Origin of the sequence: Huijunlia imazamoxiresistens (assembly GCF_037132455.1) — a bacterium.
GTDB classification, from domain to species: domain Bacteria; phylum Bacteroidota; class Bacteroidia; order Chitinophagales; family Chitinophagaceae; genus Flavisolibacter; species Flavisolibacter imazamoxiresistens.
Map to the genome: position 1 here is coordinate 57321 of NZ_JBBBEI010000016.1, position 90469 is coordinate 147789.

At 55.8% G+C, this 90469-nt stretch carries 80 protein-coding genes; 46 read left to right on the plus strand and 34 right to left on the minus strand.

The window, feature by feature from the left end:
- Positions 1–45: 45 nt before the first annotated feature.
- From V9K67_RS18250 to mutY, 5 genes are all read right to left on the minus strand, one after another.
- Positions 46–648 carry a DUF3109 family protein gene (locus V9K67_RS18250; protein ID WP_336724905.1) on the minus strand — a complete coding sequence of 201 codons (603 nt, stop codon included), beginning with the start codon at positions 646–648 and terminating at the stop codon, positions 46–48.
- An 82-nt stretch (positions 649–730) separates the two neighbouring features.
- A complete protein-coding gene (gene gldD / locus V9K67_RS18255; RefSeq protein ID WP_336724909.1) occupies positions 731–1321 on the minus strand; it encodes a gliding motility lipoprotein GldD in 591 nt (196 codons plus the stop codon).
- Complete coding sequence (gene gldE, locus V9K67_RS18260; protein WP_336724911.1) at positions 1308–2585, minus strand: gliding motility-associated protein GldE; 1278 nt, start codon at positions 2583–2585, stop codon at positions 1308–1310. The genes gldD and gldE overlap by 14 nt, the downstream gene beginning before the upstream one ends.
- 157 nt (positions 2586–2742) lie before the next feature.
- The gene (locus V9K67_RS18265; RefSeq protein ID WP_336724913.1) at positions 2743–3177 is read right to left on the minus strand and encodes a single-stranded DNA-binding protein; all 435 of its coding nucleotides are present in this window, start codon (positions 3175–3177) and stop codon (positions 2743–2745) included.
- A 98-nt stretch (positions 3178–3275) separates the two neighbouring features.
- Positions 3276–4364, minus strand: coding sequence for an A/G-specific adenine glycosylase (gene mutY / locus V9K67_RS18270; protein WP_336724916.1), 1089 nt, complete (start codon positions 4362–4364; stop codon positions 3276–3278).
- Positions 4365–4480: 116 nt separating this feature from the next.
- On the opposite strand from mutY, the gene V9K67_RS18275 reads away from it, so the two are divergent.
- The 3 genes from V9K67_RS18275 to V9K67_RS18285 all read left to right on the plus strand — a co-directional run bounded on the left by V9K67_RS18275 (position 4481) and on the right by V9K67_RS18285 (position 7551).
- The gene (locus tag V9K67_RS18275) at positions 4481–4789 is read left to right on the plus strand and encodes an HU family DNA-binding protein (protein WP_336724918.1); all 309 of its coding nucleotides are present in this window, start codon (positions 4481–4483) and stop codon (positions 4787–4789) included.
- A 19-nt stretch (positions 4790–4808) separates the two neighbouring features.
- Positions 4809–5684, plus strand: coding sequence for a tetratricopeptide repeat protein (locus V9K67_RS18280; protein WP_336724920.1), 876 nt, complete (start codon positions 4809–4811; stop codon positions 5682–5684).
- A 352-nt stretch (positions 5685–6036) separates the two neighbouring features.
- Positions 6037–7551 carry an Rne/Rng family ribonuclease gene (locus V9K67_RS18285; RefSeq protein WP_336724922.1) on the plus strand — a complete coding sequence of 505 codons (1515 nt, stop codon included), beginning with the start codon at positions 6037–6039 and terminating at the stop codon, positions 7549–7551.
- Positions 7552–7646: 95 nt separating this feature from the next.
- On the opposite strand, the gene V9K67_RS18290 is transcribed toward V9K67_RS18285, so the two are convergent.
- Entirely contained in the window at positions 7647–8339 is a 693-nt protein-coding gene (locus V9K67_RS18290) for a zinc metallopeptidase (protein ID WP_336724925.1), read from the minus strand.
- Between the two features lie 452 nt (positions 8340–8791).
- On the opposite strand from V9K67_RS18290, the gene radA reads away from it, so the two are divergent.
- The 5 genes from radA (at position 8792) to V9K67_RS18315 (ending at position 14522) form a co-directional block, all read left to right on the plus strand.
- Complete coding sequence (gene radA / locus V9K67_RS18295; protein ID WP_336724928.1) at positions 8792–10171, plus strand: DNA repair protein RadA; 1380 nt, start codon at positions 8792–8794, stop codon at positions 10169–10171.
- Between the two features lie 188 nt (positions 10172–10359).
- Positions 10360–11019, plus strand: a complete 660-nt coding sequence (locus tag V9K67_RS18300; RefSeq protein ID WP_336724930.1) for a ComF family protein — start codon at positions 10360–10362, stop codon at positions 11017–11019.
- 40 nt (positions 11020–11059) lie between these two features.
- Positions 11060–12439: a choice-of-anchor Q domain-containing protein gene (locus V9K67_RS18305; protein WP_336724932.1), complete on the plus strand. Its 1380-nt coding sequence runs from the start codon at positions 11060–11062 to the stop codon at positions 12437–12439.
- 125 nt (positions 12440–12564) lie between these two features.
- A complete protein-coding gene (locus tag V9K67_RS18310) occupies positions 12565–13086 on the plus strand; it encodes a glutathione peroxidase (protein ID WP_336724935.1) in 522 nt (173 codons plus the stop codon).
- Positions 13087–13322: 236 nt separating this feature from the next.
- Positions 13323–14522 carry a DNA polymerase III subunit gene (locus tag V9K67_RS18315; RefSeq protein ID WP_336724939.1) on the plus strand — a complete coding sequence of 400 codons (1200 nt, stop codon included), beginning with the start codon at positions 13323–13325 and terminating at the stop codon, positions 14520–14522.
- Positions 14523–14786: 264 nt separating this feature from the next.
- On the opposite strand, the gene ruvB is transcribed toward V9K67_RS18315, so the two are convergent.
- Positions 14787–15827 carry a Holliday junction branch migration DNA helicase RuvB gene (gene ruvB, locus V9K67_RS18320; RefSeq protein WP_336724941.1) on the minus strand — a complete coding sequence of 347 codons (1041 nt, stop codon included), beginning with the start codon at positions 15825–15827 and terminating at the stop codon, positions 14787–14789.
- Between the two features lie 115 nt (positions 15828–15942).
- Here ruvB and V9K67_RS18325 point away from each other — a divergent pair, with 115 nt between their 5' ends.
- The gene (locus V9K67_RS18325; RefSeq protein WP_336724944.1) at positions 15943–16605 is read left to right on the plus strand and encodes an NADPH-dependent F420 reductase; all 663 of its coding nucleotides are present in this window, start codon (positions 15943–15945) and stop codon (positions 16603–16605) included.
- Between the two features lie 8 nt (positions 16606–16613).
- Here the strand turns inward: V9K67_RS18325 and V9K67_RS18330 are convergent, their stop codons facing one another.
- Both V9K67_RS18330 and leuS read right to left on the minus strand, forming a co-directional pair.
- Positions 16614–17336: a peptidoglycan DD-metalloendopeptidase family protein gene (locus V9K67_RS18330; protein ID WP_336724947.1), complete on the minus strand. Its 723-nt coding sequence runs from the start codon at positions 17334–17336 to the stop codon at positions 16614–16616.
- Positions 17337–17422: 86 nt separating this feature from the next.
- Entirely contained in the window at positions 17423–20245 is a 2823-nt protein-coding gene (gene leuS, locus V9K67_RS18335; RefSeq protein ID WP_336724949.1) for a leucine--tRNA ligase, read from the minus strand.
- Between the two features lie 271 nt (positions 20246–20516).
- On the opposite strand from leuS, the gene V9K67_RS18340 reads away from it, so the two are divergent.
- From V9K67_RS18340 to V9K67_RS18365, 6 genes are all read left to right on the plus strand, one after another.
- Complete coding sequence (locus V9K67_RS18340) at positions 20517–21389, plus strand: cell division protein FtsX (protein ID WP_336724951.1); 873 nt, start codon at positions 20517–20519, stop codon at positions 21387–21389.
- Positions 21390–21462: 73 nt separating this feature from the next.
- Positions 21463–21741 (plus strand): DUF3098 domain-containing protein, encoded by a 279-nt coding sequence (locus V9K67_RS18345; protein ID WP_336724954.1) that lies wholly within the window; start codon positions 21463–21465, stop codon positions 21739–21741.
- A 55-nt stretch (positions 21742–21796) separates the two neighbouring features.
- On the plus strand, positions 21797–22618 hold the full coding sequence (locus V9K67_RS18350; protein WP_336724956.1) for an undecaprenyl-diphosphate phosphatase: 822 nt from the start codon (positions 21797–21799) through the stop codon (positions 22616–22618).
- A 56-nt stretch (positions 22619–22674) separates the two neighbouring features.
- On the plus strand, positions 22675–23958 hold the full coding sequence (locus V9K67_RS18355) for an MFS transporter (protein WP_336724959.1): 1284 nt from the start codon (positions 22675–22677) through the stop codon (positions 23956–23958).
- Positions 23955–24818, plus strand: coding sequence for an MBL fold metallo-hydrolase (locus V9K67_RS18360; protein ID WP_336724962.1), 864 nt, complete (start codon positions 23955–23957; stop codon positions 24816–24818). The genes V9K67_RS18355 and V9K67_RS18360 overlap by 4 nt, the downstream gene beginning before the upstream one ends.
- Before the next feature lie 61 nt (positions 24819–24879).
- Positions 24880–25452, plus strand: a complete 573-nt coding sequence (locus tag V9K67_RS18365; protein WP_336724966.1) for a Uma2 family endonuclease — start codon at positions 24880–24882, stop codon at positions 25450–25452.
- 66 nt (positions 25453–25518) lie between these two features.
- On the opposite strand, the gene V9K67_RS18370 is transcribed toward V9K67_RS18365, so the two are convergent.
- The gene (locus tag V9K67_RS18370; protein WP_336724968.1) at positions 25519–26130 is read right to left on the minus strand and encodes a hypothetical protein; all 612 of its coding nucleotides are present in this window, start codon (positions 26128–26130) and stop codon (positions 25519–25521) included.
- A 571-nt stretch (positions 26131–26701) separates the two neighbouring features.
- Between V9K67_RS18370 and V9K67_RS18375 the strand changes: the two genes are divergently transcribed.
- The 4 genes from V9K67_RS18375 to V9K67_RS18390 are packed head-to-tail and all read left to right on the plus strand — an operon-like array spanning position 26702 to position 34413.
- Entirely contained in the window at positions 26702–30160 is a 3459-nt protein-coding gene (locus V9K67_RS18375; protein ID WP_336724970.1) for a SusC/RagA family TonB-linked outer membrane protein, read from the plus strand.
- Between the two features lie 10 nt (positions 30161–30170).
- A complete protein-coding gene (locus tag V9K67_RS18380) occupies positions 30171–31631 on the plus strand; it encodes a RagB/SusD family nutrient uptake outer membrane protein (protein ID WP_336724973.1) in 1461 nt (486 codons plus the stop codon).
- A gap of 33 nt (positions 31632–31664) precedes the next feature.
- The gene (locus V9K67_RS18385) at positions 31665–32999 is read left to right on the plus strand and encodes a zinc-binding metallopeptidase (protein WP_336724976.1); all 1335 of its coding nucleotides are present in this window, start codon (positions 31665–31667) and stop codon (positions 32997–32999) included.
- A gap of 49 nt (positions 33000–33048) precedes the next feature.
- Positions 33049–34413, plus strand: coding sequence for a DUF4302 domain-containing protein (locus V9K67_RS18390; RefSeq protein WP_336724978.1), 1365 nt, complete (start codon positions 33049–33051; stop codon positions 34411–34413).
- A gap of 43 nt (positions 34414–34456) precedes the next feature.
- On the opposite strand, the gene V9K67_RS18395 is transcribed toward V9K67_RS18390, so the two are convergent.
- Positions 34457–36361 carry a RecQ family ATP-dependent DNA helicase gene (locus V9K67_RS18395; RefSeq protein ID WP_336724980.1) on the minus strand — a complete coding sequence of 635 codons (1905 nt, stop codon included), beginning with the start codon at positions 36359–36361 and terminating at the stop codon, positions 34457–34459.
- A 132-nt stretch (positions 36362–36493) separates the two neighbouring features.
- Complete coding sequence (locus V9K67_RS18400; protein ID WP_336724983.1) at positions 36494–38617, minus strand: heavy metal translocating P-type ATPase; 2124 nt, start codon at positions 38615–38617, stop codon at positions 36494–36496.
- A 200-nt stretch (positions 38618–38817) separates the two neighbouring features.
- On the opposite strand from V9K67_RS18400, the gene tsaE reads away from it, so the two are divergent.
- A complete protein-coding gene (gene tsaE / locus V9K67_RS18405; RefSeq protein ID WP_336724985.1) occupies positions 38818–39249 on the plus strand; it encodes a tRNA (adenosine(37)-N6)-threonylcarbamoyltransferase complex ATPase subunit type 1 TsaE in 432 nt (143 codons plus the stop codon).
- A gap of 59 nt (positions 39250–39308) precedes the next feature.
- Positions 39309–40523 carry an alanine dehydrogenase gene (locus tag V9K67_RS18410; RefSeq protein WP_336724987.1) on the plus strand — a complete coding sequence of 405 codons (1215 nt, stop codon included), beginning with the start codon at positions 39309–39311 and terminating at the stop codon, positions 40521–40523.
- A gap of 109 nt (positions 40524–40632) precedes the next feature.
- Here V9K67_RS18410 and V9K67_RS18415 read toward each other — a convergent pair whose 3' ends face one another.
- The 4 genes from V9K67_RS18415 to V9K67_RS18430 form a co-directional block, all read right to left on the minus strand.
- Positions 40633–41529 carry a polysaccharide lyase family 20 protein gene (locus V9K67_RS18415; RefSeq protein ID WP_336724989.1) on the minus strand — a complete coding sequence of 299 codons (897 nt, stop codon included), beginning with the start codon at positions 41527–41529 and terminating at the stop codon, positions 40633–40635.
- 375 nt (positions 41530–41904) lie between these two features.
- Positions 41905–42543 (minus strand): ABC transporter ATP-binding protein, encoded by a 639-nt coding sequence (locus V9K67_RS18420; RefSeq protein WP_336724990.1) that lies wholly within the window; start codon positions 42541–42543, stop codon positions 41905–41907.
- Positions 42533–43330: an acyl-ACP--UDP-N-acetylglucosamine O-acyltransferase gene (gene lpxA, locus V9K67_RS18425; protein ID WP_336724991.1), complete on the minus strand. Its 798-nt coding sequence runs from the start codon at positions 43328–43330 to the stop codon at positions 42533–42535. Before lpxA ends, V9K67_RS18420 begins: the two co-directional genes overlap by 11 nt.
- Complete coding sequence (locus V9K67_RS18430) at positions 43327–44748, minus strand: bifunctional UDP-3-O-[3-hydroxymyristoyl] N-acetylglucosamine deacetylase/3-hydroxyacyl-ACP dehydratase (protein ID WP_336724993.1); 1422 nt, start codon at positions 44746–44748, stop codon at positions 43327–43329. Before V9K67_RS18430 ends, lpxA begins: the two co-directional genes overlap by 4 nt.
- 138 nt (positions 44749–44886) lie before the next feature.
- Here V9K67_RS18430 and V9K67_RS18435 point away from each other — a divergent pair, with 138 nt between their 5' ends.
- Together V9K67_RS18435 and V9K67_RS18440 are read left to right on the plus strand one after the other, a co-directional pair.
- The gene (locus tag V9K67_RS18435) at positions 44887–45873 is read left to right on the plus strand and encodes an AraC family transcriptional regulator (RefSeq protein WP_336724994.1); all 987 of its coding nucleotides are present in this window, start codon (positions 44887–44889) and stop codon (positions 45871–45873) included.
- A 150-nt stretch (positions 45874–46023) separates the two neighbouring features.
- Positions 46024–46641 carry a hypothetical protein gene (locus tag V9K67_RS18440; RefSeq protein ID WP_336724997.1) on the plus strand — a complete coding sequence of 206 codons (618 nt, stop codon included), beginning with the start codon at positions 46024–46026 and terminating at the stop codon, positions 46639–46641.
- Between the two features lie 21 nt (positions 46642–46662).
- Here V9K67_RS18440 and V9K67_RS18445 read toward each other — a convergent pair whose 3' ends face one another.
- Both V9K67_RS18445 and V9K67_RS18450 read right to left on the minus strand, forming a co-directional pair.
- Positions 46663–47163, minus strand: coding sequence for a hypothetical protein (locus tag V9K67_RS18445; protein ID WP_336724999.1), 501 nt, complete (start codon positions 47161–47163; stop codon positions 46663–46665).
- Positions 47164–47236: 73 nt separating this feature from the next.
- Positions 47237–48160 (minus strand): diacylglycerol/lipid kinase family protein, encoded by a 924-nt coding sequence (locus V9K67_RS18450; protein ID WP_336725001.1) that lies wholly within the window; start codon positions 48158–48160, stop codon positions 47237–47239.
- Positions 48161–48245: 85 nt separating this feature from the next.
- Here V9K67_RS18450 and surE point away from each other — a divergent pair, with 85 nt between their 5' ends.
- Positions 48246–48980: a 5'/3'-nucleotidase SurE gene (gene surE / locus V9K67_RS18455; protein WP_336725002.1), complete on the plus strand. Its 735-nt coding sequence runs from the start codon at positions 48246–48248 to the stop codon at positions 48978–48980.
- Between the two features lie 90 nt (positions 48981–49070).
- On the opposite strand, the gene hemL is transcribed toward surE, so the two are convergent.
- The 8 genes from hemL to hemA all read right to left on the minus strand — a co-directional run bounded on the left by hemL (position 49071) and on the right by hemA (position 57751).
- The gene (gene hemL, locus V9K67_RS18460; RefSeq protein WP_336725003.1) at positions 49071–50351 is read right to left on the minus strand and encodes a glutamate-1-semialdehyde 2,1-aminomutase; all 1281 of its coding nucleotides are present in this window, start codon (positions 50349–50351) and stop codon (positions 49071–49073) included.
- 148 nt (positions 50352–50499) lie between these two features.
- Positions 50500–51477 (minus strand): porphobilinogen synthase, encoded by a 978-nt coding sequence (gene hemB / locus V9K67_RS18465; RefSeq protein WP_336725006.1) that lies wholly within the window; start codon positions 51475–51477, stop codon positions 50500–50502.
- A 193-nt stretch (positions 51478–51670) separates the two neighbouring features.
- On the minus strand, positions 51671–52612 hold the full coding sequence (gene hemF / locus V9K67_RS18470) for an oxygen-dependent coproporphyrinogen oxidase (RefSeq protein WP_336725008.1): 942 nt from the start codon (positions 52610–52612) through the stop codon (positions 51671–51673).
- Between the two features lie 8 nt (positions 52613–52620).
- Positions 52621–53625: an alpha/beta fold hydrolase gene (locus V9K67_RS18475; protein ID WP_336725010.1), complete on the minus strand. Its 1005-nt coding sequence runs from the start codon at positions 53623–53625 to the stop codon at positions 52621–52623.
- A gap of 181 nt (positions 53626–53806) precedes the next feature.
- Entirely contained in the window at positions 53807–54838 is a 1032-nt protein-coding gene (gene hemE, locus V9K67_RS18480; RefSeq protein ID WP_336725012.1) for a uroporphyrinogen decarboxylase, read from the minus strand.
- Entirely contained in the window at positions 54835–55548 is a 714-nt protein-coding gene (locus V9K67_RS18485; RefSeq protein WP_336725015.1) for a uroporphyrinogen-III synthase, read from the minus strand. The genes hemE and V9K67_RS18485 overlap by 4 nt, the downstream gene beginning before the upstream one ends.
- Complete coding sequence (hemC, locus tag V9K67_RS18490; protein ID WP_336725018.1) at positions 55548–56507, minus strand: hydroxymethylbilane synthase; 960 nt, start codon at positions 56505–56507, stop codon at positions 55548–55550. The genes V9K67_RS18485 and hemC overlap by 1 nt, the downstream gene beginning before the upstream one ends.
- 2 nt (positions 56508–56509) lie before the next feature.
- Entirely contained in the window at positions 56510–57751 is a 1242-nt protein-coding gene (gene hemA / locus V9K67_RS18495; protein ID WP_336725021.1) for a glutamyl-tRNA reductase, read from the minus strand.
- Positions 57752–58089: 338 nt separating this feature from the next.
- On the opposite strand from hemA, the gene hemH reads away from it, so the two are divergent.
- The 5 genes from hemH (at position 58090) to V9K67_RS18520 (ending at position 64732) form a co-directional block, all read left to right on the plus strand.
- Positions 58090–59103, plus strand: coding sequence for a ferrochelatase (gene hemH, locus V9K67_RS18500; RefSeq protein WP_336725023.1), 1014 nt, complete (start codon positions 58090–58092; stop codon positions 59101–59103).
- A gap of 129 nt (positions 59104–59232) precedes the next feature.
- Positions 59233–59778 carry a CopD family protein gene (locus V9K67_RS18505; RefSeq protein ID WP_336725024.1) on the plus strand — a complete coding sequence of 182 codons (546 nt, stop codon included), beginning with the start codon at positions 59233–59235 and terminating at the stop codon, positions 59776–59778.
- A 325-nt stretch (positions 59779–60103) separates the two neighbouring features.
- Complete coding sequence (gene ileS / locus V9K67_RS18510; RefSeq protein ID WP_336725026.1) at positions 60104–63421, plus strand: isoleucine--tRNA ligase; 3318 nt, start codon at positions 60104–60106, stop codon at positions 63419–63421.
- Positions 63422–63427: 6 nt separating this feature from the next.
- Positions 63428–64123 (plus strand): TraR/DksA family transcriptional regulator, encoded by a 696-nt coding sequence (locus tag V9K67_RS18515; RefSeq protein WP_336725029.1) that lies wholly within the window; start codon positions 63428–63430, stop codon positions 64121–64123.
- A 129-nt stretch (positions 64124–64252) separates the two neighbouring features.
- A complete protein-coding gene (locus tag V9K67_RS18520; RefSeq protein ID WP_336725031.1) occupies positions 64253–64732 on the plus strand; it encodes a YcxB family protein in 480 nt (159 codons plus the stop codon).
- A 15-nt stretch (positions 64733–64747) separates the two neighbouring features.
- Here the strand turns inward: V9K67_RS18520 and V9K67_RS18525 are convergent, their stop codons facing one another.
- On the minus strand, positions 64748–65176 hold the full coding sequence (locus tag V9K67_RS18525) for a GNAT family N-acetyltransferase (RefSeq protein ID WP_336725035.1): 429 nt from the start codon (positions 65174–65176) through the stop codon (positions 64748–64750).
- Between the two features lie 163 nt (positions 65177–65339).
- Here V9K67_RS18525 and V9K67_RS18530 point away from each other — a divergent pair, with 163 nt between their 5' ends.
- From V9K67_RS18530 to rnc, 3 genes are all read left to right on the plus strand, one after another.
- Positions 65340–65576 (plus strand): acyl carrier protein, encoded by a 237-nt coding sequence (locus tag V9K67_RS18530; protein ID WP_336725038.1) that lies wholly within the window; start codon positions 65340–65342, stop codon positions 65574–65576.
- A gap of 123 nt (positions 65577–65699) precedes the next feature.
- Complete coding sequence (gene fabF / locus V9K67_RS18535) at positions 65700–66953, plus strand: beta-ketoacyl-ACP synthase II (RefSeq protein WP_336725040.1); 1254 nt, start codon at positions 65700–65702, stop codon at positions 66951–66953.
- A gap of 40 nt (positions 66954–66993) precedes the next feature.
- Positions 66994–67731: a ribonuclease III gene (gene rnc, locus V9K67_RS18540; RefSeq protein WP_336725041.1), complete on the plus strand. Its 738-nt coding sequence runs from the start codon at positions 66994–66996 to the stop codon at positions 67729–67731.
- Positions 67732–67842: 111 nt separating this feature from the next.
- Here rnc and mce read toward each other — a convergent pair whose 3' ends face one another.
- A complete protein-coding gene (mce, locus tag V9K67_RS18545; RefSeq protein ID WP_336725042.1) occupies positions 67843–68250 on the minus strand; it encodes a methylmalonyl-CoA epimerase in 408 nt (135 codons plus the stop codon).
- Positions 68251–68382: 132 nt separating this feature from the next.
- On the opposite strand from mce, the gene V9K67_RS18550 reads away from it, so the two are divergent.
- The 6 genes from V9K67_RS18550 (at position 68383) to V9K67_RS18575 (ending at position 76727) form a co-directional block, all read left to right on the plus strand.
- Positions 68383–69594 carry an IscS subfamily cysteine desulfurase gene (locus V9K67_RS18550; RefSeq protein ID WP_336725044.1) on the plus strand — a complete coding sequence of 404 codons (1212 nt, stop codon included), beginning with the start codon at positions 68383–68385 and terminating at the stop codon, positions 69592–69594.
- A gap of 207 nt (positions 69595–69801) precedes the next feature.
- Positions 69802–70521, plus strand: coding sequence for a gliding motility-associated ABC transporter permease subunit GldF (gene gldF, locus V9K67_RS18555; RefSeq protein WP_336725046.1), 720 nt, complete (start codon positions 69802–69804; stop codon positions 70519–70521).
- A 66-nt stretch (positions 70522–70587) separates the two neighbouring features.
- Positions 70588–72312 (plus strand): gliding motility-associated ABC transporter substrate-binding protein GldG, encoded by a 1725-nt coding sequence (gene gldG, locus V9K67_RS18560; protein ID WP_336725048.1) that lies wholly within the window; start codon positions 70588–70590, stop codon positions 72310–72312.
- A 121-nt stretch (positions 72313–72433) separates the two neighbouring features.
- Entirely contained in the window at positions 72434–73369 is a 936-nt protein-coding gene (locus tag V9K67_RS18565; protein ID WP_336725049.1) for a TerC/Alx family metal homeostasis membrane protein, read from the plus strand.
- Between the two features lie 2 nt (positions 73370–73371).
- Positions 73372–75831, plus strand: a complete 2460-nt coding sequence (locus V9K67_RS18570) for a bifunctional UDP-N-acetylmuramoyl-tripeptide:D-alanyl-D-alanine ligase/alanine racemase (RefSeq protein ID WP_336725051.1) — start codon at positions 73372–73374, stop codon at positions 75829–75831.
- A gap of 188 nt (positions 75832–76019) precedes the next feature.
- Entirely contained in the window at positions 76020–76727 is a 708-nt protein-coding gene (locus V9K67_RS18575; protein WP_336725053.1) for a lipoprotein signal peptidase, read from the plus strand.
- Between the two features lie 118 nt (positions 76728–76845).
- On the opposite strand, the gene fumC is transcribed toward V9K67_RS18575, so the two are convergent.
- Positions 76846–78249, minus strand: a complete 1404-nt coding sequence (gene fumC / locus V9K67_RS18580; RefSeq protein ID WP_336725054.1) for a class II fumarate hydratase — start codon at positions 78247–78249, stop codon at positions 76846–76848.
- Positions 78250–78423: 174 nt separating this feature from the next.
- On the opposite strand from fumC, the gene V9K67_RS18585 reads away from it, so the two are divergent.
- Positions 78424–79059: a C40 family peptidase gene (locus tag V9K67_RS18585; RefSeq protein ID WP_336725055.1), complete on the plus strand. Its 636-nt coding sequence runs from the start codon at positions 78424–78426 to the stop codon at positions 79057–79059.
- 119 nt (positions 79060–79178) lie between these two features.
- Here the strand turns inward: V9K67_RS18585 and V9K67_RS18590 are convergent, their stop codons facing one another.
- The 3 genes from V9K67_RS18590 to gltX all read right to left on the minus strand — a co-directional run bounded on the left by V9K67_RS18590 (position 79179) and on the right by gltX (position 82121).
- Positions 79179–79955, minus strand: a complete 777-nt coding sequence (locus V9K67_RS18590; RefSeq protein WP_336725058.1) for an enoyl-CoA hydratase/isomerase family protein — start codon at positions 79953–79955, stop codon at positions 79179–79181.
- Between the two features lie 180 nt (positions 79956–80135).
- A complete protein-coding gene (locus V9K67_RS18595) occupies positions 80136–80540 on the minus strand; it encodes a cobalamin B12-binding domain-containing protein (RefSeq protein ID WP_336725059.1) in 405 nt (134 codons plus the stop codon).
- 48 nt (positions 80541–80588) lie between these two features.
- Positions 80589–82121 (minus strand): glutamate--tRNA ligase, encoded by a 1533-nt coding sequence (gene gltX / locus V9K67_RS18600; protein ID WP_336725061.1) that lies wholly within the window; start codon positions 82119–82121, stop codon positions 80589–80591.
- A gap of 181 nt (positions 82122–82302) precedes the next feature.
- On the opposite strand from gltX, the gene V9K67_RS18605 reads away from it, so the two are divergent.
- The 6 genes from V9K67_RS18605 (at position 82303) to V9K67_RS18630 (ending at position 88993) form a co-directional block, all read left to right on the plus strand.
- The gene (locus tag V9K67_RS18605; RefSeq protein WP_336725064.1) at positions 82303–82971 is read left to right on the plus strand and encodes a polysaccharide deacetylase family protein; all 669 of its coding nucleotides are present in this window, start codon (positions 82303–82305) and stop codon (positions 82969–82971) included.
- Between the two features lie 320 nt (positions 82972–83291).
- Positions 83292–83471 carry a hypothetical protein gene (locus tag V9K67_RS18610; protein WP_336725067.1) on the plus strand — a complete coding sequence of 60 codons (180 nt, stop codon included), beginning with the start codon at positions 83292–83294 and terminating at the stop codon, positions 83469–83471.
- Between the two features lie 88 nt (positions 83472–83559).
- On the plus strand, positions 83560–84003 hold the full coding sequence (locus tag V9K67_RS18615; protein ID WP_336725069.1) for a hypothetical protein: 444 nt from the start codon (positions 83560–83562) through the stop codon (positions 84001–84003).
- 770 nt (positions 84004–84773) lie between these two features.
- Entirely contained in the window at positions 84774–85343 is a 570-nt protein-coding gene (locus tag V9K67_RS18620) for a helix-turn-helix domain-containing protein (RefSeq protein WP_336725072.1), read from the plus strand.
- A gap of 147 nt (positions 85344–85490) precedes the next feature.
- Positions 85491–87224 carry a GH39 family glycosyl hydrolase gene (locus V9K67_RS18625; RefSeq protein ID WP_336725074.1) on the plus strand — a complete coding sequence of 578 codons (1734 nt, stop codon included), beginning with the start codon at positions 85491–85493 and terminating at the stop codon, positions 87222–87224.
- Between the two features lie 32 nt (positions 87225–87256).
- Positions 87257–88993 (plus strand): PQQ-dependent sugar dehydrogenase, encoded by a 1737-nt coding sequence (locus tag V9K67_RS18630; protein ID WP_336725075.1) that lies wholly within the window; start codon positions 87257–87259, stop codon positions 88991–88993.
- A 97-nt stretch (positions 88994–89090) separates the two neighbouring features.
- Here the strand turns inward: V9K67_RS18630 and V9K67_RS18635 are convergent, their stop codons facing one another.
- Both V9K67_RS18635 and V9K67_RS18640 read right to left on the minus strand, forming a co-directional pair.
- A complete protein-coding gene (locus tag V9K67_RS18635; protein ID WP_336725078.1) occupies positions 89091–89843 on the minus strand; it encodes a DUF1349 domain-containing protein in 753 nt (250 codons plus the stop codon).
- A gap of 14 nt (positions 89844–89857) precedes the next feature.
- Positions 89858–90070 carry a hypothetical protein gene (locus V9K67_RS18640; RefSeq protein ID WP_336725080.1) on the minus strand — a complete coding sequence of 71 codons (213 nt, stop codon included), beginning with the start codon at positions 90068–90070 and terminating at the stop codon, positions 89858–89860.
- A gap of 151 nt (positions 90071–90221) precedes the next feature.
- Between V9K67_RS18640 and V9K67_RS18645 the strand changes: the two genes are divergently transcribed.
- The coding region (locus tag V9K67_RS18645; protein WP_336725082.1) for a hypothetical protein at positions 90222–90469 on the plus strand (248 nt) is incomplete at its 3' end.

The following is a 90469-nucleotide window of genomic DNA, read 5'->3' on the forward strand; positions in this document are numbered from 1 at the left end:
AGGCAGACCCAACGGCCTGCCTTTCTCTTTTTGTATACCAATAGTTTATTTTCTTTTGGGCTTCGCAGCTTCCTTGGCTTCAAAAAAGTCATGGGCCACCTGGTCGAGCGTGTCGTAGAATTCGGGGCCGAACTTCCGCACCAGCGCTTCCTTCAGGAACTCGTAGACCGGCATTTTGAGCTTTTTGCCCAGCATGCAGCCGCATTTGCACAACACTTCCCGGGGTTCATAGTTCAGCATCGTGAACTCTTTGCTTTCGGAAACCTTGATGGGATAGAGGTGGCAGCTGATGGGCTTTTTCCATTCCAGCTTGCCGTCCCGCTGGGCCGCTTCGATGCCGCATTTGATGATGCCCTGCGCATCGCGGAAGCCGTAAGCGCAGATGCCGCCGTCGATGGTGGGGGTAACGGCACCGAACTCGTCGTCCTGCGTCGTCAGGCCCTGGCGGGCAATGGCTTCCAGCCCTTCGGGGGTCAGGTAGGGTTGAATAACGGGAAAGTTTTCGGTCAGGATCCGTACTTCCTCATCGGTGAGCGGTGCGCCGGCATCGCCTTCCTCGCAGCAGCCACCCTTGCATTTGTGCAGGTCGCACACAAATTTGGCTTCCACCACGTCGTCGCTGACCAGTACATTATCTATTGCTATCAAGGGAATGAATTTTGGGCAAAAGTAGCCCAATCTAGAGGGTTTGCCCCCAATCCGGGGAAATTTAACGAAACCGGGAAGCGGTTTACTTCCATTTTAAGGTGTTGATCAGGTGTTGCAGGTCGGCCTGGAGAAAGTTATTGACCGGCCGCAGCGAATCCTCGTTGGGCGTGGCGTCGAAATACAGGGCGCCCCGAAGGAAGTGCCGGCTGGTATCGGAGGCGAAAAACTGGTTGGCCGTGGCGGTATTCCCCTTCAGGGAAAAATAAACCCCGCTGATGCCGCCGGGCGTGCTGAACGGCCGGGGCTCGATGGACGAGGCCTTGTAGGTGTGCTGCTTATAGGAGAGGGTAAAGGCGTCGGCCACCAGGGAGTCGAACTTGTGCCGCCCGATCTCCTTATAACTTAAATAGATCTTGCCGTGGAACTGGGGAAAATAGATGTTGATCCAGTACGGGTTTTCGGGCTTCTGGTCGAAAAACAGGGTGTCCTGGATAACCTGGGCGTAGGCAGGGTACTCAAAGCTGTAGGGATAGCCCGGCTGGTTGAAGGACCGGTAGGCCTTTTGGGGCAGGTCGATCCGGAAATAGCCCCGCTGTTTGGGCGTATAGTCGCTGTTGCAGGAAAAAAAGGCCGCCAGGGACAGCAGGAGCCAGCCGTGTTTAATCTTCTTCATCTTGGAAATTGATCGTCACCTTAACGGACGTGATCCGGTTTTTATGGACTTCCAGCACGGTAAAATCAAAGTCGCCGGCGCTGATGGTCGTATTCACGGCGGGGAACTCGCCGGCGATTTCCAGCACCAGCCCGGCCAGGGAGTCGCTTTCGCCCCGCACTTCGTCAAAAGTGTCCAGGGAAAGGTTCATGGCCCGGCACATGTCGTGCAGCATGATCTTGGCGTCGACGATATAGCTGCGGTCGTCAATTTTGCGCACCACGTTCTCGTCCTCGTCGAACTCGTCACGGATGTCGCCGATGATCTCTTCCAGGATGTCTTCCATGGTGACGATGCCACTGGTGCCGCCGAACTCGTCCACCACGATGGCAAAGTGTACCCGGCGGGTCTGGAATTCCTTCAGCAGGTCCTTGATGAGCTTAGATTCCGGTACAAACATGGTCGGCCGGATAAGGGTATGCCAGTCGAAGCCGGCATCGTTGATAAAAGGCAGGATGTCCTTGGTGTTGAGCATGCCTACGATCTCGTCCATGTTCTTGTGAAACACGGGCAGGCGCGAATAGTGGAGGTCCTCGACGTTCTTTACCAGGTCGGCAAAGGAGGTTTCGTATTCCACGCCGTTCACGTCCAGGCGGAAGCGCATGATCTGGCGCACCGAGATGTTGCCGAACTTGACGATGCCTTTTAATATGTTTTTTTCCTTGTTGGTGGCTTTTTCGTTGCCCACATCGATGGCCTTGTCCAGCTCGCGCATGCTTTTGGACTGCATCTCGTGGGCACCGCTGTGCTGGCCAATGTTGTCGGCGATGGACACCATATGGGCGCTGATGCGGCGCAGCAGCAGGTGCAGGGCCTCGATGACGGCCGAGGAAATATAAGCAAAGCGCAGGTTGTTCTGGGTGGCCCATACTTTCGGCAGGATCTTGCCGATAAAGACGATCACAATGGCGATGATGACGATTTTGGCCACGATGTTGAGGTCGAGGGGGGCGCCGATGTGGATGGTGGGGAGGGCCAGCACCTGGCTCAGTAAGAAGTTGGCCAGCACGATGATGCTGATATTAAAGAAGGTGCCGCCAATGAGCAGGGAGGTGTATACGGCCTTGCGCTCCTCGAGCAGCGAGGTAATGCGCCGGGCAGCGGCATGCTGCTTGGTTTTCAGCATGTTGACATCCTTGCTTTGCAGGGAGAACAAGGCCACCTCGGCCCCCGCGGTAATAAAGCTTAACAGGATCAGTACCAGCAGCAGCACGGTAAGCAGCATGGTACTTTGCGGGTTGGCAAAAAGTAAGTTTGACGATTGCAGGAGGTTGTTAACCGACGAATAATCCAATGCCGAAAATTTGGTGAACGCTTGTTACCAGAAAGGCAGGTCGTTATGGCCTGCCCTTCGTGTGGTGCAAAAATATGGTTTATGCTATTTAAAAGGGAATATCGGGAGAAGGTTCTGTGATGGGGGCATCGGCACTGTGCATTCCTTCCATGCCCTGGTCGGAAGGCAGGGGTGTGGGGGTGGACCCTTCGACCCGTTTGTCGAGCATGATCAGATTGTCGCCGACCACTTCGGTGGCAAACTTGCGGTTGCCTTCCTTATCTTCCCAGCTGCGGGTGCGCAGCCTTCCTTCTATATATACCAGGCTGCCTTTGTGCAGGTACTTTTGGGCCAGTTCTGCCAGGCCCCTCCATAGCACTACGGTATGCCACTCTGTTTGAGAAACCAATTTGCCGGATCTGTCTTTGAAAGTTTCGGTAGTCGCCAGGGGAAATTTGGCTACCGCTATATTTCCTTCCAGGAACTGCACATCGGGATCTTTACCCAGATTCCCAATGAGCATCACTCTATTTACTCCTCTCATACATTACAATTTATCGTTTTATCAATCGCCCAAAAAGATCAACCCAGTAAATTTAATCATTTATCAAACAATTTGCCAGCAAAAAAAATAGGTAAAAATTACGCTTCCGGCACGCCTTCCAGAACCTTTTTCAGGGTTCGGGGAAAGGGATAGGCCTTCAGTTCGCTCTTTTTCACCCAGGAAACCCCGGGTAAATCGTGGGGCTGCCGCAACTGCAGGGAGGTAAAGGTGAAATGGATCAACTGGTGCGACAGGCGCTGCCGGAAGGCGGCGGGCTCCTCGTGGGGTAAAAAATGGGCTTCCGTAAGGCCATAGCTTTTTTGCAACTGGCCGAGCGCTTCGGCTGCCGTTGCTTCGGGGCCGGTTTCCACCAGCGGGAATTCATAGAGGTGTTGCCAGATGTCCCGGGCGGTGCGCTGGCGCAGGGCGAAGCGGTGGCCGGGATCGGATATTATATAATAATGGAACCAGCGCTCCCGCACCAGGGTTTGCTTCAGTTTTACGGGCAGCAGCAACTGCCGGCCGGAGAAGAAGGCCCTGCAATCCTTATTAAAAAAGCAGTCGGCGCAGTCGGGAGCGGGCTTGCACACCGTGGCGCCAAAGTCCATGATGGCCTGGTTGTATTCGGCGGCCTGTCCTTCGGGCAGGGTTTCCTGGGCCAGGCGGGCAAAGAGCTTTTTGCCTTCGGTCGTATCGCTGGGGGTATCCTCGTCGCCTATGCGCGCCAGCACGCGGAAGACATTGCCGTCCAGCACCGCATGGGGCAGGTTGTAGGCAAAGGAAGCAATGGCCGCGGCCGTGTAGGGCCCGACGCCTTTTAGTTGCAGCAGTCCGTGGAGGTCGGTAGGGAAAACGCCGCCCAGGGAGCCCGAAACATAGCGGGCGGTGGCCATCAGGTTGCGGCAGCGGGAGTAGTAGCCCAGGCCTTCCCATAATTTAAATACCTGCAGCTCGGGGGCGGCTGCCAGGTCGTGTACGGTGGGGAAGGCGGCGATGAAGCGCCGGTAATAATCAAGGCCCTGTTCTACCCGGGTTTGCTGCAGGATGATTTCGCTGAGCCAGATCCGGTAGGGATCTTTTTCCCCCTTCCAGGGCATCTGCCGGTTGTTCGCTTCGCGGTTCCACTGAAGCAGTTGTGCGGAAAATTTTTTATATGCAGAATCCTTCGGGTTTCTCACTAAATCCATGTATTTTACCTTGTCCATAAAAAAATATTCAACAAATTTTAAAGAAAATTGATTGTAGTATATTGACAATCACTATTTTTAATCTTATATTGTTAACACATAACTAAACCTTTGCTATGAGAAAAGCTGACTTAGTAAACCAGATTTCGGAAAAAACAGGTATTCCTAAAGTAGATGTGCTGGTGACCCTTGAATCCATGTTCAAAGAGATCAAAGACTCCCTCTCTAAAGGAGAAAACATTTACATCCGTGGATTTGGAAGTTTCGTGACCAAAAGGCGGGCTGCCAAGATCGGCCGCAACATCAAAAAGAACGTGGCCGTACAGATCCCCGAGCATTCGATCCCTGCCTTCAAGCCCGCGAAAGAGTTCGTTGCAGAAATAAAGAAAGTAAGTTCTGCAGAGAAAGTGGTGGCAGAAGACTAATTTTGCGAAAATTTTTTTGGTGAAGAGACCCCAGTGGATTACCGCGGCTCTGGCACTGGTAGCAGTACTGGGCCTGTACGCGGCAACAAGCAGACAGATTTTTAGCAGTAAGCAACAGCCCCCGGCCCAGGCCGAGGCCGGTGGGCATGCCCACTCCCATGAAGGACATGAGGATGCCGAGCTTTCGGTGGATACCCTCCTGGCGCGTGCCAAAGAAACCCTTACTCCCGAGCAGGCAAGCCGCCTGAATTTCCTGGAAAAAAGCATCACCCGGGGCGACGTGGCCTCCCAGCAATTGCACGTCTACCACCAGCTCGCCGGCTTCTGGCGCGACTCGGCCCGCATGTTCGAGCCGTATGCCTGGTACGCCGGTCAAGCAGCCCGGTTGGAAAATTCAGAAAAATCCCTCACCTTTGCAGCCCATTTATTTTTAGACAATCTCAGGGTGGAAGAAAATCCGGAGCTGAAGCACTGGAAAGCCCTCCAAGCCCGGGATCTGTTTGAACGGTCTTTGAAGGTAAACCCGGGAAATGATTCCTCTGAAGTTGGCTTGGGTGCCGTATACCTGTATGGCGGGATAGAATCGCCCATGACAGGTATCCAGCGCATCCGCACGGTGGTTGAAAAGCACCCCGACAATGTATACGCCCACATGACCCTGGGCCATGCATCGGTGCTCTCCGGCCAGCTGGATAAAGCAGTGGAACGGTTTAGCCGGGTAGTGGAACTGCAGCCTTCCAGCCTGGAAGCGGTCATTTCCCTGGCGGAGGTGTACGAACGCAAAGGCGAAAATGCCAATGCCATTGCCTGGTACAAGAAAAGCCTGCCGCTGGTGCCTGTCGAAGGACTGAAAAAAGAGGTGGAAAAGAGAATTGCTGAATTAAGCAAAAAATAAACTGTAACTAAATTAATAACTCAGTATGCCTTGTGGTAAAAAAAGAAAGCGTCATAAAATTGCGACGCATAAGCGTAAGAAAAGATTAAGAAAGAACCGTCACAAGAAGAAAAGTAAATAGGTTCTTTCAGAACGGTATCGGGAGCAATTTCTTGTCTCCGGTACCGTTCATTTTTGTTAACTGATTGCTTATCGCCGTTTGCACCCGCCCATAATTTGCCTCACCGCCTGCCTTTCCCTGCCTTCTATCGGCAATCGGTAAGGTTTTGGTATTTTAGCACCACAAGTAGTACATTCCTAAAGGTGTAGTAATGTGAACAAAGAATTAATAATAAATGCTGCCCCACATGGAGTGGATATAGCATTACTGGAAGACAAAAAGCTGGTTGAACTGCACAGTGAAAAAAGCGACGCCCGTTTTGCTGTGGGGGATCTGTACCTGGGAAAAGTAAAAAAATTGATTCCGGGCCTGAACGCCGCTTTTGTGGACGTAGGCTTTGAAAAGGATGCTTTTTTGCATTATACCGACTTAAGCCCTTACGCCAAATCGCTGCTCAAATTCACCCAGGTCGCCATCAACGACAAAACGCCCGGCGGCTTCAACTTCGCCGAGTTCCAGATCGAGCCCGAGATCATCAAGACCGGCAAGATCAACGAAGTGCTGAGCGGTAAGCCCAACATCCTCGTCCAGATCCTCAAAGAACCCATCGCCGCCAAAGGCCCCCGCCTGAGCTGCGAAATTTCCCTTCCCGGGAGGTTCGTAGTCCTGACGCCCTTCAACGACATCGTGGCCGTTTCCCGCAAGATCCATTCGTCGGAAGAACGCAAACGCCTGCAACGCATCATCGAATCCATCAAGTCGAAAAACTTCGGCGTCATCGTACGCACCGCGGCGGAAGGAAAAAACACCGCCGAACTGCACGAAGACCTGTCCGAACTGGTGGCTACCTGGAAGACCATCCAGGCCAACCTCCGCGGCGCCGCCCCTCCCACCAAGATCCTGAGCGAGCAAACCAAGGCCACCAGCATGCTGCGCGACCTGCTCAACGAAGATTTTAACCGCATCGTCACCAACGATAAGGCCATTTTCTCGGAAACGAAGAACTATATCCAGCGCATCGCCCCGGAAAAAGCCGATATCGTTTCCCTGCACCAGAACGGCAGCCAGCCCATTTTCGACCAGTTTGGCATTACCAAGCAGGTAAAGGCTTCCTTTGGTAAAACGGTAAACCTCAATAGCGGCGCCTACCTCATTATCGAGCATACCGAGGCCCTCCACGTAATCGATGTGAACAGCGGCTATAAGAGTGTCAGCAACAACCAGGAGCAGAACGCCCTGGAAACGAACCTCGAGGCGGCCGAAGAGATCGCCCGCCAGCTGCGGCTGCGGGATATCGGCGGCATTATCGTCGTGGACTTTATCGACATGAAGCTTCCCGATAACAAGAAGAAGCTGATGGAGAAGATGGAGGAGTTCATGAAGACCGACCGGGCGAAGCATGCCGTGCTGCCCATTTCGAAGTTCGGCCTGATGCAGATCACCCGCCAGCGGATGAAGCCGGAAATGAACATCAACACCCAGGAGGTGTGCCCGAGCTGCCAGGGAACCGGAAAAATTTCCTCCACCCTGATCCTGGAAGACGAGATCGAGAAGAACCTGAGCTACCTGTTCACCCATAAGCACCAGAACCTCACCATCGTGGTGCACCCCATCGTATTTGCCTACCTCACCAAAGGCTGGCTGTGGTCGAAGGTGGCCAAGTGGAAGCGGAAATACAACCAGAAGGTAACGGTGAAGGCCGATACCAACAGCCACATGACCGAATTCCGTTTCTTCGACCACAACGGCGAAGAGATCAAGCTGTAAGAAAAACGTTCCCCATATAGAAAAAGCCTCCCCGCTTCGGCGGGGAGGCTTTTTCTGTGAACCGCGGTGGGGTTTCAATAACCATCTTCAAAAATTTACTCCCGGTCCCGGGCGCCCAAAAACAGCATAATGTACTGTACCAGGGTCACAACGGCGGCCAGGGCGGCAACCACATAGGTCATGGCGGCCCAGAAAAGAGCGTTTTTGGCCTTGGGAAATTCGCTGGCAGTCGTCACATTGGTGGTACGCAACCAGGCAAGGGCCCGGCGGCTGGCGTCAAATTCCACCGGCAGGGTCACCACCGAAAACAACACCGACAGGGCAAACAAGGCGATACCGATCAGCAATAGGGTCGTATTACCGGAGGCTGCCATGATGACGCCGAATAGCAGCACGAAGTTCACAATGGAAGCGCTGAACTGAACGGCCGGTACCAGCTTGCTGCGCAGCGTCAGCCAGCTGTAGGCGTCGGCATGCTGCACGGCGTGGCCGGTTTCGTGGGCGGCAATAGCGGCGGCCGCCACGCTGTAGCTGCCGTAGACATCGGGGCTCAGGTTAATGGTTTTATTCAAAGGGTTGTAGTGATCGCTCAGGAAACCATCCACCGAGACCACCTGTACATCGTAGATCCCGTTTTCGCGCAGCATCTTCTCCGCCACCTCTTTGCCCGTCAGCCGGGCCTGGAGGGGAATTTTGCTATACGCGGCAAACCGGCCCTTCAGTATCATGGAAACAACCATACTGATGCCGATAAAAAGTAAGGAAACCAACATAATTGACGGTGTCATTGGCTAATATATTTTAGATAAAATGCATCAAATCTGTTACCAACCGAATTCCCCACTCAAGAAAATCTTCAGATTTAACAGATCGGCTTTCGTTTTGTCAGGTCTGCGCAAAACTGGCTCTGCGGTCTGACAGTTTTGCAGTGGGTAAAATAGGCCCATGACAAAGGATGGATTTATAATATATTGATTTTCAGTTATTTATGCGCCCAAAAATGAACGTGGAAATTTCTTAAAGGCTTCCAAAAGTTATGCACAGGGCCAAAAAATAATTTTGTTATGTGGGGCATATTTGTAATTTAGTGTCAGAATTTAATGGGTTAGTAAGTAAGGGGGTCGATCGCAAGATCGGCCCTTTTTACGTTTTTACCCCCCTTTGGGTCCGTGCTGCCCAAACAGGCCCTCCGGCCGCTTTCTCCGGGCCGGCACCCCTCAATTCTCTATAATTTTACACCATGTCGAAAGTAAAAACAGCCTTTTTTTGCCAGAACTGCGGATACGAAAGTGCCAAATGGGTGGGCAAATGTCCGGGCTGCCAGCAATGGAACACCTTTGTAGAAGAGCTCATCCAGAAAGATAACAAAAAGGGCGGCAGCGCCGACTGGCAGGAATATGCCGGCGGGGGCGCCGCTTTCAAGAAAATAGTACCCCTGCAGCAGATCCAGACCCGGGAAACGCCCCGCCTGCTGACGATAGACCCTGAGCTGAACCGGGTGCTGGGCGGCGGCATCGTACCGGGCAGCATCGTACTGGTAGCCGGGGAGCCCGGCATCGGTAAGTCGACCTTATTTTTACAGATGGGTTTGCAGCTCCGCGACCAGATCGTGCTCTACATCAGCGGCGAGGAAAGCGACCAGCAGATAAAAATGCGGGCCGACCGCCTGAAAATGGAAAACGAGAACTTTTACCTGCTGACGGAAACCTCTACCCAGACCATTTTCGCCGAGATCAAGAAGCTGAAACCTTCCCTGATCATCGTGGATTCCATCCAGACCCTGGAATCACCCTTTATCGAATCGTCGGCAGGCAGCGTGTCGCAGATCCGTGAATGCGCCGCCGAGTTCCAACAGTTTGCCAAGGAAACCAATACCCCCGTCTTCCTCATCGGCCATATTACCAAGGACGGCAGCATTGCCGGTCCCAAAATCCTCGAGCACATGGTGGATACCGTGCTGCAGTTCGAGGGCGACCGCCATTATGCTTACCGCATCCTGCGGACGCTGAAGAACCGCTTCGGCAGCACCGCCGAACTGGGCATTTACCAGATGAGCGATGCCGGCATGGCGCCCGTGCTCAATCCCAGCGAGATCCTGATCACCCAGAAAGAAGAACAGCTCAGCGGTATTTCCATTGCCGCCACTATCGAAGGCCAGCGGCCCCTGCTCATCGAGGTGCAGGCCCTGGTGAGCCAGTCGGTTTACGGCACCCCGCAGCGTACGGTGACCGGCTTCGACCTGCGGCGCCTGCAACTGCTGCTGGCGGTGCTGGAAAAACGGGGCGGCTTCCATTTCGGGGTCAAGGACGTTTTCCTCAACATCGCCGGCGGCCTGAAAGTCGAAGATCCCTCCATTGACCTGGCGGTGCTCTGCGCCCTGCTGTCGTCGTACGAAGACGTAGCCGTGCCCCACAACCTCTGCTTTGCCGGTGAGGTCGGCCTGAGCGGCGAGATCCGGGCCGTGAACCGGGTGGAACAACGCATTGCCGAAGCCGAAAAGCTGGGCTTTGAAAAGATCATCGTTTCCAAATACGGCCAGAAAGGCCTTTCCGCCCGCAAGTTCCAGATCGAAGTCGTCAGCATGGGAAGGGTGGAGGAAGTGTATAAGCACCTGTTTTAGGAATTTGGGAATTCGTTAATTGGTTAATTGGGTATTAGGAAAGGTAGAGCAAACCCATAGAAAGGATTCCGTCTCAGGAAGCCACTTCGACCTAATACCCAATTAACCAATTAACCAATTCCACGTACCTTGTACGAAAACCTTCCATTTCCTTCTTCTCCACCATAACCGACTCCCTCCTGCACCTGGTGTTCCCGCACCTGTGCGCGGGCTGCGGCAGTGACCAGCTGAGCCGGGAAAGCCTCATCTGCGTCGATTGTCTTTCTTCCCTGCCGTCCACCTACTTTCATATGCACGGCAATAACCCGGTGGAAAAGATGTTCTGGGGACGGCTGCCGGTGACCTGTGCCACGGCCCAGTATTATTTTACCAAGGATTCCGTGGTGCAGCGCCTCCTGCACCAGCTGAAGTACCGGGGCAACCGGGAGCTGGGTACCTTCCTGGGGAGGATGATGGGGCAGCAACTGGCCCAGTCCAACCGGTTCTTGTACGTGGATGCCCTGGTGCCGCTGCCGCTCTTTCCGGCCCGGGAGCGCCGGAGGGGCTACAACCAGGCGGCCCTGTTGTGTGCGGGCATCGCCGAATTTCTGCAAAAGCCCGTGCTGCCCCATGCGGTGGTCCGCAGGACGGCCACGGCCACCCAAACCCGCATGAACCGCCTGCAGCGCTGGCAGAACATGGAAAACCGCTTTGAGCTGGTGAACGGCGAAGGCCTGGAAGGTAAACACCTGCTGCTGGTGGACGACGTGGTGACCACGGGCGCCACCCTGGAAGCCTGCGGCCGCGAACTGCTGAAAGCGCCGGAGGTACGCCTGAGTATCGCCACACTTTGTTTATCTTCAACCTGAGTTTGCCTCCAGACGAATTTTTTCACCTAAGATTTTGCCCGTGAGAATTGCCGCCCTTCTTCTTTTTGCCCTGGTGCTTTTTTCCTGCCGGAAGGAATCGTTTACCACCAACCCGGATGCGCTGCTGGCCGTATCCGACGATACCCTGCATTTTGATACGGTATTTACCGCTACCGGTTCCGTTACGCAGATGGTAAAGATCTATAACGGCAACAGCAAGGGCGTCCGCCTCGGTTCCATCGAGCTGAAGGGCGGGGCTGCCTCCCCGTTCCGGCTGAATGTGAACGGGCTACCCGGTACCCGCTTTACGGACCTGGCCATTGCCCATGAGGACAGCATTTACCTATTTGTGTCGGTAAAGATCGATCCCTCTGCTGCCGCCCTGCCGTTTGTGGTCCGCGACAGCATCGAGCTCCAATACAACGGGCACACCGACTGGGTGCAGCTGGAAGCCTTTGGCCGCAATGCCCATTTCTTCCGCGCCCGCCGCATTACCGGCAACGAAACCTGGACGGCCGACCTGCCCTACGTGATCCTGGGCGGCCTGGAAGTGGCGGCCGACGCCACCCTCACCATCCGGGAGGGTTGCCGGGTGTACCTGCATGCGGATGCGCCGCTGCTGGTGAACGGCACCCTGAAAGTACAGGGCTCCGATTCGCTTCGGGTAGTGTTCACCGGCGACCGCCTGGACGACCCTTACCGCGATTTTCCCGCCAGCTGGCCGGGGCTGATATTCCTGGACGGCAGCAAGGACAACAGCCTGCAGTTTGCCGAGATCCGCAATGCCTACCAGGCCATCGTGGTCCAGAACCCTTCGGTAAACGGGGCGCCCAAGCTGCAGTTGCAGGAAACCATCATCGACAATGCCTACGATGCCGGCATCCTGGCGTCCAACGCCCACATCACCGCCCGCAACCTGCTGGTGTCCAACTGCGGCAGGAACCTGCTGCTGGTGAATGGCGGCAATTATTCGTTCGTGCATTGTACCGTAGCCTCTTATGCCAACAGCTACCTGGCCCACGACAACCCCGTGCTGATCGTTGCCGACTACCTGGACCAGGCAGGGCCCTTCCGCCCGGTGCAGGCCCTTTTTCGCAATTGCATCTTCTGGGCTGAAGGCGGACTGGTCAAAAGCGAAGCGGTGGCCCTGCGGCGCGGCAACCAGCCCTTCAACGTGCAGTTCGACCAGGTGCTGTGGAAAGTGGAAACCCCTCCGGCCAACAGCACCGTCACCGGCGCCATCAACAACCAGGCGCCGCAGTTCCGGGAAATCGATGTTTCCAAACGGAAGTTCGATTTCCGCCTGACCGAGACCTCTCCGGCTGTGAACAAGGGCACCAATGCCGGCGTCTCCATCGACCTCGACAACCATTCCCGGCCGCTGCAGGCCCCGGACCTGGGCTGTTACGAGAGCTTCTGATAGAAGCCGTTAATAAAGGTTAAAAGTCCCGGATGGAGCATAGAGACCCGGGCCCATCCGGCCGTATTTCCCTACTTTTAAATTTAGTTTCCCATTCAAAGCATTAACCCGTCAAATCAGAAGTTATGAAGACATTCCTGCTGGCAACCCTGCTGACCGCTATTGTTGCCGCCACTTCCATTTACGACTTTAAAGTGCCCGGCCTGGAAGGCGGCACCATCGACCTGAAAGCCTACAAAGGCAAAAAGATCCTGATCGTCAATACCGCTTCCAAGTGTGGCTATACCCCCCAGTACGAAGAGCTGGAAAAGCTGTACAAGCAGTATAAGGACAAGCTCGTGATCATCGGCTTTCCCGCCAACAATTTCAAAGGACAGGAGCCGGGTTCCAATGCCGAGATCAGCGAATTCTGCAAGCGCAACTACGGCGTGACCTTCCCCATGGCCGAAAAAGTATCGGTTACCGGTGACGACATCCACCCGCTCTTCCGTTACCTGACCGACGAAGCCAAAAAGATCGGCGCCGAAGAGCCCATCATCAAATGGAATTTTACCAAATTCCTCATCGACGAAAAGGGCCGCCTGGTAAAAGTGTTCCGCAGCAACGTAAAGCCCATGAGCGAGGACATTACCAGGTATTTGAATTAGCACGTATGGGGTAGAGGGAATTGGTTCATTGGTTCATTGGGAATTAGGAAGGGGTAACCTGCCGACATTTCTTCGCCGTTCATGCCACTATCTTCCTTCCCTGTAAATAATTAGAAGCCACGCCACCGCGTGGCTTTCTTTTTTGGGGCGGCCCCGTCCCTAATTCCCAATGAACCAATGAACGAATTCCCCAATTCCTCCTTTGCTCCTTTTCACATTATTGCGTAACATCGCACATGCAGTTTCAAGATGTGATTGGACAGCGGGAGGTAAAGACCCACCTGGCCGAAATGGTGCAGCAGAACCGCCTGAGCCATGCGCTCCTGTTTTTGGGAAAGGAAGGCAGCGGCGCCCTGGCCCTGGCCCTGGCCTTTGCCCAGTACCTTACCTGCCAGAAAGTGGCGGAAAGCAGTAATGCCGGTCCCTCGCTCTTTGGCGAGCCGGCAGAACCTGTATTCCTGCCCGACTCCTGCGGTGCCTGCCCCTCCTGCGTCAAGGCGGCCCAGCTCATTCACCCCGACATCCATTTCTCCTATCCGGTAGTGACCAAAAAGGCGGGCACCCCTCCTATCAGCACCGACTATATTACCGAATGGCGGGAATTCATCGGCCAGCGGCCCTACGGCAATGTGTACGACTGGCTGCAGTTTATCGGGGCCGAAAACAAGCAGGGCAACATTACCGCCCAGGAATGCAACGACATCATCCGCAAGCTGAACCTGAAAAGCTTTGAAAGCGGTTATAAAGTGCTGGTGCTGTGGCTGCCCGAATACCTGGGAAAGGAAGGCAACAAGCTGTTGAAACTGATCGAGGAGCCCCCGGCCAATACGTTGTTCATCCTGGTGGCCGAAAGCGAGGAAGGCATTTTGAATACCATTTTGTCGCGTTGCCAGCTGGTAAAAATCCCGGCCCTGGAAGCCGCCGACGTGGAGCAGGCCCTGGTAAGCCGGGGTGGCTGCAAGCCCGAGCAGGCCCGCCAGATCGCCGGTGTCAGCGAGGGCAATTACCGCGAGGCGCTGCACTTGCTTCAGCATGCCGACGAGGATTTTCACAGCCTGCTGCGCGAATGGCTGAACGCCACGGTCAAGAATGCGGTGATCGCCCAGGTAAAGTTTATTGAAGAGATCGGCCGGTTGGGGCGGGAAACGCAAAAGCAGTTTCTGCGCTATTTTACCCACCTGCTGGAGGAGGCCGTGCGCCTGCAGGCCCTGGACGGCCCGGCCGGGCAGCGCTTTCTGGAGTCCTTATCCCCCGCCGAGCAGGACTTTGCCGGCCGGCTGAACAAGCTCCTTACCCTGGAGCAGAAGGAAGCCATTGCCGCCGAGCTGGACAAAGCCGCTTATTATATCGAGCGGAACGCCAACGGCAAGATCCTGTTCCACGCCTTAACCATTAAAATTTTCCATATCATCCGCAGCAATGCGGTGATTGTGTAACCTCTCCCCCGGCTCGCCAGAGGCGAGCCGACCCCTCCCCACATAGGGAGGGGTGAGGTATCGTAGCTTCGCGGCAGAACAGAATAACAAAGGATAAAGCAAATATTTAATAGGCTTTAAAAAGCTTAAAGGCGATCAGAATCCGTATTTATGGACCCTGGCCGCCTTTTTACTGATAAAAACATTACTCCCGCGAAGCCACGCTGCTTCACCCCTCCCTATGTGGGGAGGGGTCGGCTCGCCTCTGGCGAGCCGGGGGAGAGGTTACACCGCGCTGAACAGCGAACCGGTGCCGCCCAGGGCGGGCGGGGTCTTGCCCAGGTGCTCGTAGGCCTTGCCGGTGGCTTCGCGGCCGCGGGGTGTGCGCTTGATAAAGCCTTCCTGGATCAGGAAGGGCTCGTACACTTCTTCCAGCGTGCCGGACTCTTCGCCCACGGCGGTGGCGATGGTGGTAATGCCCACGGGGCCGCCCTTGAACTTATCGATAATGGCCGAAAGGATGCGGTTGTCCATTTCGTCCAGGCCGTGGTTGTCCACGTTCAGGGCCCGAAGGGAGTGCTGGGTAATGCCCAGGTCGATCTGGTTGTCGTTCAGCACTTGGGCGAAGTCGCGTACGCGGCGCAGCAGGCCGTTGGCGATCCGCGGCGTACCGCGGCTGCGGCGGGCGATCTCGCCGGCGGCGTCAGGGGTGATGGACACCTTCAGGATCTCCGCCGCCCGCAGGATGATCTTTTTCAGCGTGTTGGCATCGTAATACTCCAGCCGCGACTTGATGGCGAAGCGGGAGAGCAGGGGCGCCGTCAGCAGGCCGCTGCGGGTGGTGGCGCCGATGAGGGTAAAGGGATTCAGGTTGATCTGGATGCTCCGGGCATTGGGGCCGCTGTCGATCATGATGTCGATGCGGTAGTCCTCCATGGCCGAATACAGGTATTCCTCCACCACCGTGCTCAGCCGGTGGATTTCGTCGATGAACAGTACGTCCTTCGGACCGAGGCTGGTGAGCAGGCCGGCCAGGTCGCCGGGCTTTTCGATCACCGGCCCCGAGGTTTCCTTGATGTTCACCCCCAGCTCGTTGGCCACGATGCGGCTCAGGGTGGTCTTTCCCAGGCCGGGAGGGCCGTGGAACAGCACATGGTCCAGCGCTTCGCCGCGCAGCTTGGCCGCCCGGATAAAGATCACCAGGTTTTCGATGATCTGCTGCTGGCCCGAAAATTCCGCGATCTGGCCCGGCCGGATATTGTTCTCAAACTCCTTGTCAGCCGAGGTGAGCGGGGCTTTTTCTGTATTTAAGTTCGGATTTGCCATAATTCTTCAGTCGGTAAAGCTACGTTTTTTGCCAAAAAAGTTAGCAATCAAATTGTTATACTTCCCTGGCGTTCTTTCCCTCTTTATCGCTTAGATTAGAAGTAAATTTTTGCGTATGAAGATAGGCGTTTTAGGTACTGGCGTGGTCGGGAAGTCCATTGCTTCGGCCCTGGTGAAACAAAAGCACCTGGTACGGCTGGGCAGCCGGTCGGCCACCAATGCAAAGGCGGAAGCCTGGCTGCAGGAGTCCGGCGATTATGCCTCCATCGGCGACTTCGACGATGCGGCCGCCTTCGGCGACCTGCTGTTCTTTTGCCTCAACGGCGAGTATGCGCTGGACGTGGCCGGCCGGCTGGACCGGGACAGCGTGCATGGAAAGGTGATCATCGACACCACCAATCCCCTGGACTTTACCCGCGGCCTGCCGCCCCGCATCCTGGAAGGGCTGGGCAACGGCAACTCGCTGGGCGAGGAGCTGCAGCGGGCCCTGCCGGGCTCCTTCGTCGTAAAAGCCCTCAATACGGTGAACCACGAGCTGATGGTGGATGCCCGCCTGGTCAACAAGGGCGAGCACAACCTCTTTATCTGCGGGAACAATGCCGAGGCCAAGAACAAGGTAAAGCATTTTTTGGTGGATAACTTCCGCTGGAAAGCCGACCGCCTGGTGGACCTGGGGCCCATCGAGGCTTCCCGGGTTACGGAGGCGTTCGTTCCTTTCTGGGTGTCCATCTGGCAGCACCTCGGCACGCCCCTATTTAATTTTAAGATCGTGCGGTAACGGTTTTTTCACTCCCTTGCGAAGGGCATCAGTTGCAGGATCAGGTCGGGGTCGGGGCAGTTGGCCAGCCAGGCTGCGCGTTCGCTGAAGGCGCAGACGCCGGGATAGTCGCCGCTGCGGCCCTGGAGGTTCTTAATAATCTGGAAATGCAGGTGCGGCGGCCAGTTGCCGTTTTCCTGGGGAATGCCGAATTCGGCAAACACGTCGCCCCGTTCCATTTGCTGGCCCTCGCGGAGGTCGCGCAGGGAGTTCAGGCTCAGGTGGCCGTAGAGGGTGAAAAAGCTGTGGTCTTCGAGGCGGTGGCTCAGGATGATGGTGCCGCCGTAGTCGCCGTAGGCATGGTTGAAGGCAAAGCTGTGCACCACGCCAAAGAGGGGCGCCCGTACCGGCGTCAGGGGTTTGCCCCAGATGTCGATGCCCAGGTGAAAGCGGCGGGGTTCGCCCGCTTCGCCCCCTGCCGGTGCGGCCTCGCTGAACAGGGCGCTGCGCTGGTAGATGGTGCGGTGCTCGCCGTAGCCGCCAATGCCGTAGCGGGCGCCGGAAGCCTGGAGCTTTGTCTGAATATAATGGGAAAAACGCTGGGTGTCGTTGAAGATATCTTCGCTCAGTTCGGTATTGCTTTGGGAGAAGTCGAACCGTTGCAGCTTGTCGGTCGCCGCATCGAAGGGCACCACCGGGTGATACGGCTGGTGCTGTTGCAGCAGGGTTTCCAGAGAGGAATTTTCAGCCATGGAGGAAAGGTAAGAAATTCTGAAAGACCTCCGGCTGTTAGAATAGACCTGGCAGGTTTTTAAAACCTGCCAGGTCTTCTGTTTTCTTATACCACGATGTTGATCATTTTATTTTTTACATAAATGATCTTCTTGGGTTGCTTGCCTTCGAGCCAGCGTTGCACGGCGGCATTTTCCAGCACGATAGCTTCCACCTGCTGCTGCGTGGCATTCAGGTCGAGCACGATCTGTGTGCGGGTTTTACCGTTGATGGAAATGGGGTATTCCTTGGAAGTTTCCACCAGGTGCCGCTCCTCGAATTTCGGGAAGGCGGCGTCCAGCACCGAACCTTCATTGCCCAGCAGGTGCCAGAGTTCTTCGCAGATGTGCGGGGCAAAGGGCGTCAGCAGCACCAGCACCGGCTGCAGGAGCTCCCGCTTGTGGCATTTGAGGTCGTTCAGGTCGTTCACGCACATCATGAAGGCGCTCACGGCCGTATTGAAGGAGAAGCGCTCGGTATCGTCCTCGATCTTTTTGATGGTGCGGTGCAGCACTTTCAGTTCGGCGGGCGTGGCTTTTTCGTCCGTGACGATCAGCCCTTTCTCTTCGTCGGCAAACAGGCGCCACAGCTTTTTCAAAAAGCGGTGCACGCCCTCGATGCCCTTGGTATCCCAGGGTTTGCTCAGTTCCACGGGACCCAGGAACATTTCGTACATGCGGAACGTGTCGGCCCCGAATTTCTCCACGATCATGTCGGGGTTGACGGTATTGAGCTTGCTCTTGCTCATTTTCTCCACTTCGGCGCCGCAGATGTAGCGGCCGGCGCCTTCCTCGTCGTCGGTCAGGGAGGAAGTGGAGCCGTATTCCAAAATAAATTCGGCGTCGGCGTATTCGGGCTTGGACTTGCGGAAGGCTTCCACGTCCAGGTCCAGGCCGTCGACGATGTTCACGTCTGCGTGGATGCGGTCGGTCTCGTACTGGTCGGCCAGGCCGGCGGATACGAACTGGTTGGTGCCGCGTACCCGGTACACGAAGCGGGAAGAGCCCTGGATCATGCCCTGGTTCAGCAGTTTTTTGAACGGCTCGTCGAAGGAGATGTGGCCCAGGTCGTACAGGGCTTTGGTCCACATGCGGCTGTAGAGCAGGTGGCCGACGGCGTGCTCGGTGCCGCCCACGTACAGGTCTACCTGGTTCCAGTAGTCGCTCACCTTGCGGTCGCAGAAGGCCGCATCGTTGTGGGGGTCCATGTAGCGCAGGAAGTACCAGGAGGAGCCGGCATAGCCGGGCATGGTGTTCGTTTCCAGCTCGCGGGCCGTCCATTCGGAGATATTGGCCAGCGGGCCTTCGCCTTCGGGGCCGGGCTTATAGCTTTCCACGTGGGGCAGCTCCAGGGGCAGCTCGTCTTCGTTGAGGGGGTAGGCAATGCCGTCCTTCCAGGTAATGGGAAAGGGTTCGCCCCAGTAGCGCTGGCGGCTGAAGGCGGCGTCGCGCATCTTGAAGTTCACCTTGCGCTTGCCGATGCCCAGTTCTTCTACTTTTTCGATCACTTTTTCAATGGCCTGGCGCATGGGCGTGCCGTTGAGGAAGCCGCTGTTTTCCAGGATGGCATCCTTGGTGGGGTTGGCCTCCTGGCCATCGTAGTAGTCGCCGATGATGTTGGTGATGGGCAGGTGGAAGTGGCGGGCGAACTTGTGGTCGCGTTCGTCGCCGCAGGGCACGGCCATGATGGCGCCGGTGCCGTAGCCGGCCAGTACGTATTCGGAGATCCAGATGGGGATGGGCCGCTGGTCAAAGGGGTTGAGGGCGTAGGCGCCGGTAAACACGCCGGAGATCTTTTTCTCTGCCATGCGTTCCCGTTCGCTGCGGCTTTTTACAAAGGCGATGTAGTCTTCCACGGCCTTGCGCTGGTCGGCGGTGGTGATCTGCTCCACCAGCTCGTGCTCGGGGGCTACTACCATAAAGTCCACGCCGAAGATGGTGTCGGGGCGGGTGGTGTATACACGCAGCTGCTGGTCGTGTCCCTTGATGGCGAAGTCGATCTCGGCGCCGGAGCTTTTGCCGATCCAGTTGGTTTGCATTTCCTTCATGGCGTCGCTGAAGTCCACGGTCTGCAGGCCTTGGAGCAGGCGGTCGGCGTACTCGGTGATGCGGAGGTACCACTGGCGCAGCTTTTTCTTCACCACGGGGTGGCCGCCGCGTTCGCTGAAGCCGTTGATCACTTCGTCGTTGGCCAGCACGGTGCCCAGGGCCTCGCACCAGTTCACTTCGCCGTAACCGCAGTAGGCGAGGCGGTATTCCATCAGGATGGCCTGCTGCGTTTTTTCGTCAAAGGCTTTCCAAGCTTCGGCGGTAAACGTAACCGAGGAGGTGCCGGTCTCGCCTGAGGCGAGATGGAATTGGGAGTTGGGAATGGGGTGGTGGACGTTGCCTTCCTGTTCAAAAATGTTTACCAGGCCGTCGATGGGTTCGGCTTTCTTTGCCTGGCGGTTGAACCAGCTTTTAAATAATTGCAGAAAAATCCATTGGGTCCAGCGGTAGTACCGGGCGTCGGAGGTATTCACCTCGCGGCTCCAGTCGAAGCAGAAGCCGATCTTATCGAGCTGGCTGCGGAAGGTCTGGATGTTTTTGGCGGTGCTGACGGCGGGGTGGATGCCGTGTTCGAGGGCGTATTGTTCGGCGGGCAGGCCGAAGGCGTCGTAGCCCATAGGGTGCAGGACGTTAAAGCCTTTGAGGCGTTTGTAACGGGCAAAGATATCCGAGGCGATATATCCCAGGGGATGCCCTACGTGCAGGCCGGCCCCGCTGGGGTAGGGAAACATGTCCAGCACATAATATTTCGGCTTGTCTGTAGCGTTCGACACACGGTAGACCCCGTTATCGGTCCATTGCCGCTGCCATTTCTGTTCAATTTCCCTGAAGTTGTATTCCATTGCTCTGGAGGTTTATCGTTTTGAGTTCTTGTTCCGGTCCTGTGGGGCCGGGAACGCAGTTTAGCGTTTTTTTAAGATTTCGAAGCCTTGCCGGGCAACATCCCGACGCCTTTTTTGCGTTCTGGGGGGAGCCTGCGCCTGTTGCCGCCCGGCCGGGCAGGGCTGCAAAAATAGTCGAATCCGCCCTATCAGAGGCGGGTAAAGGATTTTGCAGCCGCTGCCGGGGTGTAGCTGCAAACCTCTATTTTTGTTCACTTTTAAAACCCTAAGCATGACGCAGTCAGGAAAATCTTCTTCGCAACGCGGCAAACCCTCCTATTTTATGTCCATCCTGGGGGTGACCCTCGTATTGTTCCTCCTGGGCATTATGGGCTGGCTGACCATCAATTCCCAGAAGCTGATCCAGTATTTCAAGGAAAGCGTGGAAGTGCAGGTGTTCCTGCGGCCCAACATCGCCGATACCAGCCGGCAGAATCTTCAGAGCTACATTGCTTCCCAGCCGTACACCAAGGCCCTTAAATATACCGACAAGGAAACCGCCAAGCAGGAATGGCTGAAAAGCGGCGGCGAGGATTTTACCGAATTTTTGGAAAACAGCCTGCTGCCCACCAGCATCGACTTTACCCTGAAGGCCGATTTCGTGGATTCCAGCCGGCTGACGGCCATCAAAACCGACCTTTCCCGCTTCCCGGCCGTGGACGAGGTGAAATACCCCACCGCCGTGGTCGGCAAGATGCAGCGCAACTTCAACCTCATCAGCCTGGTGCTGGCCGGCGTGGCCATCCTCATTGCCCTGCTGGTGATCGTGCTGATCGACAATACCATCCGCCTGGCCATGTTCAGCAACCGCTTCCTCATCAAAACCATGCAAATGGTGGGCGCCACCCGCTGGTTCATCACCAAGCCCCTGAACATCCGGGCCATCGTCAACGGGGCCCTGAGCGCCGTTATCGCCATTATCCTGGTGTACGTGGTGGTGCAGGTGGCCGAGCACCTGCTGCCCGACCTGAAGGCCCTCCGCGACAATCGCCTGCTGGTGTTCATGTTCCTGGGCCTGATCATCATCGGCATCACCATCACCCTTTTCAGTACCTACCGCAGCGCGCTGAAGTACCTGAGAATGAAGCTGGACGAACTTTATTAGTGGTGGTTCGCGGACGACAAACCACAAACCACAAACTTTCCTTTACTTTGCCCGTCTTTATTTATTAATACACATGAAAGCGACAAGAACCTATTCTGCCGTTCAAAAGGAACCGGTGGCCCATCGTACGGATACGCCCCTGTTCGATAAAAGCAACAAGATCTGGATGCTGGCCGGCGCCGTGGTCATGATCCTCGGCTTTTTGATGATGGCCGGCGGCCGCAGCGACAACCCCCAGGTGTTCGAGCCCGGGCAGGTGTACAGCACCACCCGCATCACCCTGGCCCCTATTGTGATCCTTGCCGGCCTGGTCATTGAAATTTTTGCCATTTTCCGCCATCCCAAAGCATAAATATTCCGGATGTCGTCTCGCCTGAGGCGAGACGACATCCGGAATTCTTTTTCCGATGAACATCATTGAAGCTATTATTATTGCCGTTGTTGAAGGCCTGACCGAGTTTTTGCCCATTTCCTCCACCGGCCACATGATCATCACCTCCTCCTTGCTGGGGGTAGGGAAGGATGAATTTACCAAGGTCTTCGAGGTGGCCATCCAGCTGGGTGCCATCCTGGCGGTGGTGGTGCTGTACTGGCGCCGGTTTTTCGACTTCAGCCGCTGGCAGTTTTATATTAAGCTGATCATCGGGGTGATCCCGGCCCTGTTGCTGGGCTATTTGTTCAACGACGCCATCGAGGCCTTTATGGAAAGCCCCACCACCGTGGCCGTGGCCATGCTGGCCGGCGGGGTGGTGCTGCTGTTCATCGACAGCGTGTTCAAGCACCAGCCGGTGAAGTCCGAGGACCAGATCAGCTACGGCAAGGCCTTCCTGATCGGCTGCTGGCAGGTGATCTCGATGATCCCGGGCGTCAGCCGCAGCGCGGCCACCATCATCGGCGGCATGCAACAGAAGCTCACCCGCAGCCTGGCGGCCGAATTCTCCTTCTTCCTGGCCGTTCCCACCATGTTTGCCGCTTCGGCCTACTCCCTCTTCCTGAAAAAGTGGGACGGCAGCGGCGTGGAAAAACGGGGTTATGAGCTGATCACCGAGTCGACGCAGAACATCACCGCCTTTATCGTGGGCAACCTGGTGGCCTTCGTAGTGGCCATTCTCGCCATCCGCTTTTTCATCAACTTCCTGAAGCAATACGGTTTCCGGGTGTTCGGCGCCTACCGCATCATTGCCGGCCTCATCCTGCTGGTGCTGATTTATACAGGTTTTCTGAAGTAGGGCGATGAAGGGACAATGGTGATTGTCCCTTATTTTTATCCCCTACAACCACCAACATGCAAACCGCCTCCAAAAAGATCGTCACCGGCTGGGCGATGTACGACTGGGCCAACAGCGCCTATTCGCTCATTATTACGTCCGCCATCTTCCCGGCTTATTATACGGCCATCGCCCCGCAGCAGGTGCTGTTCGCCGGCCGCACCTTCGACCGCTCCGTGCTGGCCTCCTACGCCATCTCCCTTTCGTTCCTGGTCATTGCGCTGCTGTCGCCTATCCTATCCTCCATCGCCGATTACAAGGGCAATAAAAAGCGGTTCATGCAATTCTTTTGCTACCTGGGCTCCCTGGCCTGTATCGGGCTGACTTTTTTGACAAAAGAAAATATTCCTTTCGGCATCGTCTGTTCCATCTTTGGTTCCATCGGTTACTGCGGCAGCATCGTGTTTTACAACGCCTACCTGCCCGAGATCGCCGCCCCCGAAGACCAGGACCGCATCAGCGCCCGGGGCTTTTCCCTGGGGTATTTCGGCAGCGTGCTGCTGATGATCGTATGCCTGGCCGTGATCATTGCCAACGACAGCATGGGCCTGGGCTGGGGCGCCTGGCCGGCACGGCTCTCGTTTTTGGCCGTGGGGCTCTGGTGGGCCGGCTTTGCACAAATTACCTTCCGCAGGCTCCCGTCCTCCGTGCCCTCGCAGCAGCACCCCGAGCACAACGTGCTGGTCAACGGCTTCTACGAGCTGCGCAAGGTATGGCGCCAGCTGCAGCACCACCCCGAGACCAAGCGGTTCCTGCGTTCGTTTTTCTTCTACAACATGGGGGTGCAGACGGTGATGTACCTGGCTACCTATTTCGCTTCCGACGAACTGAAGATGGAATCCACCCAGCTGATCCTGACGGTGCTGATCATCCAGTTGGTGGCCATAGCGGGCGCCATGCTGTTTTCGCGCCTGTCCGAGCGCTTCGGCAACATTGCCACCCTCGGCGTCATCATCCTGGTGTGGATCGGCATCTGCATTTCGGCTTATTATATACATACGGCCAACCAGTTTTTCCTGCTGGCATTCTTCGTGGGGCTGGTGATGGGCGGCATCCAGTCGCTGTCGCGGTCCACCTATTCGAAGCTGCTGCCGCCGACAAAGGACACGGCTTCTTTTTTCAGCTTTTATGATGTCTGCGACAAGGTAGGCACGGTGCTGGGCACCCTGGCGTTCGGCTACGTGGCGGAGTCGCTGGGCGGCATGCGCAACTCGGTGCTGGCCCTGATGGTGTTTTTTATTGCCGGCGGCGTGCTGCTGCTGTTTGTTGACATGAAACGTAAAAATGTTATAGCCATATGAACCTGTATACCATCGATACCGAACTGTTCAAGCTGGATGGCGGCGCCATGTTTGGCGTGGTGCCCAAAGTTTTGTGGAACAAGGTGAACCCCGCCGACGAGAACAACCTCACGACCTGGGCTATGCGCTGCCTGCTGATCGAGGACGAAGGCCGCCTGATCCTTATCGACAACGGCCTGGGCAACAAGCAAAGCGAAAAATTCTTCAGCTACTACTACCTCCATGGCGATGCCACGCTGGAGAAGTCGCTGGCAAAACATGGCTTCCACCGCGACGACATTACCGACGTGATCCTCACCCACCTGCACTTCGACCACTGCGGCGGATCGGTGGTGCGCGAAGGCGACCGCCTGCTGCCCGCCTTTAAGAATGCCACCTACTGGAGCAATGAAAAGCACTGGGAGTGGGCCGTGCATCCCAACGAGCGGGAAAAGGCTTCCTTTTTAAAAGAAAACATCCTGCCCCTGCAGGAAAGCGGCCAACTGCAATTTATTCCTACGCCCGAAGGCGCCCGGGGGGACAGGCTGCCCGAGTCGCCTTTTAGCCAAAACGTGTCGCTGCGCTTTGTCAGCGGCCATACCGAAAGCATGATGCTGCCCCAGATCCGCTACAAGGACAAAACCCTTGTATACATGGCCGACCTGTTGCCCTCGGTGCCGCACATCATGATGCCGTGGGTGATGGCCTACGATATGTTTCCGCTGACGACGCTGCACGAGAAAAAGGTTTTTCTCGACGAGGCGCTGGCCAACGACTACGTCCTGTATTTCGAGCACGACCCGAAGATCGAGTGCTGCAGCCTGAAGCAGACCGACCGGGGCATCCGGGAGGCCGAAACCTTCCGCCTGGACGAGATCTAGGTGGAAGGGATGGTTCCAAGGAAAAAAACCGGAACTTTAGGAACCGCAATTATCTTTTTTTATGGCACATCCAGCAGTAAAAAACTACATCACAGCCCAGGAATACCTGGAACAGGAACGGGCCGCTACCGAAAAGCATGAGTATTACCAGGGAGAGGTGTTCGCCATGTCCGGCGCGCGCCTGCAGCACAACCGGATTCAGATGAATTTCACCGGGGAAGCGAGAATTCGGTTAAGAGGCAAGTCCTGCGAGGTTTTTGGCAGCGACCTGCGGGTGCATATCCCCGCCAATACCCTGTTTACCTACCCCGATGCCGTTATTGTCTGCGGCAAGCCCGAACTGCTGGACGAAGCATTCGATACGCTGCTGAACCCGGTAGTGATTGTGGAAATCCTTTCCCGCTCCACCCAAAGCTATGACCGGGGCGACAAGTTCATGTTGTACCGGGCCATCCCTTCCCTGAAGGAATATGTGATGATCGATTCGGAAAGCATTGGAATCGAGCACTACAGCCGGCAGGAGGACGGTACCTGGTTGTTTGCGGAAACCAAAGATCCCGCCTCCGTGCTACAACTGCTCAGCTTGGGAATCTCTTTTCCCATTTCGCTCTTGTACGAAGGCGTAGAGCTGTAGCAGCAAAGGTCACCACCGGCCTTTTCCTTACTTCGTACCTCGTACTTCCCACTTCGTACTTACTCCTTAATAGACTTCGATCACAAAAGGAAATACATTATAGCCTTCATTGCCGTCGACCAGCACCCGCACCTTCAGCAGGATCAGGCAGCCGGAGCTGCAGTCGATGGACTCCGGAACCGGGATAGACGCCCGGCCCAGGTCGGCATTGCCGCAGGGCCCATCGTTTTTCTTTGACTGGTCGCCGGCCAGGATCTCGCCGATCAGCCCGTCCTTCAGGTAGGCCTGCAGCGTACCGTACTTGGTCTGCACCTGGAACTGCTCGTCCAGTATGGCGGGGTTCTTACAGCCTTTCATGATCGTGTGTTTCAGGGGCTGCCAGGGGCCGTCCTGCAGCGAATATTCCGCCTTGCCAATGCGGCTGGACCCGTCCGGCTTCAGCAGGGTGAAGGAATAAGATCCTTTTTGGGGCCTGCCCTTCGGGGCGATGTAGGACTGCTGGCCTATGGTCACTTCGAGGTTCTCGTCCTCCCCCTGATGGATCAATTCCGCCCGGATCATGACGGACTGGGCCACTTCAACAGGATAGTGGCCATCCAGCAGGTCTTCACGGCTGCAGCCGGGCACGGAAAGGGCAAACAGGATCAGGAATACAAAACGGGTAAATGTTCTTTTCATAATGGTATATTTTATGGCCTTAATGCGGATGAAAAAGCGCTACAGGAATCGGCGTTTTGCGAGGCCATCACAGGAAGTGGAGTGAGCGGAAAGGAAATTTGAAAGCCGGGAACAGGGCGCCGGCTCCTTCCTGTACTTCCAACTTCGTACCCAATATTCCGGTCCGGGTACTTTGTTTTTGATTTGTTAAAAAAATTTTAGACGAACGCACATTTGTTCTATCTTAGAAACGATGAACGCTTGCCAATGATTTTCATTCAATTAGTACAGGGCCGGACTTTAGTGCATATTGTAGGAAAAAATGCTGTGTAGTTAACCGCCACTATTCAGAAGCTGTACTTAGCACAAAGCCAACGTTTTCAGCCATGTTGCCCCTAACCGATAGGAGGGGCCGGCCGGTGAAACCGTTATTCCATAACGGCCAGCCGGGCTGATGTTCATTTATAGTCATCTTTTGGAAATACGAAGGCGTTACCGCCTGCACAGGGGCTGATGCCCGTCCGACCTGTCCGGGATAGGATCGACGGTACCGGTTGCAGAACATTTCATTTCTAATCAATAAAAGTAGTCTATGGTAAAACAAACATGGGGAAGTTCTATCCTTCGGAGATCCGGCGCCAGCAAACGGGCGGGGACCAGGGGGCTTTCCGTTTTTTTTCTCCTGTTAGGCCTTCAGGCTGCCGCCCATGCCTCCGGTAGCGACCCTGCAGGAGCGGCGGCAAAGGAAGGATGGGAACATGCCCCGGATTACCGTTTTTTCCAGGCGGATACCACTATACGCGGAAAGGTCACCAACAAGCAGGGAGAACCCCTGTCCGGCGTGTCGGTAGTGGTAAAAGGAACGAAGAATGGCACTGTAACCAACGGCCTGGGCGAGTTCAGCCTCCCGGGCGTCCATAAAAACGCTACCCTGGTGGTTTCCAATGTGGGCTTTGTCTTGCAGGAATTCCGGCTGGAACCGGGGCAGCGCACCCTGTCGGTGACGCTGCAGGAAGAAGCAGGCTCCCTGCAGGATGTGGTGGTGACCGGCTTTCAGCGCATCGACCGCAGCAAGTTTACCGGTGCGGCCACTAAATTGAACATCGACCAGGTGAAAACCGACGGTGTCATCGATGTCAGCCGCATGCTGGAAGGCCGGGCCGCCGGCGTGTCCGTTCAAAACGTTTCGGGCACCTTCGGCGCAGCGCCTAAGGTACGCATCCGCGGCGCTACCTCCATCACGGGTGAGAACAAGCCCCTGTGGGTGATCGACGGCGTGGTGCTGGAAGATATCGTCAACATTTCCAACGACCAGCTCTCCTCCGGCGACCCCAATACGCTGCTGGGTTCGGCCGTAGCCGGCCTCAACGCCAACGACATCGAAAGCTTCGACATCCTCAAGGACGCGGCAGCCACCGCCCTGTATGGCGCCCGGGCCATGAACGGGGTGATCGTGATCACCACCAAACGCGGAAAGGTGGGCAAGCCGGTGGTGAACTATACCGGCAACTTTACCGCCCAGCTGAAACCTTCCTACAACAACTACGACATCATGAACTCGGCCGACCAGATGTCGGTCTATGCCGAACTGGAGCGGAAAGGCTACCTGCCGGTATCCGACCTGGCCGTGGCCCCCAATACGGGCGTTTACGGCAAGCTGGCCGATATGCTCGATTCGCTGAAGAGCGATGGCACCTTTGCCGTCGAAAATACGCCGGAAGCCAGGGCCGCCTTCCTGAGCCGCTATGCCCGGGCCAATACCGACTGGTTCGACATCCTGTTCCGCAATTCGCTGCAGCAGGAGCACTCCCTGAGCATCTCATCGGGTAACGACAAGGCGCAATCGTATTTTTCGACTTCCTTTTATAACGATAACGGCTGGACGCTGGCCGACAAGGTGCGCCGTTATACCGCCAACCTGCGGAACAACTACACCTTCTCCAACCGCTTCTCTGCCGGCTTTATCGTTACCGGCTCCATGCGCCAGCAGGAAGCGCCGGGGACCATCAACCGCCGCAGCAACCCCACCGAAGGCACCTACGTCCGCGATTTCGACATCAACCCGTTCAGCTATGCCCTGAACACCAGCCGGGCACTGACCGCTTTTGATGAGGCCGGCGAGCGGGAATTCTTCCGCAGGAACTTCGCCCCCTTCAACATCCTGTCGGAAATCGAAAACAATTTTATCAAGCTGAACCTGCTGGACGCCAAGATCCAGGGCCAGGCTACCTATAAGATCACCCCGCACCTGACCTACGACTTTATCGGCGCCATGCGCTACGTAAAATCCTCCCGCGAACACCAGGTCACCGAGAATTCGAACCAGGCGCAGGCCTACCGGGCCAACTACAAACAGGTGGTGAACGACGCCAACCCCTACCTGTACCGCGACCCGGCCAACCCCGACGACCCGAAGGTGGTGGTGCTGCCCTATGGCGGCTTTTACAACCGGACCGAAGACCAGCTGAGCAACTATACCTTCCGCAACAGCCTGACCTTCAACCAGACCTTCCAGGAAGACCACCAGGTAACCGCCCTGCTGGGACAGGAAACAAAGTATGCCAACCGGCAAAACTTCAGCAATACCGGCTTCGGCTACCAGTACAACAACGGCGGGATCCCCTTTGTGGATTACCGCATCATCAAGCAGGCGCTGGAAGAAAACAACCAGTACTACGGCATGGGCAACGAGTACGACCGCTTCGTGGGCTTTTTCGCCAATGCCAGCTATACCTATAAAAGCCGGTACAACATCAGCGGTACCGTCCGCGACGACGGCTCCAACCGCCTGGGCAAGTCGCGCAGCGCCCGCTGGCTGCCGACCTGGACGGTATCGGGCCGCTGGAACGTGGACCGGGAAGCCTTCCTCAAAGACCAGTCCACCATCAGCTACCTCACCCTGCGCGGCAGCTATGGCCTGAACGCCTCTTACGGCAGCGCCACCAACTCCACCGCCGTACTCCGGACCCAGCTCACCCGCCGGCCGTTCCTCTCCGACCAGCAGGTGGCCATCATCATCCAGGACCTGGAAAACGCCGGCCTTACCTGGGAAAAGAAATACGAAGCCAATATCGGCACCGACATCGGGCTGTTCCGCAACCGTATGAACATTACCGTGGACGCCTATAAACGCAACAGCTTCGACCTGATCAGCCTGATCAAAACCGGCGGCATCGGCGGACAGGTATTCAAGCAGGCCAACTATGCCGACCTGAAGTCGCATGGGGTGGAAGTGACCGTGGGCGGAAAGCCCGTAAGCAAGCGGGACTGGAGCTGGAGCGCCAACCTCACCTTCGGCTACAATACCAACGAGATCACCAACCAGAAAAACAATCCCCTGGTATTCGACCTGGTGCAGGCCGAAGGCGGCGCCCGCGTGGGCTACCCGGTGCGGGGCCTGTTTTCCATCCCGATGGCAGGGCTCGACAGCTATGGCGTAGCCCGGTACAATACCGGAAAGGGCGAGCTCACCAACAACGTGTACCTGCAAAGCGATTCCATTGATTACCTGAAATACGAAGGATCGGTGGACCCCACCATCACCGGTGGGCTGAGCAACACCTTTTTGTATAAGGACTTTACGCTGAGCTTCCTGCTGACCTACCAGGCCGGCAACAAGATCCGCCTGACCCCCGCCTACCGGGAGCGCTATTCCGACCTGGATGCCATGCCCGGGGAATTCAAAAACCGCTGGTCGCTGATCGGGGATGAGGCCTATACCAACGTGCCTTCCATTGCCGACCTGTACAAGAACTTCGACCTGGCCGATGCGGCCGCTTACCCCTACAACATCTATAATTACTCCACCGCCCGCGTGGTGGACGGCTCGTTCGTACGGCTGAAGACCGCCTCGCTTACCTACCGCCTGCCCGGCCGGCTGGTACAGGGCATGGGCCTGAACGCCCTGTCGGTCAGCCTGGTCAGCAACAACCTTTGGCTGATCTATTCCGACAAGCGACTGCGGGGACAGGACCCGGAATTTTTCAATACCGGGGGGGTGGCCATGCCCATCAACAAGCAATTCGTATTTTCCTTAAAAGTAGGTATCTAAATTATTCATGATGAGAACGATCTTTCCCCTTATACTGTTGACGGTCTTCATTTCCATCACCGGGTGCCGGAAGTTCCTGGAGCAGGAACCCGACAACCGTACCAACGTGACGACCGCCGAACAGATCACCCAACTGCTCGTGAGCGCCTACCCCAAGGCCAGCTACTTTGCCTTTTGTGAGTCCCTGTCGGATAACGCCGAAGACAAAGGACGGAACGAGCCCGGCCTCGATGCCGAATTCGTGAAAATGAACCAGCAGACCTGGAACTGGCAGGATGTACAGTCTACCAGCAAGGACTCCCCGGAAGCGTACTGGGACTCGTGCTACCGGGCCATCGCCGCCGCTAACCAGGCCCTGCAGGTGATCCGCAACGCCCCCGACTCCACCGTCTTTTCCGCCCAGCGGGGCGAGGCGCTGGTGGCCCGGGCGTACGCGCACTTTATGCTGGCCGCCCTGTTTACCAAAGCCTACGAACCCACCACGGCAGCTTCCGACCCCGGCATTCCGTACGTGACCCGGCCCGAAACCGAGGTGTTCGGCCAGTACCAGCGCCATACCGTAAAATATGTGTACGATATGATCGAGGCCGACCTTACCACCGGGCTCTCCCTGATCAACGACAACATCTACGGCAACGCCCCCAAGTTCCACTTTACCAAAAAAGCCGCCCATGCCTTTGCCTCCCGCTTTTATTTATGGAAGCGCGAATATGCCAAGGTGGTGGAGCATGCCAACCAGGCCCTGACCGGCACTACCGCCGATAACCTGCGCGCCTGGAACGGTGAATACCAGAATTTTCAGCCCGGCGATATGCAACTGGCGTATACCAATACCAGCGAACGGGCGAACATCCTGTTGCAGGAGGTGTCCACCTTCTGGAGCTCCACCTATGCGGCCTTTGCCCGTTATAGCCTGTACAGTGATGTGCAAAGCATGGTGCTGAACGGTCCGAACCCGAGCGGGGGCTCTTTTGCCATCGGCTTCAAGGTATTTGGCGCCCAGGCGGTCTACTACAATGTGCCCAAGTTCAAAACCTCCGGCGATGGTACCAACGAGTACGGCATCATCCCGCTGTTTACGGCGGAAGAGGTGGTGCTGAACCGGGCCGAAGCCCTGACCTTCCTGCAGCAGAACGATGCCGCCCTGGCCGACCTCAACGCCTGGTGCAGCAAAAACATCCGGAATTACAACGCCGCCACCCATACCATCACCCAGACCAAATTGCTGAACTTCTGGAGCTTCTACAACCTGAGTGTCGGGGAAGCCCTGCTCGAAACCATCATTTATTTCCGGCAGGTGTTCTTTATCCATGAAGGCATGCGCTGGCTGGATGTGGTGCGCCTGAACTTTCCCATTCAGCACACCACCAGCAACGGGCAGACCTTTACCCTTCCCAGTGATGACAAGCGGCGGCTGCTGCAGCTTCCTTCGCAGGTAACTGCTTCCGGGGTGGCGCTGAACCCCCGCTAACAAACCGCAACTACCAAACAGAAAATAATTATTATGAAAATTCTTGTAAAGCTCTTCTCGGTCTTTTACCTGCTGGTGGCCCTGGCCTCCTGCAAGAAGGAAGAAGATCTGGATACCTCTACCCTGCTGGGCCTAGGCGGCGACACCTGGGCAAAAAGCGCCATCGACCGCTGGCTGTACGACAGCCTGACCAAGCCCTATAACATTGACGTCAAATACCGTTGGGATCCCTGGGAAGTGAACCTGAGCGCCACCCTGATCCCCCCGGACGAAAGCAAAGTGATCGAAGCCATGTCGGCCATGAAGCAGATCTGGATCGATCCCTACAATGCCGAAACCGGCAGCGAGCTGATGATCAAAAAGTATGCGCCCCGGACCTTTATCCTGGTAGGCAGCCCCGAATACCTGCCGAACAATACCATCCTGCTGGGCCAGGCAGAAGGCGGCAGTAAGATCGCCATGTACGTGATCAATAATTTTTCCAAGTCCAACACCGCCGAGCTCCGCCGGATGCTGCATACCATCGAGCACGAATTCGGCCATATCCTGCACCAGAACGTGGTATATCCCCAGGAGTTCAAGACCATTACGCCCAACTACACCTCTACCTGGTTCAATATTTCGGATGCCCAGGCCCAAAGCGAGGGCTTTGTGACCGGCTATGCCGAGTCGGGGCCGGATGACGACTTCGTGGAAACCCTGTCGGTGATGCTCATCGAAGGCAAGAACCGCTGGGAAGAGCTGGTGACCTCCCAGAATGCCACCGCCCAGAGCGCCCTGCGCCGCAAGGAGGAGATCGTGGTGAACTATTTCCGCACGGTTTGGAACATCGACTTCTACAGCCTGCAGAAACGGACCCAGGACGCCATTAACCGCCTGTCCTCCGATGCGCTGGACCTGTACTTCGGCTTTGGCAAGCCCAATACCATGGTGACGGTGAACCCGGCCAATACCGCCCAGCTTACCCAGTCCACCGGCTTTACCACCATTTTTAATACCGCCAAAGCCGGCGTGGCGGCCGCCCTTCCCGGCCTGGTGCTCGACTCCATGGCCGTGGTGATGAATACGGCCACTACCATGCAGCTGCGCCTGTTCCTTCACAATGCGGCAGGAAACTTCCTGGCCAACTATACGTACAATGTTTCCCGAAACGCGGCAGGCCTGTACACCTTTACGTACGTGGGACCGGCGGATGGCAATGCCACCTTCCTGGCAACGGCGGTTGCGGCCCTGACGAACTATTTCCGGAACAATACTTTCAAGGCCGAATGGTTCCTGAGCCCGAACAATACCATAAAACCGCTACGGGTCATCTTTACGCCGCAGCAAACGGCCAATGCCTCCTTTATGGGGCTATTGAAACCCTAGGCGCCGGCGTCCTGAATCAAAATGTTTCTTCTACCACAACCGAAATTATATGTATAAACACATACTACTTTATCTCCTGGGGCTGACGGTGCTGCTGGCGGGCTGTCAGAAAAAAGCCGATGATGTTTTTGATAAAACACCGGACGAACGCCTGGCGGATATGCTGGCGGCCTACCAGAAAACGCTCACCGGCGCCCCTTACGGCTGGAAGCTGGTGATCAAGCCCAAGGGCCTGGAAAAACAGGATATCAAGGTCGGCGGCTTTTCGTACTACCTCACCTTCACCGACGCCAACCGGGTCACCATGCTGTCGGATTTCGATACGACCATGGCCTCGGTGCCTAAGGAGAGCGGCTACCGGCTGAAAGCGGTACAGCGTCCCTCCATCTACTTCGATACCTACAGCTACCTGCATATCCCTTCCGATCCCACGGCTTCCATCAGCCGCACCCCTACCGGCGCCAACGGCGAAGGCTGGGGATCGGACTTCGATTTCTCTTTTATCGACCTGCAACCTTCCGGGGACACCCTGCATTTACAGGGAAACTTCAACGAAAGCGAGGCGATGCTGGTAAAAGCCACCCAGCAGGAGGCAGCGGCTTATAACAACAAGCAGCTGGCCAACAGCCTGCGGATGATGGTAAACCTCAACAGCATTGGCTACTTCAAGACCCTGACCCTGGGCGGCGTCTCCTATAACCTGGGTATCGATGAAGGCAACCGGCAGATCACCTTCTCCTGGCTGGGGTCCAACGGCACCGTGCAAACCTATACCACCGGCTACTATTATACCCTGGCGGGCATCGCACTGACCGAGCCCTTTAATACAGGCCGGGAGCTGGTACGCGCCATTGATTTCAATTCCTTTAATGCGGCCACCCAGGTGATGAACGTTACGGTAAACAATGCCGCCAATACCGTATTCGACGCCAAGGCGCCCCTGAAGCTGGATGTCAACGCCGCCCGTAGGTGGTGGCAATATTCCTACGACCGGGACCTGTACTGGTATTCGGTGACGGCCTTTACGGTGAACGGCGTGGTGGATGCCTATAAAATGCAGAGCAGCGTCTCCCGGTATTACTACCTGGGTTATTGGGCCTGGTATAATACCGATGTCACGGGCGTCGAGTATGGCCTGTTGTCACCGATCAAGATCAACGCCGCCGGTAACGGCCTAACCCTGAATTATGGGGCCGCCTTTAACCCGCCCACCTTTACCACCGATGGCCGGATCATCTTTACCCTCTATGGCACATTGGGGACCACCCCGGCTGCCGAACAGGCGGCCTACATCAATACCGTCAATAAAATGCTGGATGCCAACGGGTACTACCTGGTCCAGAAAGGACCGCTGGTGTACGATATGGTCAGTAAGGACGGCAAAGCCTGGATCACCTGGCTATGGCCGCAATAAAAAGCCCTGCATAAAAAAAGGACCGCCCCCGGCGGTCCTTTTTTTATGGTGCCAGTTCGATCTTTCCCGAGCCGTTCACCCTTATGCGTTCCTCCGTCTGCAGGAAGCGCAGCACCTTTTTTGTTTTTTCGTGCTGGATGCCCTGGAGCTTTTCCAGCAGCTCCGCGGCGGTAAGGGCCGAAGCCGACAGGTTGCGGGTGATCAGCACCGTAATACGCTCTACCTCCTCCGGCGACAGGGAGGGCGCTTTCGCCCGCAGACAGTTGTCGCAGATGCCGCAGGCCGCCCCGCCTTCATCGCCGAAATAGCTGTTGATAAACCGGCTGCGGCAACTTTCATCGCGGGTGTAGGCGATCATTTTCTGTACCCGCCGGATAAAGGCTTCTTTTCGTTTGTGGTAAAGCGAAAGGTCCATCCGGAGATCGTCGGCCGCCACCCGGCTTTTGCGAAAAATGATCTGCGGCTCGTCGCTCTGCGGCGTGTACTTTACCATGCGATGGGCCGCCACTTCCGCCAGCATCTTTTTAACAGCGTCCGCGCTGGTGCGCAGCAGTTTGGCCACCAGCACTTCCGAAATGTACACGGGGAAGTCGAAGATGCCTTCGTAGGTGCGCAGCAGGGTGGTCAGCAGGGGCTCGTAAGCCGGGTAGTCGGCCTCGAACGCATACAGGCCGCGCTTATTGGTGGTGAAGCCCAGGGTGGAGGGCCGGAAGCTTTTTTCGTTGAAGTCGAGCCAGCCGTCGCTTTCCAGGGCTTTCAGGGAATACAGCGCCACCTGGGGGTCGAGGGAAAAGTTTTTGATAAACGTTTCGAACCGGAACGAATAGCGCTGGTCCTCGCCGGAATAAACGGGGATCTGCAGGAAGTTGACCAGGGCATGGTACACCTGGCGGATCTCGGCAAAGGAAGGAAAGCGCTTGATATGCAGCGCGGCCAGGTCGTCCAGGTCTTTTTCGTCGTGGAGCAGCACGGCATAGGATTTCCTGCCGTCACGGCCGGCGCGGCCGGCCTCCTGGTAGTAGTTTTCGAGGCAGTCGGGCACGTCCACGTGCACCACCACCCTGACGTCGGGTTTATCGATGCCCATGCCGAAGGCGTTGGTGCAGGCCATCACCCTCACCTTGCTGTCGATCCAGTCCTGCTGGCGCGTGGCCCTTTCTTCGGCGGAGAGGCCGGCGTGGTAGGCATGGGCGGATATGCCGTGCAGCTGCAGCAGGCGGGCGATCTCGCCGGTGCGCTTGCGGCTGCGGCAGTAAACGATGCCCGTGCCCGGCACCTTTTGGAAGATCTCCACCATCTTGTTCATCCGGGCCTCCACGGTAAAGATGCTGTAACTGAGGTTGGGACGTTCAAAGGACTGGCGCAGCACCCGCCCTTTGTCAAACAGCAGTTTGTCGCAGATATCCTGCTGCACTTCGGCGGTGGCCGAGGCGGTCAGGGCCAGCACCGGCACGCCGGGCAGGTGCTCGCGCAGTTCGGCAATGCGCAGGTAGGAGGGGCGGAAGTCGTAGCCCCATTGCGAAATACAGTGGGCCTCGTCTACGGCGACGAGGTTGATGGTCAGGGCGGGCAAAAATTCCTGGAACAGGGCGGTCTCGATCCGTTCGGGCGAAACGTACAAAAATTTGTAGGGGCCGAAGGCGGCATTTTTCAGCGTTTGGGCAATTTGCCGCCGCGACATGCCCGAGTCGATGGCGGCGGCCAGGATGCCCCGTTTTTTGAGGCTTTCCACCTGGTCCTTCATCAGGGCGATCAGCGGCGACACCACCAGGCAGATACCCTCTCTTGCCATGGCCGGCACCTGGAAGCAAAGCGACTTGCCGCCTCCCGTGGGCAGCAGCGCCAGTGTGTCTTTCCCCGAAAGCACCGATTCAATGATCTCCTGCTGCAGCGGCCGGAAATCCGAATACCCCCAATACTGCTTTAATATGTCGTGGATGTCGGACAAGAGTACAAAGTACGGGGAATTAGTTAATTGGTTAATTGGGAATTAGGGTCCTCCGGTTGCAAACAGCTTTTTCAGCCGTAAGCGCCTAATACCCAAATTAACCAATTAACCAATTAACCAATTCCTTTCCGGCTACCGGACTTTCTTTACAAACAGCCGTACCGAGTTGGCGGCCAGCACCACGTCGCTGAGGCCCATGACCAGGGCGCCGAAGGTGGGACTGAGGAAGCCCAGGGCAGCCACGGGGATGGCGACGATGTTGTAGCAAAAGGCCCAGAACAGGTTTTGCTGGATGGTGAGGTAGGTGTGACGGCCGAGGCCCAGGGCGGTGGGCAGCTTGTCGAGGCCGTGGCTCATGAGCACCACCTGGGCGCTCTGCATGGCCAGTTGCGAGGCCTCGCTCATGGAAATGCCCACAGTGGCCTTGGCCAGGGCCGGGGCGTCGTTGATGCCGTCGCCCACCATGGCCGTCGGCACCGATTCCGACAGGGAGGCGATGGTTTCGAGCTTTTGTTCCGGCGTTTGTTCGGCGATCACCTTTTCAATACCCAGCTCGTCGGCCAGCGCCTGGCACTTGGACCGGCGGTCGCCGCTGAGCAGCACGGTCCGGATGTTTTTGCTTTTCAGGTACTGCACCACTTCCCGGGATTCGGGACGCAGCTCGTCCTTCAGGTCCACCCAGCCCAGCACTTCGTCGTTTTTAATAATGTAAATATTGTGGTGCGTCTCTTCGGCGCTTACCAGGTGGGCGGCCAGGTTGTACGAGCCGGCGAGGTAGGTGTTGCCTTCGGCATCGGTGGCTTTCATGCCCTGGCCTTTGATCTCCTCGATGGTTTTCCAGCGGAGCTCGCCCTTGGTTTTCCACTTCTGGGCCACGGAGCGGGCCAGGGGGTGGTTGGAATATTTCTCCAGCGAATAAACAATGCGTTTGAATGCTTCTTCATCGGCCAGGAACGACTGGAAGCGCTCCACCTCGAAGTTGCCGGTGGTGAGGGTGCCGGTCTTGTCGAACACCACCTGCCGGATGTCCTTGAACAGCTCGAGGCTGCGGGCATTGCGAAACAGGATGCCGTTGCGGGCGCCGCGGCCCAGGCCCACGGCAATGGCGGCCGGCGTGGCCAGTCCCATGGCGCAGGGGCAGGCGATCACCAGCACGGCGATGGCCCGCATCAGGGCCGGCCGGAATTCGGCCAGCACGATCCAGTTGACGCAGAGGGTCAGCAGGGCGATGGCCAGCACCAGGGGCACGAAGATGGCGCTGATCTTATCGGCCAGCTGCTGCACGGGCGGTTTCTCGCCCTGGGCCTTTTTGATGAGGTTTAAGATATTCGACAGCACGGTATCGCCGCCCACGGCGGTCACATAGGCTTTGAGGTTGCCGTCTTCCACCACCGAGCCGCCGATGATGAGGTCTTTTTTGGTTTTGTAGACCGGCACGCTTTCGCCGGTGATGAGGGCTTCGCTCACCTGTGCTTCACCCCAGAGGATCTTGCAGTCGGCCGGCACCTGCTCGCCGGAGCGGATCAGCACCAGGTCGCCTACGCGGAGCTGGGTATTTTCTACCGGGAAAATGTGCTCCTGGTGCTTGTCGTCAAAAGCGATCATGTTGGCCATCACCTTCTGCGATTTCACCAGGGCCTGCAGCGACCGCTGCGTGGACTGGATGGACCGCTCCTCGAGGTATTCGCCCAGGAACACCAGGGTAATGATGGTAGCGGCCGTTTCAAAGAACAGGTAGTCCGGCCCCAGTCCCAGCAGGGCGCCGGTGAGGCTGTATATAAAGGCCGAGGCGGCGCCCAGGGCCACCAGCACGCTCATGTTGGGCAGGCGGTTCTGGATGCTTTTCAGGGCCGAGCGACCGAAGTGGCGCATGCCCACGATAAATACCGGCAGGGTCAGCGCCAGCTGCACCCAGGGATTCGCCAGGAAGGGCAGGCGGTCGTGCAGGCCGGGGATCATGTGCAGCATCAGCACCAGGGTAAAGGGAAAGCAAAACCAGAAGCGCTGGACGTCGTTGGATAAAAACGACTTTTTCGCGGCGGGGGCTTCGCCGCCCGTTCCCACCCGGTACCCGAGCGATTCGATGCCTTTTGCCAGCTTCTGGGTACCGCCACCTTTGCCGATCTCAAAAGAGACGTCGCCATCGATGGCATTCACCGCCACATTCGTGGCGCCGTTATTTTGCAGGAATTTATGTATGGTCAACGCACAATTGGCACAGTCCATCCCCTCGACTTTCCATTGAACTTTTTCCATTCGTGTTTTTTCTGCAAAGTTACCGCACCCGCTTCGGGGGCTTCCATTAAGAAGCGGCTATCTTTTCAACGGTGTTGCAATACTTTGGAAAAGTTTACGGGTTTACGAGTTGTTTGGAGGGAGGAAAGCATGTTCAGCCTAAACAACTTGTAAACGCGTAAACCCGTAAACTTGTAAACTCGTTTACGTACGTTTGCGGTATGATGTTCGAGGTTTCGATAGAGGAATTGCCTTCCTTCGCCCGGAAATTCTGGGAACAGGTGCAGGATGCCACGGTTTTTGCATTTTACGGCCCTATGGGCGCCGGCAAAACCACCCTGATCACGGCCCTGTGCAAAAGCAAAGGCGTGGACGGGAACGTGTCCAGCCCCACATTTTCCATTATTAACGAATACATGTATTCCGGGGACGGCCAGCGAGGCCGGATCTACCACATGGACCTGTACCGGCTCAACAGCCAGGAGGAAGCCGTGCAGGCCGGCGTGGAAGACTGCCTGTACAGCGGGGATATCTGCCTGGTGGAATGGCCCGAAAAGGCGCCCGACCTGCTGCCGCCCCATACCGTGCGGGTGCACCTGGAGGCCCTGGACGAAAGCTGCCGGCGGATAAAAGTGGAACAATCCCGGCAGTAGCCCTTGTAAACGCAAATAACATCGTAATTTGTAAACTAAAGAAGCCACGGCAACGGCCTATGTCTCAGCAAAAACCATTAATCAGTCATTCCTTCCATTACGAAACGTTAGAAGAAACGTTGGATATCAAGCCCAAAGGCGCCCAGTTGTATATCGGCATTCCCAAGGAGATCGCTTTCCAGGAAAACCGGATCGCCCTGACCCCGGATGCGGTGAGCGTGCTGGTCAGCAGCGGCCACCATGTGACCATCGAGCACAATGCCGGGGAAGCGGCCCATTTCGCCGATAAGGACTACAGCGAGGCCGGCGCCAAGATCGTTTACCAGAAGGAAGAGGTGTACAAAGCGCCGATCCTGGTGAAGAGCGCCCCGGTGATCGAGGAGGAGCTGCAGTGGCTGCAGCAGAACCAGATGATCATTTCGCCCATCCACCTAAGCGTGCTGAAGGCCGAGCTGTTGCAGAAAATGATGGACAAGCGGGTGACCGCCATTTCCTTCGAGAACCTGAAGGACGACAGCGGCACGTATCCCATCGTGCGCAGCATGAGCGAGATCGCGGGCAGCGCCGTTATGCTTATTGCGGGCCAGTACCTGGGTTCGGCCAACCACGGCAAGGGTGTGCTGCTGGGAGGGATCTCGGGCATTGCTCCTACCAAAGTCATCATTATCGGGGCGGGCATCGTCGGCGAATACGCCGCCCGGGCGGCCCTGGCGCTGGGCGCCTCGGTAAAAGTGTTCGATAACAGTGTATACCGCCTGAAGCGGCTGCAGAACAATGTCGGCCACCGCCTGTGGACCTCGGTGGTAGAGCCCCGCATGCTGGCCAAGCAGCTCAAGACCTGCGAGGTGGCGGTAGGCGCCCTGGGGTCGGTGACCGGCCGCACGCCCATGGTGGTGACCGAAGAAATGGTCAGCAACATGCGCAAGGGTGCCGTGATCATCGACGTCAGCATCGACCGCGGCGGCTGTTTCGAAACTTCCGAGATCACCAGCCACGAAAATCCTATTTACAAAAAGTACGACGTCATTCATTACTGTGTGCCCAATATTCCTTCGGGCTTTGCCCGTACGGCCTCCCAGGCCATCAGCAACGTGCTGATGCCCCTGCTGATGGAAGCCGGCGACGAGGGCGGCTTTGAAAAGCTGATCTGGCACAACGTACACCTGCGCAGCGGCATTTACATGTTCAAAGGCGCCCTGACCAACTTTTATCTAAGCGAACGCTTCAATTTAAAATATACCGACCTCAACCTCCTCATTGCCAGCCAACGGTAAGGGTTGAAAAGAGATAAACACAAAAAAGCAGCCTTTGACGGGCTGCTTTTTTGTGTTTTATTGTTTAACCCGTTGGGGCTATTTGAGGATTGCTGAGGGTGCTGCTGTACTACATCATATCGGCCAGCGTGGCTTTGGCATTACCTACACGTACGTTGTCGAAGTACAGGACACGCGAGTTGCGGTTGGAGGTACCGTTGAGGAAAGAAGCTTTGTACAGGCCGATCTTCCATTTGGGAACTTTCAGGTGGCTGTTGCGGCCCTTGATCTCGTGGATCTTTACCCCATCACGCCATACTTCGATCAGGCCATCCGAACCGGTGGAGTGGATGAAGTGGAACACGAACTGGTGCCATTTGTCTTTAGAAATGTTTTTGAAGGCAGAAACCGAACCGGTGGTGACGCTGCTGCTGCCCTTAATGGAAGAGCCGAACAGGTCGTACTTCTTCAGGGAAACAGAGCCGGCGGGAGGCGTTACTTCCAAAAAGGCTTTGTCGCTCTGGCAGCGGATGGTGGTCTCATCGGAACCGTCTTCGAACCACTGGTTGATGCAATCCCTTTCGTTATCGGCCTCAAAGCCTTGTGCGGGGAAGTAGATGGCAAAGGAGTACCAGGCTTCCTTGCCAAAGTTGGGGTATTCGGAGCCTTTGATAACGGTTACTTCGGAGCGGATCTTGGAAGAGGAGCCTACTTTAGGCTGGTCCTTGCGGATCTCGAAGCGTACGGCCTTGCCGTCGAAGCCCATCTTGGGAAAGGTATAGGTCCAGTCGGTCTTGCAGTTCTCGGGATTGCCTCCGAAGGCGATAAAGGGGCTGGAGCCTTCCATGGTCTCATTGACAAAGAGGGCGGAGTTGGAGGGTTTGGCAGCGGAGGCTACGGTATTTGCTTCATGTTGCAGTTCAGGCTGCTGTGCATCTTTTTTGGAGCAGGACAGCAGGGCGGAAGCAAAAAGGGCGGAGGTAAGGATGGTTTTGGTAGCGGTCAGGAAAGAAAATTGGTTTTTCATGGCAAATGATCGGTTTAGGCTAAAATGGATTTGAGAAAATGGTTGTTGTTTTTCCAGGATATTGGTTCAGCATGTTGGGCTGAATGGCTGACGTAGGGGACGGAGTCGGACTGGTTTTCTCAGGGATTCGGAAGGATCAAGCGTTGCTGTGGTAGTGGCTTCGTTTGATAGATCAAAGCTACGCCGCTAAACCGGGCAGTAAAGGTTGGTTTCGGTGAACACGGCAGAGCAGGGGTTGAAACCGGGCGCATGCACCTTTTTTTGCATTCAAGGCCGGTGAACGCCTATTTTTTGGCGGTGAAGTTGCCCAAATAAACAGGCTCTTCCATATAATTAGGAAAGAATGCTATTTATAAAGGGCAGGAATCTATATAATTACAGAAAAGGGGAGGGGCTTTTCTTGAACCGGGTGACGGGGATCACTTCCTGGCAAAAGTTGTACTCCACTTCGTCGTTGGAGCAGACGATCACCGTCCGGCCGGAACAATAGTCGGCAATAAGGGAATGATACAGGGCGATGCCTTTGGCATCGAAGTTACTGCAGGGCTCGTCGAGCAGCACCACGGGGGTGTCGGAGAAAATGGCCTGGGCCAGCTTCACCCGTTGCTTCATGCCCGAAGAATAGTAGCGGATTTGTTTGTGGGCGGCCGCCTTCAGGTCCACGATTTCGATGACCTGGGCCGGGCTGATGCCGGGCAGCAGGGGCTTGAAGTGCCGGTGGAACTCCAGCAGCTCCACCAGGGTCATTTCTTCGATCACTTCCAGGTAGGGAGCGCAGAAGGAGAGGTAGCGGAAGGCCTTTTCGCCTTCCAGCGGCTGGTCGTCCTTAAAATAAGAAACCGAGCCCTCGCTCAGATGGAGCATGCCACCGATGCTTTGCAGCAGCGTGGACTTGCCCGATCCGTTAGGCCCGGTTATGGCGTAGGAAGCGCCGGGTAAAAATTCCAAAGTAGCCGTCCGAAAGATCCATTCGCGGTTGTAGCGCTTGCCAGCCCCCGAAAGGTTAATTTTCATCCACGCTGTTTTTGGAAAGCCGTTTGATGATGCCGATTTTCGACTCTTTTACAAACTGCAGGATGATATTTTTCAGCTCGCTGTCCGCTACCTGCTCCTCGATCATTTGCAGGGCCGCAGAGGTAGGATGCTTCTGGACAAATAAAATATGGTAAATATTGGAGATGGCCTCGATCTGTTCGGGCTTGAAGTTGCGCCGTTGCAGGCCGACGATGTTGACGCCGGCATAGCTCATCGGTTCGCGTCCCGCTTTCACGAAGGGAGGCACATCCTTACGCACGACGGTATGGCCGGCGATGTAGGTATGCGCACCGATGCGGGTAAACTGGTTGGCACCGGCCAGCCCGCTGATGATGGCATAATCGCCTACTTCCACGTGTCCGGCCAGCTGTACGGAGTTCGCCAGGATCACGTTGTTGCCGATAATGCAGTCGTGCGCCACGTGCGAGTAGGCCATCAGCAGGCAGTTGGAGCCGATAACGGTCTTCCATTTATCCTTGGTGCCGCGGTTGATGGTCACGCATTCGCGGATGGTGGTGTTGTCGCCGATCTCGGTGGTGGTTTCTTCGCCTACGAATTTCAGGTCCTGCGGTACGCCGCCGATCACCGCACCGGGAAAGATCTGGCAGTTGCGGCCCAGGCGGGTAAACGGCATCAGCACGGAATGCGACATGATATGAGAGCCGTCGCCGATGATCACATTGTCATGAATGACCGCGAAAGGCTCGACAGTAACGTTGTTGCCCAGCTTTGCATTTGGATGAATAGAAGCTAGCGGTGAAATCATACTCGTGCTTTGGGTTTCTTTACAATTTGAGCAACCATGTCGGCTTCGGCCACCAGTTTTTCGCCGACAAAAATAGTTCCTTTCATTTCGCAGATGCCGCGGCGGACCGGGTTGCTTAATTCCATTTTCAGGATCATGGTATCGCCGGGAACCACTTTATTTTTGAACTTGCAGTTGTCTATTTTCAGGAAATAGGTATCGTAATCGTGTTCCGGGTCGTCGGGGATGGTCAGCAGACCGCCGGCCTGGGCCAGGGCTTCCACCATCAGTACGCCGGGCATCACGCAGTTGCCGGGAAAGTGTCCCTGGAAGAAGGGCTCGTTGTAGGTAACGTTCTTGATCGCCACTACATACTTCGGGGTCAGTTCAATGATCTTGTCCACCAGCAGGAAGGGAAAGCGGTGCGGCAGCTTCCGTTCGATGGCATGAACGTCCATCACCGGCGGCTTGGAAGGATCGTAAACCGGGATTTGCTGGCGATGGCGGTATTTTTTAATGTGTTCCTTGATCTTTTTGGCAAAGGCCACGTTGGAGGAGTGGCCCGGGCGGTTGGCGATGATGTGGGCCTTGAAGGGGAAGCCTACCAGGGCCAGGTCGCCGATGACGTCCAGCAGCTTGTGCCGGGCGGGTTCGTTGGGGAAGCGGAGCTCGAGGTTGTTGAGGATGCCGCCTTCGTTGATCCGTACCTCTTTCTTATGAAATACCTTGGAGATGCGCTGTACCTGCTCTTCGGTCACGGGCTTGTCCACCACCACGATGGCGTTGTTGATATCGCCGCCTTTGATCAGGTTGTGGTCCATGAGGTATTCCAGCTCGTGGAAAAAGCAGAACGTGCGGCAGGGAGCCACCTGTTCTTTGAATTCCGAAATATGTTTGATGGAGGCGTGCTGGGTGCCCAGTACGGGGGAGTTGAAATCAATTAAGGTATTGATGCGGTATTCCTGGTAGGGGAGGGCCACCATTTCCACCTTTTTGCCTTCGTCGACAAAAGTAATATTGTGTTGCAGGGTATAGTAGATCTTGGGAGCGGACTGCTGTTTGATGCCGGCCTTGTCGATCACTTCCACGAAAGGTTCGGCGCTGCCGTCGAGAATAGGTACTTCGGGAGCGTTGATCTCGATCACTACGTTGTCGACGCGGCAGCCGACCAGGGCGGCCATCAGGTGTTCAATCGTGCTGACCCGGGCGCCGTTGGCTTCGATGGTGGTGCTGCGGGTGGTTTCCACCACGTTGTCCACGTCGGCTTTTACGATGGGTTTACCGGGGAGGTCCACCCGTTGAAAAACAATACCGGTATTGGGTTCGGCGGGCTTTAACACGATTTCCACTGTATGCCCGGTGTGGATGCCTACGCCATTGATCGAAATTTCACTGGCCAGGGTATGCTGAAATTCCTGTAGATGATTCTCCAACTGCATTCGGCGAAAGTATGAAACAATCGTTCAATATTCCAAACTTCCCTGTAGAACTTGGGCCTGCCGGGCCCGGAAGCAGGGCTAGGCCGCGGGGCCAAGGTCATGGTGGTGATTTAAATAATATATAAATATGACGGAAGTATGAAGGATGCCATGAGAAAAAACGGCAGGGCCGGCGTACTTTTGCAGCTCATGCGAGAAGCGGCGACAATATTCAACCTGGTGGCGGAGCGGCCGGAAATGCACGGGATGCTGGCATTTGAAGCCAACCGGCAAAACCCCGGATCCGTTCACTACACCATCAAACGGTTTGTCCGGCCCGAGGACTGGATGAGCGAGGACACCGGCATGCTGAAATACCATTTCAATGCGTCGGAGCCGGAAAAGAACCACCTGGAGCTGCGTTTCTGCATCACCGGCCAGATGTATTGCCGCCAATACGGCAAGAACTGCACGGAGTGCAAGGCCCATGCGACGGTCAACTGCAACGAAAAGTCGGGCAGCATCGACATGCTTAGCTTTGTTTTCTCCTCCACCCACCTGTCGCAGTTCGTCAAATCGCGCATCAGCAGCGACAACATCGCCGACCGCCTGCTGTCGTTTACTCACACCACCTCGTTTTCCAAGGTCCTGCCCATCTGCAACAAAACCCGGATGGTGCTGGAAAGCCTGCTGAACCACAGCTATACCGACACGCAGGAAAATATCTTCGTCAACGCCCAGACCCAGATGCTGCTGCTCTACGGCCTGGACTATATGCTGGGAGAAAAGGAGATCGATACGATCACCTGTAAGTTCCTGGCCAACGAAACGGACCGCGACAAGCTGATCCGGGCCCGGGAGATCCTTATCCAGCAGATCGGCGAGCCTATTACCATTAAAGAACTGAGCCGGAAGGTAGCCATGAACGAATGTTACCTGAAAAAGGGTTTTAAGGAAATGTTCGGCACCACCATCTTCGACTTTTACCAGAGCCAGCGCATGGAGCACGCCAAGTACCTGCTGTACGAAAAGGGCCTCAGCGTGACCGAAGTGGCGCTGATGCTGGGCTACTCCTCCATTTCGCACTTCTCCACCGCCTTCAAAAAACATACAGGGCTCAAACCCTGTGAACTTTTGTTCCGATAAAAGTAGTTCCTGAGTTTCTAAGTTCCTATGTTCCTGAGTTGGCGTAACTCCGGGAAGAAGCCATTCTCCTATAAACTCTTTCATACACGAACTGTTAACTTAGGAACTTAGGAACGCAGGAACTCAGGAACTGTCGTTATCTTGCGCCGAATGTTTAGTGTCATCGCCGGAACCTCTTTATTAGCCTTCGTTCATGCCCTTATTCCCAATCACTGGCTGCCCCTGGTGGCAGTGGCCCGCGCCGAGAAGTGGAAGCCCCGCGAGCTGGCGGGCATTACCCTGTTGGCGGCCTTTGCGCATGTGACGGGCACGGTGATCCTGGGATTTATCCTGGGCTACATCGGCAAGGAGCTCGAGGAGGAATACGGAAAGATCATTACCGGCGTGGCCGCGGTGCTGCTGATCGTCTTCGGCCTTATTTATTTTACGGTAAACCTGCCGCACCACCACCATAGCCAGCAAAAGGACGTGGAAGCCTACAAGCGCTCCAAGAAAAAGTGGATCCTGATCTTTACCGTCATGATGTTTTTGTCGCCCTGCCTGGAGGTGGAGAGCCTGTTCCTGTCCGCCGGCGTGCACGGCATGGGCCTGGTGACGCTGATGTCCGTGATCTACGCCATCATCAGCATGTCGGGCATCCTGCTGCTGGTATTCCTCGGGTATAAAGGAGCCAACCTGTTGCCCGCCAGCTTTATCGAACACAATGAAAAAAAGATCTCCGGCACGGTGCTGATCATCGTGGGCATCCTCACCTTCTTCCTGCATTAATATAATGGTTCCGCTACCTCATTACCTCTTTTGCGGCTCCTGCTGGGGCGGTGGCGCTGAGTCCTGCAGTTGCGGCGGCGCCAGTTGTGGCTTGGGTGGCTGGGGCGCCTGGTAAACCTGTTTCAGGATATTATGCGCCCGTTCGGTAAGCGGGTGCCGGTATTTTACCTGCCCGGCCTCGTACGTCACGAAGTTGCAGTCTTTCTTCCCGCTGCCTTCGGGGGCGGCAAAGGGCGCCGTCAGCAGGGGATGTCCCTGCGCCAGGTAGCGCAGCTCCCCTGTCGGGGAACAGCCGTCGGCCGCCGACTTGGTGCCTCCATGTATCAGCTTCACGAATATTTCTACGCCGGTGGTGTCTTTTGTATTAAAGGTGAGGGTATCCCCGCCGTTGTACAGGACGATATCCACCTGGTCGCAAGGTTTCAGCAGGCTGGCGAAAGGCTCCGGCTGGCTGCTTTCGCAGGCCTGGAACAGGAGTGCCGCCAGCACGGCGATACCGGGACGTATAGTTTTTCTAGTCATGATGGTAAAATGAGCGGTCTGCCCGCACAGATGCAGGTGGTGCAGGCAAAACCTTGCCAGAAATGAAGCAGCGTTACCTGCCCACTAACGGGGTGCTGTCTTCGGGCACCAGGAAGCGGAGCAGGCCTTCCTTCAGCTCGATCTTTACCTCGGCCGACTTTTCAATTTTCACTACCTTGTCGTCCACGTGCACATGGTTGCCCTCCCAGCTGATGCGGACTTCTTTTGCCTGGAGGGTGGTGAAGGTGAAGGTTTCGTCCTTGCCGTAGAGCAGGCTTTCAATGTAAGCGGCAAATTTCTCCTTGTGCTTTTCCGGTACCAGCACCACCTCCAGTTCCCCGTCGCCGGGGTCGGCCAGGGGCGACAGGCAGAGGTTGGGACCGATGGACCGGGTATTCATGATCTCGGCCAGCAGGAACTTGCCCGAATGATCGGTGCCGTCCACCTCCAGCTGGCAGAACCGCGGTTCGTAGGAAAGAATGATCTCGTGCAACAGGTGCAGGGCCGTCTTCATCTTTTCTTCCGGCGACACGATCTCGTCCTTTCCCCTTTTTTTCATTTCCTTCATCAGGAAGGGGAACACGCCATAGCCAAAACTTTCCAGGAAGAAATGCGAATCCTCGATATCATAAATGCGACCCACGTCGTATTTCTTGATGATCCCGTTTCGCCAGGCGGGAATGATCTCTTCGGGGTTACCGGTAATGCCCAGCGTTTTTGCAATATTGTTAGCGGTGCCCAGCGGCAGCAGGGCTATGGGCAGGATCTTCTCCATCACCTTGCGGCCGAGCAGTTCTTCGGTAATCTTCCGAACGGTACCGTCGCCTCCGGCCACTACCAGCAGGTCCACCCCCGGTTCAATGTCTTTCCATTCCTTTTTCTTTGTAGATGAATATCTACATTCAAACCCGTTGCTTTCCAACAGGGACATCAGCTCTTCTTTGCTGTGCTCTTCATCCCCGGCACCGGGGTTGTGTAACAGTTGCGCCCTCTTCATAATATATCAGTTCTTATTGCCATTACAGAACACAAAAGTGTACCATGTATGGGCGGTATGGCATGAAAATGCGAAAGGCTAGACTATGAGAATACTGATAACCAATGATGACGGCATTTACAGTCCCGGGATCGCATCCCTGGCAAAAGTGGCTTCCCGCTTCGGTGAAGTGATCGTAATGGCTCCGGATGTGGAGCAATCCTCTATGGGCCAGGCCATTACGGCTACCCGGCCCTTGGCGTACAAGAAGTCGCCCATCAGTTTTGGCGATATCCAGGCCTTCCGGGTCAACGGCACGCCTTCGGACTGCGTCGCCATGGGCACGCACCTGCATACGCATATCGATGTGGTACTTTCGGGCATCAATATGGGTCCCAACCTGGGCAACGCGATGTGGCATTCGGGTACGCTGGCAGCGGCCCGGCAGGCGGTACTGTTCGGTATTAAAGGTATTGCGCTGAGTACGCCGGTAGGAAAGACAGAGCCGAACTTCGATGCGATCGAACCTTATGTGGAGCAAACCCTCGCCCTGTTGCTGGAAAACACCGACCTGGGCCTGTTCAACGTGAACTTTCCCCCGCAGCCCCAGGGTATGAAGTGGACGCGGCAGTCGGTGCGGCTGTACGACGGCAAGATCGTTCCCGGCGTGGACCCCATGGGCCGCAAGCACTACTGGTTCACGGTCTTCCCCCTGGAAGCGGCCGAAGAAGGTACCGACCGCTGGGCAGTAGAAAACGGCTACGTATCGATTACCCCCCTTCGATTGGACCTTACGAATGAGGCGGAATTAGCCCGGGTGCAGCAGCAGCAACCCGTGTGAAAGTTTACGGGTTTAAAGTTTACGGGTTTACGAGTTGGTTGCGCCCGTAAGGAACTCGTAAACTTGTAAACCCGTAAACTCGTAAACTTCTTACTTAAAGAATTCCTCCGTACAACGGATCGTAAAGTCCAGATCTTCGTACGTAAGCGCGTTGCTGAGGAACCAGCTTTCGTAGGCCGAGGGCGGCAGGTATACGCCTTGGGACAGCATGTGGTGGAAATACTTGTTGAAGAGGGCATTGTCGGCAGCGGCAGCGGAGGCGAAGTCGGTCACCGGCTTGCTGCTGAAATGCACCGATATCATCGTGCCCAGGTGGTTGATGACAAACGGCGTATTGGCTTTTTCAAGCACGTTACGCAGGCCATCGGCCAGGTACTGACCTTTTTCCTCCAGCTCCCGGTAAATCGACGGGTTGCTTTTCAACTCCTTTAACAAGGTATAGCCGGCGATCATGGCCAGCGGGTTGCCGCTGAGGGTCCCGGCCTGGTACACGTTGCCCAGGGGCGCGATGTGTTCCATGATCTCTTTCTTGCCGCCAAAGGCGCCTACAGGCATGCCCGCACCGATCACTTTGCCGTAAGTTACCAGGTCGGCGTCCACCTTCAGCCGCTCCTGGGCGCCGCCGGGCGCCAGCCGGAAGCCGGTCATCACCTCGTCGAAGATCAGCAGGATGCCTTCATCGGTACACAGCTTGCGCAGGCCCTCCAGAAAGCCCGGCTGGGGCAGGATGCAGCCCATGTTGCCGGCTACGGGCTCGATGATGATGGCGGAAATTTCTCCAATATTATTTACCAGCAGCTTTTTTACCGCCGTCAGGTCGTTGTAGGGGGCCGTGAGCGTATCGGCGGCCACGCCTGCAGTCACACCCGGCACGGTCTGGATGTTGAAGGTGGCGACACCGCTGCCTGCCTTCACCAGGAACGAGTCGGCATGGCCATGGTAGCAGCCTTCGAACTTGATGATCTTGTTACGGCCGGTATAGCCGCGGGCCAGGCGGATAGCGCTCATGCAGGCCTCGGTACCGCTGCTGACCATGCGAATCAGGTCGACGTTCGGCGCCATGCTGCGAATAAGTTCGGCCATCTCGATCTCCAGCTCGGTAGGGGCGCCGAAGGAAGTGGAGTCCAGCGCTTTCTCCTGGATGGCTTTCACCACCGGCTCGTAGGCATGGCCCAGGATCATGGGGCCCCAGGAGTTGATAAAGTCGATATAGCGGTTCCCGTCGGCATCGTACAGGTAGGCGCCTTTGGCTTTGTTTAAAAAGATGGGGGTTCCGCCCACGCTCTTAAAGGCGCGTACCGGCGAGTTGACGCCACCGGGAATGGATTGCTGCGCCCGGTCAAAAAGTTGCTGGCTCTTTTCAATAGTCATAATAATGTATTTAAAACCGCCGCTGCTGCAAGGCGGATAGCAATTGCCAATCGATTGAAAAAATATGCAGGGCCCGAATATATAGTAATTGGGCGTAAAGAGGAAACCCGGTCCTGTTTACGCCCAACCACAAACGACAAATCACAAACTACAAACCCAGTAATCGAACAGCGTCTTTAGCAAAGTACGTCGCAATCAGGTCGGCGCCGGCCCGCTTCATGGAGGTAAGGCTTTCGATAATGGCTTTGTCTTCGTTGATCCAGCCCATTTTAGCCGCGGCCTTGATCATGGCGTATTCGCCGCTGATGTTGTAGGCGCTCACGGGAACGTCCACGGCATTTTTTACTTCGCGGATGATGTCGAGGTAAGCCAGTGCAGGCTTCACCATCACGATATCGGCGCCTTCTTCCACGTCCATCAGCGTTTCGCGGATGGCTTCGAGGCGGTTGGAAAAGTCCATCTGGTAGGTCTTTTTGTCGCCGAAGCCGGGAGCCGAGTCCAGCGCATCGCGGAAGGGACCGTAAAAGCAGGAGGCGTACTTGGCGCTGTAGGCCATGATGCCGGTTTTGGTATAGCCGGTTTCTTCGAGGGCCTTGCGGATGGCGGCAATGCGGCCGTCCATCATGTCGCTGGGTGCCACGATGTCGGCGCCGGCTTCGGCATGGCTCACGCTCATTCGGGCCAGCACTTCCACGGTGGCGTCGTTCACGATTTCGCCTGCTTCCACGATGCCGTCATGGCCGAAGGAGGAGAAGGGGTCGAGGGCCACATCGGTCATTACCACCATACCTGGAACTGCTTCCTTGATGGCCCGGATGCTGCGCTGCATCAGCCCGTCGGGGTTGATGGCTTCGGTGCCTTTGTTGTCTTTCAGTTCGTCCTTGCATTTGATAAACAGCAGGACGCTTTTTATGCCCATGCTCCAAAGCTCTTTTACTTCCTTCACCGTCAGGTCGAGCGACCGGCGGAAGTAGTTGGGCATGGAAGGAATTTCTACCTGTATATTTTCTCCTTCATCGATAAAGATGGGGGCGATAAAGTCGTTGGGGGTTAACGTGGTTTCTGCCACCAGGCTCCTGATGGAAGGGTTTGCTCTCAAAATCCTGTTTCTTCTTTGCAAGTACATGTTGCTGGTTATTTAGCTAAATGAATACTTTGTATAAGGAATTAGTTAATGGGTTAATTAGTTGATCGGGCCTTGAATATTGAGTTATGTTGATTGAACAGTGGCTATTTCTTACCAGGAGTATATCCAATCAATTTGCTTGAACAGCCTGATTCCTAATACCCCCGATTAACCAATGAACCAATTCCCGCGGCTACGCCCAGTCCCTCGGGTGCAGGCAGGCCTGCTGCAGTTGCTCTTCGGCGCTGCCCGGTTGGGGCTGGTAGTTGTAGTACCAGCGGGCCCGCATGGGCAGGCTCATTAGGATGCTTTCGGTACGACCGTTGGTCTTGAGGCCGAACAGGGTGCCGCGGTCGTGAATGAGGTTAAACTCCACGTAGCGGCCGCGGCGGATCTCCTGCCATTCGATCTCCCGCTCGCTGAAGGGCGTATCTTTTCGTTTTTCCACGATCGGCAGGTAGGCGTCCAGGAAGGCATTGCCGTTGGCCTGCTGAAACTGGAACAGCCGCTCGACGTCGGCTTCGCCTTCGGGGCGCAGGTAGTCGTAAAACACCCCACCGATGCCGCGGGCTTCGTTGTTGCGGTGCCGGTTCACGAAGTACTCGTCGCACTGCTTTTTGTATTTGGGAAAAAGTTCGGCGCCGAACGGATCGATAGCATTTTTGAAGGTGCTGTGGAAGTGGCGGGCATCCTCTTCGAACAGGTAGTAAGGAGTAAGATCCGAGCCGCCGCCAAACCAGCTGTCGATCTTTTTGTCGGAGGTGTCGTACAGCTCGAAATAGCGCCAGTTGGCATGCACCGTAGGCACATAGGGATTTTGCGGGTGCAGCACCAGCGACAGGCCGCAGGCGAAGAAGTTGCTTTCCGGCACCTTGAATGCCTGCTGCATGGCCAGGGGCAGCTTGCCGAACACCGCCGAGGTGTTGACGCCGCCCTTTTCAAAAACGGCGCCGTTGGTGATGATGCGGGAAATGCCGCCGCCGCCTTCTTCGCGCACCCAGGGGTCCTCCTCGAAAACGGCAACGCCGTCGATCCGCTCCAGGGCACCGGTTATTTTGTTTTGCAGGTCGAGTATATAATGGTGAAACCGGTCCTTGAAGGCAGTTGGGGTACCGGTTGTTTTTGTTGCGTTCATAGCTGCTGTTATTTCTTTAAAAAATCCAGTAAGGGCCCGATGAATTTATCGAAGCTTTCAATATGCGGCAGGTGGCCGACGTTGTCGATGGCCACCAGGGTAGCGCCCTTGATGCGTTGTTGCGTGGTCCGCCCCAGCTCGGGGTAGTTGCCCAGGGAGGGCCGGATCGCTGCGGGCGCCAGCGCCTTGCCCACCGAGGTGCGGTCGCGCTGGCCGATGATCAGCAGGGTGGGCGCCTGGATGCGGTCCAGCTCGTAATACACCGGCTGCGTCAGGATCATGTCGTAGGTCAGGGCCGCGTTCCAGGCGATGACCCCGTATTTCGGGTTCAGGGTCCAGCCCGCCAGCATATTCACCCATTTGTCGTACTGCGGTTGCCAGCGGCCGCCGTAATAGTTTTCGAGCTGGTAGGCTTTTATTTTGGCGGCGTCCTGTTTCAGCTCGCTTTTGTAAAATTCGTCCACGGTCTGGTAGGGCACGTTCAGTTTGTAGTCTTCCAGTCCCAGCGGGTTTTCCAAAATGAGCTGCTCCACCCGTTCGGGGTACATCAGGGCGAAGCGGGCCGCCAGCATGCCGCCCATAGAGTGGCCCAGCACGGCTACCTTATTTATTTGCAGGCTGTCGAGCAGCAGCGCCGTGTTGCGGGCCAGCAACGGGAACGAATATTGGAGGTGGGCGGGCTTGGACGATTTGCCGAAGCCGACCTGGTCGGGCAGGATCACCCGGTAGCCGTTGGCCGACAAGCTGCGGGCCGTGCTGTCCCAGTAAGCGCCGGAAAAGTTCTTGCCGTGCAGCAGCACTACCGTATGACCGTTGGGGCGGGCGGGCCGCACGTCCATGTAGGCCATCTTCAGCGGCTGGCCCTGCAGGGTCAGGTGGAGAAAATGCACCGGGTAGGGGTAAGGGAAATTTTCCAGCTCCAAACCCAGCGCCCTGGGTTGTGCCTGTGCCTGCGCCGGTGTAAAGGCCCGGGCAAAAAGTACCAGAAGGAATAAAAGAATGTATTTTTTCATAAGGATCACTGCTTTCCTGGTTCAAAGAAGAAACTACAAAAGTCTAAAAGACTTTTGTAGTTTACCGGTTCTCACTGGCCACAACTATAATGCCCAACGAGCGTGCCCGCTGCGGAAACCTGTTCCGCAGCGGACGTCCCCATACCCGATGAACCAATGAACTAATTCCCAATAACCCGGCTTACCGCCCGTATTCCTTCACGGCTTCCACAAAAGCCTTCGCATGATCCACGGGCACGTTGGGGGTAATGCCGTGACCGAGGTTGGCGATGTATCTTTCGGGGCCGAAGGCATCGATCATTTCCTTCACGGCCTTTTTGATCTCGGGGATCGGCGCCAGCAGTTTGGCGGGGTCGAAGTTGCCTTGCAGGGTAATGCGGTTGCCGGTCAGCTCGCGGGCCACTTCGGGCGACACGCACCAGTCGAGGCCCAGGCCGGCGGCGACGCTCTGGCTCAGGTCCTTCAGGGCGTACCAGCTGCCCTTGGGAAACAGGATTACGGGGGCGTGGGGCTGGAGGGCTTCGGCGATCTGCAGCAGGTAGGGCTGGGCAAAGGCCTTGAAGTCGGCGGGGCTCAGCTGGCCGCTCCAGCTGTCGAATACCTGCACGGTGTCGGCGCCGGCCTGCACCTGCGCTTTCAGGTAGCTGATGGTGGCGTCGGTGATTTTCTGCAGCAGGCGGTGCGCCAGCTCGGGCTGGGTGTAGGCAAACTGCTTGGCTTTGTCCCAGGTTTTGCTGCCCTTGCCTTCCACCATGTAGCAGAGGATGGTCCAGGGGGCGCCGGCAAAGCCGATGAGGGGTACGCGGCCGGCCAGTTCTTTTTTGGTCAGCCGGAGGGCCTGCAGCACGTAGTGGAGCCGGTCGGCGGCGCCTTCCACCTGCAGGTCTTCCACGTCGGCGGCCGTTTTGATCACCTTCGGCAGCACGGGACCTTTATTTTCTTCCAGCAACACTTCCAGGCCCAGGGCCTGGGGAATGACCAGGATATCCGAAAAGATGATCGCCGCATCCACACCCACCTGGTCTACGGGCTGCAGGGTGATCTCGGTCGCCAGCTCGGGGGTTTGCACCCGGGTAAAGAAGTCGTATTTCTCCCTTAACTTAATATAGTCGGGCAGGTAGCGGCCTGCCTGGCGCATCATCCACACGGGGGGGCGTTCTACTTTTTCCTGCCGTAAGGCTCTGAGCAACAGATCGTTCTTGAGTTGGGTCATTCTAAAGAGTTGAGGTTCTGAAAATAAAATTCGACGCAAGCTAGCATCATTTCCTGACTGGGCGCCTCGCTGGTCAGCACTTTATTCGGGGTCAGCTCGCCGATGGCGGCGGCGGTGGTGGGCCCGATGGCAAAACAAACCGCAGCGGCGGGCAGGCGGTTGGCCGAAAAAAAGCTGCGGACGGCGCTGGGACTGAAAAAGAGCACCCCGTCCGGGTCGGGCAGCGCCACGGAAGGCACTTCCGTGGTTTCGTATGCCACCACCTCGTGCACGGCGATGCCGGCGCTTTTCAGGATATGGGGGAGTTCGTCGCGGCGCTGGTTGCCGCAAAAGAACAGCACTTCCTTTTCCCCGCGGGCCACGATCTTTTGGGCCAGCGACGCCGCATTATCGGCTATATCGGTTACAAAAGCAGTCAGTTGGGAGGGGAGGCTTTCCCTTGTTTTGCCCGAAAGGCAGTAGACGTTCCCGTTCAGGGGGCCGGGGACGGCAGCTTTGTTTAGGAAAGAAGTAAGTGCCTCACAGGCATGGGCACTGGTAAATACGATGGCGGTGTATGGACGGAGCCGGGAAAGGATTTCGGCCTTGTGCGCCTCCAGGGGGAGGGGGCGCACCGAAATGAATTCCTGCTCGATAATATGGATGCCTTTCTCCCTTGCGCGGGCAACCAGCAAGGGAGAAAGCTTTTTGGTGCTGAGTACCTGGTACATCAGAGGGCGGTGCCTTTTGGTCGGATGCTGGCCACCACTTCGCTGCCACCCCTGCCGAGGATCTCGTTCGCGGCCACGAGGCCGAAGGTGGCGGCTTTATCCAAAGAAACGGTGGTTTCAAGCGAAACCTTTTTCAGCCCGTCGGGGCTGACGATATTTCCTTTAAACAGCACCTCGCCTTGCTGTACTTCGGCCAGGGCGGAAATGGGCGTGGAGCAGCCACCCAGGAGGGTGCGCAGGAAGTCGCGTTCGATCTTGGTACAGAGGGCGGTATGCGGGTCGTTGAAGGGCTGGCAGGCTTCAAACGAATAATCGTCCTCCTCGCGGCAGACCACCATGATAGCACCCTGGGCCGGGGCCGGAAGCATCCAGTCGAGGTCGATGGAGTTTTCGGGGCGCACGTGGATGCGCTCGAGGCCTGCGGCGGCAAAGATGGCGCCGTGCCAGTTGTGCTCCTGCACCTTGCGCAGGCGGGTGTTGACGTTGCCGCGCAGGTTTTCAAAGACGTGGGTGGGGTAGCGGTGGCGCCATTGGGCAATGCGGCGGATGCTGCTGGTGGCTACGATACCGGGCACGCCCAGCGGGCTGGTGACGGAGGTGTTGCCCAGTTGCCAGTCAGCAATGGCGGCCGCGTTCTTGAACACGAAAATATCTTTATGCGAGGCCCGCTGCAGCACGGAGGCCTGGCGGATGCCTTTGGCCAGCAGGGTGGGCACATCCTTCATGGAGTGAACGGCAATGTCGATGCGGTCGTTCAGCAGGGCGGCGTCGAGGGTTTTGGTAAAAACGCCCTGGACACCCAGTTCGTACAGGGGTGTGACGGTGTCGATATCGCCTTCGCTTTTGATGTACACCAGTTCGGAGGGAACGCCGTGTTCCTTCAGGAGGTTCTGAACTAAAGTTGCCTGCCACACAGCCAGCTGGCTGTCGCGGGTGCCGATGCGGATAACCTTCTGCATGCTTAGTTGTTGATCGCTGCGGTGATGAACGTATTGATAGCTTCGATAAAGTGGCAGGCGCCCTGGTTCTTTTCGCGGATGCTGGCGGCCATTTCGTTGATCACCCGTTGGATGCGGGCATCCGCTTCCTTGGTGCAGGTGATGGTGGTGCAGCCAACGGTTTCGAACAGGGGGCTGGTGTTGATCTCTTTGAGTTTGAGCTTGGCGGCCTTCAGCAGGGGCACGTGGCGGCGCATTTCGCACCAGTCCAGGAATTCGCAGATCAGCTCGGCGATGATAGCCTTTGCCTTGGGCACTTCCGCCTCGCGTTTGCGGAGGGTTTCGTCTTTGAGCTTCGACAGTTCGTCCACGTTCACCATCTGCACGTTGGGAAGCTGCTGGGCGGCGTCTTCCACGTTGTAGGGAATGGACAGGTCGATAATGAGTTTGTCGTTGCCGCCTTCGAGGTGGGTCTTCAGGATGGTGGGCTCGGCCGAGTTGGTAGCCACCAGGATGATGTCGGCTTTTTCAATCTGGTCGTTCAGATCGCTGAGGGGAGCGGCTTTCAGGCCCAGCTCGGCTGCCAGTTCGGCAGCTTTCTGCTCGGTGCGGTTTACCAGGGTAATGTTGCGGGTATCGAGGTAGTCGACCAGGTTTTTGCAGGTATTGCGGCCGATCTTGCCTACGCCCAGGAGTAAAATGTTTTTGGAAGCGACTTCGGTAACGGTATTGCGGATGTACTGAACGGCAGCGAAGGAGACGGAGACGGTGCCACCGCTGAGTTCGGTATTATTCTTGATGAGCTTGGAGGACTGCAGCACGCAGTTGATCAGGCGTTCCATGAAGGCGCCGATAAAGCCTTGTTCTTTGGCAAATTTCACGGCGGTCTTCATCTGGCCGATGATCTCGTAGTCACCCAGGATCTGGGAGTCGAGGCCGGCGGCTACATTGAAGAGGTGCTCGATGGCTTCTTCGCCGCTTTTGATGTAGGCCAGCTTCGTAAAGGTGGCGGCATCGCCGGCGGTCTGGGTGCACAGCAGGTCGATCAGCTGGCGGCTGTTGGCGGCAAAGCCATAGATCTCGGTGCGGTTGCAGGTGGAAAGAACAAACAATTCGGTTAATCCAACCTTGGCGGCCTGTTGTAACAGGACGGCATACTGGTCGTTGTTAACGGCGTATTGACCACGAATAGAGGCGTCGGATTTTTTATAGTTGATTCCTGCTATAAAGAAGTGAGCTATGTTTTTGTGGTAGTTTGAGTTCATGTATTATTCGTAAGTCGCTTCTGCAAAAGTACTTTGGCATCCCTTAACGGCAGAATTGTTCTGTCATTACAGTGTCATTTTGAGGGTTGATTTTTGTCAGGTCGCCCGCTGAGGGCGGTCAGATAAGGGTATTGTTTAGGCCTGCGGAGATCGGCAGAGCCCGGAATTCGCCTGATTCTCAGAATACAATCACATAATGCTTTATTTTAACTCATTCTGCTTTTTGCGGCTGTTTCCCCTTTGCAAGGCGGGCACTGGCCCTTCCGCATGGCCTTATTTCCGTATTGCCGCAAAGCCGTAAACTTCCTCCTACATTTGCAGCCAGCAAAGGAGATACTATGAAAAGAGCTGTTGTACTCATGAACCTGGGGTCGCCCGACTCCACGCGTGTGAAGGATGTCAAACGATACCTGGATGAATTCCTGATGGACGAACGGGTGATCGACAAGCCCTGGCTGGCGCGGGCCCTGCTGGTCAAAGGCATCATTGTGCCCTTCCGGGCGCCGAAGTCGGCGGCCGCCTACCAGTCCATCTGGACCAAGGAGGGCTCTCCCCTGATGGTCATCAGCCGGCAGTTGCGCGACGCCCTGCAAAAAGAGGTGGAAGAACCGGTGGTCCTCGCCATGCGCTACGGCACTCCTTCGCCGAAAGAAGCCTACGACGAGCTGCTGCAAAAGCACCCCGACCTGCAGGAGGTACTGCTGGTGCCGCTCTACCCCCACTACGCGATGAGCAGCTACGAAACCGCCGTGGAATACGCCAAGGAGCAGCACCAAAAGGGAAAATACAGCTTCAAGCTGACCGTGCTTCCGGCTTACTACGACAACGAAGACTACCTCCGTGCCCTGGCCGAAAGCATTAAACCGCACCTCGAAGGAGGCTACGACCGCATCCTGTTTTCGTACCACGGCGTGCCCGAACGCCATATATATAAAGGAGACGTGACCGGCCGCCACTGCCTGAAGGTAGCCGACTGCTGCAACGTTCCCTCCGAGGCGCATAAATACTGCTACCGCCACCAGTGCTATAAAACCACCCAGCTGGTAACGGACCGCCTGGGCATTCCGAAGGACAAATGGGAACAATCCTTCCAGTCGCGCCTGGGCCGCGACCCCTGGCTGCAGCCCTACACCGCCAAGCGCCTGGAGGAACTGCCGAAGGAAGGGGTCAAAAACCTGCTGGTGGTTTGCCCGGCCTTTGTAAGCGACTGCCTGGAAACCCTGGAAGAGATCGCCGAGGAAGGCAAGGAAACCTTCCTGCATGCCGGCGGCCAGCGCTTCGAAATGATCCCCTGCCTGAATGTGCACCCGCTGTGGGTGAAGGCCCTGGCAAAATGGATTGGGAAAATGTAGAATGTAAAATATAGAATGTAAAATGTAAAATATGGAAGGAAGGCATATTGCTTCTCTTGCATTTTACATTCTGTATTTCATCAATATTTTACATTTTACATTCTACATTTTATATTTTACATTCTCCCCATGTACCTAAAGGCGCTCCATATCATTTTCATCGTTACGTGGTTCAGCGGCATGTTTTACATCGTTCGCTTATTTATATATAATACCGAAGCCGCCGAACAGCAGGAGCCGGCCCGGTCGATCCTGCAACAGCAGTACGGAATAATGATCAAACGGCTCTGGTTCGGCATCACCTGGCCTTCGGCGGTGCTGACACTTATTTTCGGCCCGGCCGTGATGGTGGAACTGGGGTGGCACCGGGTGGTTTTTGCCCCCGGCGGCCAGTGGCTGCTGATCAAGCTGCTGTTTGTGCTGGGCCTGTACGCCTACCATTTTACCCTGCACCGCCTGTATCAGCAACAGGCAGCAGGCCTGTTCAAATACTCCTCGCAGCAGTTGCGGGTATGGAACGAGGTGGCCACCATTTTCTTGGTGGCGATCGTGATGCTGGCCACGGTCAAGCAAAGCATGAGCCTGCTTTGGGGACTGGGCGGACTGGTGGGCTTTGTCGTGGTGCTGATGAGCGCCATCAAGATCTATAAAAATGTACGGGCCAAGGCAGGCTAGGCAGGATTTCCGTTTTTTGTAACTCCTATTTTCTTTTTTCGAAAAGGGCCCTGGCTGCCAAGCCCGAGTTTTGTACCGCGATATTTCATAATAGTTTCTAACAGGAAAAGGAGGCTGCCCCAGCACGGGCAGCCTTTTTTAATTGGTCCCGCCGCCCAGGCGCTTTTCCGCTAAAGCCCTGATTCCCAATTCCTGATAACCCAATTCCCACCCCTGTACCTCCAGGTCCGTACCTCGTACTTATTTCCTACCTTTGCACCCATTTTTTCATTCAAGCATATTCCGCCTTATGGCCACCAGGTATAAAGAATTTAAACATTTAAACTTGCCTTCCATTGAAAAGGAGATCCTTGAAAAGTGGAAGCGTGAACAGGCATTTGAGAAAAGTGTAACGATCCGGGAAGACGCCCAGCCGTTCGTATTCTACGAAGGGCCGCCCAGCGCCAACGGCATGCCCGGCATTCACCACGTGATCTCCCGTACCCTCAAGGACCTGGTGTGCCGCTACAAAACCATGAAAGGTTTTCGCGTGGAGCGCAAAGGCGGCTGGGACACCCACGGCCTGCCGGTAGAGCTGGGCGTGGAAAAAGAACTGGGCATCACCAAGGAAGACATCGGCAAAACCATCTCGGTGGCCGAATACAACCAGAAGTGCCGCGAAGCCGTGCTCCGCTATAAAGACAAGTGGGACGACCTGACCACCAAGATGGGCTACTGGGTGGACCTGCAAAACCCCTACATCACCTTTACCAACGAATACATCGAAAGCCTGTGGTGGTGCCTGAAGCAGCTGTACGAAAAAGACCTGCTGTACAAGAGCGTCTCCATCCAGCCGTATTCCCCGGCTGCCGGCACCGGCCTGAGCTCCCACGAGCTGAACCAGCCCGGCTGCTATAAAATCGTCAAGGATACCAGCGCCACCGTCCTGTTCAAGGCCGTCAAGGACGGCCGCAGCGCCTTCCTGTTTGACGCCGCCGCAAGCGACGAGGTGTACTACCTGGCCTGGACCACCACCCCCTGGACCCTGCCGTCCAACCTCGGCCTGACCGTGGGCGCCCACATCGACTACGTGCTGGTAAAGACCTTCAACCCCTACACCCACCTGCCGGTGAACGTGGTGCTGGCCAAGGCCCTGCTGGGCAAATACTTCAGGCCCGAAGGCGAGAACGGCGACTTTGACGGCTACAGCGAAGCCTCCAAGCTCCTGCCCTGGACCATCCTGGCCGAATTCAAAGGCAAGGACCTCGAAGAGCTGGAGTACGAGCAACTGCTGCCCTACGAAGGCAACTCCCGCCAGGCCGTGGAAGCCATCACCCCCGGCGCCAGACCCTTCCGCCTGCTGCTGGGCGACTTCGTGACCACCGAAGACGGTACCGGTATCGTGCATACCGCCCCGGCCTTTGGCGCGGATGACTACCGGGTCGGCAAAAAATACAACATCGGCATCCTCACCCTGGTGGACCGCGAAGGAAAATTCGTGGACGGCCTGGGCGAGTTCAGCCACCGCTATATTAAAGATTACAAGGGCGAAACCGGCTACGTGGACGTGAACGTGGACATTTCGGTAAAACTGAAAAAAGAGAACCGGGCCTTCAAAGTAGAAAAATACGAACACAGCTACCCTCACTGCTGGCGTACCGACAAGCCGGTGGTGTACTACCCGCTCGACGCCTGGTTTATCCGTACCACCGCCCTGCGCGACCGCATGGTAGAGCTGAACAAGACCATCAACTGGAAACCCAAGGCTACCGGCGAAGGCCGTTTCGGCAACTGGCTGGAAAACATGGTGGACTGGAACCTCAGCCGCAGCCGCTATTGGGGCACGCCCCTGCCGGTTTGGCGCACCGAGGACGGCAGCGAGGAAAAATGCATCGGCTCCATCGAAGAGCTGAACGCCGAGATCCGCAAGGCCAGCCAGGTGCTGGGGGGCGACGTGAATAAGAACTACCTGCACGACGGCATCCTGGACCTGCACAAGCCCTACGTGGACGAAGTGATCCTGGTGTCCGCCTCCGGCCAGCCCATGCGCCGCGAGCCCGACCTCGTGGACGTTTGGTTCGATTCCGGCGCCATGCCCTACGCCCAGTGGCATTATCCTTTTGAGCATGGGGAGAAATTCAAAAACAACTTCCCCGCCGACTTCATCTGCGAAGGCGTGGACCAGACCCGCGGCTGGTTTTACACCCTGCACGCCCTGGGCGCCATGCTGTTCGACAGCGTCGCCTACAAGACCGTGGTTTCCAACGGCCTGGTGCTCGACAAGAACGGCAATAAAATGAGTAAGCGCCTCGGCAACGTGGTGGATCCTTTCCAGACCATCGAAAGCTTTGGCGCCGACGCCACCCGCTGGTACCTCATCACCAACGCCTCGCCCTGGGACAACCTCAAATTCGACATCGAGGGCATCCGGGAAGTGCAGCGCAAGTTCTTTGGTACCTTATATAATACCTACCAGTTCTTCTCGCTCTACGCCAACGTGGACGGCTTTACGTTCAGCGAGGCCTACGTGCCCCTGGACCAGCGCCCCGAGATCGACCGCTGGATCCTTTCTTCCCTGCAAACCCTGGTGAAGAAAGCCACCGCCGCCTTCGACGACTACGAGCCCACCACCGCCGGCCGCCTGGTGGAAGACTTCGTGGACGAGCACCTGAGCAACTGGTACGTGCGCCTCTGCCGCCGCCGGTTCTGGAAGGGCGAGTACGAGCACGACAAGATCTGCGCCTACCAGACCCTGTACGAGTGCCTCGAAACGGTGGTGCGCCTGATGGCCCCCATTTCGCCTTTCTTCAGCGACGAGCTCTTCAATAATCTCAATGCCGTGACCGGCCGGTTCCCCGAAGCCACTTCCGTGCACCACGTGGAATTTCCCGTAGCGCAGGAAGAGCTCATCGACAACCTGCTGGAAGAGCGGATGCAGCTGGCCCAGGACGCTTCTTCGCTGATCCTGTCGCTGCGCAAAAAGGCCAACATCAAGGTGCGCCAGCCGCTGCAAAAGGTGCTGATCCCCGTGCTCAACCCCGTGATGCAGCAGCAGCTGCAAAAGGTGGAGAACCTCATCCTGAGCGAGGTGAACGTGAAAGAGCTGCAATTCCTCTACGATACCGAAGGCTTTATCAAGAAAAAGATCAAGCCCAACTTCCAGGCGCTGGGCAAAAAGCTGGGCCCCAAAATGAAGGCGGTGACGGCGGCGCTGGCACAATTTAGTCAGCACGAAATTGCATTTTTTGAAAAAGATGGCCGATATTCACTCACTGTAGGGTCCGACGAACCGGTAGAACTGACGCTGAGCGAGGTGGAGATTACCAGCGAGGACATCCCCGGCTGGACCGTAGCCAGCAAGGGACCGCTGACCGTAGCCCTCGACATCAACGTCACACCGGAGCTGGTGCAGGAAGGCGATGCCCGGGAGTTCATCAACCGCATTCAGAAGATCCGCAAGGACAGCGGCTTTGACGTTACCGACCGCATCGAGGTGAAGGTGGCCGCCAATAACGGCCTGCGGGAATCGCTGACGAAATTTACGAACTATATTTGTGCTGAAATTTTGGCAGATAAATTAGAGCTGACAGGCGAAATCGACCATGGCACGGAAATAGAAGTAAATGACCATCCTCTGAAAGTTATTGTCTCAAAAAAGGGGTAGAAGCATATGGCTACAAAAAAAGACGATCCGAAAAAGGCAGAAAAGGCCGTGGCCGGTACCGGCAAGGCGGCTGCCAAAGCGACTGCGGACAGTAAAAGCCCTGCACCGGCGGGGAAAAGCCCTGCTCCGGCCCAGCCTGCAGGTGCTGCCGCCGGCGAAGCGGTGAACAAACCCGTGACGCCTGTGGAAAAGACTGCCGTAGAGGCACCCTCCCAGCAGGAAGTGAAACCCGCCATCAAGCCGCTGGAAAAAACAGCGGGCAAAACCACCAAAGGCGACCCTGCCTCCGGCAAGGCCGCACCCGAACCATCACCAAACCAAGAACAATCTACCCGAATGCGTTATTCCGATGCTGAGCTGACAGAATTTAGAGAGCTGATCAATAGAAAGCTGGAAACGGCCAAGAAAGAGCTGAACTACCTGCAGGGGCTGATCACCCGCAAGGACGAGAGCGGAGACCTGGACGAAGGCCGTTACATGACAATGGAAGATGGCAGCATGAGCATGGAGCGTGAGCAGCTGAGCCAGATGGCCAGCCGCCAGATTCAGTTCATCGACCACCTGGAAAAAGCCATGATGCGGATCGAGAACAAGACCTATGGTGTTTGCCGTGTCACCGGTAAGCTGATCGACAAGGCCCGCCTGCGTGCCGTTCCCCATGCGACCCTCAGCATTGAGGCCAAGCAGATGATGAATAAATAGCCTGCCTATAAATTTTTAAAAACCGCTCTGTTTCCCGGAGCGGTTTTTTTATGCAAAGTAGCCCCGGTCGTGTATTTTTATGCCCCGGTACGCCTTATATATACGTTTAATTTTTAAAGTTCCGTCTCTGTGACCATCCATTTCAACTACGACAAGGGGCAGGTGCTGCAGGCACTGCGCTACCATTTCATATCCAAAGCCGAGATCCGCATCATGATCATCCTGGTCAATGTGTTTGCCCTGACGTCGGCCGCCCTGTATTACCTCAAAAAGATCACGCCTATGGCCTTCCTGGTGGGTTCTTTCCTGTGGTTTGCGCTGATGATCACCTTCTGGTTCGTGCTGCCGGGGGTCGTGTACCGGCGGGCGGCAACCTTCAAGGACCATTTTACCATGAGCTTTGAGTCGGACCATTTTTCGGTCGGCAATGAGCGGGGGATGCGCCAGTGGCCCTGGACGGCGCTTAAGAATTTCGTGGAAAGCCCCCATTTCTTCCACCTCTACTTTGATGCCCAGTCGTTTTTCCTGGTGCCCAAGAGCGGCTTTGCCGACAGCGACGAGGTATACGAGATGCGGCAGCTGCTGAAAGCGAAGGTAGGGGGGCGCTAGGCCGCCCCGGAGGGGTTATAATTTTTTCTCCATCAGGTAGTGGGGGATGGTGATCTCGATGAATTCGGTGCCCATACAGTCATAGCCCATCTTTTCGTAGAAGCCTACGGCATTTTTGCGGGCGTGCATGGTAATCTTGCGGTACCCCCGGTCGCGGGCCAGGTTCTCGGCAAACTGCATCAGGGCCTTGCCGATGCCCTTGCCCTGGAGGTCGTTGAGGACGGCCATCTGCCGCAGCCGTACCGTCTGGGAATCGGTTTCCACCAGCATGCAGCAGCCCAGCATCAGGTCGTCGTCGTAGGCGGCGATGAGCAAGTGATCCTTTTCCTGCTCCAGCTCGGTCTCCGAAAAGCACAGACCGAGGGGCTTCCGCAGGATGTCGTCCCGGAGCTTGACCATTTTGAGGTATTCGGCCGTTCCATGATCAATAATCTTCAATGCCATGGCTAAATTTTGGTGCGGCCCAATTTACAAAAGTCTGATTATACGGCCAATAGCGCGGCTCTCAAATAAAAAAGGCAAAAATGATTTTTACGGATTTTAACTCCAAATGACATTTATATCAAAATCTTATATTTTTGCACCACTATAACTAAAATTATACAACATGTCAGACATTGCAGTAAGAGTAAAAAAGATCATTGTTGACAAATTGGGAGTTGACGAGGCAGAAGTAACTAATGAAGCTTCTTTTACAAACGACCTGGGTGCCGATTCGCTGGACACCGTAGAATTGATCATGGAATTCGAAAAAGAATTCAACATCTCTATTCCTGATGAGCAAGCCGAAACCATCACTACAGTAGGCCAGGCAGTGACTTATTTAGAAGAGCACGCCAAATAGTTTCTTCATTTGAGTTGATTGAATTTAACGGAATAAATGATTTGCCCGCCTTTGCCGTTTACACACAGCGAAGGCGGTTTTATCTTTCACAAAACGTATCTACATACTAACAACAGGGGCTATATGCAATTTAAGCGGATAGTAGTAACCGGGATGGGGGCCCTAACTCCTTTAGGAAACTCCATTACAGAGTACTGGAATAATTTAAGAAACGGTGTCAGCGGCGCCGACTTTATCAAGCAGTTCGACGCGTCGAAGTTTAAAACCCGCTTTGCCTGCGAAATCAAGAATTTCGACCCCTTCAACTTCCTCGACCGCAAAGAAGCCCGCAAACTGGACCGGTTTACCCAAACCGCGGTTGTCGCCAGCGACCAGGCCATGCTTGACGCAGGCATCAACAAAGACAATGTGGACGTGGATCGTGTAGGCGTGGTATTCGGCAGCGGCATCGGTGGCCTGATCACCTTCCAGGAAGAAGTCATCAACTTTGCCAAAGGTGACGGTACTCCCCGCTTCAACCCGTTCTTTATCCCCAAAATGATCCTGGATATTGCTGCCGGCCATATTTCCATGCGGCACGGCTGGCGCGGACCCAACTTCGCCGTGGTGAGCGCCTGTGCGTCCTCCACCAACGCCATGATGGAAGCCTTCAACCTCATTCGGTTGGGCAAGGCCGATATCATCGTTACCGGCGGATCGGAAAGCGTTGTCAGCGAGGCCGGCGTAGGCGGCTTTAACGCCATGAAGGCCCTCAGCGAGCGCAATGACGACCCCAAAACGGCTTCCCGCCCCTACGACAAGGACCGCGACGGCTTTGTGATGGGCGAAGCTGCCGGCGTACTGGTGTTCGAAGAGCTGGAACATGCCCTGAAACGCGGCGCCAAAATCTATTGCGAGATCGCCGGTGCCGGCGCTACCGCTGACGCACACCACATGACGGCCCCCCACCCCGAAGGACTGGGCGCCAAGAACGTGATGCTGGCCGCCCTGGCGGATGCCGGCTTGGCCCCCACCGATATCCAATACATCAACACCCACGGTACTTCCACCCCCCTGGGCGACGTAGCCGAAATAAAGGCGATCCTGGATGTTTTCGGCGAGCATGCGTTCCAGCTGAATATCAGCTCCACCAAATCGATGACGGGCCACTGCCTGGGTGCCGCCGGCGTGATCGAGGCCATCGCCTGTATCCAGGCCGTTCAGCACGACCTGGTACCGCCCACCATCAACCACTTTACCGACGACCCGGAACTGGATTCCCGCCTGAACTTTACCTTCGGAGAGGCCCAGCACCGCACGGTAAACGCCGCCCTGAGCAATACTTTCGGATTCGGCGGGCATAACGCTTGCATGATCTTTAAAAAGTATATTGCTTAATTTCAATTGCGCTTATCCGTAAAAAAGTAGCTTATTGCCCGTGAACTTTTGGAAATCACTTTACAAAAAGCATTTCAATTTCAATTCGTCCTTCAAGAAACAGTTGAAGGCGGTTTTGGGTTTTACCCCGGGCGATACTACTTTATACAAAATAGCCCTTACGCATCGCTCGGTAAAGGAAACGAGCGATGAGAACAACGAACGGCTCGAATACCTGGGCGATGCCATCCTCAGCGCCATCATCGCCGATTACCTGTTCAAACGCTATCCCTACAAGGAGGAAGGCTTCCTGACCGAAATGCGCAGCAAGATGGTCAACCGCCAGCAGCTGAACGACATCGCCATCAAGATGGGGCTGAAAAAGATTACCGTCTTCAACAAGTCGGACGGCTCGCTGAAGGTCAGCCAGATCTTTGGCAATACCCTGGAGGCCCTGGTGGGCGCCGTTTACCTGGATAAAGGCTACCTGAAAACCAGCCGCTGGGTGAGCGAGCACATCATCATTCCCCATATGTTCGTGGACGACCTGGAGATTTTAGAGATCAACCACAAGAACAAGCTGTACGGCTGGGCCAACAAAAACGGCAAGCAGCTGGAGTTCGAAACCATCAACGAACAAATGGAAGGCGGGCGCCGCCTGTTTACCGTAGCCGCCGTGGTCAACGGCCAGATCATTGCCCAGGGCCGGGGCTTCAACAAAAAAGACGCTTCCCAGATCGCCGCGCAACTGGCCGTCGAAAAGCTGGGCATCATGCCCCCCGAAGCAGGAAAACACTAAACTGAGTTTACGAGTTGGAGACAGTTCTTTAGTTTCTAAGTTCCTGAGTTCCTGAGTTGAGCGTTCGCCCGTTTACCTGTTCCTTTTTGGGTAATGAGTTTTGATCTTTATTTATATTTCCTTCTTCTCCTGGCAGAGTTCGATGAGGACGCCGTTGGTGTTTTTGGGGTGAAGGAAGCAGACGAGTTTGTTATCCGCCCCGTTTTTAGGCGTTTCGTTCAGTAAAACAAACCCTTCCGCCTTCAGGCGCTCCATTTCCTTATAAATATCTGCTACCTCGAAGGCAATATGGTGCAATCCTTCCCCTTTCCGCTCAATAAATTTCCGGATCACCCCATCTTCGGCCGTTGATTCCAGCAATTCTACCTTTGTTTCCCCTTTTTTAAAAAAAGCCGTGACCACCTTTTCCGAGGCCACCTCTTCTTTCTTATAACAACCCGTATCCAGCAACTTTTCAAACAGGGGCACCGACAGCTCCAAAGAATGGACGGCTATTCCAATATGCTCTACTTTATTCATACGCTAAAATTAAGGCTAAGCAATAAAGAGAAGGGCAGAAAGGCGTACGCTTAACTCAGGAACTCAGGAACTTAGGAACGCTCCCTTAACGCGTAAACCCGTAAACTTGTAAACTCGTAAACTCGAAGAAGCATGCAACTCCCCATCTATTTGGATTACAACGCCACAACGCCCTGCGACCCGCAGGTGGCGGAGGCTATGATGCCGTTTTTTACCCGCTTTTTTGGCAATGCAGCCAGCCGCAGCCATGCCTTTGGCTGGCAGGCCGAAGAAGCCGTGACCGGCGCCCGGGAGCAGGTGGCCCGCCTCATCGGGGCGCAGGAGGCCGAGATCGTTTTTACTTCGGGAGCTACCGAAAGCGATAACCTCGCCCTGAAAGGTGTGTACGAGCTGTTTTCAGGAAAAGGCAATCACATCATTACTACCGTTATCGAGCACAAAGCCGTGCTGGATACCTGCAAGCACCTGGAAAAGCTGGGCGCCGACATCACCTACCTGCCTGTCAACAGCGAGGGGCTGGTAGACCTGGACCAGCTGGCTGCCGCCATCCGGCCCACCACGATCCTGATCTCGGTCATTTATGCCAACAACGAAATTGGGGTCATCCAGCCCATGCGGGAGATCGGCGCCCTGGCCAAGGAAAAAGGCATTCTTTTCTTTAGTGATGCTACCCAGGCGGTGGGCAAGATCCCGGTGGAGGTGATGGCGGACGGGATTGACCTGATGGCCTTTTCCGCTCATAAGCTGTACGGCCCGAAAGGGGTAGGGGCCCTGTACGTGCGGCGCCGCAATCCCCGGGTGCGGCTGGTGGCCCAGCTGGACGGGGGCGGTCACGAACGGGGACTGCGCAGCGGCACCTTGAACGTACCCGGCATCGTGGGCTTCGGCAAGGCCTGCGCCCTCTGCGAAGCGCAGCTGGAAACGGAAGCGCAACGGCTAGGTGGCCTACGCGATAAACTGGAGGCGGCCCTGCTGCAACTGGAAGAAACCTATGTCAACGGCAGCCGTTCGTTCCGCCTGCCGCAAGTCACCAACCTGTCGTTTGCCTATATCGAAGGCAGTGCGCTGATGATGGGCTTCAACAAGGACATTGCCCTTTCCTCCGGCTCGGCCTGCACCTCGGCCTCCATGGAACCTTCCTACGTGCTAAAAGCACTGGGACTGGGCAACGACCTGGCCCGCAGCTCGCTGCGCTTCAGCCTGGGGCGGTTCACCACCGAAGAAGAGGTGGATTACGTGATCGAACGCATCTCCGCCACCGTCCGCCACCTCCGCGCCACCAGCCCGGTCTGGAACCTGTATCAACAAGGAGTCGAGTTTGACCGGACAGGCTGGAAAAAGTAGTTTACGAGTTTACTTGTTTACGAGTTCGTTGGGGTAGGTTTTGGGTAATTGGTTATTATCCCAGGTTGAGATCATTAGTTTTTTAGTTTATTGTTCTCCGTTTACTGTATGTTCGGCACGTAAATTCCTAATATCCTAATTCCAATTAACCAATTCCTCGGTTTTACCGCACTTTTGCATTTTACATTTAATATTTACATTTCCCTCATGTGGTCTATTTGCAAGAAGGAGCTCAGCCAGTTTTTCAGCAGCCTTACGGGTTTTATTGCCATCATTGTTTTTTTGCTGGTGAACGGCCTGGTGCTGTTTGTGTTCCAGGATAATATGCTGGATTACGGCTATGCCACACTGGAAGCCTTCTTTTCCTTTGCGCCCTGGATATTGCTGTTCCTCATTTCCGCCATCACCATGCGCAGCTTTGCCGATGAATACCGCAGCGGCACCTACGAAGTGCTGCGCACCCGGCCCCTGAGCGGCTGGCAGATCGTCAGCGGCAAATTTTTCGGCAGCTTCCTGGTAGCCGTGGTGGCCCTGCTGCCCACCCTGGTCTATTATATTACCATCAACCGGCTGGCAGCGACCTCCGGCATCGATGCAGGCGCCGCGGCCGGCTCGTACCTGGGACTGCTGTTTATCACCGCCCTGTTCACCGCTATCGGTGTCTGCGTCAGCTCGTTCACGGCCAACCCGGTGGTAGCGTTCCTCATCAGCCTCATTTCCTGCGTGCTGTTTTATTATGGCTTTGCCGCCATCAGCCGGCTGCCCCTGTTCAGCGGCGGGGCGGATTATTGCCTGGAAATGTTCGGCATCGACTTCCATTACCAGAGCATCAGCCGCGGCGTGATCGATACCCGGGACGTTCTGTATTTCCTCAGCCTGACCTTTTTCTTTTTATTAATTACTGCCAACAACCTCAGAAGAAAATAATAAAGCGGTAGACTGCCTGCCAATGACTATTGACTTTTGACCATTGACGAAAAGATAAAATCTTACATGAAGAAAGAATCCGGAAAAAAACGGGGCCGGTGGGCCGGTTTGCTGGCGGCCCTGGTGGCCGTGAACCTGCTGGCATCATTTGTTCATTACCGCATGGACCTGACCGAGGACAAGCGCTATTCGCTGACCCCGGCTACCCGCCAGCTGCTGCAAAGCCTCGACGACCGGCTGGTGGTGACGGTCTTCCTGAAAGGCGACTACCCCGCCGGCTTTAAAAAATTGAGCAACTCCACGGAAGAATTTTTGCGCCTGCTCCGGGAAACCAATACGTCCCAGGTTACCTACCGCTTTGTGTCGCCCGAAGAGGAAGCCGGCGGCGGCAAGACCTGGGGCGACTCGCTTGCTTCTATGGGCGCCGTCCCCATCAACCTGACGGTGCAGGTGAAGTCGGGGCAGGAAAGCAAGCTGGTGTATCCCGTGGCCCTGCTCCAGTACAAAGACCAGGCGGGCCTGGTGAATATTTATAAGGGCAGCACCCGCCTCATTACCCCCCAGGAGCTGAACAATGCGGAGGCCATGATGGAGTACCAGTTTGCCCGGACCATCGACCGCCTCCTCCATCCCGACCGGCCCTTTGTGGCCTATGCCGTGGGCAACGGCGAGCCCGCCGGCCCGGAGACCTACGACCTGCAACAGACCCTCCGCAACGATTACAACCTGTTTACACTGGACCTCCAAAAGCAAAACAGCATCCCCGATACCATAAAGGCCCTGCTGATTGTAAAGCCGTCCACGCCGTTTACCGACGACCAGAAGCTGAAGATCGACCAGTACGTGATGCGGGGCGGAAAGGTGCTCTGGTTCGTGGACAACCTCTTTGCCGAACAGGACAGCCTCAGCTTTAAAGCGCAGCTGATCGCCTACGAGCGCAACCTGAACCTCCAGGATATCCTGTTCCGCTACGGCGTGCGCCTGAACCCCGACCTGCTGATGGACCTCCAGTGCGACTTCATGCCGTTTGCAGTGGGCGGCAGCGCCGGCAACCCGCAATACGAATTCCTGCACTGGAACTATTTCCCCTTGTTCGAGTCGCGGGACAACCATATTATCAACAAGAATATCGGACTGGTGGCCGGCCGCTTTGTCAACTCCATCGATACGGTGGAGGCGGAGGGCATCAAAAAAACCTTCCTGCTGCAAAGCTCCGCCAACTCCCGCACCATCAGCACGCCGGCGCTGATCAGCCCGAACGAAAACCGCAACGCCCCCGAGGACGCCCTGTTTCAAAAAAATGGCCTGCCGGCAGCGGTGTTGCTGGAAGGATCGTTCGCCTCCTTGTACCGGGGCCGCATCAGCCGCGCCCAAATGGACAGCCTGCGGCCCATCGGCGGCTTCCGCGACAGCGGCCCCGCCGACGGCAAGATGATCGTGGCCGCCGACGGCGACCTGGTGCTGAACGATGTGTCGACCCGACAGGGGCCCCTGCCCATGGGCATGAACCTCTACACCGCCGGCTCGCAGTACGAGTACCAGTTTGCCAACCGCGATTTCCTCCTGAATTGCTTGGAATACCTCACCAGCAAAAGCAGCATCATCGAAACCCGCAACAAGGAAAACGTGCTGCGCCTGCTTGACACCCGCAAGGTGGAAGCGGAAAAAACCTTCTGGCAACTCATCAACATCGGCCTTCCTCTTGCACTGGTTATCCTTGCAGGTGTCGTTTACCAGTATGTACGCAAGAGGAAGTTTACGAGTTTACAAGTTCACGAGTTTACGAGTTAGTTCCTGGGTTTCTGAGTTCCTAAATGAAGTGGCTTCCGGAATTTCCAGGGAACTCGTAAACCCGTAAACCCGTAAACTCGTAAACTCTCCTCTATCTTTGCCGACCTTAGAGGACTATATTATGACGCCAAATGAGATAACGTACGCAGTTTTTGGAATTGTATTATTAATTGCTATTGTATTTGACCTGGGCCTGCTGAGCAAGGGCTCCAAGGTCATGAGCATGAAAAAAGCCCTGTGGCAGACCCTGTTCTGGGTGGCGCTGGCCATGGCGTTTTTCGTGTTTATGTGGTACGAAAAAGGCCATACGACGGCCCTGGAGTACCTGAGCGCCTACCTGATGGAGTGGAGCCTCAGCATCGACAACATCTTTGTCTTCATCCTTATATTCACCTTTTTCAAAATCCCGGCCACCCATTATGCCCGGGCCCTGCTGATCGGGATCCTGATGGCCATCATCTTCCGCATCATCTTTATTACCGTGGGTGTGGCCCTGGTGTCGAAGTTCAGCTGGATCCTCTACATTTTTGGCGTTATCCTGGTGTGGACCGGCATCAAGATCTTCCGGGCCGGTGAAGACGAGGAGTTCAACCCGGCGGAAAGCCCGGTCTACAAGCTCGTGAACCGCTTCTTCCCGGTGGCGGCCGACGATACCAGCGGCAAGTTTACGATCATGCGCGACGGCAAGCGCTATTTCACCAACATGTTCGTGGTGATCATCGTGCTGGCCACCACCGACATCGTGTTTGCCCTCGACAGCATCCCGGCGGTCTTTGCCATTTCACAGGAGCGCCTGGTGATTTATACCAGCAACATCTTCGCGGTGCTGGGCCTGCGCTCGCTGTTCTTCCTGCTGCGCGGGGCGGTGGCCAAGTTCGAGTACCTGCAGCAGGGCATCGCCATCGTACTCATTTTTATCGGTTTTAAAATGCTGATCGAGTACTTCCATGTACATGTTCCCATACTTGTTTCGTTAATGATGATCCTCGTCTGCCTGGGCGGCTCGGTAGTGTACTCGCTGCAGGTGGCCCGCAGGCGTGCCAAAAGTGAAGAATAACCGTGTATTCCATTGAAACCATATGCGCTGTCGTGGACGGCGAGATCGTACATGCCGCCGCCGAAGGCATGATCTCCGAGCTGGTGTACGACAGCCGGAAGGTGCAGGAGCCCGCCTCCGCCCTGTTCTTTGCCCTGGTGACCGCCCATGACGACGGCCACCGCTTTCTGTCCGACGCCTTCGCAAGGGGCGTGCGGCGCTTCGTGGTCAGCAAGCCCGTGGACTTTGCCGGCTTCCAGGAGTGCACCCTGGTGCAGGTGGCCGACACGCTGCAGGCCCTGCAGCAGCTGGCCGCCTTTCACCGCCGCCACTTCCAGGTGCCCGTCATCGGCATCACCGGCAGCAACGGCAAAACGGTGGTCAAGGAATGGCTGCACCAGTTGCTGGAAGGGGATCACCATATCGTCCGCAGTCCCAAAAGCTATAATTCGCAGATCGGCGTTCCCCTGAGCGTCTGGCAGATGCACCTGCAGCACAACCTGGCCATTTTCGAGGCCGGCATCTCCCATACCGGCGAGATGGCGCGGCTGCAGCCGATCATCCAGCCGACCATCGGCGTGCTCACCAATATCGGCGAGGCCCACGATGCCGGCTTCAGCTCGCACCAGCAAAAGCTCGACGAAAAACTAAAACTGTTTGCCCAGGCCGAGGTGGTCATCGGCCCCGTGGAGTGGCTGGACGGCTCGGGCATCGGGCGGCCCCTGCTCACCTGGGGCGCCCGCAAGGATGCCGACCTGCAGGTGCTGTCAATGGAAAAAGTGCCCCTTGCCCCGGGAGCGGAAGGCACCCGGGTGGTGGCCCGGCGGCAGGACCAGGGCTACAGCTTTTTGATTCCTTTCGCCGACGAGGCCTCCCTTCAAAACGCCCTCAACTGCGTGTGCGTGCTGCTGCACCTGCGCTACGACGAAGAACAGATCAACCGGCGGCTGGCGCTGCTGCACCCCATTGACATGCGGCTGCAGTTTACCCAGGGCATCAACGGCTGCGGCATTATTAACGACAGCTACAGCGCCGACATCACCTCTTTACACCTGGCCCTCGACTTCCTGCAGCAGCAGGGCGCCGGCCAGCAGCATACCGTTATCTTATCCGATTTTGTAGAGAGCGGCAAGACCGACGCCCTGCTGTACGAAAGCATCGCCCAGGCGCTGAAGCAGCACGGGGTGCAGCGGGTGATCGCCATCGGCGAAAAGATCCGCAGCTTCCTGCCTCCATATATGGAAGGGGTGCAGCTGTCGCTGTTTCCCGATACGGCGGCCTTTATCCAGTCGTTCCGCAGCTCGTCGTTCAGCCACGAGACCATTTTGATCAAAGGGGCCCGGGTGTTCCAGTTCGAACGCATCGCCCGCCTGTTCGAGCAGAAGGTGCACCAGACCCTGCTGGAGATCGACCTCAACGCCATTGCCCATAACTTAAAGGAGTACCAGCGGCTGCTGCGGCCCGGCACGAAGGTGATGGCCATGGTCAAAGCCTTTGCCTACGGCAGCGGCGGCTCCGAGATTGCCGGCGTGCTTCAATTTAATAAGGTCGATTACCTGGGCGTGGCCTACGTGGACGAGGGCGTGGAGCTGCGCAAGACCGGCGTGTCGCTGCCCATTATGGTGATGAACGCCGACGAAACGGCCTTCGGCGCCCTGGTGGAGTACCACCTGCAGCCGGTGATTTATTCCTTCCGCCTGCTGGAGCAGTTCGACCGCTACCTGAAAGACCAGGGACTAAGCGGTCACCCGGTGCACATCGAGGTGGAAACCGGCATGAACCGCCTGGGCTTTGCCGCCACCGACATGGGGGCGCTGGGCGCGGCCTTGTCCGCCTCCGCAGTCCGGGTAGTGAGCATGTTCAGCCATTTTGCGGCCAGCGAGGACCCGGACCAGGATGCCTTTACGCTGCAGCAGCACGCTGTTTTTGTCAAAGCCGCCGACCAGCTGCAGCAGGCCCTTCCGTATTCCTTCCTCCGCCACATGGCCAACTCGGCAGCTATTGTGCGGCATCCCCAGCTGCACCTCGACATGGTGCGCCTGGGCATCGGCCTGTACGGGGTGGAAACCACCACCGACCTGCTGCACCTGCAGCCGGTAGCCACCCTGAAATCCACCGTGGCCCAGCTGAAAAAGGTACAGGCCGGCGAGTCGGTCAGCTACAACCGGCGGGGCAAGGTGCACGAGGATTCGCTGATAGCCACCATCCGCATCGGCTATGCCGACGGCTACTCGCGGCGCTTTGGCAACGGCACGGGCAAGATGTGGGTGAACGGCCGGCTGGCGCCCGTCATCGGCACGGTCTGCATGGACATGACCATGATCGACGTCACCCGCATACCGGGGGTGAAGGAAGGCGACGAGGTGGTGGTCTTCGGGCGGCCCCTGCCCGTGCAGCAGGTAGCCGCCTGGATCGGCACCATTCCCTACGAGATCATGACCTCCGTTTCGCAGCGGGTCAAGCGCATTTATTTCCAGGAATAGGGCGGGTGTTAAATCGCCCCTCCGCGGGACGGACGGGCATTTTTCCCCTTATCTTTGCTGGCTTAGTATAAAAAAACATCAAACGAAACCTTCCGGGCGGTGAGGACCAATGTAGGGCAGAGCGCTGCTCTTTTTCCATTGTTTGCCAGGGGAAACTGCTGAAGGTCCGGAAGCCATAATTTATCTACATGAAACTACGCTCTGCCGTACTAATTGTTTTGCTGGTGATCTTTGCCGACCAGGCACTGAAAATATGGATCAAGACCCATTTCCCCTTTGGTCATATTACCAATATGCTGGGATTGCCGTGGGCAAGGCTTTATTTTATTGAGAACGAAGGCATGGCCTGGGGCTGGAAGTTCGGCGGCGATACGGGCAAGATGGTGCTGACGCTGTTCCGCCTGGCTGCCGTGATCTTCGGTACCTGGTACCTGGGCAAGATCGTGCGGGAAAAGTATTCCCGCGGGTTCATTGTCTGCGCTTCGCTGATCTATGCCGGCGCCCTGGGCAACCTCATCGACAGCATGTTTTACGGCATGCTCTTCAGCTCTTCCGACTATTCCACCATCGCCCATATGTTTCCCCAACAGGGTTATGCCGGCTTTTTACACGGCCGGGTAGTGGATATGCTCTATTTTCCCATGGTGCATTCGCGTTTCCCCGACTGGCTGCCCCTGATCGGCGGAGCGGAATTCGAGTTTTTCAGCCCCATCTTCAATATTGCCGATGCCGCCATTTCGGTGGGCGTGATCGTGCTGCTGCTGTTCCAAAAGCGCTTTTTCCGCCGGGAAGGTGATGAGGAGGTGGACGAAGAGGTTGCTGCCGGCGCACAGGCGGGTGAAGCGATCACCGACCGCGAGCCCATCGTGCAGGAAGGAAAAGAAGAAAAGGAATAACCCCGCTCAAGAAAATAACCAAACGCCCTGTCTCCCGACGGGGCGTTTCTTTTTTCCCAAAGGGCAAAAAAAGAAGCCCGTTGCCGGGCTTCCTTTTTTCCACAAATCTATAACCAGTCTAGAGGTCGATTTTGCCTACCATTTTCGCGGGTACTACCCATTCGTCAAATTGTTCCGGAGTAACATAGCCTAATTTCACGGCCATTTCTTTCAGGGTTGTGCCTTCCTTGTGGGCTTTTTGCGCAATTTCTGCCGCTTTATAATAACCAATCTTCGTGTTGAGGGAAGTGACCAGCATCAGCGAGTTGTTCAGGTGCTTCTGGATGTTTTCCTCGATCGGCTCGATGCCGGTCGCACATTTTTCCGTGAAGCTCACGCAACCGTCGCCGATCAGGCGGGCGCTGTGCAGGAAGTTGTAGATCATTACCGGCTTGAACACGTTCAGCTCGAAGTGACCGTTGGAGCCGCCGATATTGATGGCCACGTCGTTACCCAGTACCTGGGCGGCGATCATGGTCAGTGCCTCGCACTGGGTGGGGTTCACTTTGCCGGGCATGATGGAGGAGCCGGGCTCGTTGTCGGGGATAAAGATCTCGCCGATGCCGCTGCGGGGGCCGGAAGACAGCATACGGATGTCGTTGGCGATCTTCATCAGGCTGACCGCTACGGTCTTCAGGGCGCCATGGGCCTCTACGATGGCGTCGTGGGCGGCCAGGGATTCAAATTTGTTTTCGGCGGTCACGAACGGCAGGCCGGTGAGGTCGGCGATGTGACGGGCCACGTTTTCGGAATAACCTTCGGGGGTGTTGATGCCGGTACCTACGGCGGTGCCGCCCAGGGCCAGTTCCGACAGGTGTTCCAGGGTATTTTTAATGGCTTTCAGGCCGTGGTTCAGCTGCGATACATAGCCGCTGAATTCCTGTCCCAGGGTCAGGGGGGTAGCGTCCATGAAGTGGGTGCGGCCGATCTTCACCACGTCCTTGAATTTTTTGCTTTTTTCCGCCAGGGTGTCGCGCAGCAGCTCGATGCCGGGGATGGTCACTTCCAGCAGGATCTTGTAGGCCGCGATGTGCATGGCGGTGGGGAAGGTATCGTTGGAGGACTGCGACTTGTTCACGTCGTCGTTGGGGTGGAGCACCTTGTCCTTGTCGGCCAGGCTGCCGCCGTTGAGCACGTGTCCGCGGTAGGCCACTACTTCGTTCACGTTCATGTTGCTCTGGGTGCCGCTGCCGGTCTGCCATACCACCAGCGGGAAGTATTCGTCCAGCTTTCCTTCGAGGATCTCGTCGCAGGCCTGGCCGATGAGGTTCTTTTTCTCTTCGGGCAGCACGCCGGCTTCGAAGTTGGTGATGGCCGCCGCTTTTTTCAGATAGGCAAATGCGCGAATGATCTCTTTCGGCATCCGGTTAATATCCTGGGCGATTTTAAAGTTTTCGATGCTGCGCTGTGTCTGCGCGCCGTAATACGCGTTGGCAGGTACCTTCACCTCGCCCATGGTATCTTTTTCTATTCTGAAATCCATAGTGGTTTTTATTTGGGGGCCAAAGTTAATTGGAAAAGGGCTTTGTCTGGTTTGTGGTTTGTAGTTTGTGGTTTGTAGTGGGTGTAAAAATCGAAATATCTTTTTTGTCCGGCAACTTTCCGGATAGAAGGGGAGTCGTTATTGAGGGAAACGATGATGGTAAAATTTTATACTATGTGGCGGAACCGACTTTTAGGGATGGTAGGGAGCATGGTACTGAGTTCCTGCCAGTTATTTTTCCGGCCGGAAGCACAATCGGGCAAGCAGGAAGCGGCAGGGGCCGACACGGTTACCGTGGCCGATTCGGTGGCGGCGGCAAAGAAAGAGGACAGCGGCCGGGCAGACGGTATGCTGCAGCACGACACGGTGGTGGTGCGCCCCGGCGAGGTGGTCCACACCAAAGAGGTACGGCCGGAAGCGGTGGTGCAGTTTGCCAAAACCTTACAGGGAACGCCTTACCGGTATGGTGCTGCCGATCCGAACGAAGGCTTCGACTGTTCGGGATTTATTACGTACGTCTTTAATCATTTCGGCATCAGTGTACCCCGGTCGTCCATTGATTTTACCAACGTGGGGCGCGATATAGCAGTGGAGGCGGCACAGCCCGGCGACCTGGTCCTGTTTACCGGCACGGACAGCGCCGAACGGTTTGTAGGGCATATGGGGATCATCGTTTCCCGGCCGGGAGACCCGGTGCACTTCATTCATGCCACCTCGGGCCGGGATTCCGCGGTGACGATTACGCCGCTGAACCCATATTACAAAGGGAGGTATGTGAAAACGGTACGCGTGTTTCAAGACGTCTATTAGTTTGTGGTCGGTAGTTTGTGGTTTGTAGTTGGCGTAACTCCGGATATGTACCTGCTTCATAAAAAAAAGCGCTTTTCCTTAATCACGACAACCACAAACTACAAACCCCAAACGACAAACTACCTTCCTCTAAATTGCGGTTGTCTTTTTTCAAGGAAAGCGGAGATGCCTTCTTTTACGTCTTCGGTGTCGAAGCATTCGCCAAAGGCTTTGAGTTCCACTTCGTAGCCGTTCTTGCCGGCATCGAAGGCGGCGTTGATGGCGGAGATGCTGCGGCTGACGGCCAGGGGCGCCTTGCCGATAATGGTGTACATCAGTTCCCTGGCTTTATTCATCAGGTCCTCCTGGCGCACCACGTAATTCACAAGGCCGTAGTGGAGGGCGGTGGGGGCGTCGATGGCGTTGCCGGTAAGAATCAGTTCCAGGGCGCGGCCCTTGCCAATGAGCTGTGCCAGGCGCTGGGTACCGCCGTAGCCGGGGATGAGGCCCAGGTTCACTTCGGGCTGGCCGAATTTGGCGTTCTCGCTGGCGATGCGGATATGGCAGGCCATGGCCAGCTCGCAGCCGCCGCCCAGCGCATAGCCGTTCACGGCCGCGATAATGGGTTTGGTGGAATTTTCCAGCTTAAAGAAAATGTTCTGACCGGCGCGGGCCAGGTCCATGCCGCCCGAGGAGGTCAGGTAAGAAAAGTCGCTGATGTCGGCGCCGGCAATAAAGCCTTTTTCGCCGGCACCGGTAAAGATTACTCCTTTGATATCGGTATTCCGTTCAATTTCAATCACCAGTTCGTCCAGCTCGTACATCACTACCCGGCTCAGGGCATTGAGCTTGTCCGGGCGGTTGATGGTTACCGTTAAAATATTGTTTTCCAAAGAAGTAAGCAATGTCTGGTACATATTGATGGTTTGTGCGTAGTGAAAAATGGTCAATAGTCAGTAGACTTTGAACCTTTAAAGGTAACCGTTTAACCCATTCAACCGGTGCTCGCCAATGAACTCGTGAACAAGTGGACAGGAGAACAGGTAAACCCGGAACACCCAACTCAGGAACTCAGGAACATAGAAACTCAGGAACTTTTAAAAGTTTCGATGCTCGGCCACCCATCCCGAAATAAAGGCCGCAATGTCTGCGGTGGGGGTGCCGGGGGCGAACAATGGGCCCACGCCCAGGCGCTGCAACTCCTGCCGGTCCTCTTCGGGGATGATGCCGCCGCCGGTGAGCAGCACGTCATTCATGCCCCGCTCCCGCATCAGCGCCAGCACCTTGGGGAAGACGGTCATGTGGGCGCCCGACAGGATGCTGATGCCGATGGCATCCGCGTCTTCCTGCAGGGCGGCCTCCACCACCATTTCGGGGGTCTGCCGCAGGCCGGTATAGATCACTTCCATGCCGGCATCCCGCAGGGCGGCGGCAATTACCTTGGCGCCGCGGTCGTGGCCGTCCAGCCCTACTTTGGCAACCAGTACTCGGATGGGTCTCACTAATTCCTGATTTAAGGATGAACAGATGGCTGCCGGTGCGGGTTGGTTTTACCGCAGCTCGGCCAACTGCACCAGGGCGTTGTCCACCCGGTCCACGGTTTCTTCCTTGCCCAGGATCGCGGCGATGTCGAATACCGGGGGGCCGAATTTACCGCCGACCAGCATAATGCGCAGGGGCAGCTGCAGCTCGCCTGGCTTGATGCCCGCCTGGGTAGCCAGTTGCTTGAACAGGTTCTCCAGGGAAGGAGCCGACCAGTCGCTCAGGTGGCGCAGCGACTTGGAAAAGTTTTGGAAGAACTCCAGCTTGGCGGCATTCCACTTGGCCACGATCGGAGCGGTTTCGTATTCTTTGGGCGCTTTGAAAAAGAAGGCGCTGTGTTCCCAGAAATCGGTCAGCAGGGTGCAGCGGTCTTTTACCAGGGCCAGTACTTTTTCAAAATAGGTATCGTCGGCTATGTGCAGGCCTTTTTCCTCGAAAAGCTTTTTCACCAGGTGGCTGTATTCGGCCACTTCGGTTTTTTTGATCCATTCGTGGTTGAACCACCTGGCTTTTTCGTAATCGAAGCGGGCGCCGCCCTTGTGTACTTTTTCAATGGAAAAGCGTTCTACCAGCTCGGGCAGGGAGAAAACCTCCTGTTCGGTGCCGTCGTTCCAGCCCAGCATGGCCAGCATGTTTACAAAGGCCTGGGGCAGGAAGCCGCGTTCGCGAAAACCTTCGGTCACTTCGCCGGTCTTGGGGTCGGTCCAATTGGCCGCAAATACGGGGAAGCCGTACTTGGCGCCGTCGCGCTTGCTCAGTTTGCCGCTGGGTCCCAGGATCAGGGGCAGGTGGGCCCACTGGGGCATATGCTCTTCGCCGAACAGGTAGCGCCACAGCAGCACGTGCACGGGGGCGCTGGGCAGCCACTCCTCGCCCCGGAAGGCGTGGGTGATCTGCATCAGGTAGTCGTCCACCACCACGGCCAGGTGGTAGGTGGGCATGCCGTCTTTTTTCAGCAGCACCTTGTCGTCCACCACCGAGGTGTCGAAAGAAACTTCACCGCGGATGAGGTCCGTAAAGGTCAGGGTTTCATTTTCCGGCATTTTGATGCGGACCACGTAGGGGGTACCGTTTTTTATGAGCGCGTCCACTTCCGCCGGCGACAGGGCCAGGGAATTGCGCATCTGCAGGCGCACGGTGCGGTCGTATTGGGGGCTTTGGTTTTCGGCTGTGCGTAACTGCGCCCGCATGGCGTCGAGTTCTTCGGCCGTGTCGAAGGCGTAGTAGGCAACACCTTTCTGCACCAGTTCTTCGGCGTACTGGCGGTACATTTCTTTGCGTTCGCTTTGGCGGTAGGGCGCGAACGGTCCGCCCAGCTTCGGGCTTTCATCGGCTTCCAGGCCGCACCAGGCAAGGGTTTCGTAGATATATTCCTCGGCGCCGGGAACATAGCGGGTTTGGTCGGTGTCTTCGATGCGCAGCACAAAATCGCCTCCCTGCTTTTTAGCGAACAGGTAGTTGAACAGTACCGTACGCACACCTCCTAAATGAAGCCCGCCGGTAGGGCTGGGTGCAAACCGGACTCTTACTTTCTTTTCCATAGCCGGACAAAAGTACGATGGGGAATCGGTTAATTGGGGGATTGGTTCATTGGTTCATTGGGTATTAGGGGTGGAGCAGTTTAAGGAAGGGGAAACTGCATTAAAATGGCAGTCATCGGTTATAGGTAAAAGCACCCGGATGGAAACCCACAACCCGCCTGTTTACGACCCTAATATCCCAATGAACCAATTAACCAATACCTCGTACCTTGTGTACATGTACCGGTATTTTATCAAAACGCACCGGCTGGTGAAGCGGTTGTTCCCGGCTTATGTCTGGAGCATGCCGGCAACAGAAAAGGTGGTGTACCTGACCTTTGACGACGGGCCGCATCCCCGGGCCACGCCCTTTGTGCTGGACGAGCTGAAGAAGCACGCGGCGGAAGCCACGTTCTTTTGCCTGGGCAAGAACGTGCTGCAGCATCCCGATCTGTACCGGCGCATTCTGGCGGAAGGCCATGCCACCGGCAACCATACGCACGACCACCTCAACGGCTGGAAGGTGACGACCGAGGCGTACCTGGCCAATGTGGCCGAGGCCGCCAAACACATTCATTCGCCCCTGTTCCGTCCTCCGTACGGCAAGATCCGGCGGCGGCAGGCACGGCAGATCACAGAACTGCTGGGGCCCCATTCCCGGATCATTATGTGGGACGTGCTGAGCGCCGATTTTGCTACCAGTTTGTCCGGGGAGGACTGCCTGGGGTATGTATTGAAATATTATGGTCCCGGCTCAGTGATCGTGTTCCACGACAGCGAAAAAGCCTTTCCCCGGCTGGAATATGTGCTGCCGCGGGTGCTGGAGCGGCTGGGGCAGGAGGGATACCGCTTTTTGAAGATCGGGTCCTGAAGGAGGGGCGTGATGCCCAACAGCTAAGGGCTGTTCCCTACATTTTTTTTGCTGGGTTTATTAAGTTTTCTTTGTTAGATTTGTCTGTATGACAGGTGCAACCTTCCATAAGGCCCCGACGCTTCCGATCCACGTGCTTATCGAGGATATGCGGGATTGCTATACCTGTTCGTTTACGGAGTTTTATCCTTTTTGTCCGCAACTTTATTACTTCTCTACGTTCAAGGACTTTAATACGCTTTCCCAGGCCTGATTCCTGGCTTGGGGTCTTCTGACGCTTTGGATAGTTCCTTATTAGTTAATTCTATAAGTGTTTTGCTATGACTGAAAACAAAGAAAGAGTTTCAGGAGATGGCGCTATTGTCCTGTTTTTGTTGTTGGCCAATGCCATTATCCTGGAGAACGGAATGGTGCTGCATGCGGGCTGGTACGGGCTGTTGTGGCTGACCCTGCCGCTGCAGGTGGCTTCCCTGGTGGCCTATCTCAGGAATGTGCCGTAAACCCGTTGGGGCGATTCGTCCTGTCCTGTATTTTCCGGTTGCCGTGCTGCGGCGACGGCTATTGTACGACTTCATAAATGTTATGCATATGCGAAAAAGAGCGAACGAACTGTTGGACCGGTTGCACCAGCTGGGTTCGGAACTGGACCTGTCTTTTTCCAGCCAGCAGTTATTAAGGAATGGTGTCATGGGCCTGGACGGCATTCGCCGCCACCTGTTGGTGGTGACGGAGACCGGCAAAGGAGATTATGACTGGGAGGTGATGGCGCTGAATGCCATTGAGAGTTGTTCCGTAAAAAAGACGTACCGTACCATTCATGCCAATGCCCTGAAGGGCAGGGGGCTGGATGATTACCTGGAGTGCATCCTGCTGCGGTTTGAACTGGCAGGCGGCCGGAAGCCCGTGGAGGTGCCCTTTTACCGGAGCGGGGAAAACGATCCGGAGGAGATGCCCGCGCTGGAGCAGAGGGTCCGGAACTGGCAGGTGATGCTGTCCAAGATGCTTTCCGGCAAGGTAAAGCAGTATGCCTGACGGGAGGCAGCAGGTGCCGGCCGAAGGGAAAGAAAAGAACGGGGCGGACCGGTTCATCCGCCTGTATACGAAGCCGGGAGCGGGCGTTGCCTGCTGCCCGGCTTTGTGGTAAGGGTATTGCCTGTAGGGGTAGTCCGGAAGCAGGTGGCAGGAGCAGGCAGGCGCGGCGGGAAAGCGTTGCTTGTAAATGGGAGGGAATGATCCTGTGACGGGTTGATAATGAATGAAAAAGGGAAAAATATGTAGAAAAAGAGGGGAAAGAAGGTAAAAATGGAGGAGTACCCCCTAAAAAAATTTAGGGCCTGGGTAGAAACCCTGGCCCGTTTTTAATCCGTACCCTATGAAAACTGGTTTAAAGGTAAATACATTTTTTTAATTCTCACAGTAGAAAAAAAATATTCTTGTCCTAAAAGCAAAAAAGTTCCCGGACCGCTAACAGGCCACCTGAAATGGGTGCACTGTTGAAAATTTGAGGCGTTGGACTAAAACAAAAAGCGCGCTAAATCCTTGATTTACCGCGCTTTTTTAAATTTTGTACCAGGTTCCTGCGGCGGGAAAGGGAAGGAAACTACCTGTCTAATGCCCTATAAATCAATGAATTTATTTTCAACGATCATTGTTCCTTTCAGGGGGAGCGCGGAACGCCTTCCCGGCCTGCAATGCACTTCATGAAAAGAAAAACCTTTTTTCGTGAATGGAAAACTTGTATACCTTTGTTCAACACTGTTGAATTTTTATCAGTATAGGCTGATCATTTTAAATGAATTTTCATGACGGAAGACCCGATTTTGGAGGATAAGATCCATAAGCTCAATATTGGCGAGCGGATCAAAATATTGCGCATCAACCAGAAGAGAACCTTGCAGGAGATCGCCGACGCCAGTGAGCTATCCAAAAGCATGATCTCGAAAATTGAAAACAACAAAACAGTGCCGTCAGTAGCCGCCCTGGTGAAGATTTCAAAGGCGTTGGGCACCAACATCTCCAGTTTGCTGGAACAGGAAGGCAGACTGAATACGATCATGACTACGGCGCAAAAGGCGAAAGAAAACCTGATCCTCACGGATAAGGGCTATGCTATTTATCCTTTTGCTTCGGAATATCATGAAAAGAAAATGCAGCCGTTCCTGTTTGTAGCGAAAAAAGATGAAGTCGTCCCGCACGGACTTTCACACGAAGGGGAAGAATTTATCCATGTGATCAGCGGTGAAATGACGGTGCAGGTGGGCGAAGTAGCCTACTTGTTGAAATCGGGCGACAGCATTTATTTTGATGCGTTGCAACGGCATGGTATCATGCCTGTTTCCAATGAAGTCACCTACCTGGATATTTTTGTCTGAACCTTTCGCGGTTGCGGGGATTCCCGCCCTATTTCCGCCCTTCGCCAGCCAGAACGGCCGCAACACAATCCTATAGCGACTTCCCGGGCACCCATGAGCGCCCGGGCTCTGCCTTATTCAAATAAAAAATCTAATCAACGTAACCGCATGCCAAAAAGAAATCTTGTCCGGTTTATCAGGACCGTGTCCCTGCTTTGCTTCGCCCTTATCCTCCTTCCCACCCCGGCCTGCCTGGCGCAGCAGACAGGTTCCGGCACCGTGCCAAAAGGCGCTTCCATCCAGGTGGATCTGAAAAGGGAAATAGGACCCATGTACCCGGCCTGGGCCTGGTTTGGATACGATGAACCCAACTACACCTACATGAAGGACGGGAAAAAGCTGCTTTCCGAAATCGCCGCCTTGTCCCCGGTACCCGTATATGTACGGGCGCACAGTTTGCTGGTAACCGGCAACGGAGAAGCTGCGCTGAAGTGGGGGTCCACCAACGCGTATACCGAAGATGCCCAGGGCAACCCGGTTTACGACTGGACCATTATTGACAGCATCTTCGACACCTACGTGCAACGGGGCATGAAGCCCCTGGCGCAAATTGGTTTTATGCCGCAGGCATTGTCTCCCAAACCCGAGCCCTACCGCCATTACTGGAAGCCCGGCGATCCGTATACGGATATTATTACCGGCTGGGCCTATCCTCCGAAAGATTACAAGAAATGGGCGGAACTGGTGTATCAATGGGTGAAACATTCCGTACAGCGCTATGGCCAGAAAGAAGTGGAAAGCTGGTACTGGGAACTGTGGAATGAACCCAATGGCGCTTATTGGAAAGCCAGCATGGAGGAGTTCTTTAAAATGTACGATTATACGGCGGATGCGGTCAAGCGGGCGCTACCTACCGCCAAAATAGGCGGGATCAACATTGCCGGAACAGGGAGCAAAGGGGCGCAGAAATGGCTGAACGCCTTTGTAAAGCACTGCTTTTCCGATACGAATTACGTCACCAGGAAGATAGGGGCCCCGGTAGATGCTTTTCTGTTTCATGCCAAAGGGCAGCCCCGGCTGGTGGACGGCCATGTACGGATGAATATGGGCACGCAATTAAGGGATATCGAAGCCGGTTTTAAACTGGTGGCTTCCTATCCCCAGCTGAAGAACATCCCCATCATCATCGGCGAATCCGATCCCGAAGGCTGTGCGGCCTGCGGCATGCAGACCAATCCCGAAAACGCTTATCGCAATGGAACGATGTATTCCAGCTATACGGCAGCTTCCTTCGCCCGGAAGTATGCCCTGGCGGACCTGTACAAGGTAAACTTTAAAGGTGCGGTATCCTGGTCGTTTGAGTTTGAGAACCAGCCGTGGTTTTTCGGCTTCCGGGATTTGGCCACCAACGGGGTGGACAAGCCGGTATTGAATGTGTTCCGCATGTTTGGCATGATGAAAGGCACACGCTTGCAGCTGGCCTCCGATCATGGCTATGACCTCCGGACAGCGGTGGATTCCAGCTTCAGAAGAACCTATACGGATATCAACGGCATGGCCTGCAAGGATGCCCGTGAGGCCACCATCCTGCTGTGGAACTACCACGATGACGACGTAAAAGGGGAAGCGGAGCCCGTGCAGGTGCAGGTAAAGGGAGTACCGGTGCCACAAGTGAATGTGCATCATTACCGGATCGATGATACCTACAGCAACTCCTACGAGGCATGGAAGAAGATGGGTTCGCCGCAAAATCCGTCGGCAGCGCAAATAGCCGAACTGGAACGGGCGGGACAACTGGAATTGGTCGGTTCACCGGAATGGGTCAAAACAACGAATGGCCAAGCCACCATCCGGATGACGCTGCCCCGCCAGGGTGTATCCTTTTTAAAGTTGGAATGGTAAGCAATAATCTCAAAATAAATAAAAGAAATAAAGTGAAATTAGTACGTACCCCCATGATGGCCGCCTTGTGTATGACCCTGTTGACGGCTGTTTGCTATGAGTCAGGGGCACAAACAGCAGCAAAAGAACCGGCAGGTTTACACCTGCCGGAGGGCTTCCAGGCCACCGTCATTGCCGAGAAGCTGGGCAAGACCAGGCATTTGGTCGTAACGCCTCAAAATGACATTTATGTACGGCTGGCCCGCCCGGTAAATGGAAAGGGCACCTTGTTGTTACATGAGGAAAATGGAAAAGCAACGGTAAAGTTGGGCTTTGGCAATTTCGGCGGTACCGGTATCTGCCTGCGGGACGGTTACCTGTATACCTCTTCCAACTCGGAGATCTTCCGCTATAAAGTGGACGGGAACAACCAGGTGGACACCAGTTCCGTAGAACGCATTGTCACCGGCCTGGTAGACAGGGGCACCCATGAAACCAAATCCATCGCGGTGGACCCGCAGGGTAATCTGTATGTCCCCATTGGCTGCCCTTCCAATTCCTGCCAGGAGCAGGATCGGCAACAGGGCTCTTTGGGGATCCAGGGATGCCCCCTGCTCGAAACCAGCGGCGGTGTGTGGCTCTTTAAACGGGATCGGAAAGACCAGACGTATGCGGACGGCATCCGCTATGCCACCGGGCTGCGCAACGTGGTAGCGGTGGACTGGAACCACCAGGCCAACCAGCTCTTCGTGATGCAGCACGGAAGGGACCAGTTGAACTCCATCTTTCCCGGCTTATACACGGTAAAAGATAATGCGGAGCTGCCTGCAGAATGCATGTATGCCCTCAATAAGGGCGACAATGCCGGCTGGCCCTACATTTACTATGACCGTTTTCAAAAGAAAAAAATGCTGGCGCCGGAATACGGCGGCGACGGCAAAAAAGAGGGCGGCGACGGCTTCATCGACCCGGTGGCGGCCTACCCGGCCCACCTGGCGCCGAACGGGCTGCTGTTTTATACCGGCAACCAATTCCCCGAAAAATACCGCAACGGCGCTTTCATTGCCTTTCATGGTTCCTGGAACCGCTCACCCGAACCCCAGGCCGGCTATTATGTCGTGTTCCAGCCGTTTAAAGGCGGCAAGCCGGAGGGCGCGTGGGAAGTGTTTGCGGATAACTTTTCCGGTTCACCGGAAAAAACGGCTTCCGGCCGTGCCGACCACCGCCCCTGCGGCCTGGCCATGGGCCCGGACGGCTCCTTATACGTCAGTGATGATGCCCGGGGAACGATCTTTAAAATAAGCTATCAGCAAACCAGCGGAGCAGCGAAGCGCCTACCGGTGAAAGCGGCCCCTGTTGCCCCGAAAGCAAAGGCAGCCGCGACAGCTGCCAAGGTCCCTGTTGCAAAACCTGCCGTTAAAAAGGCCCTTCCTGCTGCGGTGGCAACCTCCCCGGCCGTTCCAAAAGCAAGCCTGGCAGCGGGGAAAACAGTCTATATGCAAAGCTGCGTCACCTGCCACCAGGCAGACGGGGGAGGGGTAGGCAACCTTAACCCGCCCTTAATAAAGACCACGTATGTATTAGGCAATAAGGCCCGCCTGATCCAGGTGTTGCTGAAAGGCATGAGTCAAAAAGAAGTGGATGGGGAACGATACAGCAATGCCATGCCTCCCTTTCATTATTTGACCGACAAGCAAATAGCGGATGTACTGACCTATGTCCGCAACAGCTTTGGCAACAAGGCCAGCGCCGTGACCGTGGACGAAGTGAAAAAGGTCCGGGTAAAATAAGGCTATAATTAGGGCGCCCCCCTTATAAATGAGGCTGTCTCCTGTGTTTCTAAAACAGGAGGCAGCCTCTTCTTTTTACACACCTATATACGGTAAATTAGTTACCCATCCTGAAATCCTTCACGCTGCTGCTTTCCAGTTTGAGGTCTTCAAAATAGCTCACCGAGCTTTTATCCACCGGGGATTGTGCACTGATGCCGACTCCGATTTTCCCGGGGTAATCGTTCTTATACAATCGGACCATCTGCCAGTTTTTGTTATCCAGCGAATAATAGCTCGCTACGGTTTTTGTATCGGAAGAAATTTTCATGTATATATAGGGTTGCGTCACGATGTCGTGGTTGTTATCATCGGAGGTGCCCCTGGTCCGGACCGTGACGACCCGGTGCTTTCCACGCTCGTCCTGTTCAAAACAGAATTTGTGGTACAAGCTGTCATTTACATACAGATACAGAACGCCTGCGCTGTACAGTCCCGTCGGGGTGAACTCCGGGGTTACCTTTGCCGTTAACGTAAAAGGCTTTGTATTGTCCACTACGGATAAGAGCACAGGAGCCGTATTATTGGACAGCTTGCCGTCGGGGTCATTGAAAAAATCCTTTTTCTCCCCTACGGAAAACTTTATTTTCCCCGGGCCCTGCACCACGGCCAGCGTATCAGCCCCGTTGATCGCTTGGGTAAAATGTACATTTTCCAGCTTGATAGTGCAGCTGTCCCCGCGTATCGCTAAAGAATCATTCGTGCCCACCTGCGACTCTTCCGGTTGGGACGCCGCCTCATTATTGGCAGCGCAGCCGGAAAAAACGGCCGCCAGGCAGGCAAGCGCCGTACTGTAAAACATACTTTTCATTGGACTCCCTATTTTTAGCGGGCAAAAGTCGGCAGATTCGCCTTGCCCGGCAATACCAGACAGGAACCTTTTTTAGGAATGGCCGAAAAACGGTATGGCTTTTCCTTCCTGCGTTCTTTAAGGCGGTCAGCTCCCTGTAAGTTTCCTGATGGATATGCTGCGCTCATTTTGGCAGAGCTCGCTTCCAGCCATCCTACTCTATCCGGCGTATGGTAGCGCTTTTTCAACTCCCCCAATCCTCCGTTCACCGATTCATACGGCCGAGGTCAGCTCGGTCCTTGTAATTTTGAGTCATCAAACATCCGATATCCTGGAAAACGGCTGAGCATCAATAGTTTATTTAAAACCCTATTTGAAAATTCGCTAACGATCTACCTCATGAAAAACCAAAGAAATTTTCTTTCCAAAGGAAAAACCGTAATCTCCTCCGTACTCGTAGCTGCTTCCTTATTTGCCTGTTCTAAAAAAGACACGCAGCAGCCGGCTTCCCTGGACGCTGCCAATACTGTAGCTTCCGCCTATGCCAGCCCCAGCCCCAAACTGTACCTTGAAGAAACCATGGAAGGCACCAGCCCCTTCACCGCTTTCGGCGGCGGCATTGAGAACTGCCTGACCGACTGGACCTT

Excerpts from the sequence above, each read along its gene's own strand:
- gldD (WP_336724909.1), bottom strand. The coding sequence starts at position 1,321 with ATGAAGAAGATTAAACACGGCTGGCTCCTGCTGTCCCTGGCGGCCTTT.
- gldE (WP_336724911.1), bottom strand. The coding sequence starts at position 2,585 with ATGCTGCTTACCGTGCTGCTGCTGGTACTGATCCTGTTAAGCTTTATT.
- V9K67_RS18265 (WP_336724913.1), bottom strand. The coding sequence starts at position 3,177 with ATGAGAGGAGTAAATAGAGTGATGCTCATTGGGAATCTGGGTAAAGAT.
- mutY (WP_336724916.1), bottom strand. The coding sequence starts at position 4,364 with ATGGATTTAGTGAGAAACCCGAAGGATTCTGCATATAAAAAATTTTCC.
- V9K67_RS18275 (WP_336724918.1), top strand. The coding sequence starts at position 4,481 with ATGAGAAAAGCTGACTTAGTAAACCAGATTTCGGAAAAAACAGGTATT.
- V9K67_RS18290 (WP_336724925.1), bottom strand. The coding sequence starts at position 8,339 with ATGACACCGTCAATTATGTTGGTTTCCTTACTTTTTATCGGCATCAGT.
- radA (WP_336724928.1), top strand. The coding sequence starts at position 8,792 with ATGTCGAAAGTAAAAACAGCCTTTTTTTGCCAGAACTGCGGATACGAA.
- V9K67_RS18310 (WP_336724935.1), top strand. The coding sequence starts at position 12,565 with ATGAAGACATTCCTGCTGGCAACCCTGCTGACCGCTATTGTTGCCGCC.
- V9K67_RS18315 (WP_336724939.1), top strand. The coding sequence starts at position 13,323 with ATGCAGTTTCAAGATGTGATTGGACAGCGGGAGGTAAAGACCCACCTG.
- ruvB (WP_336724941.1), bottom strand. The coding sequence starts at position 15,827 with ATGGCAAATCCGAACTTAAATACAGAAAAAGCCCCGCTCACCTCGGCT.
- V9K67_RS18325 (WP_336724944.1), top strand. The coding sequence starts at position 15,943 with ATGAAGATAGGCGTTTTAGGTACTGGCGTGGTCGGGAAGTCCATTGCT.
- V9K67_RS18330 (WP_336724947.1), bottom strand. The coding sequence starts at position 17,336 with ATGGCTGAAAATTCCTCTCTGGAAACCCTGCTGCAACAGCACCAGCCG.
- leuS (WP_336724949.1), bottom strand. The coding sequence starts at position 20,245 with ATGGAATACAACTTCAGGGAAATTGAACAGAAATGGCAGCGGCAATGG.
- V9K67_RS18340 (WP_336724951.1), top strand. The coding sequence starts at position 20,517 with ATGACGCAGTCAGGAAAATCTTCTTCGCAACGCGGCAAACCCTCCTAT.
- V9K67_RS18345 (WP_336724954.1), top strand. The coding sequence starts at position 21,463 with ATGAAAGCGACAAGAACCTATTCTGCCGTTCAAAAGGAACCGGTGGCC.
- V9K67_RS18350 (WP_336724956.1), top strand. The coding sequence starts at position 21,797 with ATGAACATCATTGAAGCTATTATTATTGCCGTTGTTGAAGGCCTGACC.
- V9K67_RS18355 (WP_336724959.1), top strand. The coding sequence starts at position 22,675 with ATGCAAACCGCCTCCAAAAAGATCGTCACCGGCTGGGCGATGTACGAC.
- V9K67_RS18360 (WP_336724962.1), top strand. The coding sequence starts at position 23,955 with ATGAACCTGTATACCATCGATACCGAACTGTTCAAGCTGGATGGCGGC.
- V9K67_RS18365 (WP_336724966.1), top strand. The coding sequence starts at position 24,880 with ATGGCACATCCAGCAGTAAAAAACTACATCACAGCCCAGGAATACCTG.
- V9K67_RS18370 (WP_336724968.1), bottom strand. The coding sequence starts at position 26,130 with ATGAAAAGAACATTTACCCGTTTTGTATTCCTGATCCTGTTTGCCCTT.
- V9K67_RS18375 (WP_336724970.1), top strand. The coding sequence starts at position 26,702 with ATGGTAAAACAAACATGGGGAAGTTCTATCCTTCGGAGATCCGGCGCC.
- V9K67_RS18380 (WP_336724973.1), top strand. The coding sequence starts at position 30,171 with ATGAGAACGATCTTTCCCCTTATACTGTTGACGGTCTTCATTTCCATC.
- V9K67_RS18385 (WP_336724976.1), top strand. The coding sequence starts at position 31,665 with ATGAAAATTCTTGTAAAGCTCTTCTCGGTCTTTTACCTGCTGGTGGCC.
- V9K67_RS18390 (WP_336724978.1), top strand. The coding sequence starts at position 33,049 with ATGTATAAACACATACTACTTTATCTCCTGGGGCTGACGGTGCTGCTG.
- V9K67_RS18400 (WP_336724983.1), bottom strand. The coding sequence starts at position 38,617 with ATGGAAAAAGTTCAATGGAAAGTCGAGGGGATGGACTGTGCCAATTGT.
- tsaE (WP_336724985.1), top strand. The coding sequence starts at position 38,818 with ATGATGTTCGAGGTTTCGATAGAGGAATTGCCTTCCTTCGCCCGGAAA.
- V9K67_RS18410 (WP_336724987.1), top strand. The coding sequence starts at position 39,309 with ATGTCTCAGCAAAAACCATTAATCAGTCATTCCTTCCATTACGAAACG.
- V9K67_RS18415 (WP_336724989.1), bottom strand. The coding sequence starts at position 41,529 with ATGAAAAACCAATTTTCTTTCCTGACCGCTACCAAAACCATCCTTACC.
- V9K67_RS18420 (WP_336724990.1), bottom strand. The coding sequence starts at position 42,543 with ATGAAAATTAACCTTTCGGGGGCTGGCAAGCGCTACAACCGCGAATGG.
- lpxA (WP_336724991.1), bottom strand. The coding sequence starts at position 43,330 with ATGATTTCACCGCTAGCTTCTATTCATCCAAATGCAAAGCTGGGCAAC.
- V9K67_RS18430 (WP_336724993.1), bottom strand. The coding sequence starts at position 44,748 with ATGCAGTTGGAGAATCATCTACAGGAATTTCAGCATACCCTGGCCAGT.
- V9K67_RS18435 (WP_336724994.1), top strand. The coding sequence starts at position 44,887 with ATGAAGGATGCCATGAGAAAAAACGGCAGGGCCGGCGTACTTTTGCAG.
- V9K67_RS18440 (WP_336724997.1), top strand. The coding sequence starts at position 46,024 with ATGTTTAGTGTCATCGCCGGAACCTCTTTATTAGCCTTCGTTCATGCC.
- V9K67_RS18445 (WP_336724999.1), bottom strand. The coding sequence starts at position 47,163 with ATGACTAGAAAAACTATACGTCCCGGTATCGCCGTGCTGGCGGCACTC.
- V9K67_RS18450 (WP_336725001.1), bottom strand. The coding sequence starts at position 48,160 with ATGAAGAGGGCGCAACTGTTACACAACCCCGGTGCCGGGGATGAAGAG.
- surE (WP_336725002.1), top strand. The coding sequence starts at position 48,246 with ATGAGAATACTGATAACCAATGATGACGGCATTTACAGTCCCGGGATC.
- hemL (WP_336725003.1), bottom strand. The coding sequence starts at position 50,351 with ATGACTATTGAAAAGAGCCAGCAACTTTTTGACCGGGCGCAGCAATCC.
- hemB (WP_336725006.1), bottom strand. The coding sequence starts at position 51,477 with ATGTACTTGCAAAGAAGAAACAGGATTTTGAGAGCAAACCCTTCCATC.
- hemF (WP_336725008.1), bottom strand. The coding sequence starts at position 52,612 with ATGAACGCAACAAAAACAACCGGTACCCCAACTGCCTTCAAGGACCGG.
- V9K67_RS18475 (WP_336725010.1), bottom strand. The coding sequence starts at position 53,625 with ATGAAAAAATACATTCTTTTATTCCTTCTGGTACTTTTTGCCCGGGCC.
- hemE (WP_336725012.1), bottom strand. The coding sequence starts at position 54,838 with ATGACCCAACTCAAGAACGATCTGTTGCTCAGAGCCTTACGGCAGGAA.
- V9K67_RS18485 (WP_336725015.1), bottom strand. The coding sequence starts at position 55,548 with ATGTACCAGGTACTCAGCACCAAAAAGCTTTCTCCCTTGCTGGTTGCC.
- hemC (WP_336725018.1), bottom strand. The coding sequence starts at position 56,507 with ATGCAGAAGGTTATCCGCATCGGCACCCGCGACAGCCAGCTGGCTGTG.
- hemA (WP_336725021.1), bottom strand. The coding sequence starts at position 57,751 with ATGAACTCAAACTACCACAAAAACATAGCTCACTTCTTTATAGCAGGA.
- hemH (WP_336725023.1), top strand. The coding sequence starts at position 58,090 with ATGAAAAGAGCTGTTGTACTCATGAACCTGGGGTCGCCCGACTCCACG.
- V9K67_RS18505 (WP_336725024.1), top strand. The coding sequence starts at position 59,233 with ATGTACCTAAAGGCGCTCCATATCATTTTCATCGTTACGTGGTTCAGC.
- V9K67_RS18515 (WP_336725029.1), top strand. The coding sequence starts at position 63,428 with ATGGCTACAAAAAAAGACGATCCGAAAAAGGCAGAAAAGGCCGTGGCC.
- V9K67_RS18525 (WP_336725035.1), bottom strand. The coding sequence starts at position 65,176 with ATGGCATTGAAGATTATTGATCATGGAACGGCCGAATACCTCAAAATG.
- V9K67_RS18530 (WP_336725038.1), top strand. The coding sequence starts at position 65,340 with ATGTCAGACATTGCAGTAAGAGTAAAAAAGATCATTGTTGACAAATTG.
- fabF (WP_336725040.1), top strand. The coding sequence starts at position 65,700 with ATGCAATTTAAGCGGATAGTAGTAACCGGGATGGGGGCCCTAACTCCT.
- mce (WP_336725042.1), bottom strand. The coding sequence starts at position 68,250 with ATGAATAAAGTAGAGCATATTGGAATAGCCGTCCATTCTTTGGAGCTG.
- V9K67_RS18550 (WP_336725044.1), top strand. The coding sequence starts at position 68,383 with ATGCAACTCCCCATCTATTTGGATTACAACGCCACAACGCCCTGCGAC.
- gldF (WP_336725046.1), top strand. The coding sequence starts at position 69,802 with ATGTGGTCTATTTGCAAGAAGGAGCTCAGCCAGTTTTTCAGCAGCCTT.
- gldG (WP_336725048.1), top strand. The coding sequence starts at position 70,588 with ATGAAGAAAGAATCCGGAAAAAAACGGGGCCGGTGGGCCGGTTTGCTG.
- V9K67_RS18565 (WP_336725049.1), top strand. The coding sequence starts at position 72,434 with ATGACGCCAAATGAGATAACGTACGCAGTTTTTGGAATTGTATTATTA.
- V9K67_RS18575 (WP_336725053.1), top strand. The coding sequence starts at position 76,020 with ATGAAACTACGCTCTGCCGTACTAATTGTTTTGCTGGTGATCTTTGCC.
- fumC (WP_336725054.1), bottom strand. The coding sequence starts at position 78,249 with ATGGATTTCAGAATAGAAAAAGATACCATGGGCGAGGTGAAGGTACCT.
- V9K67_RS18585 (WP_336725055.1), top strand. The coding sequence starts at position 78,424 with ATGTGGCGGAACCGACTTTTAGGGATGGTAGGGAGCATGGTACTGAGT.
- V9K67_RS18590 (WP_336725058.1), bottom strand. The coding sequence starts at position 79,955 with ATGTACCAGACATTGCTTACTTCTTTGGAAAACAATATTTTAACGGTA.
- gltX (WP_336725061.1), bottom strand. The coding sequence starts at position 82,121 with ATGGAAAAGAAAGTAAGAGTCCGGTTTGCACCCAGCCCTACCGGCGGG.
- V9K67_RS18605 (WP_336725064.1), top strand. The coding sequence starts at position 82,303 with ATGAACCAATTAACCAATACCTCGTACCTTGTGTACATGTACCGGTAT.
- V9K67_RS18610 (WP_336725067.1), top strand. The coding sequence starts at position 83,292 with ATGACTGAAAACAAAGAAAGAGTTTCAGGAGATGGCGCTATTGTCCTG.
- V9K67_RS18615 (WP_336725069.1), top strand. The coding sequence starts at position 83,560 with ATGCGAAAAAGAGCGAACGAACTGTTGGACCGGTTGCACCAGCTGGGT.
- V9K67_RS18620 (WP_336725072.1), top strand. The coding sequence starts at position 84,774 with ATGACGGAAGACCCGATTTTGGAGGATAAGATCCATAAGCTCAATATT.
- V9K67_RS18625 (WP_336725074.1), top strand. The coding sequence starts at position 85,491 with ATGCCAAAAAGAAATCTTGTCCGGTTTATCAGGACCGTGTCCCTGCTT.
- V9K67_RS18635 (WP_336725078.1), bottom strand. The coding sequence starts at position 89,843 with ATGAAAAGTATGTTTTACAGTACGGCGCTTGCCTGCCTGGCGGCCGTT.